The sequence below is a fragment of the Streptomyces sp. NPDC039465 genome (assembly GCF_055639315.1).
This window is the reverse complement of sequence record NZ_JBVKAP010000014.1, coordinates 1-107,835: the sequence shown is the minus strand read 5'-3', so window position 1 is coordinate 107,835 and position 107,835 is coordinate 1. Positions and strand designations below refer to the sequence as shown.

The 107,835-nt window shown below is 68.8% G+C and carries 104 protein-coding genes and 23 pseudogenes; 59 read left to right on the top strand and 68 right to left on the bottom strand.

The annotated features are described in order from the left end of the window. From ACZ7LT_RS32575 to ACZ7LT_RS32535, 9 genes and pseudogenes are all read right to left on the bottom strand, one after another. Positions 1-125 (bottom strand): annotated as a pseudogene (locus ACZ7LT_RS32575) (IS30 family transposase); the annotation flags it as partial. Positions 126-328: 203 nt separating this feature from the next. Beyond that, positions 329-757, bottom strand: a complete 429-nt coding sequence (locus ACZ7LT_RS32570) for an NUDIX hydrolase (RefSeq protein WP_471239704.1) — start codon at positions 755-757, stop codon at positions 329-331. Continuing rightward, the gene (locus ACZ7LT_RS32565) at positions 732-1,571 is read right to left on the bottom strand and encodes an STM4013/SEN3800 family hydrolase (protein ID WP_471239703.1); all 840 of its coding nucleotides are present in this window, start codon (positions 1,569-1,571) and stop codon (positions 732-734) included. Before ACZ7LT_RS32565 ends, ACZ7LT_RS32570 begins: the two co-directional genes overlap by 26 nt. Continuing rightward, positions 1,568-2,065 carry a hypothetical protein gene (locus ACZ7LT_RS32560; protein WP_471239702.1) on the bottom strand — a complete coding sequence of 166 codons (498 nt, stop codon included), beginning with the start codon at positions 2,063-2,065 and terminating at the stop codon, positions 1,568-1,570. The genes ACZ7LT_RS32565 and ACZ7LT_RS32560 overlap by 4 nt, the downstream gene beginning before the upstream one ends. Then, positions 2,058-2,699 (bottom strand): thymidylate kinase, encoded by a 642-nt coding sequence (locus ACZ7LT_RS32555; protein WP_471239701.1) that lies wholly within the window; start codon positions 2,697-2,699, stop codon positions 2,058-2,060. The genes ACZ7LT_RS32560 and ACZ7LT_RS32555 overlap by 8 nt, the downstream gene beginning before the upstream one ends. Continuing rightward, on the bottom strand, positions 2,696-3,706 hold the full coding sequence (locus ACZ7LT_RS32550; RefSeq protein WP_471239700.1) for a radical SAM protein: 1,011 nt from the start codon (positions 3,704-3,706) through the stop codon (positions 2,696-2,698). Before ACZ7LT_RS32550 ends, ACZ7LT_RS32555 begins: the two co-directional genes overlap by 4 nt. Before the next feature lie 348 nt (positions 3,707-4,054). Next, positions 4,055-4,342 (bottom strand): hypothetical protein, encoded by a 288-nt coding sequence (locus ACZ7LT_RS32545; protein WP_471239699.1) that lies wholly within the window; start codon positions 4,340-4,342, stop codon positions 4,055-4,057. After that, positions 4,339-4,584 (bottom strand): hypothetical protein, encoded by a 246-nt coding sequence (locus tag ACZ7LT_RS32540; protein ID WP_471239698.1) that lies wholly within the window; start codon positions 4,582-4,584, stop codon positions 4,339-4,341. The genes ACZ7LT_RS32545 and ACZ7LT_RS32540 overlap by 4 nt, the downstream gene beginning before the upstream one ends. A 198-nt stretch (positions 4,585-4,782) precedes the next feature. Continuing rightward, positions 4,783-4,998 carry a hypothetical protein gene (locus ACZ7LT_RS32535; RefSeq protein WP_471239697.1) on the bottom strand — a complete coding sequence of 72 codons (216 nt, stop codon included), beginning with the start codon at positions 4,996-4,998 and terminating at the stop codon, positions 4,783-4,785. Positions 4,999-5,437: 439 nt separating this feature from the next. On the opposite strand from ACZ7LT_RS32535, the gene ACZ7LT_RS32530 reads away from it, so the two are divergent. Together ACZ7LT_RS32530 and ACZ7LT_RS32525 are read left to right on the top strand one after the other, a co-directional pair. Then, on the top strand, positions 5,438-6,538 hold the full coding sequence (locus tag ACZ7LT_RS32530; protein WP_471239696.1) for an XRE family transcriptional regulator: 1,101 nt from the start codon (positions 5,438-5,440) through the stop codon (positions 6,536-6,538). Then, entirely contained in the window at positions 6,538-7,359 is an 822-nt protein-coding gene (locus ACZ7LT_RS32525) for a class I SAM-dependent methyltransferase (protein ID WP_471239695.1), read from the top strand. The genes ACZ7LT_RS32530 and ACZ7LT_RS32525 overlap by 1 nt, the downstream gene beginning before the upstream one ends. A 1,408-nt stretch (positions 7,360-8,767) precedes the next feature. Here ACZ7LT_RS32525 and ACZ7LT_RS32520 read toward each other — a convergent pair. Further along, positions 8,768-9,163, bottom strand: a complete 396-nt coding sequence (locus tag ACZ7LT_RS32520) for a hypothetical protein (protein ID WP_471239694.1) — start codon at positions 9,161-9,163, stop codon at positions 8,768-8,770. A gap of 28 nt (positions 9,164-9,191) precedes the next feature. Here ACZ7LT_RS32520 and ACZ7LT_RS32515 point away from each other — a divergent pair. Beyond that, positions 9,192-9,461, top strand: a pseudogene (locus ACZ7LT_RS32515) (transposase); the annotation flags it as partial. A 151-nt stretch (positions 9,462-9,612) separates the two neighbouring features. Then, positions 9,613-10,035 (top strand): annotated as a pseudogene (locus tag ACZ7LT_RS32510) (hypothetical protein); the annotation flags it as partial. A 624-nt stretch (positions 10,036-10,659) separates the two neighbouring features. Here the strand turns inward: ACZ7LT_RS32510 and ACZ7LT_RS32505 are convergent. Then, the gene (locus ACZ7LT_RS32505) at positions 10,660-11,421 is read right to left on the bottom strand and encodes a hypothetical protein (protein WP_471239693.1); all 762 of its coding nucleotides are present in this window, start codon (positions 11,419-11,421) and stop codon (positions 10,660-10,662) included. Between the two features lie 314 nt (positions 11,422-11,735). On the opposite strand from ACZ7LT_RS32505, the pseudogene ACZ7LT_RS32500 reads away from it, so the two are divergent. Continuing rightward, positions 11,736-12,416 (top strand): annotated as a pseudogene (locus tag ACZ7LT_RS32500) (pentapeptide repeat-containing protein); the annotation flags it as partial. Positions 12,417-12,991: 575 nt separating this feature from the next. Here ACZ7LT_RS32500 and ACZ7LT_RS32495 read toward each other — a convergent pair. The 9 genes and pseudogenes from ACZ7LT_RS32495 to ACZ7LT_RS32455 all read right to left on the bottom strand — a co-directional run bounded on the left by ACZ7LT_RS32495 (position 12,992) and on the right by ACZ7LT_RS32455 (position 18,961). Next, a complete protein-coding gene (locus ACZ7LT_RS32495) occupies positions 12,992-13,825 on the bottom strand; it encodes a transposase family protein (RefSeq protein ID WP_471239692.1) in 834 nt (277 codons plus the stop codon). Positions 13,826-13,897: 72 nt separating this feature from the next. After that, positions 13,898-14,353, bottom strand: coding sequence for a hypothetical protein (locus ACZ7LT_RS32490; RefSeq protein WP_245235374.1), 456 nt, complete (start codon positions 14,351-14,353; stop codon positions 13,898-13,900). Between the two features lie 97 nt (positions 14,354-14,450). Beyond that, on the bottom strand, positions 14,451-14,948 hold the full coding sequence (locus ACZ7LT_RS32485; protein WP_471239691.1) for a hypothetical protein: 498 nt from the start codon (positions 14,946-14,948) through the stop codon (positions 14,451-14,453). A gap of 79 nt (positions 14,949-15,027) precedes the next feature. Next, positions 15,028-16,755: a CRISPR-associated endonuclease Cas3'' gene (locus tag ACZ7LT_RS32480; protein WP_471239690.1), complete on the bottom strand. Its 1,728-nt coding sequence runs from the start codon at positions 16,753-16,755 to the stop codon at positions 15,028-15,030. A 516-nt stretch (positions 16,756-17,271) separates the two neighbouring features. After that, positions 17,272-17,523, bottom strand: a pseudogene (locus ACZ7LT_RS32475) (ATP-grasp ribosomal peptide maturase); the annotation flags it as partial. A gap of 55 nt (positions 17,524-17,578) precedes the next feature. After that, positions 17,579-17,743 (bottom strand): annotated as a pseudogene (locus ACZ7LT_RS32470) (hypothetical protein); the annotation flags it as partial. A 54-nt stretch (positions 17,744-17,797) separates the two neighbouring features. Next, positions 17,798-18,004: a hypothetical protein gene (locus tag ACZ7LT_RS32465; protein WP_471239689.1), complete on the bottom strand. Its 207-nt coding sequence runs from the start codon at positions 18,002-18,004 to the stop codon at positions 17,798-17,800. A 256-nt stretch (positions 18,005-18,260) separates the two neighbouring features. Continuing rightward, positions 18,261-18,671 carry an ATP-binding protein gene (locus tag ACZ7LT_RS32460; RefSeq protein WP_471239688.1) on the bottom strand — a complete coding sequence of 137 codons (411 nt, stop codon included), beginning with the start codon at positions 18,669-18,671 and terminating at the stop codon, positions 18,261-18,263. Further along, the gene (locus ACZ7LT_RS32455; protein WP_471239687.1) at positions 18,668-18,961 is read right to left on the bottom strand and encodes a hypothetical protein; all 294 of its coding nucleotides are present in this window, start codon (positions 18,959-18,961) and stop codon (positions 18,668-18,670) included. The genes ACZ7LT_RS32460 and ACZ7LT_RS32455 overlap by 4 nt, the downstream gene beginning before the upstream one ends. A 60-nt stretch (positions 18,962-19,021) precedes the next feature. On the opposite strand from ACZ7LT_RS32455, the gene ACZ7LT_RS32450 reads away from it, so the two are divergent. The 3 genes from ACZ7LT_RS32450 to ACZ7LT_RS32440 all read left to right on the top strand — a co-directional run bounded on the left by ACZ7LT_RS32450 (position 19,022) and on the right by ACZ7LT_RS32440 (position 21,983). Continuing rightward, a complete protein-coding gene (locus ACZ7LT_RS32450; RefSeq protein ID WP_471239707.1) occupies positions 19,022-19,480 on the top strand; it encodes a DNA-processing protein DprA in 459 nt (152 codons plus the stop codon). A 269-nt stretch (positions 19,481-19,749) separates the two neighbouring features. Next, positions 19,750-20,838 (top strand): hypothetical protein, encoded by a 1,089-nt coding sequence (locus ACZ7LT_RS32445; RefSeq protein ID WP_471239686.1) that lies wholly within the window; start codon positions 19,750-19,752, stop codon positions 20,836-20,838. An 896-nt stretch (positions 20,839-21,734) separates the two neighbouring features. Then, positions 21,735-21,983 carry a hypothetical protein gene (locus ACZ7LT_RS32440; RefSeq protein WP_471239685.1) on the top strand — a complete coding sequence of 83 codons (249 nt, stop codon included), beginning with the start codon at positions 21,735-21,737 and terminating at the stop codon, positions 21,981-21,983. Positions 21,984-22,135: 152 nt separating this feature from the next. Here the strand turns inward: ACZ7LT_RS32440 and ACZ7LT_RS32435 are convergent, their stop codons facing one another. The 3 genes and pseudogenes from ACZ7LT_RS32435 to ACZ7LT_RS32425 form a co-directional block, all read right to left on the bottom strand. Continuing rightward, positions 22,136-22,963 (bottom strand): SDR family oxidoreductase, encoded by an 828-nt coding sequence (locus ACZ7LT_RS32435; RefSeq protein ID WP_471239684.1) that lies wholly within the window; start codon positions 22,961-22,963, stop codon positions 22,136-22,138. Between the two features lie 56 nt (positions 22,964-23,019). Further along, positions 23,020-23,232 (bottom strand): annotated as a pseudogene (locus tag ACZ7LT_RS32430) (N-acetyltransferase); the annotation flags it as partial. Between the two features lie 79 nt (positions 23,233-23,311). Next, a pseudogene (locus tag ACZ7LT_RS32425) lies at positions 23,312-23,668 on the bottom strand (Cmx/CmrA family chloramphenicol efflux MFS transporter); the annotation flags it as partial. Positions 23,669-23,688: 20 nt separating this feature from the next. Between ACZ7LT_RS32425 and ACZ7LT_RS32420 the strand changes: the two are divergent. Further along, positions 23,689-23,808, top strand: a pseudogene (locus ACZ7LT_RS32420) (IS5 family transposase); the annotation flags it as partial. A 30-nt stretch (positions 23,809-23,838) separates the two neighbouring features. On the opposite strand, the gene ACZ7LT_RS32415 reads toward ACZ7LT_RS32420, so the two are convergent. Continuing rightward, positions 23,839-24,939, bottom strand: a complete 1,101-nt coding sequence (locus tag ACZ7LT_RS32415; protein ID WP_471239683.1) for an LUD domain-containing protein — start codon at positions 24,937-24,939, stop codon at positions 23,839-23,841. 268 nt (positions 24,940-25,207) lie between these two features. Here ACZ7LT_RS32415 and ACZ7LT_RS32410 point away from each other — a divergent pair, with 268 nt between their 5' ends. Next, entirely contained in the window at positions 25,208-25,468 is a 261-nt protein-coding gene (locus tag ACZ7LT_RS32410) for a hypothetical protein (RefSeq protein WP_471239682.1), read from the top strand. Positions 25,469-25,628: 160 nt separating this feature from the next. Continuing rightward, positions 25,629-26,117, top strand: coding sequence for a YjfA family protein (locus ACZ7LT_RS32405; RefSeq protein ID WP_471239681.1), 489 nt, complete (start codon positions 25,629-25,631; stop codon positions 26,115-26,117). A gap of 27 nt (positions 26,118-26,144) precedes the next feature. On the opposite strand, the gene ACZ7LT_RS32400 is transcribed toward ACZ7LT_RS32405, so the two are convergent. The 3 genes from ACZ7LT_RS32400 to ACZ7LT_RS32390 all read right to left on the bottom strand — a co-directional run bounded on the left by ACZ7LT_RS32400 (position 26,145) and on the right by ACZ7LT_RS32390 (position 28,779). Next, a complete protein-coding gene (locus ACZ7LT_RS32400) occupies positions 26,145-26,810 on the bottom strand; it encodes a chymotrypsin family serine protease (protein ID WP_471239680.1) in 666 nt (221 codons plus the stop codon). Positions 26,811-27,509: 699 nt separating this feature from the next. Next, positions 27,510-28,064, bottom strand: a complete 555-nt coding sequence (locus tag ACZ7LT_RS32395; RefSeq protein WP_471239679.1) for a recombinase family protein — start codon at positions 28,062-28,064, stop codon at positions 27,510-27,512. 91 nt (positions 28,065-28,155) lie between these two features. Beyond that, complete coding sequence (locus ACZ7LT_RS32390) at positions 28,156-28,779, bottom strand: TetR/AcrR family transcriptional regulator (protein WP_471239678.1); 624 nt, start codon at positions 28,777-28,779, stop codon at positions 28,156-28,158. Positions 28,780-28,908: 129 nt separating this feature from the next. On the opposite strand from ACZ7LT_RS32390, the gene ACZ7LT_RS32385 reads away from it, so the two are divergent. Next, the gene (locus ACZ7LT_RS32385; RefSeq protein WP_471239677.1) at positions 28,909-30,102 is read left to right on the top strand and encodes an FAD-dependent monooxygenase; all 1,194 of its coding nucleotides are present in this window, start codon (positions 28,909-28,911) and stop codon (positions 30,100-30,102) included. Between the two features lie 3 nt (positions 30,103-30,105). Here ACZ7LT_RS32385 and ACZ7LT_RS32380 read toward each other — a convergent pair whose 3' ends face one another. From ACZ7LT_RS32380 to ACZ7LT_RS32350, 7 genes and pseudogenes are all read right to left on the bottom strand, one after another. Continuing rightward, entirely contained in the window at positions 30,106-31,659 is a 1,554-nt protein-coding gene (locus tag ACZ7LT_RS32380) for a transposase (RefSeq protein ID WP_471239676.1), read from the bottom strand. Positions 31,660-31,863: 204 nt separating this feature from the next. Continuing rightward, on the bottom strand, positions 31,864-32,052 hold the full coding sequence (locus ACZ7LT_RS32375; protein ID WP_471239675.1) for a hypothetical protein: 189 nt from the start codon (positions 32,050-32,052) through the stop codon (positions 31,864-31,866). A 273-nt stretch (positions 32,053-32,325) separates the two neighbouring features. After that, positions 32,326-33,660 (bottom strand): DUF4241 domain-containing protein, encoded by a 1,335-nt coding sequence (locus ACZ7LT_RS32370; RefSeq protein WP_471239674.1) that lies wholly within the window; start codon positions 33,658-33,660, stop codon positions 32,326-32,328. A gap of 387 nt (positions 33,661-34,047) precedes the next feature. Continuing rightward, positions 34,048-34,248 (bottom strand): annotated as a pseudogene (locus tag ACZ7LT_RS32365) (zinc-dependent alcohol dehydrogenase); the annotation flags it as partial. Positions 34,249-34,544: 296 nt separating this feature from the next. Then, positions 34,545-35,576 carry a hypothetical protein gene (locus tag ACZ7LT_RS32360; protein WP_471239673.1) on the bottom strand — a complete coding sequence of 344 codons (1,032 nt, stop codon included), beginning with the start codon at positions 35,574-35,576 and terminating at the stop codon, positions 34,545-34,547. Positions 35,577-35,759: 183 nt separating this feature from the next. Continuing rightward, positions 35,760-36,164, bottom strand: a complete 405-nt coding sequence (locus ACZ7LT_RS32355) for a hypothetical protein (protein WP_471239672.1) — start codon at positions 36,162-36,164, stop codon at positions 35,760-35,762. Between the two features lie 731 nt (positions 36,165-36,895). Continuing rightward, positions 36,896-37,909 carry a hypothetical protein gene (locus ACZ7LT_RS32350; protein ID WP_471239671.1) on the bottom strand — a complete coding sequence of 338 codons (1,014 nt, stop codon included), beginning with the start codon at positions 37,907-37,909 and terminating at the stop codon, positions 36,896-36,898. Between the two features lie 340 nt (positions 37,910-38,249). Here ACZ7LT_RS32350 and ACZ7LT_RS32345 point away from each other — a divergent pair, with 340 nt between their 5' ends. Then, a complete protein-coding gene (locus ACZ7LT_RS32345) occupies positions 38,250-38,780 on the top strand; it encodes an MmyB family transcriptional regulator (RefSeq protein WP_471239670.1) in 531 nt (176 codons plus the stop codon). A gap of 383 nt (positions 38,781-39,163) precedes the next feature. Here ACZ7LT_RS32345 and ACZ7LT_RS32340 read toward each other — a convergent pair whose 3' ends face one another. Further along, on the bottom strand, positions 39,164-39,697 hold the full coding sequence (locus ACZ7LT_RS32340; RefSeq protein WP_471239669.1) for a hypothetical protein: 534 nt from the start codon (positions 39,695-39,697) through the stop codon (positions 39,164-39,166). Positions 39,698-39,901: 204 nt separating this feature from the next. Next, positions 39,902-40,084, bottom strand: coding sequence for a hypothetical protein (locus ACZ7LT_RS32335; RefSeq protein WP_471239668.1), 183 nt, complete (start codon positions 40,082-40,084; stop codon positions 39,902-39,904). A 132-nt stretch (positions 40,085-40,216) separates the two neighbouring features. Between ACZ7LT_RS32335 and ACZ7LT_RS32330 the strand changes: the two genes are divergently transcribed. From ACZ7LT_RS32330 to ACZ7LT_RS32290, 9 genes and pseudogenes are all read left to right on the top strand, one after another. Further along, entirely contained in the window at positions 40,217-40,459 is a 243-nt protein-coding gene (locus ACZ7LT_RS32330; protein ID WP_471239667.1) for a hypothetical protein, read from the top strand. Between the two features lies 1 nt (position 40,460). Continuing rightward, positions 40,461-41,006, top strand: a complete 546-nt coding sequence (locus ACZ7LT_RS32325; RefSeq protein WP_471239666.1) for a Clp protease N-terminal domain-containing protein — start codon at positions 40,461-40,463, stop codon at positions 41,004-41,006. A gap of 804 nt (positions 41,007-41,810) precedes the next feature. Further along, positions 41,811-42,281, top strand: a complete 471-nt coding sequence (locus ACZ7LT_RS32320) for an alpha/beta fold hydrolase (RefSeq protein ID WP_471239665.1) — start codon at positions 41,811-41,813, stop codon at positions 42,279-42,281. Positions 42,282-42,299: 18 nt separating this feature from the next. After that, positions 42,300-42,707, top strand: coding sequence for an alpha/beta fold hydrolase (locus tag ACZ7LT_RS32315; protein WP_471239664.1), 408 nt, complete (start codon positions 42,300-42,302; stop codon positions 42,705-42,707). Positions 42,708-42,876: 169 nt separating this feature from the next. Then, entirely contained in the window at positions 42,877-43,128 is a 252-nt protein-coding gene (locus ACZ7LT_RS32310) for an acyl carrier protein (protein WP_471239663.1), read from the top strand. Continuing rightward, positions 43,125-44,349: pseudogene (locus ACZ7LT_RS32305) on the top strand (beta-ketoacyl-[acyl-carrier-protein] synthase family protein). Before ACZ7LT_RS32310 ends, ACZ7LT_RS32305 begins: the two are co-directional and overlap by 4 nt. A gap of 327 nt (positions 44,350-44,676) precedes the next feature. Then, positions 44,677-45,201, top strand: a complete 525-nt coding sequence (locus ACZ7LT_RS32300) for a P-loop nucleotide/nucleoside kinase family protein (RefSeq protein WP_471239662.1) — start codon at positions 44,677-44,679, stop codon at positions 45,199-45,201. A 178-nt stretch (positions 45,202-45,379) separates the two neighbouring features. Next, complete coding sequence (locus tag ACZ7LT_RS32295) at positions 45,380-45,850, top strand: hypothetical protein (protein ID WP_471239661.1); 471 nt, start codon at positions 45,380-45,382, stop codon at positions 45,848-45,850. Between the two features lie 37 nt (positions 45,851-45,887). After that, positions 45,888-46,732 (top strand): IS5 family transposase gene (locus tag ACZ7LT_RS32290; protein WP_471239660.1). Its coding sequence is split into 2 segments (ribosomal slippage): positions 45,888-46,218 and positions 46,218-46,732, totalling 846 coding nucleotides; the frame shifts between segments, so codons are not numbered across the junction. A gap of 45 nt (positions 46,733-46,777) precedes the next feature. Here ACZ7LT_RS32290 and ACZ7LT_RS32285 read toward each other — a convergent pair. Continuing rightward, positions 46,778-47,233: a hypothetical protein gene (locus ACZ7LT_RS32285; protein WP_471239659.1), complete on the bottom strand. Its 456-nt coding sequence runs from the start codon at positions 47,231-47,233 to the stop codon at positions 46,778-46,780. Between the two features lie 347 nt (positions 47,234-47,580). Here ACZ7LT_RS32285 and ACZ7LT_RS32280 point away from each other — a divergent pair, with 347 nt between their 5' ends. From ACZ7LT_RS32280 to ACZ7LT_RS32235, 10 genes are all read left to right on the top strand, one after another. Continuing rightward, a complete protein-coding gene (locus ACZ7LT_RS32280; RefSeq protein WP_471239658.1) occupies positions 47,581-48,150 on the top strand; it encodes a dihydrofolate reductase family protein in 570 nt (189 codons plus the stop codon). A gap of 30 nt (positions 48,151-48,180) precedes the next feature. Beyond that, positions 48,181-48,798: a dihydrofolate reductase family protein gene (locus ACZ7LT_RS32275; protein ID WP_471239657.1), complete on the top strand. Its 618-nt coding sequence runs from the start codon at positions 48,181-48,183 to the stop codon at positions 48,796-48,798. Positions 48,799-49,956: 1,158 nt separating this feature from the next. Beyond that, positions 49,957-50,766 (top strand): helix-turn-helix transcriptional regulator, encoded by an 810-nt coding sequence (locus tag ACZ7LT_RS32270; protein ID WP_471239656.1) that lies wholly within the window; start codon positions 49,957-49,959, stop codon positions 50,764-50,766. A gap of 35 nt (positions 50,767-50,801) precedes the next feature. Further along, a complete protein-coding gene (gene tal, locus ACZ7LT_RS32265; RefSeq protein ID WP_471239655.1) occupies positions 50,802-51,917 on the top strand; it encodes a transaldolase in 1,116 nt (371 codons plus the stop codon). Between the two features lie 208 nt (positions 51,918-52,125). Continuing rightward, complete coding sequence (locus ACZ7LT_RS32260; RefSeq protein ID WP_471239654.1) at positions 52,126-53,376, top strand: NAD(P)/FAD-dependent oxidoreductase; 1,251 nt, start codon at positions 52,126-52,128, stop codon at positions 53,374-53,376. Between the two features lie 23 nt (positions 53,377-53,399). Beyond that, positions 53,400-55,250: a glycoside hydrolase family 15 protein gene (locus tag ACZ7LT_RS32255; RefSeq protein ID WP_471239653.1), complete on the top strand. Its 1,851-nt coding sequence runs from the start codon at positions 53,400-53,402 to the stop codon at positions 55,248-55,250. Continuing rightward, on the top strand, positions 55,247-55,729 hold the full coding sequence (locus tag ACZ7LT_RS32250) for a hypothetical protein (protein ID WP_471239652.1): 483 nt from the start codon (positions 55,247-55,249) through the stop codon (positions 55,727-55,729). Before ACZ7LT_RS32255 ends, ACZ7LT_RS32250 begins: the two co-directional genes overlap by 4 nt. A gap of 114 nt (positions 55,730-55,843) precedes the next feature. Continuing rightward, entirely contained in the window at positions 55,844-56,029 is a 186-nt protein-coding gene (locus ACZ7LT_RS32245; protein ID WP_471239651.1) for a hypothetical protein, read from the top strand. Between the two features lie 249 nt (positions 56,030-56,278). Continuing rightward, on the top strand, positions 56,279-56,992 hold the full coding sequence (folE, locus tag ACZ7LT_RS32240; protein WP_471239650.1) for a GTP cyclohydrolase I: 714 nt from the start codon (positions 56,279-56,281) through the stop codon (positions 56,990-56,992). Then, the gene (locus ACZ7LT_RS32235) at positions 56,985-57,869 is read left to right on the top strand and encodes a RibD family protein (protein ID WP_471239649.1); all 885 of its coding nucleotides are present in this window, start codon (positions 56,985-56,987) and stop codon (positions 57,867-57,869) included. The genes folE and ACZ7LT_RS32235 overlap by 8 nt, the downstream gene beginning before the upstream one ends. A 711-nt stretch (positions 57,870-58,580) precedes the next feature. Here ACZ7LT_RS32235 and ACZ7LT_RS32230 read toward each other — a convergent pair. Next, the gene (locus ACZ7LT_RS32230) at positions 58,581-59,234 is read right to left on the bottom strand and encodes a pentapeptide repeat-containing protein (RefSeq protein WP_471239648.1); all 654 of its coding nucleotides are present in this window, start codon (positions 59,232-59,234) and stop codon (positions 58,581-58,583) included. Positions 59,235-59,620: 386 nt separating this feature from the next. On the opposite strand from ACZ7LT_RS32230, the gene ACZ7LT_RS32225 reads away from it, so the two are divergent. From ACZ7LT_RS32225 to ACZ7LT_RS32205, 5 genes and pseudogenes are all read left to right on the top strand, one after another. Continuing rightward, positions 59,621-60,121, top strand: a complete 501-nt coding sequence (locus ACZ7LT_RS32225; protein WP_471239647.1) for a hypothetical protein — start codon at positions 59,621-59,623, stop codon at positions 60,119-60,121. 204 nt (positions 60,122-60,325) lie between these two features. Beyond that, positions 60,326-60,585 (top strand): annotated as a pseudogene (locus ACZ7LT_RS32220) (alpha/beta fold hydrolase); the annotation flags it as partial. Positions 60,586-60,785: 200 nt separating this feature from the next. Continuing rightward, complete coding sequence (locus ACZ7LT_RS32215; protein WP_471239646.1) at positions 60,786-61,634, top strand: serine/threonine-protein kinase; 849 nt, start codon at positions 60,786-60,788, stop codon at positions 61,632-61,634. A gap of 238 nt (positions 61,635-61,872) precedes the next feature. Further along, entirely contained in the window at positions 61,873-62,319 is a 447-nt protein-coding gene (locus ACZ7LT_RS32210; protein ID WP_471239645.1) for a hypothetical protein, read from the top strand. A gap of 55 nt (positions 62,320-62,374) precedes the next feature. Continuing rightward, positions 62,375-62,719 (top strand): annotated as a pseudogene (locus ACZ7LT_RS32205) (hypothetical protein); the annotation flags it as partial. Between the two features lie 77 nt (positions 62,720-62,796). On the opposite strand, the gene ACZ7LT_RS32200 reads toward ACZ7LT_RS32205, so the two are convergent. The 3 genes from ACZ7LT_RS32200 to ACZ7LT_RS32190 all read right to left on the bottom strand — a co-directional run bounded on the left by ACZ7LT_RS32200 (position 62,797) and on the right by ACZ7LT_RS32190 (position 65,739). Beyond that, positions 62,797-63,417: a hypothetical protein gene (locus ACZ7LT_RS32200; protein WP_471239644.1), complete on the bottom strand. Its 621-nt coding sequence runs from the start codon at positions 63,415-63,417 to the stop codon at positions 62,797-62,799. Positions 63,418-63,468: 51 nt separating this feature from the next. Next, positions 63,469-64,686, bottom strand: a complete 1,218-nt coding sequence (locus tag ACZ7LT_RS32195) for a hypothetical protein (RefSeq protein ID WP_471239643.1) — start codon at positions 64,684-64,686, stop codon at positions 63,469-63,471. Between the two features lie 114 nt (positions 64,687-64,800). Beyond that, on the bottom strand, positions 64,801-65,739 hold the full coding sequence (locus tag ACZ7LT_RS32190; RefSeq protein ID WP_471239706.1) for a LysR family transcriptional regulator: 939 nt from the start codon (positions 65,737-65,739) through the stop codon (positions 64,801-64,803). 439 nt (positions 65,740-66,178) lie between these two features. Between ACZ7LT_RS32190 and ACZ7LT_RS32185 the strand changes: the two genes are divergently transcribed. Next, the gene (locus tag ACZ7LT_RS32185) at positions 66,179-66,619 is read left to right on the top strand and encodes a DUF6086 family protein (RefSeq protein WP_471239642.1); all 441 of its coding nucleotides are present in this window, start codon (positions 66,179-66,181) and stop codon (positions 66,617-66,619) included. Between the two features lie 27 nt (positions 66,620-66,646). Next, positions 66,647-66,763, top strand: a pseudogene (locus ACZ7LT_RS32180) (IS5/IS1182 family transposase); the annotation flags it as partial. Positions 66,764-67,286: 523 nt separating this feature from the next. On the opposite strand, the gene ACZ7LT_RS32175 reads toward ACZ7LT_RS32180, so the two are convergent. The 5 genes from ACZ7LT_RS32175 to ACZ7LT_RS32155 all read right to left on the bottom strand — a co-directional run bounded on the left by ACZ7LT_RS32175 (position 67,287) and on the right by ACZ7LT_RS32155 (position 72,620). Continuing rightward, complete coding sequence (locus tag ACZ7LT_RS32175; RefSeq protein WP_471239641.1) at positions 67,287-67,772, bottom strand: hypothetical protein; 486 nt, start codon at positions 67,770-67,772, stop codon at positions 67,287-67,289. Continuing rightward, positions 67,769-68,278, bottom strand: coding sequence for an RNA polymerase sigma factor (locus ACZ7LT_RS32170; protein ID WP_471239640.1), 510 nt, complete (start codon positions 68,276-68,278; stop codon positions 67,769-67,771). Before ACZ7LT_RS32170 ends, ACZ7LT_RS32175 begins: the two co-directional genes overlap by 4 nt. Then, entirely contained in the window at positions 68,268-69,614 is a 1,347-nt protein-coding gene (locus ACZ7LT_RS32165; protein ID WP_471239639.1) for an alpha/beta fold hydrolase, read from the bottom strand. The genes ACZ7LT_RS32170 and ACZ7LT_RS32165 overlap by 11 nt, the downstream gene beginning before the upstream one ends. Before the next feature lie 380 nt (positions 69,615-69,994). Further along, positions 69,995-71,716 carry an outer membrane protein assembly factor BamB family protein gene (locus tag ACZ7LT_RS32160; protein WP_471239638.1) on the bottom strand — a complete coding sequence of 574 codons (1,722 nt, stop codon included), beginning with the start codon at positions 71,714-71,716 and terminating at the stop codon, positions 69,995-69,997. A 316-nt stretch (positions 71,717-72,032) separates the two neighbouring features. Next, positions 72,033-72,620, bottom strand: a complete 588-nt coding sequence (locus ACZ7LT_RS32155) for a hypothetical protein (protein ID WP_471239637.1) — start codon at positions 72,618-72,620, stop codon at positions 72,033-72,035. Between the two features lie 384 nt (positions 72,621-73,004). Between ACZ7LT_RS32155 and ACZ7LT_RS32150 the strand changes: the two genes are divergently transcribed. Next, positions 73,005-73,532, top strand: a complete 528-nt coding sequence (locus tag ACZ7LT_RS32150) for a DinB family protein (RefSeq protein ID WP_471239636.1) — start codon at positions 73,005-73,007, stop codon at positions 73,530-73,532. 1,083 nt (positions 73,533-74,615) lie between these two features. Here ACZ7LT_RS32150 and ACZ7LT_RS32145 read toward each other — a convergent pair. Together ACZ7LT_RS32145 and ACZ7LT_RS32140 are read right to left on the bottom strand one after the other, a co-directional pair. Then, a pseudogene (locus tag ACZ7LT_RS32145) lies at positions 74,616-75,094 on the bottom strand (IS5 family transposase); the annotation flags it as partial. Between the two features lie 68 nt (positions 75,095-75,162). Then, a complete protein-coding gene (locus ACZ7LT_RS32140) occupies positions 75,163-75,747 on the bottom strand; it encodes a DinB family protein (RefSeq protein ID WP_471239635.1) in 585 nt (194 codons plus the stop codon). Between the two features lie 83 nt (positions 75,748-75,830). On the opposite strand from ACZ7LT_RS32140, the pseudogene ACZ7LT_RS32135 reads away from it, so the two are divergent. After that, positions 75,831-76,341: pseudogene (locus tag ACZ7LT_RS32135) on the top strand (transposase); the annotation flags it as partial. On the opposite strand, the pseudogene ACZ7LT_RS32130 reads toward ACZ7LT_RS32135, so the two are convergent. Continuing rightward, a pseudogene (locus ACZ7LT_RS32130) lies at positions 76,304-76,594 on the bottom strand (Tn3 family transposase); the annotation flags it as partial. The pseudogenes ACZ7LT_RS32135 and ACZ7LT_RS32130 overlap by 38 nt on opposite strands. A 526-nt stretch (positions 76,595-77,120) precedes the next feature. Here ACZ7LT_RS32130 and ACZ7LT_RS32125 point away from each other — a divergent pair. Beyond that, entirely contained in the window at positions 77,121-77,801 is a 681-nt protein-coding gene (locus tag ACZ7LT_RS32125) for a hypothetical protein (protein WP_471239634.1), read from the top strand. Between the two features lie 640 nt (positions 77,802-78,441). Here ACZ7LT_RS32125 and ACZ7LT_RS32120 read toward each other — a convergent pair. Together ACZ7LT_RS32120 and ACZ7LT_RS32115 are read right to left on the bottom strand one after the other, a co-directional pair. Then, positions 78,442-79,407 carry an SUKH-3 domain-containing protein gene (locus ACZ7LT_RS32120; protein ID WP_471239633.1) on the bottom strand — a complete coding sequence of 322 codons (966 nt, stop codon included), beginning with the start codon at positions 79,405-79,407 and terminating at the stop codon, positions 78,442-78,444. 597 nt (positions 79,408-80,004) lie between these two features. Then, the gene (locus ACZ7LT_RS32115) at positions 80,005-81,156 is read right to left on the bottom strand and encodes a hypothetical protein (RefSeq protein ID WP_471239632.1); all 1,152 of its coding nucleotides are present in this window, start codon (positions 81,154-81,156) and stop codon (positions 80,005-80,007) included. A gap of 869 nt (positions 81,157-82,025) precedes the next feature. On the opposite strand from ACZ7LT_RS32115, the gene ACZ7LT_RS32110 reads away from it, so the two are divergent. Continuing rightward, positions 82,026-82,187 (top strand): hypothetical protein, encoded by a 162-nt coding sequence (locus ACZ7LT_RS32110; RefSeq protein WP_471239709.1) that lies wholly within the window; start codon positions 82,026-82,028, stop codon positions 82,185-82,187. A 3-nt stretch (positions 82,188-82,190) separates the two neighbouring features. After that, positions 82,191-82,697 carry a hypothetical protein gene (locus tag ACZ7LT_RS32105; protein ID WP_471239708.1) on the top strand — a complete coding sequence of 169 codons (507 nt, stop codon included), beginning with the start codon at positions 82,191-82,193 and terminating at the stop codon, positions 82,695-82,697. On the opposite strand, the pseudogene ACZ7LT_RS32100 reads toward ACZ7LT_RS32105, so the two are convergent. Further along, positions 82,613-82,788, bottom strand: a pseudogene (locus ACZ7LT_RS32100) (IS701 family transposase); the annotation flags it as partial. The gene ACZ7LT_RS32105 and the pseudogene ACZ7LT_RS32100 sit on opposite strands and share 85 nt — an antisense overlap. Positions 82,789-83,013: 225 nt before the next feature. Between ACZ7LT_RS32100 and ACZ7LT_RS32095 the strand changes: the two are divergent. Beyond that, the gene (locus ACZ7LT_RS32095) at positions 83,014-84,021 is read left to right on the top strand and encodes a hypothetical protein (RefSeq protein WP_471239631.1); all 1,008 of its coding nucleotides are present in this window, start codon (positions 83,014-83,016) and stop codon (positions 84,019-84,021) included. Positions 84,022-84,081: 60 nt separating this feature from the next. Next, positions 84,082-84,683 (top strand): annotated as a pseudogene (locus tag ACZ7LT_RS32090) (transposase family protein); the annotation flags it as partial. Between the two features lie 44 nt (positions 84,684-84,727). On the opposite strand, the gene ACZ7LT_RS32085 reads toward ACZ7LT_RS32090, so the two are convergent. Together ACZ7LT_RS32085 and ACZ7LT_RS32080 are read right to left on the bottom strand one after the other, a co-directional pair. Continuing rightward, the gene (locus ACZ7LT_RS32085) at positions 84,728-85,132 is read right to left on the bottom strand and encodes a DUF6069 family protein (protein ID WP_471239630.1); all 405 of its coding nucleotides are present in this window, start codon (positions 85,130-85,132) and stop codon (positions 84,728-84,730) included. Next, entirely contained in the window at positions 85,129-85,740 is a 612-nt protein-coding gene (locus ACZ7LT_RS32080) for a TetR/AcrR family transcriptional regulator (protein ID WP_471239629.1), read from the bottom strand. Before ACZ7LT_RS32080 ends, ACZ7LT_RS32085 begins: the two co-directional genes overlap by 4 nt. A 183-nt stretch (positions 85,741-85,923) precedes the next feature. On the opposite strand from ACZ7LT_RS32080, the gene ACZ7LT_RS32075 reads away from it, so the two are divergent. After that, the gene (locus tag ACZ7LT_RS32075; RefSeq protein WP_471239628.1) at positions 85,924-86,655 is read left to right on the top strand and encodes a restriction endonuclease; all 732 of its coding nucleotides are present in this window, start codon (positions 85,924-85,926) and stop codon (positions 86,653-86,655) included. Between the two features lie 25 nt (positions 86,656-86,680). On the opposite strand, the gene ACZ7LT_RS32070 is transcribed toward ACZ7LT_RS32075, so the two are convergent. Beyond that, a complete protein-coding gene (locus tag ACZ7LT_RS32070) occupies positions 86,681-87,229 on the bottom strand; it encodes a nucleoside-triphosphatase (protein WP_471239627.1) in 549 nt (182 codons plus the stop codon). A 110-nt stretch (positions 87,230-87,339) separates the two neighbouring features. Here ACZ7LT_RS32070 and ACZ7LT_RS32065 point away from each other — a divergent pair, with 110 nt between their 5' ends. Further along, entirely contained in the window at positions 87,340-87,792 is a 453-nt protein-coding gene (locus tag ACZ7LT_RS32065) for a YbhB/YbcL family Raf kinase inhibitor-like protein (RefSeq protein ID WP_471239626.1), read from the top strand. A gap of 119 nt (positions 87,793-87,911) precedes the next feature. Here the strand turns inward: ACZ7LT_RS32065 and ACZ7LT_RS32060 are convergent, their stop codons facing one another. Further along, on the bottom strand, positions 87,912-88,556 hold the full coding sequence (locus ACZ7LT_RS32060; RefSeq protein ID WP_471239625.1) for a protein-L-isoaspartate(D-aspartate) O-methyltransferase: 645 nt from the start codon (positions 88,554-88,556) through the stop codon (positions 87,912-87,914). 230 nt (positions 88,557-88,786) lie between these two features. Next, positions 88,787-89,884, bottom strand: a complete 1,098-nt coding sequence (locus ACZ7LT_RS32055; protein WP_471239624.1) for a baeRF2 domain-containing protein — start codon at positions 89,882-89,884, stop codon at positions 88,787-88,789. A 588-nt stretch (positions 89,885-90,472) separates the two neighbouring features. On the opposite strand from ACZ7LT_RS32055, the gene ACZ7LT_RS32050 reads away from it, so the two are divergent. Both ACZ7LT_RS32050 and ACZ7LT_RS32045 read left to right on the top strand, forming a co-directional pair. Then, positions 90,473-90,658, top strand: a complete 186-nt coding sequence (locus ACZ7LT_RS32050) for a hypothetical protein (RefSeq protein ID WP_471239623.1) — start codon at positions 90,473-90,475, stop codon at positions 90,656-90,658. A gap of 401 nt (positions 90,659-91,059) precedes the next feature. Then, positions 91,060-92,610, top strand: a complete 1,551-nt coding sequence (locus tag ACZ7LT_RS32045; RefSeq protein ID WP_471239622.1) for a serine hydrolase — start codon at positions 91,060-91,062, stop codon at positions 92,608-92,610. 173 nt (positions 92,611-92,783) lie between these two features. Here ACZ7LT_RS32045 and ACZ7LT_RS32040 read toward each other — a convergent pair whose 3' ends face one another. Continuing rightward, entirely contained in the window at positions 92,784-93,434 is a 651-nt protein-coding gene (locus tag ACZ7LT_RS32040; protein WP_471239705.1) for an HAD family hydrolase, read from the bottom strand. 60 nt (positions 93,435-93,494) lie between these two features. Next, positions 93,495-93,929 carry a VOC family protein gene (locus ACZ7LT_RS32035; RefSeq protein ID WP_471239621.1) on the bottom strand — a complete coding sequence of 145 codons (435 nt, stop codon included), beginning with the start codon at positions 93,927-93,929 and terminating at the stop codon, positions 93,495-93,497. A gap of 543 nt (positions 93,930-94,472) precedes the next feature. Here ACZ7LT_RS32035 and ACZ7LT_RS32030 point away from each other — a divergent pair. Beyond that, positions 94,473-95,198, top strand: a complete 726-nt coding sequence (locus ACZ7LT_RS32030; protein ID WP_471239620.1) for a dienelactone hydrolase family protein — start codon at positions 94,473-94,475, stop codon at positions 95,196-95,198. A 244-nt stretch (positions 95,199-95,442) separates the two neighbouring features. On the opposite strand, the gene ACZ7LT_RS32025 is transcribed toward ACZ7LT_RS32030, so the two are convergent. Beyond that, positions 95,443-96,420: a helix-turn-helix transcriptional regulator gene (locus ACZ7LT_RS32025; RefSeq protein ID WP_471239619.1), complete on the bottom strand. Its 978-nt coding sequence runs from the start codon at positions 96,418-96,420 to the stop codon at positions 95,443-95,445. A 136-nt stretch (positions 96,421-96,556) separates the two neighbouring features. On the opposite strand from ACZ7LT_RS32025, the gene ACZ7LT_RS32020 reads away from it, so the two are divergent. Both ACZ7LT_RS32020 and ACZ7LT_RS32015 read left to right on the top strand, forming a co-directional pair. Next, the gene (locus ACZ7LT_RS32020; protein WP_471239618.1) at positions 96,557-96,952 is read left to right on the top strand and encodes a RidA family protein; all 396 of its coding nucleotides are present in this window, start codon (positions 96,557-96,559) and stop codon (positions 96,950-96,952) included. A 193-nt stretch (positions 96,953-97,145) separates the two neighbouring features. Further along, positions 97,146-97,475, top strand: coding sequence for a hypothetical protein (locus ACZ7LT_RS32015; protein WP_471239617.1), 330 nt, complete (start codon positions 97,146-97,148; stop codon positions 97,473-97,475). A 603-nt stretch (positions 97,476-98,078) separates the two neighbouring features. On the opposite strand, the gene ACZ7LT_RS32010 is transcribed toward ACZ7LT_RS32015, so the two are convergent. The 5 genes and pseudogenes from ACZ7LT_RS32010 to ACZ7LT_RS31990 all read right to left on the bottom strand — a co-directional run bounded on the left by ACZ7LT_RS32010 (position 98,079) and on the right by ACZ7LT_RS31990 (position 101,026). After that, positions 98,079-98,456, bottom strand: a complete 378-nt coding sequence (locus ACZ7LT_RS32010) for a hypothetical protein (protein ID WP_471239616.1) — start codon at positions 98,454-98,456, stop codon at positions 98,079-98,081. A 155-nt stretch (positions 98,457-98,611) separates the two neighbouring features. Then, on the bottom strand, positions 98,612-98,923 hold the full coding sequence (locus ACZ7LT_RS32005; RefSeq protein ID WP_471239615.1) for a DUF6924 domain-containing protein: 312 nt from the start codon (positions 98,921-98,923) through the stop codon (positions 98,612-98,614). Positions 98,924-99,038: 115 nt separating this feature from the next. Beyond that, a pseudogene (locus ACZ7LT_RS32000) lies at positions 99,039-99,212 on the bottom strand (transposase); the annotation flags it as partial. 66 nt (positions 99,213-99,278) lie between these two features. Beyond that, entirely contained in the window at positions 99,279-99,551 is a 273-nt protein-coding gene (locus ACZ7LT_RS31995; RefSeq protein ID WP_471239614.1) for a hypothetical protein, read from the bottom strand. Between the two features lie 413 nt (positions 99,552-99,964). Next, on the bottom strand, positions 99,965-101,026 hold the full coding sequence (locus ACZ7LT_RS31990; RefSeq protein ID WP_471239613.1) for a sulfotransferase family protein: 1,062 nt from the start codon (positions 101,024-101,026) through the stop codon (positions 99,965-99,967). Positions 101,027-101,203: 177 nt separating this feature from the next. Here ACZ7LT_RS31990 and ACZ7LT_RS31985 point away from each other — a divergent pair, with 177 nt between their 5' ends. After that, positions 101,204-101,884, top strand: coding sequence for a hypothetical protein (locus ACZ7LT_RS31985; protein ID WP_471239612.1), 681 nt, complete (start codon positions 101,204-101,206; stop codon positions 101,882-101,884). Between the two features lie 373 nt (positions 101,885-102,257). Here the strand turns inward: ACZ7LT_RS31985 and ACZ7LT_RS31980 are convergent, their stop codons facing one another. Continuing rightward, positions 102,258-102,899, bottom strand: coding sequence for a maleylpyruvate isomerase N-terminal domain-containing protein (locus ACZ7LT_RS31980; RefSeq protein WP_471239611.1), 642 nt, complete (start codon positions 102,897-102,899; stop codon positions 102,258-102,260). A gap of 126 nt (positions 102,900-103,025) precedes the next feature. Continuing rightward, positions 103,026-103,949 (bottom strand): 4-hydroxy-tetrahydrodipicolinate synthase, encoded by a 924-nt coding sequence (dapA, locus tag ACZ7LT_RS31975; protein WP_471239610.1) that lies wholly within the window; start codon positions 103,947-103,949, stop codon positions 103,026-103,028. Between the two features lie 71 nt (positions 103,950-104,020). Between dapA and ACZ7LT_RS31970 the strand changes: the two genes are divergently transcribed. From ACZ7LT_RS31970 to ACZ7LT_RS31955, 4 genes and pseudogenes are all read left to right on the top strand, one after another. Further along, the gene (locus tag ACZ7LT_RS31970; RefSeq protein ID WP_471239609.1) at positions 104,021-104,962 is read left to right on the top strand and encodes a LysR family transcriptional regulator; all 942 of its coding nucleotides are present in this window, start codon (positions 104,021-104,023) and stop codon (positions 104,960-104,962) included. Positions 104,963-105,007: 45 nt separating this feature from the next. After that, positions 105,008-105,816 (top strand): IS5 family transposase gene (locus tag ACZ7LT_RS31965; protein WP_471239608.1). Its coding sequence is split into 2 segments (ribosomal slippage): positions 105,008-105,347 and positions 105,347-105,816, totalling 810 coding nucleotides; the frame shifts between segments, so codons are not numbered across the junction. 77 nt (positions 105,817-105,893) lie between these two features. Continuing rightward, a complete protein-coding gene (locus ACZ7LT_RS31960) occupies positions 105,894-106,154 on the top strand; it encodes a hypothetical protein (protein WP_471239607.1) in 261 nt (86 codons plus the stop codon). Between the two features lie 7 nt (positions 106,155-106,161). Then, a pseudogene (locus ACZ7LT_RS31955) lies at positions 106,162-106,342 on the top strand (hypothetical protein); the annotation flags it as partial. 34 nt (positions 106,343-106,376) lie between these two features. Here ACZ7LT_RS31955 and ACZ7LT_RS31950 read toward each other — a convergent pair. Further along, positions 106,377-107,087, bottom strand: a pseudogene (locus ACZ7LT_RS31950) (transposase); the annotation flags it as partial. 197 nt (positions 107,088-107,284) lie between these two features. Here ACZ7LT_RS31950 and ACZ7LT_RS31945 point away from each other — a divergent pair. Further along, a pseudogene (locus ACZ7LT_RS31945) lies at positions 107,285-107,683 on the top strand (transposase); the annotation flags it as partial. Positions 107,684-107,835: the final 152 nt, after the last annotated feature.

The window sequence follows — 107,835 nt, the reverse complement described above, 5'->3', positions numbered from 1 at the left end:
CCGACGATCCGGCAGGCCTCCCGGCTGCTTACCCCCTGCTCCATGAGCCGGAAGTATTCCGCCCGCTCACGGTCGAGCTTCTTCCGTCCCTGAGCCGTACGGATATTGCGGATCTCGAAGGCCATCGCGTCCCCGAAGGCCGGGTGTTGCGACGACCGTTAGAACCCAAGCCTACGGGCGGGAGGGGGCCTTCATCATGCCCGGGCACCTCCACGCGATCACCACCGCGGTCGACCTCCCCTCTTGGGCGGTGCGGGGGCGCTTTCGTCGTTGGTGAGGGTCTGCACCGCTGGGGTGCCGGGGCGCCCTGGGGCCGGGCCCAGCGGATTCACCCGCCCGTACGGCGCTGAGCAAGGAGCAGGGCGAGCGGGCCGCCGGGGAGGAGGAAGCGACCGTGCTCCGCTGCCTTGATGGCGTCCTCCATCGGCCACCACGTGAGCTTGAAATCCTCTTCGCCCTCGGCCAGCTGCTGGGGTCCAAGCGTGATGCCTTCGGCGAGGAAGAGGGTCATGCGCGCAGGTGAGGTGAGGGTCATGGCATAGGTGCCCAGCGCAGTCCAGGCGTCGGCGGCGATTCCGGCCTCTTCGCGCAGCTCCCGACGGGCGCCTTCCAGCGGCGTTTCGCCGGGGTCGAGGCGTCCGCCGGGAAGGAACAGTTCACCGTGCCGAGCGGTCCGGCTCGTGAGGACGGCTACGAGTCCTTGGCTGTCGCGGGCGACGATGACGGCCGCGTCACGCTGTTCGGGAAGGGTCTCCATGCGCCCGGAGGGTACTCCCCGGGCCGGCGGTGAATGCGGCGAACGGCACGTTCATCACCGTGGAGTGGGCGATTCCGCGCCCGTGGTAGCACTCTTCCCCGAAGGCGTCGCCGTGGTCGGCGCACATGATGACCAACCACGTGTGGGACGCGGTGAGTTCGTCCAGGAGGCGTCCAAGGTGCTCGTCCGCGTACGTGAGCGCGGCGGCCTGCGACTGCCAGGTGTCGGCGGAGTCGCCCAGGTAGTGGCCGTGGGGGACGTGCGTGGCCGAGACGTTGACGAACAGGAACAGCGGCCGGTCCCCGTGGCCGTCGGCGAGGGTCAGTGCGTGCTCGACCTGGTGGCGGGTGGAGTCCGGTTCCGGAGAGCAGAACTCCGGCCGCCAGTGGTCCTCGTCGAACATGGCGGGCAGAACGGAGCCGAGCGGGGTCTCGCGGGAGAAGTAGGTGACCCCGCCGACGCAGATGGTTCGGTAGCCGTAGTGTCCGAGGCCGGCGAGGAGGCTCGGGGCGTCGAAGACGAACGTCTCGGGGTCGACGGCCTTGAAGGCCGGCGGTCGGCACTCCCAGATGCGGGGCGGTTGCTCCGGCTGGGGCAGCTTGGGCAGGAAGCCGGAGAAGAAGGCCATGTGCGCGGGGAGGGTGAAGGTGCCCGGGGTGCGGCGCTCCTCCCAGACGCCGCCGGGCAGGTACCCGGCGAGTCGGGGGGTGTCTCCGGCGTGCGCGCAGGCGCGGGCGACGTCGTAGCGGAGTGAGTCCAGGGGGACGAACAGGATCGGCGTGCCGGACTCGATCAGGTCGCGGGCGTTGATCACGAGGCGGCTCCGTGCGGGAAGCGGCGAGTGATGGTTCCCCGGCACTGCTCGTTGACGGGGATGGGGACGCGGTCGGCGTCGATCATGCTGCGGATGTAGGCGAGGCCGGTGGCTTCCGTGACGGGACTTCCGTCGGCGGCGTACAGGCGGATCGTGATGGTGGTGCCACCGTCGTCGTCGGTGGCGTACAGGTAGGCCCCGGGCACGTTGCCCAGCTCGCGCATGGCGGCCTTGAGGGTGGTCTCGTTGCTGGGGCCGCAGTCGGTGGCGTGGCACGCGTAGTGCTGGGCGTTGATCGCGCCGCGCGCCAGTCGACGCCGGAACTCGGCGACGGCGCGGTGTCCGTCGTCGGCGACGGCCAGGGCGTGCGTGCGGGTGAGGACGACGAAGCACGCGCCCACCCACCAGGCGACGCCCTCGTGGATCTGGCCGGGAAACCTGCCGCTGCCCCTGTCGTCACCGATGACAGCCGCGGTGTCGATGGGGTTAAGCACGGCGCTCCTTGATGTGGGCAGTGATCAGGTCGGCGAGGTCGTCAGGGCTGTGGTGGTCGGTGTCCAGCTGGACGGCCGTCGGGTCGCCGGTCGCGGCGGCGGCGAAGTTCACGCGCAGCAGGTCGAGCCGGCCGGGCACGCCGAACAACTCGTCGTCGTCCTGCTTGACGTCGTCCTTGGTGCCCATGCGCCTGCGGAGCGCCCCATCCGAGACGGTCAGGTAGAAGGTGGCGGTGGGGACGGCCAGGTACGAGCGGAAGGGGTCGACGACCCCGGCGACCTGGTCCATCGGTGTGCCGGTGATGGCGGAGTGGCAGGCGACGACGGAGGACAGATAGCGGTCGGCGATCACCGGCCGCTCGTCGAGCCGGCCCCGGATCTCGTCGGAGGCGTGCAGGAGCCCGGACAGCAGGAATGCGAGCTGCGGCAGCGGGCGGAGCTGGGCCGTGACGGTGGGCAGAAGCGGGCTGTGGGGGTCGGGCGGGGTGTGGATGTGCCAGCCGCCCATCCGGTTCGCGAGGAGCCGGGACAGAGTCGACTTTCCGACCCCTGAGACGCCCTCCAGGACGATGAAGGGGTGTGCGGCGGAGCGGCCGGTCGCGGCTGGCGCGTACGTACCCCGCAGGCCGGTCACAGCAGGCGCTCGGTGAAGGCGGTGACGTGCTGGGCGATGGCGGGCGCCACCGAGGCTGGGGACTCGACCAGGGGGAGGAGGTTCAGACGCAGGTCCTCCCGCAGGAGGCAGGGCTGGAGTCCGCCCGCGTGGTCCAGGCGCAGGGACCAGAAGCCTTCGACGCAGGTGGGCTTGAGTGGGCAGTTGCCGCACTGGCCGACGTGGTGCCTGCCCAGGTCTCGGTGGATGACGTCGATCTCGACCCCATCCACACGGAACACGCTGCGGCCCTGGCCGACCCCGGCTACCTCGATCCGTTCATCGCTGGTGAGGGTGCGCAGGTGCTTGATGATCGTCTCCGCGCCGATGGCGGAGGAGGTGCGGCCCGCGTTGAATCCGGTTTCGACTAGCTCGATGAACTGCACTGGCATGCGGCGGTCCAGGGCGAAGTCGAGGATGCGCGTTAGCTCGTGCTCGTTCTCCTTCTGCATGAGCGTGTTGATTTCGACCTGGTCGCAGATGTCGCGGGCCGCTTCGATGCCGTCGAGCACGGTCATGATGCCTTTGCGGGTCCCGGCGATGACGCGGAACGTCTCGTCGGAGAAGTAGTGCAAGGAGACCTTCATCCGGTCCAGCGCGGCCTCAGCGAGCCAGTCCTGATGGGTACGCACGAGCGTCCCGTTCGTGATCAGGGTGTAGCTGACGCCGGGACGGCGGACGGGCAGGGAGGTGAGGACCGGCCGAGCGTGCGGGGAGATCAGCGGCTCGCCCCCGGTGAAGTAGACGCGAGTCAGGCCCGCCTCGATCACCTCGCGCTTGATCGCGGTGAAGTGGTCGGAGCACAGCCCGGCCGCCCGCGGCTGCATGTGCCGGTGGGCTCGGGTACACGGCGGCGGCACGTCCCCCTCGTTGTGGCAGAACCAGCACGCGATGTTGCACTTCGGGGTGAGGGAAACGCGGAACTGACCGCCGAGCTTGGCGAAGTTGTGCAGGGCGGTCCAGTCGACCACCGGTGAAGCGGGTGCCATGGTGCTCCTCTCGATCACTTGCGAGCGGTGTGCAGCTCTGATCGGAGTTCGGCAGGGGAGCGGAGCCCTACACGCGCAGCGCAGTACGCCGCGAGTCGTGGAAAATCAGCACATCGCGCTTGCACCACGCGAGTAGGACGTTCCCGCCGCCCTTGACGTGCGGAACGCTCCGCACGAGACCTACGTGGAAGACGTCCCGAGCGTGCACAGGCTTCGTGCACACGATCACGGCCGGGATGCCTCCCATGTACGGTGCCGTCGGCGCGTGGCAGCGTCGGGCCCACTGCACCTGATCCGGCTTGAGCCACGCCATGGACCCACAAACCCGCCCCGGCAGCGCCAGATGCCTCACTGGTTCGTCACCACCGCAGCGGCCAGAAACAGGCCCACTCCCGCGGAGACCGTGAAGACGAAAAGAACAACCGCGAACCGCGCCGCTCGGCCGTACACCCGCCGGGCCGACCCACGGCCGCGAAGGGCCGCCATCTGCGCCGCATACGCGACCAATTCGGGAGCCGCCTCCTGTACGGCGGCCGACCACGCTGACGCCTCGCGCTCCCCCAGCATCCACGCCCACTGCTCTTCCAGCTCCGCGCGCTCCTCCGCCGTGAACTGGAAGACATCTTCCGGCTTCACAGCCGGTCTCGACTTCGCGCGTTGACGTGCCGGACGCCGAGGCTGACGCGCTCCTCATCCGTGGGCCTGGCCAGGTCCGAACGCTCGACGTCCCACTCGATACCGCCGCCGACCGGCCGGACTTGGACCTTGCCCCACTCTCGCCCGACGACCTTGCCCACCCTGCCCGTAGACACCTGCTTGACCAGGTCACCCGGCATCGGCACCCACCCGGCGCCGTCGCCTCTCTCCGGGGTGCTCACGTCGCCATCGCCACCTTTCGATCAGCACTCCGGCGGTGTGGGTGCTGCCGGATCGTCTCGTTCGCGTTGTAGAGGCTCACCGGGCTGCCGAGCGGCCGGACCGCCTGCCGGTGCTGTGCCGCGGCCCCGCAGACCCCGCACCCCGGCACCGGCACCGGCACAAGATCCGGCGTACGCAGCACGGGGGCCGCTCCGGTCTCACCGCTGGCCATCGCGCAGGCCCTCCAACCCGGCCGCGACGGCCCGCAGGATCGCCGGGGTGGCCCTGACCGTTGCCCGGACCGGCGCCGCGTCGGCCGGCACCCACTCCGGCAGCGGGGCGTCCTCACGCCCCAGCCGGTGGAACTCCCGCCGGGTGATCGCCGCGTTCACCTCGTTGGCGCGCCGAACGCGCCGCGGCAGGTCCCTCTCCATGTCGCCACACCCTTCCGGTCAGGCACTGCACTCCGGGGAAGCAGCGGGCCGCAGGCGCGACGTGGGGACGGCCTGCGGCCCGCTGCATGGGGGACGCCGCCTCTCTGGGCGGCTGCAACTAGTCAACGCCGCAAGCCCCACCCCGAACAGGGCATTCCACTAGGCAGGTTGTAGGCACACTGAAGGCAAATCGCCGCTACGCTTTCGGCGCCCAGCTCGACCAGGGGACGGCGGGATGAAGGCGAACGAGGTTCTTCGTAGACACAGACGCGCGCGCCGATGGACACAGGCCGCGACCGCAGAGCACGTATGCGCTCAAGTCCTGGGCGCCACCGGACGCGACCCAGAACTCGACGCAAACTGGATCTCCCGCCTAGAGCGGGGAGCAATTACCTGGCCCTCAGCCGACTACAGGGCGGCCCTCTGCGCCGTGTTTCAGGTGGCCAGCGAGGCAGACCTCGGCCTGCACCCAAAAGGGGCCCTCAACCACCGGGAAGAACCCGATCCGCCGACTTCACCGGCCGCAGCAGAATGGCTCCCGTCCGACACGGACCTGTCGGCCCGGCTCGCCCGGCACGCTGCGGAAACCAACGTCAGCGCCCTCGTGCTTGAGCAGTTCGACGCCGACGTGGAACGTCTCGCCCAAGACTTCGTCAGCCGGCCTCTGTCTCTCCTCGTACCGGAGATCCGCACCGTCCGAGCCGAAGTCTCCCGATTACTAGAAGGCCGCCAGCACCCCAGCCAAACGCGCCATCTGTACGTGGTTGCAGGCTGGCTATGCGGCCTCGCAGCACACGTATCCCTCGACCTGGGCAACCAACCCGCCGCAGCGACCCATGCCCGCACCGTGGTGCAGTGCGCCGAGATCGCGGAACACGCGGAGCTGCGCGCCTGGGCACGGTCCTTCCAGTCGCTCGCCGCGTACTGGAGAGGCGACTACCGCCGAGCCGTAGAGCTGGCCCAAGCCGGACAGAAGGAAGGTCGAGGGCCCGGCAGGGGAACGATCAGGGCCCGGCTTCTGAGCCTGGAGGCGCGCGCCCGCGCAGCTGGAGGCGACGGCCGTACCGCGCTGCGCTCCCTCGCCCTCGCGCATGAGGCACAAACGGCCGCCGAGCCCGATGCACTGCCCGGAGTCTTCTCGTTCCCGGAAGCCAAGCAGTGGGCGTACACCGGCACGACACTGCTGACCGTTGGGGGCTCCGAGCAGATCCAGCGCTCGATCGCCGCCTCCAACCGCGCGGTCGAGCTGTACCACTCCGGGCCGGAGGGCGACCGTTCACCGGGCGATCTGCACGCCGCGCACCTAGACCTTGCCACGGCCTACCTGGCGAGCGGAGAGATCGAGGGAGCCAGTGCGAAACTCTCCGCTGTTCTCGGCGCCACGGCGCACACCGCCAGCATCACCATCAGGCTTCGCAATCTGGCCGCGCTCCTTGCCAGTGAGCCGTACCGTGAGGCACAGCCAGCGGTCGATCTCCGCGCTCACATCCATGAGGTGACCCGCCGGCCCGCTCTCGCCAGCACTCCCCCGGAGCCATGATGTCGACTCACCATGCAAATGATCGTCTGGTCACCGACCGCCGCCTCCTGTCTACGAAGGCGTATGGCACTGGCCAGCACCTGGCCGCTCGTCAATCCCTGTATCGGTGGCAGACGCCTCGCCACGATCTTCCGGGCATCGTCGTGAACGAGCTAGCTGGCACAGGCGGCGCGGTCGCCGACGTCGGTTGTGGGAACGGTCGGTTCGTCGCCCGGGTGAGGGAGGAGCGGCCCGACTTGGCGGTGATCCCGATGGACGTCTCTCCGGGCATTCTTGGCGGCATCCCCGGAGCTATGGTCGCGGACGTTCAGCGGCTCCCCATCGCCGATGGGTCCCTCGGCGCGGTCCTCGCGCTGCACATGCTCTACCACGTGGAGGACCAGGAGCAGGCCGTACAGGAGATGGGTCGCGTGCTGGCCCGCGACGGCGTCGCCATCGTGTCCACGAACAGCCGGACCGACAAGCAGGAACTCGAAGCCCTATGGCGCCAGGCTGCGGGCGACGTGCTCGGCGTGGAGGAAGGACCGGCCCGGGTACAGCTCTCCGCGCGCTTCACCTTGGAGGACGCCCCGGCGGTCCTCGGCACGGTATTCGGCGACATCCGAACGATTCCCCTCCCGGGGGTCATCAAGGTCACCGATGCCGACCCCATCGTCGCTCACCTGGCCTCGTACGAAGCTTGGGCAGACAAGATGGGCGTTCCCTTCCGGCGAACCATCGAGCGGGCACGAGAACGGGTCAACGAAGCCATTGAGGCGACGGGAGCGTTCACCGTCACGTGCTTGGGGGGCATCCTCGTTTGCCGAGACGCCCACCAGTAGGAAACCCCCAGACGGAGGTGCCCCTGGTCCAGGCATCGGGACACTGTTTCCGCGGGTCCGGACCCGAGTGCCCCGGGGCTGGTGTCGAACGAACCCCCGACACTGCCCAGCTACGTGGAAGACGGCGTACTCAAGATATTGCGCCGCCTCTGACTGCCCCGGCCGGTGTCCTCCCCGCGCAGGCGGGGGTGTTCCGATGTCCGGCCTCGTCGAGTGCTGCCCAGCGGTGTTTTTACAAAGACCTCGCACGGTCGGAGGTGTTGTAGGGGTCACCACGGCGCCGACCGGACCACACACGTCCTGCCCTGGGCTGGACAACGCCGCCCCGGGCCCGTCAGAGATCCAGAACCTCTAATTGCTAACGAATTAGAGGTGTCGTCGTGGCGGTCAGGCTTGCCCTCCGCCTCTGACCAGGCACGACACTCAAGATCACAAAAGAGGGGTTCCCACTCCCGGCCCCACCTACGGTGCAACCCCGGATGCACCTCTAGGTGCAACCGTCCAGCCTCCATCCGGCGCAACAGCCCTGTGGCCACATCTACATGAGCTTGCCCGCGCCAGCGGCGCATCGGGCACTCGGCCGCTCGGGACGAGGTCGGGCCTGGTGGCGGGAGGGCAACAAGGACAGGGCGCAGCCATCGAGGCCGCAGTTGGGGGCGGCCTGGCGGCTTCCCCGCTCGATGGCCAGCTGCAGGCGCGCTGGCTACCGCGGCTCGGCAGCGACGAGCCATCCGACGGCCGCCGCACTGTCGCGGGTTGCACGCGCGGAGTAGCCATGCCCATTACCCCGCAGGGGGCATTGGCGAGGCGCAGAGCCCGCAGGTTCGCCAGCTGCCGCCCCCGGCGATCCTCCGCCAGGCGCGGGCAAGCCTCATCAGCACGCCTGTCGCAGCCTGGGCAAGCCGGACACTCCTGCGGGCAAGCCCTGGCGCAGCGGCCTGAGCAAGCCGCCGCGCATCGTGGGTGAACCCGGTGCTTGAACTGGTCTGTCCCGGATAGCGGGCCGCGTACGGCCCGAAGCGGAGATTCCAGAGGGAGGTGTCGCCATGGACCACGAGCAGACCGATCACGTGGGCGCTGGCTCCCTGACTCTGTACCTGCGGTATCCCGTGGACGTGGCGAGATGTATTGGGCGCTGGAGCGGCCCGGGTACGCCGAATCGCGCTGGGCTGAAGGCAGCCGGTTGACACGGCCGCCGTCACCAAACAGCTCGTTCTCGACCTGGGCCCGGGAACGCCGAGCTGCGGGAGCAGCACGGTGGGCGAGCAATTAGGCTAAAGCTTGTCCCGTAACACCTGACCGCAGTTGAGAATTCTTCGGCATGCCTGCTTCCACGACCTGCTCCTCGAAGCTGAGGTTCTGCAGGTAGTGGCGGCTGTGGTTGGGCAGAGGGCGGATGCGGATCAGCTCAGGGCTCGAACGAGTCCTTCGTGCTGGGCCTCCGAGGGCGTTTGACACCGCTGCACGCCAAGAGCTCGGTCCCGGTGGCGTCGAAGTACAGATTGAAGAACCAGAGACGGTCTGCTGCGTCGATGGTCCCGGTACGCAGTTGCTCGCCGCGGTGCCGTGCGAGGATCTCAACGGTCTCGTCGAGGCCGATGATCTCTTGCAGGCCGCGCTTCAACGATCGTCTCAACCTGGTTGTGGCGATGCCGGCGACCATCCACTGGGGCACCTCCTCGTCCCAGACCTTTACGTCGGCGCCGGCGGCGATGGCCTCGCGTGCTGGCTTACACGCGCTCGTCTGGTCGGTGAGCATCGCGGTGATGTCGGGGTGCCATATGTGCTCGTCTTCGGTGGCCATGCGGTGACTGTAGAGACTGAACGTGGGCGCTGTTGGCAAGATCCTCACGATCGCCGACGGCGGCTACCCGGGCACCGGACTCGTCATCCCACACCGCCGCCAGCGCGGCCAGGCCGAACTCCCGGCCTGGAAAGAGGAACACAACAAGTCCCACAAGCAGGTCCGCGCCCGCGTCGAACACGTCTTCGCCCGCATGAAGACCTGGAAAATCCTCCGCGACTGCCGCCTCAAGGGCGACGGCGTCCACGAGGCCATGCTCGGCATCGCCCGGATGCACAACCTCGCCCTTGCCGGATAGATCAGAGGGCCGTGCGGCGGCCAACCCTGCCCGAGCCGATCCGGAGATCATTTACGGGACACCCCTTAGCCGTTGCTGAAGGGCGAGCGATAGTCGATTACGCGGCTGGGTCGCCCCTTGCGGCCAGCAACGCGCACTGCCGGCGGGGCCTATGAGGCGAACAGGAACGCGGGATCTCGTCAACCGTTCCCGAGCTATCTCAAGAACAGTCGGGACCTATAGGCGCTGGAACGCGACACCGCGCCGCCGCGACCGCCCTCGCCGCCAACTGCCCGTACCCGGAGCCGACCTTGGGCAGTTCCTCGACTGGATCAGCCAGCTCACCACCGCCGAGATCACCAGCCTCACCGACCCCGACACCGCCCGCCTCCTCATCCGCAGCACCGAACGCCCAAGCCCCCGCACCGCCCAGGCCGCGATCCTCAGCGCCAGCGGGACCTTCGTCTGCCCCCTGCGCGGCGTCCGCCATAGCGGCAACGGTGCCTACCTCGCGCCGTTGCCCGCCGGAACCCCCCTCAACCTCGTCCGCGACCCCAGCAACGAGGACGACCCGAACGCCATCCAGGTCCAGCATCGGGGCGTCTTCCTCGGATGGATCGCCCGGGAAATCGCCCGCTCACCCTCGCCCCTCGCCCCTCGCCGACGCCCCTGCACCCCACGTCTACACACGTCTGAGCACCGACGCCCGAGCCCCCGGCCCCGCGCTCCGGCTCGCCGGCTGACGCCCCCCTCGACGAGCGAAGGCTCCGCACCCTTGGTGCGGAGCCTCTTCTCGTTGTCCTGGAGGTGTATGCACCCAGGTTGCATACACCTCCAGGACGCCGGGATGCACTGGCCCGCAGAACCGTTGTGCCGCCCCGAAGCCGCCGGCTGGCCCGAGCTGCCGGTAGCACTAGGTGAACCGGCTTGTTCTGGAGCAGCAGAACAAACGGCAGCGGCCCCGGAGGGACTGCTGCATCCATCGCTGCCCGGGTTAGGGCGCCATTGCTACCCGTGCAGCACCCGTGTGCCACCTGGACTGTGCGAATACTGCGCTGCACTCCTCACCGGACGTGCAACAGACGCCTTGAACCCTTCACTGTCTTGTCTCACCGGACCCTGCGAAGTCCGGGCATGGGTTGCGAGGGATCTTGCGAGGTCTGCCGGTAGACCGGAAAAGTCATGTTGCCGACTTCTGGCATCGTGTCGGTTCTTGACGTCAGACGGGCCATGTTCCGAGTGCGCGGGCGAGCTGCTCGTGCTGTTCCCGAGTGATGCCTTGGGCGAGCCTCAGGTCATGTCGCGGGCTGCGGGGGTCATCGCTGTAGAGGATGCCGCCGAAGGGCTGCTCATCGGAGAGCGACCAGGAGGTCGGGTCCCACAGCCGATGGTCCACCAGGATCTCCGCCATGCGCTCGGCCTTGTCCGCCAGAACGCCGACCTGGACCAGCGCCTCGGCGATTGCGTCGATCGCCGGTGTCGGCGCCCTGGCGTATATGCGCTCGTACAGCGTCTCCTGGTCGCTCATCGCGGGCAGCAGGAGCAGCAGTCGGGCGTGCCGGTCATGGATTCCGGGGGACTCGTGGTCCGGGGTCTCGGCGATGTGCAGCAGTTCCCGCCACGAAAGGCCGGGGCCCGCCTGGGGGCCGTCGACGGTCGCGAGGCGGCCGTGTCGTTCCCAGTCGGGGTGGGTGATGAGGTAGTGCGTGCCCTGCTCGTCGGAACCGTTCACCACCACCGCGGTGTGCCCACCACCGAACGGGATCCGGAACACGGGCCGGTTGTCCTCGTCCGTCAGCGCCTCGGACATGGCGAAGGCATCGGCCGAGTCCGCGCCGAACCACTCCGGGGTCGGCGGAGGCTCCCACACGCACACCTCCGGGTAGCACATCCACATGAGGTATGCGGCCCAGAAACCCCGGCGGGAGACCAGTTCCTCCCCGGCCACCAGCGAGTCATCGTCAAATCCGTTGATCTTCACCAGGTAAGACTGCCAGCACCCACTGACACGCCGTGGTCGGACACATGATCCTTCCCGGCGCTGTGCAGCCGTCTGCGGCGCTCTGACGCACTCCTGCCCCCCCGACGATCAAGGCCCTGAAAGGCGCTCACAGCAGCGTACAGCGCTTCGAGCGGCGGTGAAGCGCCGTGCTCCCTCGGCAACTGGCACGTAGTTGTAGATGGCGTTGCGGGAGACCCCGAGGAGCTTCGCGATCAAGGTAACGGTGTTATCCGGAGCGAAAGGTAGGCCGGTCGTGTTTTCCGGCGTGGGGGCCAGGCGGGGAAGATTCCGTGATGCACGATGGGGCCGTGGCTGACCGCACCACCATCCCTGCGTGGGCGCCATATCACTGTGGGAACGGAGGAGATCCGTCCAGCAGCCCGGACCGGGTCGGCTGCCGGGGAATCTGTATCCCTAACCACAACCGGTGCCTGGCCCACCTCGACTCAGACGACCTCACGGCCTACCTCGCCAGCCTGGGGCCTCGCGCGCACCTTGACCTCCGCGGAACAGCCTTCAGCGAAACGCTCCTCATCACGCTCCTACGAGCCCTCCGCGACCCCCACACCGGCCGTTACGAGCTCGGCACTGTTCGCTTTGACGACGCGAAATTCACCGGCACTGCTCGCTTTGACGAGGTGACATTCACCAGCGCCGCATCCTTCTACGGGGCAGAATTCTTCGGCGATGCCCGGTTCGAAGTGACGACTTTCACGGGCGACACCAACTTCGCGGCGGCGAGGTTCCACCGTGACGCCTCCTTCACCGGGGCGACGTTCACCAGCAACGCCTCTTTCCCCGCTGCGACGTTCGCGCGGTTCACCGGCCCCACCCGGATCGAGGGCGGGGTGGGGTTCTTCCACGCCGCCCGGTTCGAGGGGGTAACGTTCACCGGCCGCCAGACTTGGTTCAGCGCGGTGACCTTCGACCGCGAGGCGTGGTTCACTGAAGCGAAATTCACCGGTGACGTCACCTTCGCGCGGGCGACGTTCACCGGCGACGCCCGGTTCAGAAGGACAAGGTTTGCGGGGCAGGATTTCGGTCCATTGGTGGCGTCCGAGGGGGCCATTCTTCTCGATGATGCGGTGTTCGAAAGTCCAGTGACGATCGAGATCGCAGCGCCTAAAGTGCACTGCTTACGGACACGGTGGCAGTCGAAGGCCGTCCTACACTTGCGGTACGCCACCGTAGACCTCAGCGATGCGGTTCTGTCCTCCGCTGTCACCGTTACCACCCGTTCCGAGCCCTTTGCCGACGCCATCGGGACGCTGGACGAGAGTTCGTTGGCGGGTACGGATCCCAAGGTGCGGGTGGCCTCGGTCAGCGGTGTGGACGCCAAACACTTGGTCCTGACCGACACCGACTTGAGCGAGTGCCGGTTTTTCGGCGCTGTCAACTTGGATGAGCTCCGCATCGAAGGCCGCACCGCCTTTGCCAGCACCCCAGTGAGCCTCCGCCAACTTGAAGTCGCAGGTCAAAAGGCTGGTGTGACCGATCCTCGGGGTACTCGTGCTGGTCATGGGCGGGAGTCCGCGGAGAAGATCATCCGTCAGCGGTTGATTTCGAGGTTCGTCAGGACGAGCAGAGCACGCAGAAGTCGGGTGGCGCGGGCGGGATCGGTGCGGAGCTTGGTGAGGATCCGCCAGTTCTTGAGGTGGGCGAAGCCGTGCTCGACCGGTGCCCGTCCGATCGCGAGGACGCGGTTGGCCTCCTTCTCGCCTCGAGTGAGCTTGTGGGTACGAGTGGCGATGTAGCCGGTGGCGACCACGGGGTCGAGGATGTCGTTGTCCAGGCCGCGGAAGCCAAGGTCGGCCAGTGCCCCGAGACCGGCGGCGCGCAGGTGGGCCAGGATGTGGTCGTGGCGGGCGGCGGTGTTGTCGTGGGTGCGGCCGGGCCGGGCGGCGGATATCCAGATCAGTCGGCCCTTCTCGTCGGTCAGGGCGAGGAAGTGCAGGCCATGGCTGCGGTGCTTGCCGGAGTAGTTCCGCCGGTCGGCCCTGCCGGTGCGGCGTCTGGTGCGAATGAGGGTGCCGTCGATCAGGACCACCTCCCCGCCCTGCCTGGCGACCTTCTTCAGGGCGCGGTCCAGGCGCGGCGCCTGGGCGGCGAGCAGCCCGATCAGCTCGTCGCGCCAGCGGCGGACGGTGGACTCGGACACATTGTTGCCGCCGGCCATGTCGGCCAGGCGCTGGTCGTGCCGCAGCACGGCCAGGACGATCACCGCGATCTTCCCGGGCGGCAGGATCCGCCACCTGGACCGGATCGCCTTCAGGCGCCGCCTGAACAGGTCGGCGAGGTGGTTGACGGTGCGCGTGGACAGCGGCAGACGGCACTGGTAGACAAGCGGGCAGGTGTCCTCGGCGCGCTCTTCGGTATTCGTCACACAATTCCAACGGCCGCCGGGGACGCCCCGGTTACGCCCGTGCCGAGGAGCTCCGAGTGGCAGTGCTCCCGGTCACAGACGGGTGGTGAACCGGCCGTCGGGCAATTTCCGGAGCCAGCCGCGATCGACAAGCCTCACCAGCTTGCTGCGTAGCGGTTCCAGCTTGGACCGCACGCTGACGTCCACCCCCACCACCTCGCCGACCTCACGGGCCATGACCGGTCCGGCGGCCTGCCGCACAGCGGCGATGATGCGCTGGTAGTCCCACGGCAGCGCGTCCTCCTCCACTCCCGGCTCGCGGTGCGGGATCAGCATCACCGCCCGGCCGGCCACTTGCCCCGGCATCGGTCGGGCTGAGGAACGTTCCTCGGCGAGCTGCCCAGTCATCCGTTCAAGGACGCGTTCGGCGACGGCGAGTTCGTCCCGCTCGGCCCGCACTTCCGCCAGCTGTTTGACCAGCTGCTCTTCGAGTTCGTCCAGTTCCGCGCGCCGCGCGGTGATCCGTTCCAGCAGCTCGGGATCCAGCATGCACCGGATCGTAGAAGGCTGCCGGACTACGGCGAGCAAGAACCGGACAGTTAAGCTACCTGCCTCTGCTGACGACCGCTTGCTCAGGGCTCGATCGCTACGAATGTCGGTTCTGGTCGGGCCGACCATGCGCCAGACGCTGAGCTTCGGCCGTGACCTCGGCATCGAGCTGGGCCAACGTCCTGTTCCCGTACTCGACGATGTCGTACTCGTCATCAAGCTCAGCAAGGCGCTCGGCCAGGGGTAGCTGGTGGCCGAACCGCTGGTGGATGCGCATAGCAAGCTCTCGCGGCGTCAGCCGGCCCGCCAGCATCTGGTGCGCGAGCGCCCGCACGGCAGCGTCCTGCCCGGCCTCGCTGTCGCGCGGGTAGAACACAAGGTCCAGCTCGTCGAGTACGACGGGAAGCAGGTCGGGAACGTCGTACTCCGCCTCGGCACGTGTGTATCCGGCCAGAATGCGCAGTGCCGGGCTGTCTAGTCCGGCAACGAGTGCCGCGCAGGCAACCTCGACGACATCGTGAGCATGGGCCTCTCCGATACTCCAGAGAACAGCGAGGTCTTGCAGGTCATCGGTTGCGGCTTCGATCGGCGACACCTACGCATGATCCCCTGCACGAGATGGTCCCGTCGACCGCCTTTCGACTCAGGCGCCGACCGCGCTGACGGACGATCTACTACTCAGACAGTCGCCCGTGACCAGCACGAGTGCCACGAGAACCGGTCACACCAGCCCTTTGACCTGCGACTTCAAGTTGGCGGAGGCTCACTGCCGCGCAGCCCCCCGCATCGGCCACGTCCTCCAGCGCTGCCAGCAGTGTGGCCATGCGGCCGTTGACCACGGTGGGATCGGTTGTGCGTCGCACGGGCCGGATCTCCATCTCGAGCGCGCGTCCCTCCTCGCTGACGACCGGCGATGCGGGCTTTGTGACCGAGCCGTCCGCGGCTGCATAGATCCAGCCGGGGTAGGCGGGAGCGGGCAGTTCACGCCTGGCTGCACTCGGGCCTGCTCCGGAGAGGTAGGCGTGCATCATGCCCTTGGCCATGGTCCCGGTGAGTGTCGCTGACAGCAGCACCACGGGCACCCCTAAAGCTCCGAGCCATTCCAGCAATCGGAGCATGAGGGCGTGCGTATAGGCGTCGTAGGAGTGGGCCTCGTCGATGATCACTGTTTTCCCCGCAAGCCCGAATTGGCGCAGTGCGTTCCGCTTGAGCGGCAGTACCCCCATGAGGGCCTGGTCGATCGTGCCGACAGCCAGGGGTGCGAGAATTCCCCGCCCACGGGTACGCAGCCATCGGCCGGCTTCGACCGAGACACCTGAAGCGCGAAGGCCGTCGGGGGTGTGGTCGGAGAGCACGCGCGGCTCTACCGCGCCGGACTCCTGCGCTGAAGCGGTAGCGTCAGCGTAGGGGGTGTAGAGGTCTGCCGCGCCGTGCAGGAGGGTCAGCTCAGAGGACGCGAGCAGATTCCTGCGGGCGAACTCCGCCAGGCGCCCGTACATCTGGTTGGCCGTTGCCTGTGTGGGCAGAGCGAAGAACACCCCGCTGGACCCACAGGCCGCTCCCATCACCGACGCCGCATAGAGAGCGGTCTCCGTCTTGCCCTCTCCGGTAGGAGCGGTGACGAGGAGAATTCCTGGTCCGGCAGGCCGCGCCGCCGCGAGCCCGGCCTCGACGCTGAGCTGCAGTGGGTGCGGCCTGTCGATTGCGGGAAACAGGTCACGAAACCCGCCTTCCTTGAATGCGACGGCACCCAGGCCGGCTTCATCGAGCAGCTTCGGCGCCAGGTGTTCCATCCGGTGCGCCTGCGCTTTGAGGCCCGGCAGTGCGAAGAGGCCTCCACCACCCGCGGCGGCTTTCTGCTGGCCGACGATGACGTGTTCCTGGCTGGCGATCCAGTCGGACACGATCACCATGCCCGCGATCACCACCGCTTCCGTCACCGCAAGCGCACGCGATTGGGGAACTGGCGGACAGCCGAGGACCCCGTACAGGGCCTGCACGTGCTCCTTCCGTTGCTCCGCCCACTCCCCCGCGCCCAGTTCGGGACACCTCTCCAACGGATTACGCAGATCTTGGGGCTCGTTGTCCCGCGGATAGCGCCCATGGTGCCCTCCAAGGACCTGGGCGACCTGCGTCAGCAGCAACGAGGCCGGACGGCCCGACTTCGGATAGCCGAGCGCGGCCAGCAGAGAGGGCAATGCCGCATGCGAGGCGTACTCGTGCCACAACGGCGCCGTCCTGCTGTCCGCGTCGCGATCATGCGCGTACTTCACTTCCCCGAGGAAACCGCAATGAGCAGCCCGCGCTTTGAGGATCATGTCCTGGAACTGCGGCGTGATCTTGCCCAGATCATGCAGGCCGGCCCAGAACATCACCGTCGCTCGCGCATCCGCCTCACTCAACCCCAAGCCCTCGGCCAGGCGTGCCCCTGCCCCCTGGGCAGCACACCGTCCCACACTGCCCCGCACACGAACGCCGTGTCCACCAGATGCCCCATGACCGCGTAAGGCTCAACTAACCCGCCAGATTTACCCTGAATACGCGCATCAACCACAGGCGACCTCCTCAACGAAAAGCAGACCGCCGAAGTCCACCACACGGCACTGACAACGACCGGTCACACCAAGCAGAGCAGCCACCAAATCCTCTCCCCCAGCGGCACAAACGCTCTGACACAATGCAGGCATGACAGACAGACCAGCCACAGGCAAAGAAACGGCAAAGAGCGCCTGAAACCCCAGGTCAGGAAGAGTCTTCCCCGCGCAGGCGGGGGTGTTCCGTCGCCGTTGATCAGGGCCACCAGGGCCTGAACGTCTTCCCCGCGCAGGCGAGGGTGTTCCGGTCTTCATGGAGTGCTACCCACAGTGGGCATCGTGGTCCCCGCGCAGGCGGGGGTGATCCGCTCCTCACACGCCTTGGTACAGCGACACCCACAGCCGTTTGCAGATCAAGGGCCCCTCGGCCTTGATGAACTCGCGGGCGTCGTCGGGCCGGTTCGTGATCAGCGTGGGCGGGAGGGTGAAGCCGCTCGCCGCCGCGGCGGCGAGCCCGGCCGGCTTGTGCTCGGCGTCGCAGATGCGGCCCCGGTGGTTCACGTACTGACAGTCGGGCAGCGAGGTGAGCACCCCGCCGAGCCCGTAGCGAGCCTGTGTGATAGCGAATCGTGCGTCTCACGACGACGCCGTGCGCATCGAGGTAGCGGCCGGTCTGCGTGACGAGGTCGAACTCGACCCGCACGTAATCGGGCGCCGGGGCGGTCGGGTAGGGCGCGAAGCGCTTCGCCCCAAAGGGAAGCGGCGTGATGGTCCCCTGCGGCAGCGGCGACCCGGTGGGGAATCGGTCGGCGTGAACGAGCACGGTGTTCCTCTCCGTTGATGGTGGAACGGGCATGTGCTGTGGTCCGCCGGTCGCAGCTGGGCGGCAACCTACGGCTGCGACCGGGGTCTAGGTGGGGGCCCGGGTCGCGCCCACCAAAATTCGACCGCTGTACCAGCGGCTCGCGATGTAGGCGGCAACCGTCGTCTTCGGCGCCGCGGACGGCAGCGGGTCGAGCCCGACAGCGACGACCACCTGTGCCCCCGAGCGGACGAACTTCGCCCAGTCGCCGCCAATCGGGATGCTCATGTCGAACGCGCAGCCATCGAGCGACACGACCAGTTGCCTTGGTGCATGTGTAGGCGGCGGTGCAGGCTCGGGACGACCGCGCCGGGGTCTGGCGTCGACAGCCGCAGCGCTGCGGCGAGTCCGCGCATCCGTGCCTCCATGCTGGCAGAGCTGTCCGAACTGAGCTCGGGCGGGTGCGCGAGCAGTACGTACGCCGTTGCTGGCGTCGTGCGGTCGACCCAGTGAACCGGCTTGAGACGTCGCAGTAGTGTCTCGTTCAGCTCGATGGTCAGGTGCGGTCCGTTCAACATGCGCGGGTCTCCGTTCTTGAGATAGGGGCCGTCTTGAACTCGCTCCACACCGTCTTGCCGGGCGTCACGCTGGTGTCGATGCCCCAGTCGTCGGCCGGTTCCTGGACGAGCAGCAGCCCGCGGCCGCCGTGTTCCTCGGCGGTCGGCCGCCGCACGTACGGCACGTGTTCCCCGCTGTCGCGCACCTCGATTCGCAGACCTCGCTCGCTTGCGCGCAGCTCGACGAGGAACCCGCCTTCGTCGACGTGCTGGACTGCGTTGGTCGCGAGCTCGGAGACGCACAGCAGCACGTCGTCGGCGCGGTCCGCGAAGTGCCAGCCGGCGAGGGTCTTGCGGACCCATGCGCGGGCGCACGGGACAGCAGCGTCGTGGTGGGGGAAGCGTTTCGTCGCGGTGCCTGTCATGGCTCGCCGCCCGTCTCTTCCGGTGTGCCGTCAGTGCTCGGGATGGGCTTGCCGGGCATGGCGAGCAGGAAGGCGCGCCGCTGTGCCGTGCCGTTCTCGTCGCCGCGCGAGCCGAGCTCGTACCCCCACTCAGTCACGTACGCCTCGCCCTCCGCACATACGGTCTCGGACAACGTACGGTTGAGCGGGTTTGTCACGCTTATCGACTGATCGTCCGCAAATTCTACGGACAGGCCGCAGTCGACGAGTTGGTCGGCCAGAATGACCGGTGGTGCGGTCTTCGCGTCCATGCATCGATCTCACCGCAGCCCGGCCCGAGCTGGGATCTGACAACCTATGACACGGAGTTGATCTTGCGAACGGTCACCATTACGGGGACACGCTCGACCGGCCACCGCGAGGCAGCCTCGTACGCCGAACTCTTCGCGGCATACCTCGGACCCTTCGCCACAGCAGAGGCGCACTTCTACATCGGCGGCGCGAAAGGCATCGACAGCCTGTCGCTGCTGTGGCTCGCTGGGAACTCACACTCGAAGATCACCGTCGTCGCCCCTGGGACCGTCGAGCAGCAACCGGCCGAGGCCCGACAGGCGATCAGCCGCTGCCGCCACCGGATCGACGAGGTGGTCGAGTTGCGAGCCGAAGAGGTACGCACGCCGGCCTACTACGCCCGCAATCGATGGATGGTGGACCGGAGCGACATAGTCATTGGCTTCCCCCTCGACGGCCCGCCGGGGACATCTGGAACGTGGCAGACGATTAACCATGCTGCCGAGCACGGGAAACCTCGACTTATCGTGCCCGTATGACACCGATCGCAGGCATCATGTGCACATGAGCGCGCACCTAAAGAGCGCCGGGGCCGTGACGTTGAAACGGCTGCGCCAGTCTCGCGGTTGGTCGCTCGCCGACACGGCACGGGCAATTATCGACGCGGCAACCCGACTCGGGCAGCCCCTCGACAGCACAGCCGCAAGCGTGCAGCGCACGGTCGCTCGGTGGGAGTCGTTGACCGCGCCTCTCCTGCCGAGCGAGCGCTACCAACTGCTGCTCATGCACGCTTACGCCCGCACATCCGATGAGCAGTACCAACTCGGGCCCGGCAGCGACGCCGCCGCTCCTCGACGCGCTCGCACACCTCGGCGAGAGCGAGCGGCGCCTCGCCGAGCTGCGTGCACTGCTCGTGCGCACTGCCACGGACAGCGGCGCCGGGCTGCTCGCGCTGCTCGGACCCACAACACAACACGCCATGACAGCGGCACTGACCGACCCCGAGCACGTCGACGAGCCGCTGATCGCCGCTATGAACAGCGCCGTCGCAGACGTCAACGCGCAAGTGGGCAGTGTGCCGTTCGTACGGCTGCAGTTGCTACTCGCCCCCGTCGTCGAGTCGGGCCGCCGATTGCTCGCTGCAAAGGTCCCATGCCCCGTCGACCCGGGTCTGCGCAGCGTAGCCGCGAGGGCGTACACGCTGGCAGGTCGCATGGCGTTCGAGACGCGTGACGACTCGGCCGCAAGAGGCTTGTATGCCGAGGCCGCCACGGCAGCGGGGAGCCTCGTCCCATGGCAGCGAGCCGTCGTGCACATCAGTCAGGCCCTGGTCACCCTGTACTCGCCCCAGGGGCTCGACGGTGCCCGGCCCCTTGTTGACGCCGCTGTACGCGACGCTCGTGCTGGCGACAGCCTCATCGTGCGCGCCCGTGCGCATGCCCTGCAGGCGGAAATCGCCGCCCGGGCTGGATCGGAGCGCCACGCACAAGCCGCTCTCTCCCTCGCCGCGTACGACCTTGATGCCCCACGTGACGGCGATCCTTCGGCGAGCAGCTTCACCCCCGGACACCTACGCGGCTTTGAGGGCATATGCGAGCTGCACGTCGGCGACCCGGTCAAGGCGCTCGACGTCTTTGCCGGGTCAGCCGCCGCACTCACTGCTCCGCGTGAACAAGTACAGCGAGCAATCGTCACCACCGATCAGGCACTCGCGCGCATTCGGCTCGACGATCCGCGCGCTGCTGCCGAGCTTCTACACGACTGCGTCAACGCCGCGTCCAGCACGGGCAGCCGGGTTGCGATGCTGCGTCTTCGGCAGGCGCGTCGTGAGCTCCGGCCTTGGCGAAGCGAGTCGTTCGTCGCCGACCTCGACGATCATCTGCTCGACGCAATCTGATCCCGGAACCGCAGAAAGCGCCCCTGCCCGGCCGTGAGGCCAAACAGGGGCGCAGTTGCTGGACGCCGCGATGGAGGCTGCAGGCCTTTGGCCGGGCGAGGCCGACTTGGTCCGCCCGGCCGCCGCCGCGCGCCCACGGGACTGGTTCACGCCGGCGACTGGGTGTGGTCCGGGGAGGCGTGGGCCGCGGTGGACCGCAGCGAACCGCCTGAGGAGTGGGGGGCGGGCGGTGTACGGCGGCCCTACGACTCCACCGTCACTCAGATCATCGACGGTCTGCCCATCTCGAGCCTCTCATTCCATCGGTCGTCGCCCACATGCTCGACTCCCGCATGCTCGACGCAGGCCACCGCATACTGGAGCTGGGTACCAAAGCCGACTGGAACGCCAGGCTGTTGGAAGCCCGAGCCGGGGCAGGCATGGTAACGAGCGTGGAGGTCGATGCCTGCCTCGGGCCGCCGCCCGGCAGCGCCTGCCCACAGCGGGCGCCATGGCGAAAGCGGGGGCTCCGTTCGACCGGTGATCGCCACCTATGCCATGGACACAGTGCCTTGGGCCTGGATGGAACAGACTCGCCCCGGAGGCCGGATCGTCACCCCAGGGGGAAGGCTCGGGGACGTCGCGCTCACCGTCGCCGCCGACGGCCGCTCCGCCACCGGCTGGTTCCAGGGACTGGGGACGTTCATGCCGTCCCGAGGGCACCGACCAGGGCCGGGAACTGCACGAGGCGTACGCGAACGGTCGGGCCACCCATGAGGGTGGCCTCTCGCGACCTGTGGAGATGCTGGCCGACCTCAGCCTGCAGTTCGCGCTGCGGGTGCTGCCCCCTGAGATCCGGATCTCCTCCGGGGGCAGGACGACGGGCCGGTGGTCTGGCTCCACGACGGCGTGTCCTCATGGGCCTGCTCACCGCCACGCCGGAGGACGGTCACCGCCTGGTCCGGCAGGGCGGCCCGCGCCGGTCGATAGATATGGTCATCTGCGGCTGGGAGCAGTGGGAGCAGGCAGGCAGCCCGTCACTATACGACTTCGGAATGACTCGCACCCACAACGAGCAGTACGTGTGGAGCGAGGCCGCCTCCGGCTATCGGCTTCACTGGGACCCGCTGCGCGATTCACGCTCCCCGATCCGCCACGCCGCCTGACACGCCGCAAACGCCCCGAAAGAAGAGGTTCGCGGCCTGGGGCTCGACGGGGAGGTATCCGACCTCGTCGGCCACGATCAGCGTCCCCTGCGTGAACAGCAGAGCGGCCAGGTTCTGGTAGGACCCGGCCGCTCGCTCATGGGCCGACGAGGTCACGCGGGTTCGATGCAGAACTGTCGGGCACCGCGCAGTGTGGTCCGCAGGATTCGCTGTGTCGCCCTGCTGTCGAGGCGTACGTCGAGCGCACCGGGCAGCGCGCTGTTGGCCCGCAGGCCCGTGGGTAGCCGGGAGGCGTCGAGCCTGTCCCGCTCGGCGATGAGGATGCCGAGCTCGTACCGGCTCACAGCGTCAGCGCCTGCGAGGTGGTGGATGCCGGCCGCGTCGGACGCTGCCAGCTCCAGGAGCGCGGCGGCCAGGTCGGCGACGTGCACTGGGCAGCGGATGTCGTCGGTGAACAGGACGCCGTCGCGAGTGCCGGCGGCGAGTTCGTGTACGACCTTCTCGTGCACCGAACGTCCGTGGCCGATGATCAGCGATGTGCGGGCGACAGCGGCCTTCGGATGCACGGCGAGGACCCCGGTCTCTGCTGCGGCCTTGGCCGCGCCGTACGGGGTGATGGGGTCGGGGAGAGTGGACTCGTCGTAGTGGACTCCGGCGCCGGAGAACACCGCGTCACTCGACACGTGGACCATGCGGGTTCCGTACCTCGCTGCCGCCATCGCGAGTTGGATGGGGCCCTGGGCGGTGGTTGGCCAGTCGGCCAGGCCGCTCGATGCGTTGAGGACGAGATGCGGGCTGACCTCGGCCATGACGGCGTCCAGGCTTTCCGCGTCCCGCAGATCGAGGGGGTACCACGTGGTTGGGGAGGCGTCGCCGGACTTGGTCGCGTAGGTCGCGACCACCGTGTGCCCTGCTGTTCTCGCCTGCCGGACCAGCTCGGTCCCGAGGAAGCCGCTGCCGCCGACGATCAGAACTGTCATTGCGACACCGTAGACAACGAGGAAGGCGGTCACCCGGGTCCGGGTGACCGCCTTCATCAGCGTGTCGGGTGCGGTTGCCAGACGTAGCGGATGTCCGGCTCACGCTCCTCGTTGCGCAGCCCGTCCGTCCGCTCGACCGCGATGAAGCCGTGTCGTTCGTAGAACCGCTGCGCGGCTGCGTTGACCTGGAACGTCCACAGCGTCAGCCCTTCGGGCTGCTGCTGCCGGGAATGCCCGGACTTGGGCAAGCCCCTGCCGGAACGCCCCGGCAGGGGCTCTGTACTTCTCCACCCCCACCTGGGCTGCTCACAACGTCGGGCGGGGCTGGGTCGGGAGCGTTCGTATGCGTCACTGGAACACCTCGGCGCTTCGCGCAGCCCCAACCACAGTGCGCAGCGGGAACGCGATGAGCAGCGCGACAGCGATGAGGAGTGCGCTTGCCCACAGCGGTCCGAGGTTCCCGGCTGGGGTGCCGAGGGTGGTCGCGGCGATGAGGGGGCCGGTGGTGGCGCCGATGTTGAGTGCGGCGGTGGCATACGAGCCTGCCATGGGGGGAGCTTCTGCGGCCTCGTAGAGGACCCGCGTGATCAGCGTGCTGCCCAGCGCTGCATGGCGCCCTGTGCGCGTGGCCAACGACAATGCTCCCTGGACGAACATGAGGGTGAACAGGGCGACCGGCTCGTTGGCCAGTACCGCCAGGAGCGGGTGGCGGACCCGGACCGGTTGCGGTCGAATGTGGAATCAACCGCATCAGGCGGCACAGGGCCGTGGCGACCCGGTACGACAAGCTCGCAGTCCGCTACGAAGCCGCCCTCCAGATCGCCGCCCTCAATGACTGCCTCTGAGCCCGTGAGTCGAACGGCCCCTGGGCCGGGTCAGTATCCGATGGCCTCTCGGAGAAGCAGCACGGTGCCGCGCCCCGGGCGGGGTTCCGCGTTGAGGATGAGCAGGCGGTTGACGGCGCTGGGCCTCCCGTACACCCTCTGGGCGCGGGCGTTCTCCAGTGGGAGGGCATGGTCCTCGACGCGGCGCAGGGCTGCGCTCAGGTCAGGCACCACCTTCTGCGCGCCGACGATCCAGACTGCGTGGTCGGCGCCGCCCGCGTTGGCAGGGAGTTGGCTGCCGCTTCCCGAGGCAAGAATGAGCGAGCCGGTCTCGGTGACCGCGGCGACGCTGTTGACGACGAATTCGGGGCTGGCGACCAGCTTTCGGATCTCGTCAGCACCGGTGGCCCGGTCGATGGCCATGATGCGGGGCCTGATGGCGTCGTACTGGCCGCTGGCGTTGATGTCCTCATCGATGCCGGACAGTCGCAGAGTCTCGCTGGCTCCGGTGAGCACGCTGGCGCCTTCGGGGACCAGGTCCTTGATGCGGGCGCGCGCTTCCGCGGCGTCCTCGAGAATCTCGGCGGCGAAGCCGCCTGCACGCAGCGCGGCGGCCACCCGCTCCAGTTCTTCGGCCGTCGCCGGGTCGGTGAAGGACGCGGCCGGAGCCGTGGTGGCCGCGACGTGTGCCGGGTCAGCCCCGGAGCCCTGCGCAGCGCGGGGCGCCGTGCCCGCCAGCGGTGAGGTGTCGAGGTACCTGACCTCGTACACCCGCTCGGCGAACTTCCAGCCTTCATCGGTGCGCTGGTAACGGTCGTGGTAGACGGCGTAGTTCAGACCCTGGCGTCCGTCGAAGGTGCGCGCGAGTTCCTGAATGTAGGCGCGGCCGGTCGCGGTGTCGCCGTCGACCTGGACCGTACCGGGGTGTGTCGTCTGTACGAAGAAGTCCCACTGGCTCTGCAGCCGCTCGCCCCCGGCAAGGATCTCCTCGCGGCCGATGAACTCGGCGGGGATGTTGGGCATGCGTAGGGCGCCGTACGGTGTGAACAGCGACGCCAGTCGGGGCCGGTCGCGCATCATCGCCGCGTCGGTGAACTCCCCGCGCAGTGCCTCGATCTCGACGCGGTCCGCGATCGCCTGGAAGTCGTTCATCAAAGTCCCCTCTCCGTCTCGTCGTCGCCCTCGCCGGTACGACACCGTTACGACGAGCCAGCGCTTCGGAATGTGAGGTGGCGCGTCGGCCTCACAGTCCTAAGCCCTGCCTCACCGCAGCCAGGGGACGCGGGCATACGTCAGGCGACAGGTGGTGTGGCGGACCGCAGCGAGGCGGACGTCGGCAACGACGACCAGGACGAGGAGGCCCTGGTTGGCAGGCTGCCCCCGAGGTCGGAAGTCGTGTGGGCGACCTAGGATGCGGCTGGTGAAGCACAACCGTCGCGCCCGAATACTGCTGGCCTGCTGCGTCGTCGTCGCTGCGTTTGGGTGGTTCGCCACCCAGACCGTGCGCCCTGCTGACTGCCAGGTCGCCTTTTCCGCATTCACCGACGGTGACGGACAGCCCCTCTCCGGGAACGGGGAGGAAGTGACCTGGGATGCATTGGACGAACGTGCCTACCAGGACATGGTCGCGTCAGGTCGTTGCGAGCCGCCGGCAGCCCGCTGGCGCCACTGGCTCAGCTGACAACCCAAGCCGATTTCAATGCGCCTCCGCGATGGTGCTGCGGCGGAAAGCCAACCACCAGCCGCCCCGCGCGCCCGCGGGCGGGAATCCGGTCAGGCCGTACCGAGAACAGCAGATGGTCCTCGGAACTGGCCCACAGCTACGCAGGTACGTCGACAGGATGGCGCCGCACGGCTCCGAGGCGGTGGCGCTCGCCGCGGTGCTGATCACAGCGACGGCCGCCTCAGCCGTTTCCGCCCCTGCTCACGCCACGCCGGAAGCGGCGGCGGGGATACCGGCGCAAGCCCCGGCGACCTGCTTCGCCACCTCGTGTTACGGCCTCGATCCCATCGAGACCCACTGCGTCGACGACGCAGTGACGATCGACGACGTTGCACTGGACGGGCGCATCGTCAGACTGCGCTACAGCGCAGAGTGCAGGGCGGCCTGGGCACAGCTCTGGTTCGGGAAGCCGGGCGACAGAGCCTACGTGCGGACCGTGGACAACGACGGGCACACCGTAGCCGTACAGAGCATCACGTTCATGCCCTGGAAGGGGACCAGTGTGTACACGCCGATGGTGAACGACAAGAACCTCAAGGCTCAGGCGTGTACGGAATTCGACCACCTTCCGGGCGATACCGGAACCAAGTGCACGATCTTCTACTGAGCCTCAGACCGGGTGTCAGGCTGGGTGTCAGGCCGTGATGAAGACGTCCAGGGCCTCCGTGACGATGTCGATGGGGTTCGCAAAGCTCCTCGACCCGTTGATCTCCCCGGCGAAGACCATGCCCACCAGATGACGGATCAGGTCCAGGGTCCACACGATCGCACCGGAGTCGCCCACCGCGCTGAACGGACCGCCATCCCCCACGATGACGATCGAACCGGAGAAGAACACCTGGGCGCCCGAGGGATCTCCGGCCCAGTGAGAGGCGCCCACTTCCCGGACACGGCCCGTCGTCACCCCCGACGTCCGACCGCTCTTCGCGACGGGCATGTCCACGGTCGCCGCCGCGGTCGTCGAGCTGATGGGAATCTCGAAGGGGCCGAACGGGCTCGGCGTCAGAACCCTCGGGCTGACATTGGTCGCGACCGCCCACGCCGTGCCACAGTCGACGACGTTGATCGGACCACCGAACTCCAGTGGGACGAAGCGCTCCAGGACCGCCACGAGGTCCGCCTCGCAGTTGCCGAAGTCACCGGCGGCAGGTTGGACGACGCAATCGCCGAGCGCGCCCTGGTTGCTGTTGGCGAGGATGTGGTTGCAGCCGATGATGAGCGTGCGCATGTCCCGCGTGGCCGACCGGCCCCTGGACAGACAACCCAGCGTGCCGATGTTGAGCGTATTGGGCACGCTCACGAGGGAGATGCCGCCGGGCGCCGGGCGCTGCCTGAAGGAGAACGACTGCGCCAGGATCGGGCCGGTGACGACCGGAACGACGGCGACGGCGACGCCGCCGAGCCGGCCGCCCGTACCCCCATGCGCTCCACGAGCACCGCTTCGACGTCCTCGGCGTTCCTCGGCCGGTCCAGGTATGTGGTGAGGGTCCACTGCCCCGGCTCGACGGCATCGTGCCGCGCGCCGCAGTCCGACGGTCTCGCCCTCCCGATGCCGACGCCCTGGATGTTGGTCGTCTCGGTCAGCTGCTCGGGCGACTTGACTCCGCTGCGTTCCTCCCCCTGGCTGCTCAGCGCTGCTTAGATCCCGGCTCGCGCCTCCAGCAGGTCGGCCGGGAACACGTCCGGGTCGAGGGCCGCTCGGTCGAGCAAGTACCCCAGATCCCTGATTTCCGCCTGTTCACCAGACCGGGCGGAGTCGTCCGGCGGCGGTTAGGTGGTCCGTGGCATGGGACACCTCCTCCACCCCCACTGCCGAAGCTCGCACGGCCGAGTGGACCGCGCCCGGCGGCATTGATCCGTGTTGCGACAGGAGGTCTCCGTGACATCTTGGATTGTGGAGACATGAGCACGTCGGCGCGTGCAGTAACCGCCTCGGCGCCACGACCTGGGCCCGGAGTCCTAGCTCAGACACCAGGGAGCAAGTAACCGCTGGTAGCTTTCAAGGCTTCGCGGCGGCTGTCTTCTTCGGCTGACGGGGCACGGTCTTCTCTCGGTCGAGGTGCCCGTACACCGTCGACCGGGGCACGCCGAACATGTCGGCGATCTGCTGGACGGTCTTCTCCCGCTCGTCGTAGAGCAGTTGGGCGAGCGCGGCTTGGTCCTCGGTGAGCTTCGGTCGGCGTCCGCCGACCCGCCCGCGGGCGCGCGCGGAGGCGAGCCCGTCGTTCGTGTTCGCCACGATCAGTTCGCGCTGGAGTTCGGCGAGCACGGACAACATCCCGAACATCGCGCGGCCCTCCATGGTGGCGGTGTCGATGCCCTGTTCGATGACGTGCAGCCCGATGCTGCGCTCGCGCAGCTCCGCGCCGAGGGTCACCAGGTGCAGCACGGAGCGGGAGAGCCGGTCAAGCCGGGTGACCTTCAGCGTGTCGCCCTCGCGCAGCAGCTGCATGACGAGGTCGAGCTTCGGGCGCGACGCCTTCGCACCGCTGGCGACGTCGACATGGATGCGACGCGAGTTGCCGACACTGCCCACCTGCGGGTTCGTGATCACGGGAGTGACTGTCGGCAGACGTTCGTTTGCCGACACTTCTCAGCCCGCCCGGGAGTTCTCACGTCGGGTGCCGCTGATTCATGTCGGCCGGTCAGCTGGTGCTCGGCGTAGGTCCGGCCAGGCCGTGCAGTAGCAGGGCGGTGAGGGTGTCGACGATCTCCTCGTCGGTTACCTGCGGGCCGCCTTCCCCCGCGGTGATGACGGCGTAGCCGAGCATCGAGACCATCGCCCCCATGGCCGCGGCGACGAGCTCGGGGTCGCCCGGGAGCGGGTGGCCCCGTCGGCGGAGCCACTCCAGGTGCTCGCGGAGGGTGCCCGTCTCCCCGGTCAGGCTCGCCCAGGCGCGGCCCTCGCCGGGCGGGCCGGCGAAGTTCGTCTGTATCAGGGCCGCGACCACCGGCAGATGGTCGCGGATCACCCGCCAGGTGACGGCCAGATGCTCGCGCAGCTGCCTGCCGTCGGTCAGATCGTGGTCGGCCGGGTGGCCGTCCGCGCCGATCTCCGCGTCGGCCTGCGTGTCCATGTCCTGCATCAGCGCTTGGAGCAGGGCGTTCTTGTCCGCGAAATGGGCGTAGAAGGAGCCGGTGGCGCGACCGGCCTCGCGGGTGATGTCGGTGATCTTCGTGTCGAGGTAGCCGCGCTCGGCGAACAGCCGCCGCGCCGCCTCTTTCAGCGCCGCCTCGGTCTCGGCGGCCTGCTCCCTGCGTACGCCCATGCTCCCGGCGGCTCCTGTTCGGCTTGACGTGTCGCCCTCACCCTCATCATAGTGAATCACAGTTCCATGAATCTAAATTCACTGAATGTAGATTCATGGAAGCCGTGCAGGAGAGATCAGGGAGGGCAGATGACTGCCATCGTCATAGGCGGCGGAGTGGCCGGAGCAGCCGGCGCGATAGCGCTGCGGCGCATCGGTGTGGAGGTCACGGTCTACGAGGCGTACGCCGAACCAGCCGGTCAGGTGGGCTCGTTCCTGAGTCTGGCGTCCAACGGCCTGCGGGTGCTGCGCTCCCTTGGCGTGCTGGAGCAGGTACGGGGGGCCGGGATCGACATGCCGGGCCAGCGCATGTGGTCGAGCTCGGGCAAGCTCCTGGGCGATGTGCCGCGGGGTCGGCTGAGCGGCGACGAGCTGTATAGCGTGACCCTGATGCGGGGCGCGCTGGTCGCGTCGCTGCGCGCGGAGGCGCTGGCGGCCGGGGCGCGCATCGTCACTGGTGAGCGCCTGGTGGACGCGGTCACCACCGAGGCAGGGTTACGGGCGGTCTTCGCGAGCGGCCGTACGGCGGAGGCGTCCCTGCTCATCGGCGCCGACGGCATCTGGTCGGCCACCCGGTCACTGCTCGACCCGCACGCGCCCACCCCCGAGTACGCCGGCCTCTACAGCATCTCGGGCATCGCCGAAAGCATCGAGACCGACCCCGGTGTCTTCAACATGACCTTCGCCCGCAACGGCGCCTTCATCCACCTCGCCGCCCCCGGCGGCAAGGTCTGGTGGTCGGCCCAGGTCGCCTGCCCCGCACAGCCGGATCTCGCCCTCACGGACGCGCAATGGCTGCACCGCCTCGGCGAACTGCACCGGCACGAACAACTGCCGACCGCGATCCTCGAGGCCACCACCGAACTCCACCGCCCGACCCTGATGCACAAACTCGACACGGTCCCGGTCCGCCACAACGACCGCATCGCACTCCTCGGCGACGCCGGACACCCCGTCGGTGCGGGCCAGGGCGCGTCGATGGCCCTGGAGGACGCACTCGTCCTGGCCCAGTCACTGGCTGCGGAGCCCTCGGTGGCGGCCGCCCTCTCGGCGTACGAAGCCGCCCGCTCGGCCCGTATCGCCAAGATGGTCAAGGCCGCCTCGGACAACCGCGACGCCAAGACGGCAGGCCCGCTCACCCGGCGGATACGCGACCTGGTGATGCCGCTGGCGGTCCGCCTCTTCTACGAGAAGGCCACAGCCTGGCTCTACACCCACGACTGCGGCGAACTGCTGACCATCCGGACGGATGGAGACTCCCGGGCCCGTGGCTCACGACTCTGACCTTCATGGGGTTGATCGCGCTGCTTGTGCCACGTCCTCGGTGGCCCGCCGCGGGCGGGGAACAGCCAGGGGGCCAAGGTCGAGGCGCTTGTCCATCTCCAGCCGGAAGGTGCCGTACGGATTGATATTCGACCAGAACAGCGCGGTTAGCCCGCGCCGGTCATCGTTGCTCAGCTTCTTCGCCCACGCCGACTCGGCGAGCACCTGCTGGAGCAGCAGGGTGTTGATGTGCACGAGACTGCTCTGGAGCAGGTGCAGTGCGAGCATTGAGGTCTCGGCGTGCTCCTTGTCCGGGCCGGTCAGGGCACCGTCCTTGCCGTAGTGGAGCACGGTGTTCGCCGAGTTCCAGTTCTCTACGACCTGGAGGCCGCCGTGGATCTCGCGGCGCAGGTCGGGGCTGGCGAGGTAGTCGCACGCGAAGGTCGTGCGCACCGCGCGGCCCAGTTCTTCGAGGGCCTGGTAGGTGGGGTGCTTGGGACCGCCCCGGGTGAAGCGCCGCAGGACCTGCTCGGCCTCGGCTGTCCCCAGGCGCAGGGCGGTGGCGTACTTGACCATCTGGTCGTACTGCTGGGCGATCAGGTCCCAGCGGATCGCGCGGGTCAGCGAGCCGCCGAGCGCCGGCCAGCCGGGCGGGTCGTCGTCGGGCCGGTACAGGCGGATGCTGCCGATGTTCTTCAGCCTCGGCAGCAGGCGGAAGTTGAGCAGCTCGGTAAACGCGAACCCGACCACGCTCGCGCCGTGCGTGTCCACGTAGTTGGACTCGATCTCGGCGTCCGTACAGTGCCGCAGTAGGCCCTCGATCATCGCCGCGACCTCGGACGACGAACAGCTCTTGAGCTGCGAGTAGATGCAGACGTTCTTCCGCTCCACGTGCCAGTAGATCATCACGCCGTTGCCGCCGTAGCGGGCGTGGTACTCGGTCATGAAGTTCGAGGACCAGGAGCCGAACTTCTTTGAGTCCGACGCGCACGCGGTGCCTTGCCCCCACCGCGAGGTGTCGCGGGCGGCGAAGGTGGCGTTCACCAGCTTCGTCACGGCGGCCCGCAGGTTGTCGACCGTGATGAAATGCCGGCGTACGTGGCGCAGGGCGGCCTCGGTCTCGCCGTGCTCGCCGGTCGCCACGATGGCGCGGATGCCCATGTTGGTGCCGAGGGCGAACAGCGCGAGCAGCAGGCGGCGCTGGAGGACGGTGCGGTCGATGCGCTCGTACGCGGCGACCGAGGAGAACTCGTCGGTGAAGCCGGTGTCGAAGTCGGCGTTCTTCAGCACGTCCAGGAGATCGAGGACGCCCCATCGGCGTACGACCTCGTCCTTGAGCGCCTGGAGGCCGGTGGGTTCGTCCAGCTTCTCCAGCTTGGGCACGGTGATCCACGGCTCGCCGTGCCGGGTGGTGACCTTCACCCCGCCCGCCGAGCCGTCTGCGAGTGCCGCCGACAGCCGGTCCAGGCCGTTCGTCATCCGCTGCTGGAGGCCGGTGATGAACGCGGCGGGGTCCATCGGCTGGCGGATCGCGGCGTAGTGCACGGTACGGGCCGCCTCGAAGTCGCCGGGACGCACACCCGCCCCTTTGCCGTCGACCCTCCAGGCATTCACCCGGTCGGCTCAACGAAGGTGCGCGGCGCCGGGAAACGGCAGAAGTGAACGACTGGAAGCTACCAGCGGGTTACTTGCTCCCTGGTGTCTGAGCTAGGGCTCCGGGGCCGACCTGCCTCGCCAATGTGGCGCCTGCCTCAGACTCACCTCGGGCCTTCGAGCTTCCGTTCACGCTGCCGTTCCTGTGAGCACATCGCGAATGGCACTGGTTGTCCCTCGCTCGGCCACGCTGGCGATGAGCTGCGATGCCAGGTTCAGAACAGGCACTGACTGCTGGTGAATGGCGACCAAGGCGCGCGGGCAGTCCGTCAGGCAGTACGGCGCGCTGGAGATGCCGAACTCCCTGTCGTAGTTCAAGAAGAGTACAGACAGCAGTATCGGTAGGGGCCGACGTGCGGCCGAAGAGAGACCAAGTGCTCCGCGGCCACCTGCCCACTCGGCCGTCGCCTCGATGTCGAGCTCGTCATTGCCCTGGTAGACGCCGACGGCGCCGTCGGCGTCGGTCTCGCTACAGTGGCGGCAGTTCGGCGTCGTGATCCGGGCCGCCGTGCCGTACGCGCGGCGGCGTCAGGCCGGGCAGCGCCGGATGGACGGACACAGAGGCGCGCGACCGCAGGTGTACACCCGGTCTCAAGCCGGCACCGCGTCCGCACCGTCGGCACTGCCGTTCTGTAGCACCGTCAGCATCCCTTCCACCAGCACCACCACCTCGGCCACGTTCCCGTTTGCGGATCGCCCCACCCACACGGGGTAGGTACCGTCGCGGGTCGTCGCGAAGGCGACCAGCTCGCCGCCCGACGCCTCGTCGCGAGTGCGCAGGAGGTACATGGAGTCGGGGATGTCCTCCCCGACACCCGGCTCCCCACGGACAAGGTGTCGCTCGAAGAGACGGTGGAGCGACTCCCAGGCGCCGGCATCGGCGAAGGAGCCGGTCGCACCGTCAGTACTGAAGCCGAAGATCTCGTTCTCCCCCAGGAGCCGGGGGTCGTCATCCGGCCCGAGGGCCATCTCCCACGATGCGGCGGGGGTCTCGCCGACACGCAGCCGGACCGCCGTGGTGTCCGTACGGGTCACCCAGCCCTGGCTCCACTCGCAGTCGTACCCCACGCGGACCTGGGCTTCTTCGAGCACGTACTCCCCCGGCGGGACAGGGACCGTGATGGCGGGCCCTTCGTCGAAGACGTTGTCCGGGCCGGATATGGCCAGCAGCCCGCTCGGCACATTCAGAGTCCCGGTCTGACGTGGCTCCAGGACGGTCATCTCGGGGTGGTATCCGTCGGTCACACGCGTCCCGGGCCGAAACAGCGCGTCGAGCGGCCCGGCCTGCGCGGGGCGAGGCGGTCGCCAGCAGGCGGCAGGTGCCTCGGACGCGTCGTCGGACGCCTCCGCCGCATCTGCGGTTGAGGTGAGTGCCGCCGCCTGGAGCGCCACCGGTCCCGGCAGCCTCTGCCAGAGGGCGGCGAACACCGGCCAGTCTTCGAACCCGGGACGCACCTGCCAACGCTGTACATCGGCGCCGGGCACCGTGACGAGCATCCGCCCGCTCGCGCCTTGGGGCTCCTGCGTGATCGAGCCCTTGCCGTCGGGGAACAGTTCCATTTCGAAGCGGGGGCACTCGTCGTCGAACTCCGCCATCTCCAGCCCGGCGTACTGCCACTTGCGGATACGCCGGTTGAGCAGCCGACTCTGATCGTCCAGCAGCCGCAGATCCAGCTCGTCGGTGCGGCGGCCCTGGGCGTCGTAGAGCCACACGCCGACATAGTGGTCCCGCCAGGAAACCAACCTGACCTCCAGCGGAACGTCCCGGCCCGAGATCCGGTACACGGCCACGTACGGCAGCCCCGCAACATCGCGCTCCCGCGCCGCCTCGGCGGCCAGAGGCCGCCACAGCGCGCGGGCCTCCAGATCCCACGCCAGGGCGTACGCCACCTCGACGACCGTCCCCGGCCCCTGATCCCCACCCATACGACCACCGCCCGCTCGCCTGAACCTGACGACACAGTAGACACCGCCACTGACAAGGGCCGATGCAGGGGGCCAGCAACAGGCCCGTCCGAACTCGACGAGCGAGCACGCAATCACTCTGGCAGCCGCTGCAAGAGGAGGGTGAACGTCATCCGTTCAGCTCACACATTCCCTCAGCCGTGGACGACCACAGGGCGAGGCTGCTGTCACGCGCGCTGAAGTGGCCCCAGACCCTCTCGCCGAGTTGAGCGGCGTGCGCACGGCCGTTGCGCTGTGGTGGTCAGGGCGTGGGGCCGGGGCTGGGGCTGGGGCCGGGGCCGGGGCCGGGGCCGGGGCCCGGGGCCGGGGCCGGGGCCGGGGCCGGGGCCGGGGCCGGGCCCGGGTCGGGGTGGTTTCGCGGATGAAGACGGGCTTGAGGTGCTTCTTCTCGGGCAGGGCGTCGGGGAGTTGTTCCCGGTCGAGGACGTGGGAGACGACGCGTTCGGGGGCGACGGTGCCGGTTGCGGCGAGCGCGTCGGGGGTGTGGGCGCGGACGTGGTCGCAGGCGATGCGCACTGTGACGCCGGTGAGGTACATGTCGAGGACGCCCTTCTCGTTGGTCAGGGCGAGGAAGTGCAGGCCGTGGCCGTGGTACTTGCCGGAGTAGTTCCGCCGGTCGGCCTTGCCGGTGCGGCGTCTGGTGCGGATGAGGGTGCCGTCGATCAGGACCACCTCCCCGCCCTGCTTGGCGACCTTCTTCAGGGGTCCAGGCGTGGTGCCTGAGCGGCGAGCAGTCCGATCAGCTCGTCGCGCCAGCGGCGGACGGTGGGTTTCGTCGCACAATTCCAACGGCCCCCGGGGGGGTGACGCGGTTACGCTCGCCGCGCTTCCTCAGGGGCACGAAGCTACTGGATGCTCCAGCGGTGGGGATGCTCGGGCTCCTTGGGACAGGCGAATACGTTGAGCTCACCCCAGCGGCCCACAGTGACCTCCGTGGGAGTGGCATAACGGTGAGTGGGCTGGTTTTGATCCTCCAGCGGTTTCCAACTGCCGGTGCCGCCGTCCCATTCCGAGCTGTCGATGGTCAGCAGCAGGTGCATCGGTGTCGTGCAGGTCAGGCAGTCCATGGGGTACGGGTCGGTCGCGTGCCAGGAGGCGAAGCCGCCCACGCGCCAGCCGGGCGGGATGGACAAGTCGTACTGGTAGCCGAGCGGCTCTGTCGTGCTTTCGTCCGCCGTCTGCTCGGCCTCCTCTTCCAGGGCTTCCTCCCAGGCGTCGATCCGGGCGCACAGTTCCTCGGGCAGAAGGCCGGCGAACGGGTAGGTGAACACCTGCTCCGGGTGCAGCACACAGGGCTCGGGCACGAAGCCGTCGGACCCGACGACCAGCGGCTGTGGCGGTGTGGTCAGCACGTCGCCGACCTCCCACGACCGCCGCCAGCGCAGGTGTAGCTCGAAGTCGTACCGGCCCGGGCCGTGCGCGTTGAAGGGACACCAGAACACTTGAAGTAGATCGCAGTCGCCCGGCCCTGCCGGCAGGTCTGGCACATCCCGCCGGTACAGCTGCGCGAGGCCGATCATCGGCAGCGGGTCGGTCTCGGATGCCCCGGGGATCCGGTGCTCCCGGTGCAGCTCGCCCAGGAGCTTCCGTTCCTCATCCGTCGGGCCGGGAGCCTGCTCGCCAGTCCATGCGGAAGCTAGAACCCGCCGATAGCGACGGATGTCAGCCGGGCGTCGACCACGCCCACGGCCGTGTGCCTCGCCGCATACCGGCCACAGCTCGTCCGCCGGCCACAGCATAGGACCGCCCACGGAACTGGCTGAAAGGACTGGTCTGCCCGGCCGTGGATGGAGCCGAGTTGTCGTCCCCCGAAAGGCGGCCAGTTCCGGGAAGAGCGCCTCGACATCGCGAGGGCGCGCGGGTGTGGTCCTCGTCATGGACGCGACCTTGGACGCCTGAAAGCTCCGGTCACCGAGGGGCGCTGCACCCCCGGCAGGCTCACCCCAGCACCGGCGCTGTCAGAGCCCGTTCTCGTGAAACAGAGCCAATCAGGCGGCTGCGTCACCGCTCATAGGCGGGTGGTGAACTGGCCGTCGGGCATTTTCCGCAGCCAGCGGCGGTCAGTCAGTCTGACCAGCCTCCCCCCGCAGCGGTTCCAGCTTGGACCGCACCCTGACGTCCACTCCCAGCATCTCGCCGACCTGCCGAGTCATGACCGGTCCGCCGGCCTGTCGCACGGCGGCGAGGATGCGCTGGTAGTCCGGCGGGAGCATGGTCTCCTCCACGCCCGGCTCGCGGTGCGGGATCAGCATCACCGCTCGGCCGCCCACCTGCCCGGAAGCCGGCACCGTCGAGGCGCGTTCGTCGGCGGGCTGCTCACTCACCCGCTCAAAGACACGTTCGGCGACGGCGAGTTCGTCCCGCTCGGCCCGCACCTCCGCCAGCTGCTTGACCAGCTGCTCTTCGAGTTCGTCCAGTTCCACACGTCGTGCGGTGATCCGTTCCAGCAGCTCGGGATCCAGCACGCACAGGATCGTAGAAGGCCCTCCGGCCGCAGCGGGCAAGAACCGGCGATCCAACCGCCCCGCCAGACGATCTTCTCCGCAGACTGACGCCCACGACCAGCATGAGCACCCCGGCAGACCGGCACACCAGCCCTTTGACCAGCGACTTCAAGTTGGCGGAGGCTCAGTGACGGTGACGTCGGCGGTCCATGACCAAGGCTCCTGGGGCGGATCCCAGTTCACCTCGACCTCGGTTCCGTGGAAGTCGCGCGCGAGTGCCGTCACCATCACCGCCGCCGCGGCCCGCGCGTCTTGTGGGGCGCTGTTGATCGGCACGTCAAGGCGTCCGCAAAGCATTCCTCCTTCCACGGTGAGGACGCTGGTGCGCCAGCCCTCCGGCGTCGCCAGCAGGACGATGCCCTTCGGAATGAACCGAAGTCGGTCCGTTTCTTCCTCTCCGTCTTGTTTCTCACCATGCCGCTATCCAACATCGTCGGGTTCGTGGTGATGAGGTTGGGTGGAGGATCAACCGGCGCTACGCGGCGCGGTTTGGTGCCTGTCTTGTGGTGCGCCGGGCGGGTGCATGCCTCGCCGGTGGCGAGGAGGCGTTCGACGTCGTAGCGGGGCCGCGACCGCGGCGGTGTTCCGGCGTCGGTGCCAACAAGTTCGGCCCCGGGGCCGGCACCGAAAGGTGCGGCCCCGGCGGGTCAACGCCGGAGGCATCGGCAAGCTCAGGTACTCCGGCGCGGGTGTCAGGCCGTCCTGCGGCGCCTGAGGGCGTAGAAGGTGATGCCGCCGAGCAGGAGGACCCCGGCGCCGATACCGACCGGCAGCGCGAGCTTGCCCAGGGGTGAGGCGTCGTCCTTCGCGGCAGCCGTTGCGCCGCCGGTCCCGGCCTGTTCGCCGTTGCCGGTCGCGCCGGACGGCGAGGGGCCCTGGGCGGCGTCGTCACCGAAGAAGAACACCGGGCTGTTTCCGGAGCGCGGTGTGCCGGAGACGTCCACGGTCAGCGAGATCGGTACGACAATGCCCTTCGCCTTGGCGTTCGGCTCGGCGACCTGCGCCTGGATGTAGTACGTGCCGGGCACGTCGTATCCCTTGGCGTCGGGGCTCTTAGCGTCGTCCTGCTCGGTGATGTCCCAGGGCCCGCAGACCCGCTCGAAGTGCCCGGTCCTGCCCGTGAAGAGCTCGGTCGAGCGGTGGTCCTCGTTGCACAGCGTCGACTTACGCTGGGCGTTGTAGACGGTGACGCTCCACCCGCTGGTGGCCGAGTTGGGGAAGTCGGCGGGGATGTCCACGCCGGCCTTCACCGTCAGTTTCTGGCCGGCCTTCAGCTCCACCCGCCAGAAGGGGGCCTCACCAACGGCGATGGACTGCCGGTGGGTGCCCGGTCCGATCGGGGTGGCGCTGTTGAAGGAGAAGCCGCCCTCGGCGTCGGGCCCGGTGCGGGGCTTCGGAGTCCGCGCGCCGGCCTGCTGGGTCGTCTTGTCGGCGATGCCGACGAGAAGCTCGACGGGCATCGGCTTGTCGCCGGACCGGGTCACCTGGTTCTCGACCACGATGCAGCCGGCGTCGTCCGGCGCGGGCGTCTCGTTGCCTGCTCCGGGCTTGCTGCGACCTCCGGTGGAGATGATGTTCGCCCACCCCATCGACTGTTCGAACTCCCGCAGCCAGTCGCGGGGTTTGCCGTTGCCCGGAGGGCCGGCAGTGACGGTGATGATGGAACCGCGGGAGTACCCCTCCTCGGCGACGGCGGTGGCGCTCACCTGGAGCCGCTGGTCCGGCCGCTTCTTGACCTTGTAGTAGAGGTCGCGCCCCCGGTGAACCTGTCCAGGTACTGGCCGGGAGTGACCAGCGGAGCGTCCTGGCAGCCGTTGAGGGAGCCCTGGACCGGCTTTCCGGTGGCGTGGTAGGTCCGCCACGCCTTGCGGAACAAGGTGCCCAGATTGTCGGTCAGCGAGTCGGCGTCCTCGGCGTCCGTGAACACGCACCTCGGGCACGTACAACCGGTTCGAGAACGGTCAACTCGCCGGCCCCGGTGCTGACCTCCTCACCGCGGTCGCGAGGACGCTGCGGCTGGACGAGCAGGAGTGGGCGTTCCTGTGGATGATCACCCGCAAGGAGAGCCCACCCCATGCCCTGCACGGCAGCTCGGGGACGTCCATAGCCGGAGCGTGGCAGCGGGTCGCCGACCACATCCACGGTGCGTTGGCGCACATCAGCGACGCCGAATGGGACATCGTCGTCCACAACGAGGACTTCCGACGCGTCTTCCCTCGCGGACAAGCCCCCGCCAACATCATGCGCTGGATGCTCCTGGACCCCGAGGCCCGCACCGACGTCCTGATGCAATGGGAGACCCGCTGGGTGCCGGCCATGATGCCCCACCTGAAGCACAGCGTGGAGCTACGCCCGGAGAACCCGGCGCTCGGCCGTCTCGCGTACGACGTCCTCAACGACCCCGTGGCCGGACCGCTCTACCGAAAGCATGCGGCGGCCCCAGTCCCCTATTTCGACGGTTCCGAGCTTCCCATCCGCCACGCCGTTCACGGACCCGGCCGGCTCATGACCTGCCTCGCCGAACCCGTCACGGCCCCTGGAGCCCGTATCAATCTCAGCTTCTACACACCCATGTGAGACGCCCCACGAGAAGGCCGCACGGATCCCCGTGCGGCCTTCTCCGTGATCCCGGCGGGCCGGGGCCATCCGGCGCCGTGGCCGAGACACCGGCGAGGCCGACATGCCGGCCCAGGAGACCTGGATCGCGTACCCGCGCCAGTTCGACCACTACCAGGAAAGTACGACGATCCCGTGGGGCCACTGCAAGTCATCGCCAGGCGGAAGATCCCCAACTGGTACGCGTCGCGTGACAAGGCCGAGCTGCCCGGAGACGACTGTCTCAGTAGGCGGCCGGCCGAGACCTGCCAGGAGCGGCCCGCGATGATCGGCCTGGTCCACCTTCATGCCCGACCCCAAACGGGTCCGAGCCTGACGGGGGTCCAAGGCTGCGGAGCGGGCGGCTACGCGTCGTAGTTCGTGGTGAAGCAGCCCTTGACCTGACCCTCATGTATCTCGTAGCCGCTGGGAACGCTCCCTCGGTCGTCCGGGTCGCATGACAACGTGCGCAGACCGTTCCGATTCAGGGTCGCGCCGAAGGTCTCGCTCTCGCCGGCGAGAGCGAAGTTCTGGCCGACCGTGAAGGTGCCGCCGCCGTCCTTGGCCAAGGATTCCTGGAACTTGGTCATGTCACCGATGAGGAGCACAGTGACGGAACTGCCCCCCTTGTCGAAGCAGACGGCGCGCTCCTTGATGCCCCAGGCGGGGTCCTTTGCCTCGTCCACCATGTAGGACTTGCCCTCGCGGCTCCGCTCGAGGGGGCTGCAGTCCTCTCCGCGCTCCGTGATGGCCTTCTGGACGTCGGCCATGGTGTTCGCCGTCGGCAGGCCACTCAGCGGACCGTCGGAGGCAGCCGCGCCGTGGTCCCCGCAGCCCGTCAGCATGCCGAGGGCACTCAGCACGACGACACCGGTGGCGAGGGTCTTGGTCAGACGCATGTTTCTCCTTGGTTCGGTTCGGTGGGTCAGCCCGCAGCTGTGACGTCCGATGCGACGCTGCGGGTCAATGCACCCGGCGCGGGGCGAGGAAGTCGATCACCCATCTTCGCATCAGCCCGGTCGGCCCCCAGCGCGTGGGCGGCGTCAATGCCCTCTGCGAAGAACGGATCGGCTTCCTTCCCGTGCACCTGCACCGGCACACGGTCAGGCCATGCCGAACCGAACTCCGACACGGGGATGCAACTCTGGGATGCTCAAGAGGTTTCGATCAATATCCGCTTCCTCGATCACGACCTCGCCGACGTCACGGATGTGACGGCCCCGGCCCCAGCTTCGCGCGCTGGCCGGCCGCTGTGCGACGCCGTCCTCGAGCTGCTCCTCGAACACGCCGCGACGGTAAGCGAATTCGTCATGGCATCCAGCCGACTGGGGCGCCGCACCTGAACTGTCGTCAGATGATCCCGGTGGCCCTGTCAGGGTTGCTTGACACTCATGAAGTGTCAGGGCAGCCTGACAGGCATGGAAGCTGAGGACACACCGGCCTCACTGGCCGGACAGGTCACCAACAAGGACCCCGCGGTGGGACTGCAGGCCGTCGTCGCCCTGCGTCGTCTCCTGGAGGAACTCGAGCGGGTTCATGTCGACAACGCCCGCGACCAGCACTGGTCGTGGCAGAGCATCGCCACGTCCCTGAACGTCAGCAGGCAGTCCGTGCACGAGAAGCATGCGAGCAGGCGCAAAGCCGAAGGCAAGGAGAAGTAACGTGTTCGAATTCTTCACCGACCGCGCGAGGCACGCCGTGGTGCTGTCCCAGGACGAGGCGATCGCCCTCGGCTATGACTTCATCGGTACGGAGCACCTGCTGCTCGGCCTGGTCGGCACCGACCAGAGCACCGCGGGGGACGTGTTGCGCGAGCAGGGCGTGGAGCTCACGCGAGCCAGGGAGGAGACGGTACGCATCCTGGAGGTCGCCGGAATCGTTGCCACCGGTGGCCAACCCGCGAAGGACGCTCTGTCATCCCTCGGCATCGACGTGGAGGAGATTCAGCGTCAGGCCGACAACAACTTCGGCCCCGGCGCCTTCCAGTACCCTAGGCCCGCCTACACCCCGGATGCCAAGAAGGCACTCGAACAAACGCTGAGCGAGGCGCGAGCGCTGGGCAAGGAGAGGTTCGGCACCGAGCACATCCTGCTGGGCATGCTTGCTGCGGGAGAAGGCCGCGGCCTCGACGTCCTGGCGGCGCTGGATGTCGACGCCGATGCCCTGCGCGAGGCGGTGCTTGCTCGCCTAACCAGGGACGCCTCGTAGCGACGGTTACGGGTACGGGCGCGCTGGACGACCAGGCCTTGTCGCCTCGCGCCCGAAAGAGACGGGTGGCGAGGCGACAAGGCCTGGGGCGGGGAACGCTGATGGCTTCCGCTGCGGCGCGGGGAGGCTCTCAGAGCGTGTCGAGGTCTACGGCGGAGGCGATGGCGTGGGATCCGGCTTCGTTGAGGTGCAGGCCGTCCCGGAAAACGTAGCCGGGGCGCGGCAGGGCGGGATCGCCAGGGCTCGCGAGGGCACGGTCGACGTGTGGGCCTGGATGACCTGGCGTGCGGTCACGCGAGGTGCGGGGCCCATGCAGGGGTCGTCCACATCGGGGGCACCGATGTCGTTGGCGCCCCGGTCGATGATCACCGTGCGTACACCGGGGCGGTCGAGTACGTCGCGCCGGAAGCGGTCGGTTGCCTTGTCCCCGTAGCAGGGAGAGTCGTTGAGAATCCGGTTTCCGGCGATGCCGGCGTTGACGACGTCCAGCGGGCGGCGGGCGGCAACGAGGCGTTCGGCGAGCTTGTCCGTGAAGCGGGCCTCGGCGCCGGGCGTGGCTCTGTCCCGTCGATGAGGGAGTCACCGAAGGCAACCACGGTGCCGCGCGGGGAAGCGGCGCCGGCGACCTCCACATCGCTCAGGAAGTACCAGGCGTTCGTTGACTCCTTGACGCCCCCCGCCAGCCGAACGCCTGCCGGCCTGACGCCTCCGCCGACCCGATGCCCCACCCCGACCCGATGCCCCGCCCCGGCCCGACGCCTCCACCGACCGGCCGCCCCTCGGCCTGACACTGTACGGAGAACCATGCCGGACGAACTGATCCGCCATCTCACCTTGGACGGCTTGCAGTACACCTACCGCGTGCTCCGCCAACCCTCGCCGCGAACCCATCCGATCCTGCTCCTGGGCGGTGTGTTCCAGGGCATGTACGACTGGTACCGAATGGAGCAGGAACTGAGCCCGGTGGCCGACGTGGTCACCATCGCCTCCTCCGACAAGGGCAGGACGGCTCCCAGTACGGAAGTCTCTGCGGCCACGCTGTGCCGGGCGGTGGGGCAGGTCGTCGACGACCTGGGAGCGGAGAAGGTCAACCTGTTCGGGTACTCGTACGGTTCCGTCATCGCCCACCTCTACGCCCTGCACCGGCCCGAGCGGGTCGCCCGGCTGATGATGGGCGCCGTCCCGGCCGGCACAACGGCGGCGCAGCGTCTTCGCCTGCGGCAGCTCTCAGCGATGCTGGCGGCGGGAGACGACGAGGAGTTCGCGTCCGGGTGAGCCGAGAGCATGCTCTGCATGGACCCGGAGCTGCCGGTGCTCCACCGCAAGCTGGTCTACCGCTATGTCCGGCGGACCGTGCTGCACCACCTGCGGATGCAGAACGCGAGAGATGTCATTCAGCGGGCGTTCGAGGGCAGCTGCACCACCGTGACGGCAGGCGACCTCAAGGGTGTGCCCACACTGGTCTTCAGCGGCGGGCACGACACGCTCAGTCCGGTGGCGAAGCAGCGTGCCTTCGCCGAGGCCATCGAGGGCAGCTCCTTTGTCGTCCTGGACTCGTCGGACCACTGGGTACTGCTGGAACGCCCCGCGGAGGTGGCTGAGCTCGCGCTGCGGCACTTCACTGGGCACCTCACGGGGCACCTCACGCCTTCGGCACAGCCCTCGGCCGTCGCCCTTGCCGCCGAGCGCGAGGCGGAGTGACGGGTGAGTGCCGCCCGTACGCCTGGGTCACCCGCGGCCGCTCGGGTCCCGGAGGTGTACGTACCCGTCGCGCCCGTCGGCTCGTCAGGGCACCGGTGCCGCCCATGCCGGGGACGGTCTGCTTCTCGGTCTCCGCTAACGCCGTCCCTTCTTCTCCGGGAGGTTTCCCATGTCGGATGTTGCCGCCACAATCCGCCGCGTCCTCACGGACGACTTCGAGGTTCCGGCCGAGAACCTTCGCCCTCAGGCGACCCTGGATTCGCTCGATCTCGATTCGCTGGCTCTGGTCGAGTTCGCCCTCACCCTTCAGGAGCGTCTCGGTGTCAAGCCTGCGGCCGGCGTCGTCGCCAAGACCACCACCATCGCCGAGCTGACCACATCGCTGGAAGCCGGCCACGGCGCCGGGACCACCGCACCATGACCCGGCACGACATCGCCGTCACGGGCATCGGCCTCATCACCGCCGCGGGCGACGGCGTCGACGCCACGTGGAAGGGCGTCCTCGCCGGCGTCTCGACCGCCACCCGCGACCCCCGCCTGGCCGGTCTGCCGGTGGACTTCTCCTGCCGAGTGCCCGAACTGGAGGACCTACGCCGGCATATCGGCGGCCGGAAGGCCTGGCGCATGAGCCGCTTCGTCAAGCTGGCGGTACTCGCCGCACGCGAGGCGGTGCGGGACGCCGGGCTCGACCGCACGACTGAGACGGCGCCCGCGTGGCGGTCGTCATCGGTTGCAGCATGGGCGGCACCTGGGGATGGGAGGACCAGCACCGCCGCCTGCTGACCCAAGGCGCCGACTTGGTGTCCCCGTTGGCCACCGTCCACTTCGTCCCGAACATGGCGGCAGGCGAGGTCTCCATCGATCTCGGCACGCGCGGCCCAAGTCTCTGCGTGTCCACGGCGTGCGCGTCCGGTGCCACCGCCCTGGTCACCGCCCGGGACCTGCTGGGCCTGGGCGCGTGCGACATCGCCGTCGCCGGCGGCACGGAGGCGTCGACCAGCCCCCTGACGACCACGGGTTTCCACCGCACCGGAGCCCTGTCCACGCGCAGCGAGGACGTGACCGTCGCCTCACGCCCCTTCGCCGCCGACCGCGACGGATTCGTGATGGCCGAGGGCGCGGGCGTCCTTGTCCTGGAACGGGCGGCGGACGCACGCGCCCGTGGCCGGCGCCCCCGCGCCCTGCTGGCGGGGTGTGCCACCACCTCCGACGCCTACCACCCCACCGCCCACCCGGAAGGAGCGCCAGGAGCCGAACGGCCCTACGGGCCGCGCTCGCCGAAGCCGGCCTCGCCCCCCGCGACATCGACCACGTCAACGCGCAGGGAACATCCACCCGGGCCAACGACATGACCGAAGCCGCCCTCATCGCACGGACGTTGCCTCATCATCGGAGCGTCACAGCCCCGAAAGGGGTCCTCGGCCACACCCTCGGCGCCGCGGGCGCCATCGAGGCCGCGCTGACCACCCTCACCATCCAGCACCAGCAGGTGCCACCCATCGCCAATCTCGAGCAGACCGCACCGGACCTCGACATCGACTGCGTCACCGACCGGGTCCGCCACGCACGCGTACGCGCCGCCGTCAGCCATTCCTTCGGATTCGGCGGACAGAACGCCGTCCTGGTCCTCACAGCGCCATGAGCGGCGACCCGGCACGCCGGCGCATCGTCCTGGCCACCTGGGGGTCCACCGGTGACGTCCTCCGGTACGCCGGTCTCGCCGTCGGTCTGAGAGAGATGGGCCACCACGTCACCGTCGTCACCTCCAGCAGGTACTCCTCGGTCTTCGACGAGCAACGCATCCCCGTGCGGACAAATCAGCCGATGAGCAGGACATCGGTCCACTTGCCTGGGACTAGTGCGGTCACCACCACTGGCTGTCATCGCGCTGCCCAACCGCAGCGCGGCCCGGCGATCCCGGCAGAAAAGCAGTCGCCCTGCACTTGGTCTTCCTGCTTACGATCGGGATGTGACCACGCTGTTTCTGACGATCGGCCTGCCCGGCGCCGGCAAGACCACGAGGGCTCGGCAACTCGCCGAGGAGCACGGCGCCCTGCGGCTGACGCCGGATGAATGGATGATTCCGCTGTTCGGCGAGCCGGAGGCGGATGGGAAGCGCGACGTGCTGGAAGGCCGGCTGCTCTGGCTCGGTCTGGAGGCGCTCAGACTTGGAACCGACGTGGTCCTGGACTTCGGATGCTGGTCCCGTGACGAGAGATCCGCGATCCGCTGGTTGGTCGAGTCTGCGGGGGCAGACTGCCGCCTTGTGTACGTGCCGGTGGACCATGAGACCCAACGTGCTCGAATCGCCCATCGCCAGTCGGCTACCCCGGATCAGACCTTCCCGATGAGCGAAGCGGACCTCGTGCACTGGAGGACGCTGTTTGAGGAGCCCGACGCCGCCGAACTCGGAGGGCATGAGATCGGAGGTCCGCCTCCTGGATGGTCGGGATGGCTGGAGTGGGCTGCCGATCGGTGGCCGTCGCTCACGTGAACCCAACCTTGACGCGGCCCAACGTCGGGAGCGGCAGCCTTGGGCACACTCGGGGATCAGCCCACGAAGTCGTGCCAGGCGTGCCGAGTAGAAGGATCCGCCGGACAGGCCCTAGGCGGTCTCCTTCGGATCATCGACCGGCATACTGGGCGTCATCCAACGGCTGGAAGTAGACAGCGTGCAATTCGACATATTTCGCATGGGCGCAAGCCTTGCGACTGCCACCGTGATGGCAGTCGCCCCGTCCGCTTGCGGGACGGCCGAACCCACCCCCACTCCGAAGGCCGTCACTCATGCCGAATTGGTCGGCCGGTGGGACGGGGACGGGGAATGCGGATCGCCGATCGTCCGGCTACGCGACGACTACACCTTCTCCAGCAAGGACTTTCCGGTCCAGTGGGACGGCCCCGGGCCGGATTCGGAGGTGACACGCCGTTCAAGCGACGGGAAATGGCATGGGGTCAACAACGACCCCGGCCTGACGCCTTATCTGGTGCTTCGTTTCAAGAATCACAACGACCACCAGTCTCTGACGTTCTATCTGAAGCACGGAAAGCTGTGGATGGACGGGACTGTCCGTGCGGACGGCGGGGACCCCTATCCCTACATATGTCACTACAAACGCACCTCCCCCGACCCTGAGGCCTAGGCCGTTTCCTTCGGATCATCTGATCGTTGGGTGATGCGTGTCGTTGACTGACGCCCAGTGGGCGCGCATCGAGCCGTTGCTGCCGGACAGGACCCCGAAGCGGGGAGGGCGGTGGCGTGATCACCGGCAGGTGATCGACGCGATCGCGTTCAAGTACCGCACCGGAACACCGTGGATGGACCTTCCCGAGCACTTCGGCTCGTGGAAGGGCGCCCACAACCGGCTGCGGAAGTGGGCCGCCGACGGGACCTGGGAGAAGGTCTTCACCGCCCTGCTCGCCCAGGCCGACGCCGAAGGCGACCTCGACTGGGTCGTCGCGGTCGACTCCACCATCGTCCGTGCTCATCAGCACGCCGCCGGGGCCCGTCAAAAGGGGCCCCGGCCGGCGAGCCGGACCACCATGCCCTCGGACGGTCCCGCGGCGGACTGACCACAAAGATCCACCTCGCCGCCGACAGCCGCTGCCGGCCCCTCGTCTTTGTCCTCACGCCGAGCCAGGCCGGTGACGCACCCGCATTCGCCCAGGTCATGGCCCGACTACGGGTGTCGCGGCCGGTCGGCCGGCCCAGGACCACCCCGGAGGCGGTCCTGGCCGACAAGGCGTATTCGTCCCGGGCGATCCGCAACCATCTCCGTCGGCGCGGCATCAGAGCGGTGATTCCGCAGCCGGCCCACCAGGCCGCGAACCGCAAACGGCTCGGCCGCCTCGGCGGCCGTCCGCCGACCTTCGACCGCGAGGCATACAAGCAGCGCAACACGGTCGAGCGGTGCATCAACAAGCTCAAGCAGTGGCGCGGCCTGGCCACTCGATACGACAAGACCGCCACCATTTACCTCGCCGGGCTCCACGTCGCGGCCATCTTCATCTGGTCGGCGAGGTGACCCGGAAGGGGCATCCAACGGCGATGCGCGGTCGCAGTGCCCTGCTCAGTCGTCGAACCACACGACGAGGCGTACGTTGTCGTCACCGTGCTGTGCTGCGAGTTCCTTCATGGCTTCCCAGACGGGTTGCCACTCGCCGGTTTCGGTGACGGCATCTCTGCGGCGGATGGTGACTGATCTGTAGAACGTGTCCCCAACAAGCCACTCACTTCCTTCGGGCCACTCCCGCACCTCGCCCGCTTTGAGGCCGACAGCCTCGGCGAATTGAGGACTCCAGCCGGCTTTGCCGCTGAACCTGAGTCCATCCTGGGTCCGGCGGTACTGGTGTAGCCGGCTGTCGGGCTTCTCTGCAGGCTCGTCCCAGTCGACCGCCTTCACCTCGGCCCACGTGATCCACGTGGTGCTGTGAAAGCCGTCCTCCCCGTACCACTCGGTCAGCTGGGCGAACCGTGCACTCACGGTGGCCGAGGCGTCGGCGGGAAACCCCCTGCCTGCGGCCAAGGGACGGAAGTTCGCGTAGTTGCGGACCCCGAAGAGACAACCGAACGCGTCGTAGTTACGGACATCGTTAAGGGAGCTGAGGCTGTGTGCGCTGTACCAGATCGGCTCCTGATCGTCTTGCGGCGCCCGATACTCGAGGAAGCCGCTTACGGAGCGGGCAGGGCGCGTGGTGCGGGCGGAGACTGTGCCGGAGCTGGCCTCCTGCGTTGGCTCACAGGGCACGCTGCGGGTTTTCTCAACGAAATGATCTCGTGAGGTGACTCGGCTCGGGGGATCCCGCGAGCCTCGATGAGTCCTGCGGTGTCGGGCGGTCATACTGTCGAGCCCGTTCCCGAGGAGGACGTCTGATGCGCAGCGTGACCTATTCGATGAGCGTCTCACTCGACGGCTACATCGTCGGGCCGGACGGCGAATTCGACTGGACGGCGCCCGACGAGGAGGTCTTTCGCTTCTGGATCGACGACATTCGACAGGTCGGCGTGCACCTGTTGGGGCGACGGCTGTACGAGACGATGCTGTACTGGGAGACCGCCGACCAGGATCCATCGCTCGACGACTCAATGCGCGAGTGGACCGCGCTCTGGAAGCCGCTGCCGAAGGTGGTGTTCTCCACCACGCTGTCGGCGGTGCAGGGCCATGCCCGCCTGGCCTCCGGCGGCCTGGCTGAGGAGATCGAGCGGTTGCGAGCCGAGCCGGAGGAGGGCGAGATCGCGATCGGCGGCGCGACTCTCGCCGCCGAGGCGGCAGCATTGGGTCTGATCGACGAGTACCGGATCATGGTCTACCCGGTGCTGGTGGGCGGCGGCATCCCGTTCTTCCCCCAAAGCGAGCGCCGGGTGGATCTCGAACTCGTCGAGACACGCACCTTCAGCTCGAAAGTCGTCCACCTCCGCTACCGCGCGGTGCGTGAGCGATGAGTTTGGGCGGCGGATCGGGTCTGCCCTGGTATGACTCGAATCATCGCTGACATCTCCGTCTCCCTCGACGGCTTCGTCACCGGGCCCGACCCCAGCCGGGACAACGGTCTGGGCACCGGCGGCGAGGCCCTGCACAGATGGGCGTTTTCCGACGACCCCGACGACCGCCGGGTCCTGCGCGAGGGGACCGCCCGCTCGGGCGCCGTCGTCCTCGGCCGCCACCTCTTCGACGTGGTCGACGGGCCGAAGGGCTGGGACGACACGCGCGGCTACGGCGCCGGCGAGGTCGGCAAGCCCGCGTTCGTCGTCGTGACGAGCTCGCCGCCGGAGTCGGTGCGGACAACCAACCTCGGCTGGACATTCGTCACCACCGGTCTGCCCGACGCCGTCACCGCCGCGCGCGAGCGAGCCGAGGCGGCTTCGTCGGCCAGCGGCAACGACCTCGACGTCATCCTCATGGGCGGCGGCGCCACGGTCGGCTCGGCGCTCGACGCCGGGCTGGTCGACGCGCTGACGCTGCACCTCGCGCCCATCATGCTGGGCGCGGGGACCCCACTGTTCACCGGCCAAGCGCCGCGCACGCTGGTGCAGCGGAGCGTGATCCCGACATCGACCGCGACGCACCTGACCTACGACGTCGTCCGGTGATCCGATGACCACTGTCAGCGTCAATGAGATCACCTTGGGCATCGAGTCGCTCGGTGCCGACGACGCGCCACTCGTCCTGCTCGCGGGCGGGACGACGATGCTCTCCTGGCCCGACGCGCTGTGCGAGCGCCTCGCCGCCGGCTGGCGCCGTGTCGTGCGCTACGACCTTCGCGACAGCGGGGAGTCGACGACGGATCCGGAGGCGCCCGCCTACACCCGGCGCGGCCTCCGCGGCTCCGGCCAGGACGAGTCCAACGCCCTCCGCACCGTCCGACACGTCACGCCGTGCTTGCGCTCAAGCTCCCGCATCGACATGCCACCGCGATGGTCACGCAGGATCGCCGCGTACAGCTCGACTTTCGGCATCCGTGCCATGACCAGCACCTTTCGGCCACGAACACCCAAGCTGCCCCAGCGGCGCGCCACTACGGTCCAGCGCCGCACGAGGCATCAGGGATGCTCCTGCACCCCACCATCACCCGCCGCGCCAGCCCCGTGCATCGGGGTCGACACCCATCTTCAGGCGCGCCTAAGTCGGGCCGGCCCCGCCTGGCCGGGCGCGCCGTTCACCGTACGGCCAGCGCCCCGCTCAGCGACCACTGCGAGAACTCCCCCGGCGTCAGGCTGCGCAACAGCACGGTCGGCAACACGGCGCTCACTACGCGCTGCCCCGCCCCGGACGCTGCCGGACCGTACGCTCCCGGACGACAGGAAGCTGCCTGCGTACGCGGTGGTCACCAGCAGGTTCAGCGTCATGTGGATGAGGCCGATACCGGAGGGGCGCGTGCTGGCGGGGATGGCACATAGGTCCGGGAAGCCGACCATCGGGGCGATCTGCGCCCCGATCACGCTCCACGCCGATCAGCCACATTGCTCCGCAGGCAAGGAAGTCGGGATCGTCCACGGGATGGGAGGCGATGTCGAGGCTGCCCACCCATGCGCCGATCGGCACGGGACCGATCGGACGGAATCGGTGCCCGTACGGGCCGACGAGGCGGCGCTGACCGGCTGTTTCGCCTGCTGCGCAGTTCGCTGGGTATCCTCTCCCGAGGGTTTCGCCAATGAGCATTGGATATATTTCCGCAGCCATCCTCCTGCCTGGGGAGAAACGCGGAGCTGACCAGTTCCACATACGTGAATTGGAGTTACTGTGGACGTATGACCTCTGACCTGACCGCGGCTTCTCCTCAGGCACCCGTTGCTTCGGGGGTGGAAGCGGTGTCGGTGCTCGCGGATGAGGTGCGCCGCAGGCTGTACGACTTCATACGGCGCGCCCACCGGCCCGTGACCCGGGAAGAGGCTGCCGGCGATGCCGGGATCTCGGCCAAGCTGGCGGCCTTCCACTTGGACAAGCTCGTCGCGGCCGGACTGCTGACTTCCCGCTACGACAATCCGGGCGGCATCCGCAGGGTTGGCCGCAAGCCCAAGGTCTACGAGCCGGCCGACACCGATATCCGCATCAGCATCCCCGAACGCCGCCCCGACGTCCTGGCCGAGATCCTCATCGACGCGGTCCTCGACCAGCAGCAGGGCGAAGACGCGCAGTCGGCCGCACTGCGCACGGCCCGCCGCCGGGGCGAGGAACTGGGAGCCGCAACACGCGCCAGCAGCCGTCCCGGCCGCCTGGGGCCCGAGCGTTCCCTCACGCTCTCCGAGTCCGTACTGGAAAAGCTCGGCTTCGAGCCCGACCGGCAGGCCCCGACCGAGGTGCGGCTGCTGAACTGCCCCTTCCACCCGCTGGCCGCCCGATCGCCAGAGCTGGTGTGCTCGATCAACCACGCCTTCCTCGGCGGCTTCCTCACCGGACTGCAGGCGGCTGGCATCGACGCGGCCCTCGCCCCTCACCCGGGACGGTGCTGTGTGGAACTACGCGCCGCAGCCAGCGGTGCGAGCGTGCCCGGTCCTGCCACTGGGGCGTGTGCGAAAGAGGTCTGCGCCCAGCCCACAGAGGATCCGGACGCAACGTAGACGGCATCCCGCGAGACGACGCATGGGAGAAGATCATGGGCGAGGACCTGGACCGGCTGGCCGCCGAAGGCGTAGCTGTCTGGCTCGATGATCTGAGCCGGGAGCGGCTCGCCGGTGGCGGGCTGGCCGACTTGGTACATGACCAGCAGGTGGTGGGTATCACCAGCAATCCGACGATCTTCGCCAAGGCGATCCGCTCGGGCGCCCGCTACGACGAGCAAGTCGGTGATCTGGCCCGGCGCGGGGTCCGGGCGGAGGAAGCCGTCAGGCTGCTGACGGCGTTCGACGTGCGGTGGGCCTGCGACGTACTGCGACCGGTGTACGAGGCCAGCGGCGCGGTGGACGGGCGGGTGTCGCTCGAGGTGGATCCGCGTGTCGCTCACGACACGGCGGCGACGATCGCCGAGGCAAGGGCCTTGTGGTGGCTCGTGGACCGGCCGAACATGTTCGTGAAGATCCCCGCCACCCAGCCCAGCCTGGAGGCGATCAGCACCGCGCTCGCCGAAGGCATCAGCATCAACGTGACGCTGATCTTCTCCCTCAACCGCTACGACCAAGTGCTCCGCGCCTTCCTGGACGGTATGGGTAGGGCCCATGCAGCGGGGCGTGACCTGGCGCCCATCGCGTCGGTGGCCTCCTTCTTCGTCAGCCGGGTGGACACCGAGATCGACAGCCGGCTGGACAAGATCGGCACGCGGGAGGCGCTGGACTTGCGCGGGCGGGCCGCGATCGCCAACGCACGTCTGGCCTACCAGCACTTCGAACAGGCCACCGCATCCGAGGAGTGGCAGGCGCTGGCTGCTGCCGGGATGCGGCCCCAGCGCCCGCTGTGGGCCTCCACCGGGGTGAAAGACCCCGCTTACGCCGACACCCGCTACGTCGATGAACTGGTGGCGCCCGGGGTGGTCAACACCATGCCGGAGCAGACCCTGCGCGCGGTCGCCGACCACGGCCGCATCCACGGCGACACCATCCATGGCACCTACGCGGCATCCCAGCAGGTAATGGATGACGTGGAGAGGGTCGGAGTGTCCTACGACGACGTGGTGCGTGTGCTGGAGGACGAGGGCATCGCCAAGTTCACCGCCTCCGGCAACGAGCTGGTTGAGCAACTGGAGGCCGAACTGCACACCACGCGCAACGCCGCCTGACGCAACGCCGCCTGATGCGGCCGGCCGCCGACGAACGGTCCCAGCGCCACGGTCTTTGGCGCCGACCGATCGGCAGACACACCGGGGAACAAATCAACCGCTGACAGCGCAGGGCCATCGACGACGATGGCCTGGCCACGGGCGACGCCCGGCAGGGAGTGGATCGCCATCCGCCTGTGGGCCGAGCCGACGCAGCAGAGGAGAGAACATGGCCGCGAACACAGCATTCGTGATCGTCGGAGCGAGCCTGGCCGGTGCGAAGGCAGCACAGACCCTCCGGGAAGAGGGCTTCGACGGCCGGATCGTGATGCTCGGAGAGGAAAACGAGCGGCCCTATGAACGCCCGCCGCTGTCGAAGGGCTATCTGCTGGGCAAGGACGAGCGTGACATCGTCTACGTCCATCCCCCCGAGTGGTACGCCGAGCACGACGTCGACCTGCGCCTGGGCACCACGGCCGCCGCGATCGACCCGGCCGGACACGTGGTGACGCTCGCTGACGGCAGCCGCATCGGCTACGCGAAGCTGCTCCTGACCACCGGCTCCTCACCGCGTCGCCTGACCGTGCCTGGAGCCGACCTCGACGGAGTGCTCTACCTGCGCCGGCTCGCCGACAGCGACCGCATCAAAGGATCCTTCGAGTCCGCTTCCCGCATGGTGGTGATCGGCGCCGGCTGGATCGGTCTGGAAACCGCGGCCGCCGCCCGCGCGGCCGGCGTAGAGGTCACCGTGCTGGAGATGGCGGAGCTGCCGCTGCTGCGGGTGCTGGGCCGCGAGGTCTCCCAGATCTTCGCCGACCTGCACACCGATCACGGGGTGGACCTGCGATTCGGTGTCCAGGTCGCCGAGATCACCGGCGCCGGCGGCCGGGCGAACGGTGTGCTGCTGGCCGACGGCAGCCGCATCACTGCCGACGCGGTCATCGTCGGGGTCGGCATCACCCCCAACACCCAGCTCGCCGACGCCGCCGGCCTAGAGGTGGACAACGGCATCCGCGTCGACGCCCACCTGCGCACCTCGCTCCCGGACATCTACGCCGCCGGGGACGTCGCCAACGCCTTCCACCCCCTGCTCGGCAAGCACATCCGTGTCGAGCACTGGGCCAACGCCGTCAACCAGCCGCAGGTCGCGGCCAAGGCGATGCTCGGCCAGGACGTGGCCTACGACCGCGTTCCGTACTTCTTCACCGACCAGTACGACCTGGGCATGGAGTACACCGGCTACGTGGAGCCCGGCGGCTACGACCAGGTGGTTTTCCGCGGCCGGAGGGACACCCGCGAGTTCATCGCGTTCTGGCTCGCCGAGGGCCGGGTCTTGGCCGGCATGAACGTCAACGTCTGGGACGTCACTGACCCGATCCGCGCCCTGGTGACCTCCGGGCGCCCGGTCGACGCGACGGGACTCGCTGACCCCGACGTCCCGCTGAGCGTCCTTCTCGACCGCCCCGACTCGGCTGGGTGACAGCCTGGAGAGGTGGTGTGAAGGTGACGGCCACGCCTCCCGCATCCGGCCTTACATCCCAGGCCGCGGATGCGGCGCAGCCGGTGCGGACGGAGGGGTATGCGCAGCTGCGGGACTATGCGGTGATCGGGGACGGGCGCTGCGCCGCGCTCATCGCCCGCGACGGTTCGGTGGACTGGCTGGCGTGGCCGGACCTGGACTCGCCGAGCTTGTTCGCCGCCGTGCTCGACCCCGTGCGCGGCGGCCGGTTCCTTCTCCAGCCCGACGTGCCGTACACCGCGAGCCGCCGCTACCTGCCCGGCACCAATGTGCTGGAGACGACGTTCACCACCGCGCACGGTACGGTCCGGCTGACCGACGCGCTGTCCCTCCCCGACGACACTTCCCTGGCGCCCGGACGGGAACTGGTCCGGCGGGTCGAGGGCCTCGCCGGCAGTGTCCCCATGCGCTGGAGCGTCGAGCCGCGCTTCGGCTACGGCACCCGGGCACCGCACCTGACGCACCGTGCCGGCGTCCCGGTGGCCACATCCGGCCCCGATGCCGTCGCGGTTTGCGCCTGGAACGCGGGGAAGCCGCAGCTCACCGGCGATGCCGTCGCATCCAGCTTCCGGAGCGAGGCCGGTACCCCAGCCGTCATCACGCTGGCGTACGCACACCAAGAACCGCTGGTCCTGCCCACCCGTACAGAGTGCGAGGCCCGCCTGGACCACACCACCGCCACCTGGCGCCAATGGAGCGCGGACCGCACCTATACCGGACCATGGCGCGAGCCAGTCTTGCGCAGCGCCCTCGCCCTCAAACTACTGGTGTTCGCCCCCTCGGGCGCGGTCGCCGCGGCCGCGACCACCTCCCTGCCCGAGGAGGTGGGTGGGGAACGCAACTGGGACTACCGCTTCAGCTGGATCAGGGACTCCGCCTTCACCGTGGACGCCTTCCTGCAACTGGGCTGTGCGCCAGAGGCCACCAGTTACTTCTGGTGGCTCATGCACGCCTCCCAGCTCACCCATCCCCGCCTGCATGTGCTGTATCGCCTCAACGGCGGCACCCGCGCATCCGAGCAGGCCCTGCCCCTGTCGGGCTACCGAGGCTCGGCGCCCGTGCGGGTTGGCAACGCTGCCGCCGGTCAGCTTCAGCTCGACACCTACGGGGAACTGCTGCAGACCGCCTGGCTCCACACCACAGCAGGCCACCGGCTCGACGCCGACATCGCCCACCGACTGGCCCAGACCGCCGACTTCATCTGCACCACATGGCAGCTGCCGGACGCGGGCATCTGGGAGGTCCGCAGCACACCCAAGCACTTCACCCAGTCCAAGATGATGTGCTGGATCACCCTTGACCGCGCCCTCGACCTCGCCGCCCGCCACCTCATCCCCGACCGCCACGCGCCCCGGTGGCGGCGCGAACGACAAGCCATCGCCGAATTCGTCGACACCCGCTGCTTCAGCCCGCACCGCAACAGCTACGTACGCTCCGCCGACAGCGACGACATGGACGCAGGTCTCCTCCTCGGACTGCTCCACGGCTACCTGCCGCCCAACGACCCCCGCATGCACGCAACCGTCGCCGCCATCCAACAGACCCTGCAGACCGGCCCCTACGTCGCCCGCTACCTCGGCGCCGACGGCGTCCCCGGCGGCGAGGGCGCCTTCCTCGCCTGCTCCTTCTGGCTTGCCGAAGCCCTCGCCCGCTGCGGCCGCACAGACGAAGCGGTGCCCCTCATGGACCAGCTCGTGGCTCTCGCCAACGACGTGGGCCTCTACAGCGAGGAGATCGACCCCACCACCGGCGATTTCCTCGGAAACCTGCCCCAGGGCCTGTCCCACCTGGCCCTGATCAGCGCCGCCTGCGCCATCGAGGAGGCCACACGATGAGCATCTGGGCCGCTCTGGCGGGCGGATTCGCCGGCACCCTGGTCCTGACGACGGGCCTGCGCGCAGCCAACGCCCTCAACCTCACCCGCATCGACCTGCCCTTCCTGCTCGGCACCGCCTTCACCAGCAACCGCACCCGCGCCAAGGCATACGGCTACGGCGCACACTTCATCAACGGCCAGATCTTCGCCCTGATCTACTACGCGGTCTTCGCCGCCATCGGCTACAGCAGCTGGTGGCTGGGCTGTCTCTTCGGCCTCGTCCACGGCCTGTTCGCCGCCACCGCCCTGGTGAACATCCTGCTGCCCCTCATCCACCCCCGCATGGGCACACCCGAAACCAGCGCCCCCCACGTCGCGCTGCTCGAACCACCCGGCTTCCTCATGCTCAACTACGGCCCTGGCACTCCCACCGTCACCCTCGCTGCACACCTCGCCTACGGCACCATCATTGGAGGCTTCCTCACCTGGCCAGGCTGAACGCCTCCCGGCCTGCATCGGGCAGGGGTCTGCCGCGCGGTCCGGCGGGCACGACGCGAGCCGGGTAGCGTGGAAAGCGGGACCAGCCGCACTTTCCAGGTATACCTACGCTCCGTGGGACCGAACGCCTCCCACCCAGTAGGCCACGTCGGCGCGCAGTACGTGATCTGGACAGCGGACGGCCCCGACGACTTCCAGCAGTGCGAGCGTGTACTACGCGCCCGGTCCGACCGCCTGGTCGCCTACCCGGGCCCGGACGAAGTGGTCCGGCTCGAGATCATCGCCCGTTACTACGCGTAGCGGACTGTTCAGTGGCGAGGGGGTCGCATGGACCGCAAGAAGACGGTGCATGTCCGCCGGGTCTACGAGGCTCCGGCACGGCGCCAGAGTGCTGGTCGACCGCATCTGGCCCTGGCACCGGGATGGGCTCGCCGCCTCGCTGCACTGGCATAGGGGGCATCGTGTTCTCGCGCAGCGCGCATGCAGAAATCAGTCGACAATGGATGTGACCAACTCCAGCGAGACGTTCATCGCTTCTTGAGGCTGCTCATGAATGATCAACTGCCGCAGTGGAACGGTCCCCCGCCTGTCGCAGGGCTGGTCGGTGAGAGCCTCGTACCCGTCACAGACGAGATCGAGTGGGCGGCCGTGTCTCCTCGGCAGATCACCCCCGAGGATTGGCAGCGGTTCGAGGGCCACCTCAAGGAGATCTTCGAGGCGCTGGGCCTGGCCGTCGGGTCAGAGGCCACGGCCGACACACCCCGCCGCTTTCTGCGTGCCCTCTTCGACGCCACGAGTGGGTACGAAGGCGACGAAAAGCTGGTCACCGCGTTCGAAACCGAATGCCACGGCGGGTCGGACTGCCGGATCAGCCAGATCGTCGAAGGACCGATCCCGTTCTTCGCCCTCTGTGAGCATCACGCTTTGCCGTTCTTCGGCAAAGCGTATGTCGGCTACATCGCACACGAGCACATCCTTGGACTGTCCAAGTTGACCAGGTTGGTACGGCTGTTCGCCCGCCGCTTCTCGGTGCAAGAACGCATCGGCCACCAACTCGCCGAATCCTTGCAGCAAATCATGCTGCCGCACGGCGTCGCAGTCCATTTGGAAGCGGTGCATCTGTGCACGCAGATGCGCGGAGTACGGGAGATCGAATCCAGTACCCGCACCACCCACTGGCGTGGTACCTACGAAGAGGATCCGCAACTGCGGGGCGAATTCTTCACGTTGTGCGGCCAACGCGGCCTGGCCGGACATGGCTGAGTACAGCACCGCACACACGGCCAGCGGAACACAAACAGGTTCGTTGGGACCCCTGGAACTGCTTTACGAGGAGGCAGGGCAGCCCTGCTTCGGTCTGCCTGCGACGCTCGCCACGGCGTACGGCGGCGATCTAGGCTTCACCCCACCGTGCGTGTACGCGAACTTCGTTGCGTCCATCGACGGAGTGGTCGCCCTCGGCCCCGAATACCCCTCCTCCGGCTCGGCGATCAGCGGGCGTGAACCCGCGGACCGTTTCGTCATGGGACTGCTGCGGGCCTGCGCCGACGCCGTGCTCATCGGGGCCGGCACACTCCGAGCCACACCCCGCCATCGGTGGACACCCGACCACGTCTGTTCGCAGGCCGCCTCCGATTTCGCTGAGCTACGACGTAGCTTGAGACGCGCCACTCAACCGCAACTCGTTGTGGTCACAGCGAGCGGTGATGTGCCCACCGAGCACCCAGCACTGCAGTCGGGCGCGCTCGTGGCCACCACTGCGGACGGCGCCCGCCGACTGGAGGGACGCCTGCCGCGAACCTGCGCGGTACTCACAGCGGTCGAAGGATCCACCCTCCGTATGGCCGACGTCCTCGGTGCTCTCCGCGCCCAGGGACAAACCACAGTGCTTACCGAGGGTGGGCCCCAGCTCATCGGTCACCTCCTCGGCGAGGGCCTGCTGGATGAGCTGTTCCTCACGACGTCCCCAGTGCTGGCCGGCCGGGCTGGTACACCCCGACCCGGAGTCGTCTCCGGACTCGAACTGCTGCCGAACCGGCCAGCATGGACGGACCTGATCAGCGCCCGCCGACGCGGCTCATACCTGTTCCTGCGCTACCGACTTCGGATGCCCCGCGGCGGCCCGCCACTGGCCAATTGACCCGGCCGAGGTGCGACGCCGCCCGTCTGACTGCATGCCGACGAGGGCCGTTCGTCGACGGTGGTTCAGCAAGGCACGAGGCTCCACCGGCGAGCCCGGTAATGTGTCCTGCCTCACAGATTCGGACCGGGATGACAACACGATGCGCTGCTGCAACGCGACACGAACCATGTCCGTGGCCATCAGCCAATGAGACACCACCTGCGGGGGACGCGACCTCTGCAGAAACAAAGCGAACCCGGTCGGCCGCCCGCGTCCAAGACCTCATCGTCCTCACGGTCACCCAACGGCTCGACCACCCCGATCGCGAGAACGCGTTCCTCCAGTCGTACGGACGCTCACCCACCGACGCCGAGCGGCACGCGCTCCGATGCCTCACCGCGCTGGACGCGGTCAACTGCCTGGCCTGGGGCCCGGACAACGACGCCCCAGAGGTCACCGCCCGGGGCAGGCGGACCCTGGACCGACTCATGAGGGCGAACAAGCCGTGAGCGAGAGGCGGCCGGATTCGGCGGCTACGGCGCCGAACTCGCCGCCCGGCTCACCGAAGCCTGCTTCTACCACCTCGAAGCACCGATCCGTCGCGTCACCAGCCTGGACGCCCCCTACCCCGCGCCCCAGCTGGGAGAGCACTACCTGCCCCGACACCGACCGCGTCCTCGCCGCAGTCCACTCCCTGATGGAGGACGCGTGAGGGCGGGCACCAGCTGGTCAGCGGTCCTTGACGGTGACGCCGAGCGCCTGGGCGAACGCCGGCGCGAGGTCCAGAAGCTGCGTACTGCTGATAGTGGCGCCCTTCAACGCGTCGATCCCGTCTGCGATCCCCAGCGCCACAGCGCCGCGCAGGTCGACCTTCTTCATCTGCGCCTTGCCGAACCGCACCCCGTCCAGCGTCGAGCCGGGGAAGGTGACACCATTCAGCGTCGCGCCACCGAAGTCGACGTCCCGCATCAGGCAGTCCGCGAACGCCACGTCCTGCAGTGTGGTGGTGCGCAGGTTCACCGAGTCGAACTTGCAGTTGAAGAAGGTCACCCGGCGCAGCTCCGCGCTGAAGACCTCCACGCCCGCCAGGGCACTCGCGATGATCTCCACGTCCAGCCAGTTCGACTCAGCCAGGTCGGTGCCGACCCAGCGGACGGTGTGCAGCCACACGTCGTTGAGCCGGGCCCGCCGCATGCGGCCCCCGGTGAACGTCACCGAGGAGAACGCGGACTCGGTGAACCGGGCGCTGCTGGCGTCGACGTCCGCGAACGCGTTTCCGTCGGCGTGGACGGAGTCGTAGTCGCCCTCCCGCTCCAGCTCGCCGCGGAGCGGCTCCAGGTAGCCCGCGTAGGGCAGGTCGGCAAGTTCGCGGGGCGCGGGCATGGCGGACCTCACAGGCGTCGAAGACGGCCGGGGCGAAAGGAGCTTACGGCGTACGCGACCCGCAACGGCGGAAGGCGTCGCGGCGTCGCTCTTCCGCGCGACGCGTGAACGACCTCCGCGTGGACGAGGCCACGGGCGAGCGACAGCGGTTCTCCTCGGAGATCCTTCCGCCATGGTGCCGCATGTCGCCGAAGATCTCCGAGGTGCTGCCTCTGGGCCCCGATGGCGCGCGATCACCGGCGCCCACTTCGTCCCGCTGGTCCGCGCCGGGGGCCCGCTTCGAACGCGGTCAGCTCGTCGAACGCCCCAAAGACCTCGCAGCATGAACGTGCTCAGCTGACACACTGAGGCCGAAGCGCAGAACCGCACAGAGGACCCAGACGCCCATGCTGAACCCACTCGACGCTCCAGACGCGGTGTCAGCCGCAGCTGAACCGCTCGAGGACCTGCTCGACGACTGCAACCATGTGTCGTCCATATACCTATTCCCTGTAGTCCCAGTGGCTGGGACAACACCCGGTCATGACTGGATGAAGGGTCTCGCTCAAGCCGTGTACGACGCGGGGGCCAGTGGACACCAGGTAAGAACGTCGGTCGACCCGTTCGAGTCACCACAGGCCTGGCGGGACGTTCTCCACCGACAGGTGACCGAAGGGTTCATGCAGCCTGCCCACAGGTACTCGGACCCCAACCTGCGCACGCCCGTTGAGATCCGGCAGGCAGGCGAACTCGCCGATGGCGTCGCGGACCTCATCGAAGCACATCTGGGGCCCGTCCGAAGCTCCGGCGACGTCAGCGGCCCGCACGCGGGCGACATATCGTGGCGCAACTTGTTGTTGGTCACCAGCGACTGGGCCGCCATTCTGCATTTCGGAATTTGCGACTGACCGAACACGTCCCTGGTCAAGTGCGGCCGGCGTCCTCAGCGACTCTCATCGTTTCCACAACTCTTGACAATTACTCGTGTCTTGTTCCGAGGTCGGACTTCCATGACCAGTGCAGGTACCTGGGTCAGGGGATCGGTGGAGGTACGCCGAGATCCAATGGCTACTCTCGTCTCTCCATCGATCTTGTTGGCAGCAGAGCAGACTGTGCCCAACGCCGCTGTGACGCCGGAAGGTGACCAGATCCGCTGGATCGAGCTGCCAGGGCAGGAGCCGCCCCGGGTCTACGTCACGGGTTGGGCGCCACGTCACCGGCCTACTTCGCGGAGGTTGCGGTCCATCCTCTACTGGCCGACCGCCGTTCACTGCTGATCGATCTGCTGGGCCACGGCATCAGCGACCGGCCGACGGGCTTCGACTACACGCTGGAATCACAAGCCGATGCGCTCGCTGCGGCCCTGGCTAGCCCACAGGATCCGGCCCGCACATCGGGTCTGAAGCCAAAGCGGTCGCCGGACTCAACGTGCCCACCATCGGGCGGAGCGGAAGCCCTGTGTGCGCGGCAGTCGACCGCCCCGCTCCGCAGCCGGGGAGGGAAAGCTGATCCGGATCAGAGTGGCCCTCTTGGCGAACGCGTCGTCGTTTGACAGGTTTCCGGGTATCAGGCGTGTCGCGTTCGCGGCACCGCCACGATCCCACTGTGCCGGTTTGTCGGTGGGAGGGACAGGGGTGTTCGACTCGTGGGAGGCCGGCAGTGCGAGATCAGCTCCTCGGGGGCCGTTACCGGTTGGTGCGGCAGCTCGGTGAGGGCGGTATGGGGCAAGTGTGGGAGGCGCAGGACGAGACCCTGGGCCGGCCCGTCGCGGTCAAGGTGATCTCGCTGCTAGCCGGTGGCGGGAGCCGCGGCGGCGAGGCACGGGCCAGGTTCCTGCGCGAGGCGCGGATCACCGCCCAGTTGCAGCACCCCAACATCGTGACCATCCACGACCTCGGCGAGACCGGCACAGGGGACAACAGGGTTCCGTTCCTGGTCATGGAGCTGGTCCGAGGCGAGGGCCTGGACGCGCTGCTGCGCCACGGCGCCGTCACCCTGCCCGACGCTGCCCAATGGGGCGCACAGATATGTGACGCACTTGCTGACGCGCACGAAGCCGGAATCATGCACCGGGACATCAAGCCCTCCAACATCCTCATCACACCGTCCGGCGTCGTGAAGGTCCTCGATTTCGGCGTCGCGCGGGCAGCCGACCCCTACGCGACCGCCGACCGGCTCACCCAGACCGGCTTCATCGTGGGCACGCCTCCGTACATGGCCCCCGAACAAGCACGCGGCTTCCCGGAACCGCGCAGCGACCTGTACGCGCTCGGCTGCCTGCTCTTCGAACTGCTCACAGGCCAGCTACCGTTCAAGGCCCCTGACACCGTGGGCTACCTCTCGGCACACCTCACCCAGGAACCCCCACCCCCAGCTCAGTGTCCACGGACATCCCATCCGCCTGGGACGACCTCGTGCTGACCCTGCTGCACAAGGACCCCACCCAGCGGTACCCGAACGCCGCCGACCTCTCCAAGGCACTGCGGCAACTCGACCGCACACCCGAGACCGCGCCGTCAGCACCCGCGTCCACCGCACCGCCGACGATTCCAGGTACGGCTCTGCTTCCACCCGCGGCCTCCAACCCCGGGGCGAGCAGCGCTTCCCCGCAGCCGCAGGCGGATCGGCGAATACCCCGGCACACCTCCACGGCCCGCCCATGGGCAAAGACCGCGCGACGCTGGAACGGTTCGGCCCCCCAGTAGTTCTGTGCTTGCTCTTCGCCTCGCTGGTCGATTACTGGGGCGCCTTGGATGTGGACGCGGGCCCGGTGGGCGGCTTGGCCATGGGCCGGGTGAACTTCCTCGTGTTCCTCGTCATCGTGGCGGTCATCTGGGTGTTCACGGCGGCACTCACCCCGCGCTCCAGAGGCCTGGTGCGCGGGACGGGGTACGCGGCCGTGGGGGTCTTCGCTGTGGGCCTCGTGATGGATTTCTTGTACTGGATGCGGGAGCCGTGGGGCACCATCGCCGCCAGCGGCTCCTACGACACCTGGGGCGGGCCGCTGCCCATCTATGTGGGGAGCGTTCTGACCGTCGCGGCGTACTGCTACCGCGACGTCAAAACCCGCCGAGCCCGGTCGGCCCACAGCAGGTCAGACATCTGAGGCGCACCACCCGCTCAAGCTCGAACTCGCCAGCGCCGCACGGGGCGCGGGCGCTCACGCTGAGCTGGAGGTCCGCGCGCATGACGGCTCTTGGCGCGCGGACGTGCTGGCCACCGATCCGGCCGGGATGCGGCAGGTGGCGCTGGCGGCCCAGCTCTCCCCGATCACCGCGGCGGACATCACCGCCCGCACCGAGCGAAGAACGCCGCCTCCCGCCGGGCCGCGCTGGAGCCGGTCACGGCCGCGGAGGCCGACGCGCGCCGGCTGCGGGGGCAAGGTGGCAGGCCCAGCGCATAACCCGGCGGGGTGTGCGGCAGGCGGTGGACCACCTGGCCCGCGAGCACGGCATCATCGGCGCCGCGGGCCTGGGCCTCACCGACCGGCGGTGGGCCGACCGTAACGAGACCCAGCTGAAGGTGCTGAAGTGCAAGCTCAGGGGGCGGTTCTCGACCCCCCGTCGGTGCTGGCTGACCAGCTTCAGAGCTGGCGGAGCACGTACTCGTAGCCGATCTGCGGTTCGGGTGACTTCCAGTGGCGGTGGGCGCCTCCGGCGGGGCAGGTGCCGTCGGAGCCGTTGCCGGTGAAGAAGAGGCCGGAGCACCGGATGCACAGGAACCACCGCCGCTGGCCGCCGGGGCCGTTGATGCCGTCGGGCAGCGCTTCGATCTTGTACGTGCCCGAACCGGACCAGTTGTGCCACCGCAACGGCTGACTGCTGTTGGGGCAGTACGAGGTCGTGCGTCCGCTGTCCGACCACCCCTTCGACCACAGAGCCGCGCAGTCGCGGCACCACCTCCAGCTGGTGTCTCCGACGCCAGGGTCCGTGTCGTAGCGGAGCACGTAGTCGCCGCTGCCCGAGCTCTGGTGCCCATGGTCCCAGCCGAAGATGCCGCTGCCGACGGGGCAGTAGCCGCTGCCGTTGCCGGAGAACCACAGCTGGCTGCACTGGTAACACCACGTCCACAGGTGCTGCGCGGCCTGGGCGGGTGTGGCGGTCACCAAGCTCGCGGTGGCGCCGGCGGCCATCGCGAGCCCGCTTCCGGCCACTGCGGTGAGCAGGGTGCGACGGGAGATCGAGGGGGTGCGGGTGGTCGGCATGGGGTTCTCCCTCACTCTGTTCGAGCCGGTGGTGGGTGTCGCCGGCGAGGTTCAGCCCGCCTGCGAGGAGAGGGTGAAGTTGCTGTAGCCGCCGCTGTCGGTGACGGCGGCGGAGGGCGCGTAGACGATGCCCTTGTCGTCCTGACGGCCGCGCATGGGGAGCGCGTCGTATGAGGAGAGCGGCACACCGTCGACGGTGACGTAGGAGAACGGGATGTTCAGGGCCCGGGGCCAGGTTGCGCCGAAGGGCGTGACGGTGGGGCGCTCCACGATGATCTCGGCGCTCTCAGAGCGCGCCGCGGACGCCTTCTTCGTCAGGGTCCGGCGTTGCCCCGGCCGGGTGAGGTTGTCGATGGTGAGGATGTAGGCGGTGGGGTCGGCGGAGCTGCGTACGACCGAGGCCGAGATACGGTCCCCGGCCTCCACCTCCATGGGGATCGGCTGCGCGGTCGAGTCGCGTCCCGCGTCGATGACCTCCCAGAAGGCCTGGTGCCGCGGGTAGCGGGGGTGGAGTCCGTGACGTGGGCAGGCGGCGAGCGTGCCGACCTGGACCAGACTCTCGGTCCAGCTGGTGTCCAGCCCGTCGAGGCCCACCCATACACCGACGTGGTTGGCGGGGTCGTCCTGACAGGTGAAGGTGGGCTGGGTCCACACCGCCGTCACGGCGCGCGGTGCCGCGTTGACGGGGCTGCTCGGCACCACGTAGCCCGCCCAGTTGGTGTACGCGGTGTCGGCGAGGTCGATGTCGTCGATCTGGACCCAGGAGTCCCTGCCGGGGGCGTTGTAGCCCGCGTAGAGCGTGACCTGGGTGTGGTTGCCGGAATTGAAGGCCATCTGGAGGTACTGGTAGGCGCCGTTGGTGACGACCTTGCCGAAATTCCGCTGCACGATGGTACGGCCGTCGGTTCCCCGTGCTCCGAAGTACCCACTGGTGAAGTTTCCTGATGTCCTGACCCAGCCGGTCAGGTAGTACACCGTCTGGCGTTTGACGTTCACCTGTTGCTTGATGGCGTTCCACTTGCGGCTGGAGGTGCGTATGAAGGCGTTGTTCCGTCCGGTCTTCTGGTAGCCGAGACCGAGGTCGATGCCTTTGTGGTCAGGGCCTTCTCCCTGCCATGCCCCGGATATGGTGCGACTGTTCTGCTGTTCGAAGCCCGGGTCACGGACCAGGCCGTAGGGGCGGGCTGCGGCCTGGGGACCCAGGGCGGACAGCAGGGCCGCGACGATCGCTGAGGTGACGGCCAGGACGAGGCAGCGTGGAGGTCGCATACGCAGCTCCTGTGTCTGTGTGCGCTTCGTGTACGTGGAATGAGCCGGGCACCAGCCTGGCGGGCTGAGCCGGGCCGTGTCGAAGTCCGCTTTCCTATGGGAGATAAGCGGGGGTTATGAGCCGGTCGCCTGCGCCGTTTGCTGCGCGGTGAGCTGCGCCAGCGCGGAGAACTGCTGCGGCAGCTCCCGCCGGTCGTCACGTCGGCGGGCCACCACGGTCACCGCCGGAGGCAGATCGCACAGTTCCGTGATCCGGACCCCGGCCGGCAGCGGAAGGCTCCGGGCGGCGTAGGGCCCCGGGCAGACCACCCGGTTCAACCTGACCGAGAGCAGTACCTCTTGGGGCGTTCCAGCGGACGCACCGACGAACGGCGGCGGAGTGCCGTTTCGGTGGGAGTACAACTGCCAGTACTCCCGCATGCGTTGCCACACCCCCGAATGGACCAGCGGCAATGACTCATCGATCACGTGCGCGAGCCCAATCCGGTCGGCGTCCCACAGCGGATGGCCGGCCGGAACCGCGAGGCCGTGCGGTTCCTCGACCAGCGGCTCCCACACCAGCAGCTCCGGGTCGACGGGCAGCCGTATCAGGGCCACGTCGACTTCCCCCGTGATCAGCGGCTGCTCGCACTCGGCGAATCCGATCTCCCGCCAGGTCAGCCGTACATGCGGATACGCCTCGGCAAAGGCGCTCAGTACTGGGACGTGGATCTCCATAGCCATGGGAAAGGCGAGCCCGACGCGCAGAGTGAGGTGGTCGCGTGCGGCGCGCCTGGCGGCGTGGGCGGCGGCGTCCACCTCCGTGAGCACCTTGCGAATGCGCTCGTAGAAGACCTCGCCCGCCGGGGTGGGCACCGTGCCGCCGGGCCCCCTGACCAGGAGCTCGACCCCGAGTTCGCGCTCCAGGTCACGGATCTGCTGACTGAGTGCCGGCTGCGACACATGCAGACGCGCGGCGGCTCTGGTGAAGTTGTGGTGTTCCGCGACAGCCACAAAATATCTGAAATGGCGTAGCTCCACGACCGCCCTCCTTGTCGCGATGACGCCCCCCATCATTCCGGCCGGGGTGCCCCCGCGACGCGGGAGATGAGGTGAATCGCGCACGGTCGCTGCCCTGTCGTACGGCGTTCGTCGTGGGGCGGCGGCCAGCGCGCCCGAGTACGGTCCATCTCCGTACGAGCCGGACAGCTGACGCCAGCCGAACACGCCACTCACCAGCTCACCCTCGACGTGCGCGACGGCAAGACCAGCGACGTCGGCGCTGCGCTCGACCGCGCACCCACAAGCGGTACGGACACGCGGTAGGCATCGCGATCGCATGTCCGAGGGCTGGATGACCGTGGCGCCGCGCAGCCCGTTGTACGGCCCTGCCGCCGACGCGGCGCGTCACGAAAGCTGACCCCGTCCGGCGTCCGACCAGGACGTAACTCCGACGACGGTGATGCTCCGGCTGGATACGCTGACCTGCCGTGATCAGCTGAAAGGTGTCGCGATGAGCCAGCACTTCGACATGGGCGACGAGACCCTGTGGAACCCATCCAATGGGGTTTCCCGCATGTTCCGGCGCCAAGTAGCGGTCTTCGAGGCGGAACTGGAACTCTCGTCGGGCATCGGGCCGATGGTGAACGACGAGTGCCACATCGACCGGGCCCCCTTCGAATCCTTCGTCAACGCCCTGCTGGCGCAGCACCGAAGAACGAGCCACGCCATAGTGCTCGCGCTCTGCGAAGGCTTCACCGCCACGGTGCTGGTTCTCGCAGAGCGCGCCGGAATCAGGGTGGACTGGGCACAACTCCGAGCCAACCCGGACGGCCCGCTCGAAGACGTGCAGGTTTCCACCCTCACAGGGATATCCGCCCCGGCGGAAGGCGGAGCCTGGATTGCGGGCCTGCGCGAGAAGGCACGGGAGCTGGAGCGCAGCATGCCCCGCTGACCAGAGCAAGCGCGTACGAGGGAACCGATCGCTGGACTCAGCCCGTTGTGCCCGCATAGCTTCGGGAAGCTGGTGACGGTTCTGCGGCGTGAAGATGCGGACGCGCTTTGCAAGGGCGGGCCGTGGAGCCTTCCGCTCACGGACGGCGGTGAGCCGGGGCGGCTGGTCCCCCGCCGGGGCGTGCTCGACGGGTATGGGCGGGTCGGCTACCGAAAGAGGCATTCATCAGCTCCTTCATGGCCATGATTGAGGAGCTCCTCTCCGAGCACGGTACAGACGGGTACAGAAGGCGCTGGGGGTCCCAGTTCCCCGTCCAAGAGTGGGCGGCCCTCCAGGCGGCGCACAGCTCCTGCTGACGTGAAGCCTGCCCACGATCCCGATCAAAGAGACACGCTCTAGGCGCACGTCTCCCCCGGCCCGCAGCTCCGCGGTAGCCACTACGGCTCCGTCACCGTTCGGCTCCGAACGCGAACTCGCCCGACTCGACGAGAAGGGCCACCGGCCGCCGCGGGCCGTGGCCACCCGACGGCCCCGCAAGCCGGACCGTAGCGCGTGCCGGGCCCCGAGCGGGGCCCGGCACATCTCCGCCCGGCAACCGGTGCGCATGGGCAGAGAGAAGGGGGGATCTCCGTGGCAGTCCGCGGAGATCGGCGAGACGGGCACCCGGTCACGCTGCCGGGCCTGTCTGCCGGTCGCCCACCCGTTCCGCGAGGCAGGTCATCGCGCGGGACAGCTCGGACGCCGTGCCGAACGGGACGAGCGCCGGGGGCCGCCCCGGGACGCGGACCCGGACACCGCCGGTCAGCGCCACCCTGGTGCCGCCGCCCGGCCCCGGCACGGGGACAGCCGCCATCCCGATGATCAGGAACCGGCTCTGCAGCCAGCACCAGCCCGGCCGGACGAAGCCGCGCAGGTGCGCGCGGAAGCCGTACTTGCTACGGGCCAGCGCCTCAACCCGGTCTCCCGCGACCCGCAGCACCCGCACCCTTCTCATGTCCGGCTGGAAGCGGCCGAACTCGCCCTCCAGGTCTGCCATCACCGCCCACACCTCCTCGAACGGGGCGGGCAGCACCTCCTCGGCGATCCGCGCGCCGCGGACCCCGGCCGCCATGATGCGCAGCCGCTCCACCGGGTCGATCTCGTGCGTCGTCATGAGGACCATGCCTTTCGGAAGCTCATCCGGGCCCGGTGCAGCCGGGACTTGGCGGTGCCGGCCGGGACGCCGAGCAGCGCGGCCGCGGTCTCCTCGTCCAGGCCCTCCACATCCCGCAGCACCAGGACGGCCCGGTGGGCAGGTGAGAGCCGGGCCAGTACGTCGTCGATGTCCGCGGCGAGCTGCGGATCACTGCGCTCGGGTACGTCGGCCAGCTCGGCGGGGTGGGCCCGCGCCGCCCGCTGGGCGATCCGTACCGCCTCCCGCACGGCGATGGCCCGCACCCACCCGTACAGCGCCTGCGGATCCTTCAGGGACCGCAGCGACCGGAACACGGCGAGCAGGGTCTCCTGGGTGGCGTCCGGGCCGTCAGCGAGGGCGATGGGGGTGCAGATCCGGGCGATGTACGGGGTGAGGTGGTCCAGAAGTTCGTGCAACGCGAGCGTGTTCCCGGCCCGCGCCGCCCGCGCCAGGACCACCCCTTGGTCCCTGCGGTCAGTGGTCACGGAGGAACTCTTCCATCAGCGGGTTCACCCGGTCCGGGCAGTCCAGAGTGAGCGCGTGTCCGCAGCCGTCCAGGACCGTCACCTCCGCGTCGGGCAGGAGCCGCCCGAAGCGAGCGGCCTGGGCGGCGGGCAGGATACTGTCCTGGCGTCCCCAGAGGACGAGCACCGGCTGCCGGGTTGCGGGCATCGCGGCCTCGGTCTCGCGCCAGTCCAGACCGCGCTCCAGGCGGTAGACGGAACGCCGGTTGGTCTCGCGGGTGCCTGGAGCCCAGGCCGTGTCCACGAGTTCGTCGGTGATCCGGTCCTGGTTCACGAACAGTCCCCGCAGGGAAGACTCGGCGGCCGAACGGCTCGCGCCGAGGTTCGTCAGCAATTCCCCGACGACAGGCAGCTTGAGGGCCTCCCACAGCATGGGGTCCCGTTCGTCGAGCCCGGAGGGCGCGAGCAGGGCGAGCCGGGTCACCCGCTCTGGGTGGCGCTGGGCGTAGGCGAGGGCGAAGCCGCCGCTCCAGGAGTTCCCCGCCAGGGCGGCCCGGGGGATCTCCATGGCGTCCAGGAAGCTGCCGATGGCCGTGGTCATGCCGTTCAGGTCCCAGGTCAGGGACTGGTCACGGACCTCGGTGAACCCCTGACCGGGGAGGTCGAGGACGTAGACGGTGTGCGTCCGGGAGAGGGCAGCGACCTGCTCGCGCCAGGCGAAGGTCCAGGACGCGCCGGGCGAGAGAAGCACCACCGGCGAGCCGCCCTCGCCCTGGCGGACGTAGTGGAAGCGGGCGATGGGCGTTTCGATGTACCGGTCCTGGGGCGGCGCGGCGTAGCCGGGCGCATCGGCGGGCTGCCAGGCATACGCCGTGCCCGCGACGAGCGCGGCGAGGGCGAGCGGCAGCGCGAGTGCCCTCCGGGCCCGGGGGGTGACCAGGCGGGTGGCGGCCAGCCAGCCGAAGCCGAGGCAGAGCGGGGTGTAGAGGAGCAGATTGAGCCAGTAGAAGACCGGGCCGGCCCCGTCGCCGACGCCGAACGCCCACACCAGGCCGACCAGCCCGCGGACCAGGAGCCCCGCGGCGACAGCGAAGGACACCAGTCCGGCGAGCCGCCCGCCCCGACCGTAGGCTCGGGCGTGGACGGCGGCCGCGGCGCTGAACAACACCAGCGCCAGCGGCAGCACCACACGCGGCGCGAAGGACACGACTCCACCGATGACGGCGAGCGACAGCGCCCTCTGGTCGGGCGCGGGCCAGGTCAGCCCGGTGGCCCAGTAGACGTGGGCGAGCCCGTCCACGACGAGCAGACCGGCGACCGCCCGGCCGGCCCGCCGTCGTGCATTGATGTCAATCACAAGTTCCCCCTGGAGTGTTGGTGAACAACCGACACCCCGAGGAGGAGGCACCCCGGGAGGACGTTCCCTGTGGGCCGCATCACATCATCACCGAACAGGGGACCCGGGACAGGGTTGCGGTTCGGTGTCGCATTCGGTGACACCGGGCGGGGCACTTGGCGGTCGGGCGCACCGTAACGATCGCTCGCTCTACACGAAGTTCAACATGACGTCCCCACAGGTCGTACCTGTAAACGCTTCCCGTGTGCGCCTATGTCGCGCACAACCGTGACGAGGGCACGGATGCTGTACTGGACGTCGTCGGCCAGGACGGTGTCGCCGTCGGACGGTCGCGTCGAGCATCCCCAGTTCAGCGCCGGCTACGTCGTGGAAGTAGGTCGCTACGCGGCCGAGCATTCGAGGATGCGGCCGTCGCTGGTGCCGATCAGGATCCGGCCGGTGGCCGTGACGGTGAGAGCGGTCGGTACGGCGGAGACCGCGCCGACGGTGAGGTGCTGCCGCCAGCGCACGGTGCCGTCGGCCAGGTCTAGTGCGACCACCTCTCCATCGTCGTACCCGACGTAGACGGTAGCGGCGTCGGCGTCCAGTGCGGTGGCTTTCCGGTCGGTACGGAACACCCACCTCGGGCGCCCGTCGGTCGTCTCGCGCCGGACGACGAACGACCCGCCGGGCTGGAGCCCATGGCCGTGGTACACGGTTCCGGCATGGACCAGGGTTCCGTCCGCGGCTTCGATGCCCGGACCGCCGAAGTGTGTCTCGTCGGGCTCCCAGGAGTACGGGAACAGCCACTGGACGGAGGGATCGAAGGGTTCGACCGGTCGCACGCCCGCGGGCCCTTGCAGGTCCATGGCCGTGACCCAGCGCTCTCCCTTGTAGGGGTTCCCTTCGCCCGGGGGTCGGAGGGTCGACTGGAAGTAGATGCGGCTTCCACCGCGTACGGGAAATCGGCTGCGGGCACCGTTGCGCCCGTCAGGTGACAAGGCCGGCCGACCGTCAGCACAGCGCACCAGCGAGACGATCGACGACGGGGCGAAGCTGTCGAGTTGTTTCCCGTCAGCGAGGGAGAGCCGGACGACCGACTGCGGAACGAAGTCGCGCATGCCGAGGCGGCGTATGAGCCCGACCCACGCGGATCCTTCGTCCGTGGCGACGACGATCTCGCGTCCGCCCTCCTCATCCGGAACCATCCACAGCCTCTCGCCTGAGGGCAGCCAGGATTCCAGCTGTACCCCGTCGAGCGTGGCCAGGATCCGGCCATCCGAAAGCGCCTCGACCGCGCGGACATTGCGGCGCAATTCCCAGTCCACGCTCAGCTCCGCGACCATCCGGCGGGCAACTGCGCTGCCGTCAGAACGCGGCGCGGGCACTCGCGGACCAGCCAGGTCGTGATCGGTGAGGGACTTGGCAGACACAGCGGTCCAGTCCGGTCTGCGCACCACGGCGACATGGCCCTCTACACGTGCGGTCTCGTCCTCCCAGTCGTCAGGCGGCGCCATCACCACCCGCAATGCCTGTTCGTCGAGCCATTCCAACTCCAGGACCTGGCGGCCCAGCGAGTGCTCGATGAGCGATTCGGCCGTGCCCGTCTCCAGGTGCAGCAGGAGCAGCTGGCCTTCGAAGAAATAGCCGCCATCGTAGCGGCCGGTGCCGACCGCGAGCAGCGGAAGGGTGGGATGGAAAGCCATCGCGTGCACCGGGTAATGCGAGCGGACGAGGGCATGGCAGGCCAGGTCACTCGTGCCGTACACACCGACGGGTGCAGTGCCGCCGAACTCGTGCGCGCCCGCGACGGCCAGCAGGCTACGCCGCTCGTCGGCGACGGCTAGGACAGGGTCACCGATCTCGGCGAAGGAACGGTCGCCGACGATCCGGTCGACAGAGAGCGGGATAGTCATAGCGTCGATCTTCGCAATATCGAGGAGATCATCGGGCACCTGGGCCCATGCCCAAAGCCTCGGCTCACGCTGACACGCCACACGTCGCCAAGCACTGACATTCCCACGTCGTCCGAGACAGTTGCCGCCATTCGTCCCGGGCCGCTCCATCCCGGCCCGCAGCGCCGCCCGGGCCAGGTCGACGCCGGACATCTCGCCGTTGTTCACGCCTGCCCCAAGTCATGGGTGCGACGAGCAAGTGGTGCGTGCCCGACAGGCGCTGCGCTTCGTCTGCCTCGTCATCGAGGACCACCGCGTGCTCCACAGCCGCCCTGCCTCCGAAGACCACCCCGACACCACCCGCCGACGCCGCGTGCCGGCTTCCGACAGGCTGCGCAGCAGCCAGGTTCGGGCTGCCCCGAACCGCTCAGGGACAGCGACTTCAGGCAACGCATGTGTGGTACGCACCTGCTGACGGCTCATCCGGTGCATCGAGCCTCCCGACACCTCGTGCCGCGGACGCCCGGAGGCTGGGGCGGAGGGATCAGACTTTGCCCATATGCTGCGCGGTTCTGTGCCCGAGCACACGTCCGAGCTCAGCCACGAAGTCGTGCGACAACGGGGGCCAGCCGCAGAACTCGAAGGTGAGGGACCCCAGAGCGTAGTAGTCGGGCCACAGCCAGTCGGTGACAGCGGAACTCTCGCCGCAGGCCGGGCAGTCCACGTCTCCCGCGCCCGCGGCCTCCCATGCCTCGACCGCCGCGCCGAACGGCGCCCAAAGCTCCTCGTCCGGCTCGAACGAATTCGGGTAGTCGATGAACACCGTGAGCGCCCCGCAGCGTGGACACTGCGCACTCTCCGGCTCCACGTCACCCTGACCGCCCACATGAGAATGCCGACCCACGATCACCGCGAGCGGGCCCGGCTCCCATCCCGCGTCCTGCACCGCCCGCTGCCATCGGAGCCCGGGCACATACCCCTCGTCGACGTACATGCTGTAGACGCATGACGAGTCCGTCTCACGCGTCACGACGCCCTCCGTGACCATCCAGTCGATCACCCGCTCCGCGAGCGGTCCGGCGTCCTCCTGCGACACCTCGACGTCAATGACCCGCTCGAAGTAGTCACCCATATTCGGCCCCTCCTCTCCTCAACCACCGCTGCCCACGATGGCAGAGCGCTCTGACAATCCAGGGGGCACGGAGGGCCGGCGGCCGGGACTGGCCCTGAGCACGGCGAACGGCGGCCCCACAAGACAGCCCCGGGCGCCGCTGCGGCCGGGCCGCCGGCACAGCGGCCGGCTGGCCCTGGTCCGACCCGCCCGGGACCCGCGAGGTCATCGAGACAGCCCCCAGGTCCTGCGAGGCGCCCATGGACACAGGCTGTGGCCCAAGCCCATGAGCCAAGTGCATGGCTTGGGCTGCCGGGGAATGCTTGACCGCCGAGCCGTCTGAGGAGGGCGTCGGGACTGTCATCGAGGACACAGGCTGACCTATATCCCTCTTACAGTCAGCCCATGACCAGTTCACCGGAAAGCCCCACCCAGTTCCTTCGTAGCGAGGGGGACGAGCTGCTCCAGGCACTTGCGGAGCAGCGGGAGTTGCTCCTGATCACCGTCCGTGGCATCAGTGACGCTCAGGCCGCACAGCGCACGACCGTGAGTGAACTCACCCTGGGTGGAATCGTCAAGCACCTCAGCCGCGGCGAGCAGGTGTGGACGCAGATCATGACCAGTGGGTGCGGAGACCTGCCAGAGGGGATGCTCGACATGGAGCAGTACCGGATGGCCGACGACGAGACCCTTACCGGGCTGCTGGAGCAGTACGCGGTCGCGGGGCGAGCGACTGAAGAGGCCGTGACTGCCCTGCCGGACCTGAGCCGGAGCGTGCCCCTCCCCAAGACTCCGTGGTCCCCGCCGGAGACCATCTACTGGTCTGCGCGCCGGATCCTGCTGCACCTGATCAGAGAAACCGCCCAGCACGCGGGCCACGCGGACATCATCCGCGAAGCATTGGACGGAGCCAGCACCACCGCTCAACGGTGATCGCCCCAAGGAGTCCGCGTCCTGGACAGCCAGTCCATGAGGCGCAGAACACAAGCCACACTGGACCTCGGATCGCCGGAAGACGTTGACCCCTGACGGCGGCCCTCCCCCAGGCGCGGGGATTGCTGTCCGTCGTCGTGGACATCCGAAGCTGCGCGGGCCTGGCTTCGTAGGCAAGAACGAGGTTCTGACTTCTGACACACCCTGCGTAAAGGATCTCGAGTCGATATTCGCCAGCCGCTCGTGACATTCAATCCGCGCATCTCACGTGCTGCGTGCGTTGCTGACGGAGAGTCAGCAAGATCCTTCACGGAATGTGCGCCAGAGCCTGGGCGCACCCCAGGCCGCGATCTCCGGATCACCGCTCCAGTCCACCCGCACCGAATCATCGGCCTACGGGGCGGCGATGCCGGCGCTTACGGATGTGCTCAACAACAATCCCGGCACGCATCGCGCTGATCACATCGTCGCCGCGCCGAAACCGACTCGCCGCCTCCTCCTCCGCGTCAGGGCGTTGTGTCCTGACACGGACTTCTCCCGTCGGGTGCAGGCGTCGGGTGCTGGCGTCGGGGACGTGCTCACGAGCGTGTCGAAGGCCAGACCGCTGGAGCCCTCGCCGCGGCCGAGTCCGCGGTGGGCGCTGAGCCAGACCGACACCCGGCCGTTCCTCATATGCCGTGCCGGATGAGGCGGGTGAACTCTTCGCGACACTGCGCAGACACTCCTAGGCCAATGTCTCAGCCTTTGGGAACCAGTGAGCGCAGCCCCGTCGGCGGACCGCTCATCCCGCCCGTCACAACAACTTCGCCCGCCAGCAGCCATTGCCCGCACGTGCGGGACTCAAGACGAATACCGCGGCGAAGGCGGGCTCCGAGGCGCGAGTCTCCGCGCGTACGAGCTGACGAGCACGCCCCGGCCGCCCGCTCCATGGGGTGCGTTGATCCCAGCGCATACAGGACTGACCACTTGCGCGAGCCCGTTTCGTCGGCGCCCCCGACTAAAGAGGGTGTCTCACGTGGCAAGTTTCGCGAGCTTCTTGGAGCAGGTCAGGGCGGTGGCCAGGCCGAGGAAAAGCGAGGAAGTGGGTCGGCGCCGCCGTGGTCCCCGGCGGGACCGGACGGCGGGTATGCCGCGGATGAGCGGCTTGAGGGCGAGGCTGTCGTGCATGTTCGCGCCGGACACGGCGACGACGAGCGGGATGCCCTGGACATCGGACAGCACGTGCAGCTTGCTGCCCTTCTTGCCGCGATCGACCGGATACGGCCCGGTCAGCGATCCCCGCTTTTGGCGCGAACGGAGGCCACGTCGACGATCGCCGAGGTCCAGTCCACCTCGCCCCGGGCCCCGAGTTCGTCCAGCACTGCCCGGTGCAGCCGACGCCACAGGCCGGCCTCGGTCCATACCGTGAAGCGGCGATGCGCGGTGGCGGGCGACGTGCCGAACGTCGGCGGCAGATGCCGCCAGGCACAGCCGCTGGTCAGCGCGTACACCACTGCCTTGAACACGGCCCGCTCGTCAAGCGGAGCGGTCCCACCACCTTGCGGACGAGCAGCGAACGACGGACGTTCGATAGATCAGCACCCACGACCGGCATCATGCCGCACGAACATCAAGTCACGTGAGACAGCCTCTAAGCCTTGATTGGTGCGGCCGACCTGGCGGCCTGCTCGATCTTCGCCCAGTAGGCTGCACGGGCTTCCTCGTCGATCTGCTTCTCGAGTTCGGCGCGCAACCCGGTCCGGCCGTCGAGGCTCTCGCGCAGGATATCGGCGTGCCCGGCATGCCGGATGGACTCGCCGAGGACATGGACCATGATGGCGAACAAGTTCGTGTCGGCATAAGGCTCCGACCACCACGGCACGTGGCCGGGGGCGTCGAGGGGAAGCTCGTTGATCGTCGCGTCCGAGTGTTCCCACGTGCGCCGGTAGAACCCGATAATCTGATCGCGGGTCTCGTCCTCGGTCGCCCACAGATCGCTGCCGTTGGAGTCCTGCCACCGGGGCAGCGGTTCCGGGGAAGGGCGGTCGAAGACCTCGCCGAAGTACCTGGCCTCGACGGTGGCCACGTGTTTGACCAGGCCGAGGAGGTTGGTCCCGGTCGCTGTCAAAGGTCGGCGGGCGTCGTATTCGGACAAGCCGTCGAGTTTCCAGAGCAGCGCCTTGCGGTCCCGCCGCAGTCTCTCGTGCAGGTTGTCTTTCGCGAATTCATGGATCATGCGGCATGAGCCTGCCATGGGCTGCTCGTGGTCTCAAGATCCCGTACGTGGTCCACAACGACTGGCAGAGCCGAGGCCTGGCCATGGCCGCCGCCCTGACCAAGTGGTGGACGCTGTTCCGGCGGGTGGCCCCCCGACGGAGGTCATACGCCCCCAGGGCGGCGGCGGCCGACGGGCCGGGGACCGCGAATGTTTGGCGGCGATCATCTGCGTGGCCACCTCGGGCTGCACCTGGTGGCAGTTGCCGCCGGTGTTCGGGCCGGCCTGGCCCACGGTCTATCGGCGCTTCGCCCACTTGAGCCGGGCTCGGGTGTGGGCGAGGCCGCACCGGGTGAACCTCGACGAACTCGGCGCCCGGGGCGAGCTGGACTGGTCGCGGTGCGCGATCGACTCCGTCAGCATCCGGGCGGCAAAAGGGGGGCACTGACCGGACCGAATCCGACCGACCGTGGCAAGCCGGGATCGAAAATCCACCCCATCACCGACCGGAACGGCGTGCCGCTGTCGCTGGGCATCTCCGGTGCCAACATGCATGATGGCCTCAGCCTGCGGCCGCTCGTGCCCGCGTGCCGTGCTCGGCGAACGCCGCACCAAGCGGGGTGGGGTGGCCCTCGCGGCCGAACATCCGCAGCAGGTCGTAGGCGCGGACCTGATGGGTGATGAGCGACCCGGCAACGCGAAGCATGTCCGGCCAGTGCGTGGCGATCCGCTTGCGGTTGACCTTGTTGCAGGCCACGGCCTCCAGCGGCTCGTACCCGGCGCCGGGCTCCTCGCCGTCGGGCAGGTCGGCCCGCCAAAACCGCTGATCGGCCAGGTCGCGGAAGCACGGGGCGAAGCGGAAGCCGAGCCATCGCCGAGGTCACCGGCGGCGAGCGCCATGGCAACATCGCGGAGATCGGGCGCGCCTTCGGCGCCGCCTTCCACGCGCTGGACAGCCGCTCGGGCTTTATCGATACCTGGAACGCGAGGAGCTGTTCGACGCTCTGCACTTCTTGGCGGACGAAGCTCAGACAGCTGCCGGGCGCGATCTGTCCGCCGGCGCTCTGGTCCTAGCCCTGATCATCGAGACCTGCGGCGGACCAACCGGCCGCCGGAGCGAGGTGTACGCATTTACTGCGGCAGGGCCGGAAGGGCAGACGGCGGGACGATCGAACCAGTGCCCGAGCTCGGGAGAGGAGGCGCACTTCGGTTACGGCCCTTATCTCGTCATAGCTACGGCGAACGGACATGTAGCGCCGCGTGCAGGCGTCCAAGCCGAACGACTGCGAAGATGTCGCCCGCTGGGCAACCTCGCAGCCGGCCAGGCAGCGAGCCGCCGCCGTCGACTGGGCCGCCTACGCAGCCGATGCCCGCCGCCGTGTCCCGGAGCACCGATGAAGCTACCGATCACCATCCACCGAGCACGGCTCGGATCCATGGAGTTCAAAGTCATCAGACCAGCTCGTCCACTGGTCCACGCCGTGCTCATCGACCACGACCGGCACCTGGACGCCTACCTCGATCAGGATGCCGCTCAGCGCATCGGCGCACTCTGGAAGCTGGCCGCCTCCTCACCGCGCTCGCTGCTCTACCTGCCGATGCGAAAAAACCGGGCGCCCTCCCGCGAGCTGCCAGAAGACGGCATGCGGCAGCTCGACCTCGTGCTGCTGCACCACTCGCTCCAGTTCGCGCCTTCACGCTGGAAGGAAATACGCGGACGGCTCGGCCCGGCACGCCCGCAGACCGTGACGCTGCCCGACGAAGGAGACACCGACGAAGCCGTGATCGACTACGAAGCACGGCACTACCGGGAGAACCGGGATCTCTTTCACCAGCATCTCCACGCCGAGACCCTGTTCATGACCGGCAGCGCGAAGGTGTTCAGGGACACCGCCCGGCACTTCCTCGATGTCGCCCGAAACGGTCCCGGATACGTTCCCGTCCATCCGAGCTACCCCAACTTCTGCACCGAGCTCCACTCCAACGACGGCGTTCTCGGCAACGCGCGCGAGATCCACATCGAGTACTGCGACCAGTGGGACTCCCGATCCGACGGGCAGGGCCGCCGCCCGTGACGTGATGGGGCGGCAGGTCTGTTCCACCTGCTGATTGACCGCTCACCGATGCGTTCCAGCGCTTCGCCGAGGACTATTACGAGGTCTTTGTGGACTTGGCAGCGGTGACTGACGTGTACGCCTTGCGGCCGCTGAACCAGGAACTCGTGTCGTCAGTCGTCCCGCAGATAACACCCTGCTATCTGCGGTAGTTGATTCGTCACCTGGGTGACGTTCTTTCGGCCGCTGCGTGAAGCGGCCCTGTTGTCTATGGCGAGGAGGAAGTGGTGCCCACCGTCGTGCAGCTGCCGACCGGGAAGGCCACATCACCGACGACCCGGACCTCCGTGTCCTCGTGCCCTTGCCACCCCGCCTTCGTCTGAAACCGCGAAGAGAGCCGGGCCCGGAGCCCCTGCCCGACAGGCAAGACGACCGTCACCGGCGCGGAGACGGCGTCGTCGGGGGAGGACTGCTCGGGCACACCCCCACCGCAGGCCCGGGCTACCCGTAGTACAGCGGCATCGTCGCGCACAGCGCGGTCGCCTGGGGAGCGTCTTCGGGCGGCGCCGTCCCTGGCGGACCAGGCGCCGACGAGCCCACCGAGGCGCGCCTCGATGTGCTCGATCAGTACCGCTGCCATCGCCTCTGCTTCCCTACGAGGTCAGAAGAAGGTCCTGTCCCACTCCCCGGAGACCAGCGCCCGCACGGCCTCCTCGAAGCCGTTCGCCACGCGCTGCATCCCGGCGTCCCCGGCGAAGAGGATGTCACCGTTCTCGGCGAGCAGGACCGTCTCCTCGGTCTCGAAGGCCGTCCCGACCGGGAGCACCGGCATGCCAAGGCGCCGGGCGTAGTTACGTGTGTTGGGTGCGAAGACGTCGAGCGCGGCCTCGACGGAGACGGTGAGGGCCGGTTCGCCGCGCGCGACGCGGGGTGTCCAGGCGAGGGTCAGCTCGCCGTAGGCTGCGAGGAACTCCGCCAGGTGGAGGGTGACGCCGTATCCGGCCTCCGCGTAGGCCGCACAGGCCGCCGGGACGTCGATGTCGCGGAGGTCGAGGCGTACGGCGCCGTCCGCCGCGCGCCGGAGGTGGTCGAGCCTCGGCCGGGTCCCCGCCGTCTCGATCGCGATCCACAGGTCGTGGTCCGCGTCCAGGGCGCCGTCCTCGGCGACGAAGAACACCCGGGCCCGATAGAGGTCCCGGAACGCGTCCGCCATGTCGGCGACGCTGCCGTACGCCGGCCTCGGCTCCTCGCCGGCCATGACGCTGATGACACGCGAGGCCCCGGCGCCCGGCGTGGGCACGGCGGCGTAGAAGTCGCCGCCTCCGGTGCCGAGCAGCGGGAACCACTGCTCGCCGGATGACCCGCGCAGGGCGGCGGCATCCCGTACGGCGAGGGGCTCGTACCCGGGGATGAGTGCGGCGTCGCCCTGGGTCTGGCCGGGGCGCGAGGCGACGCCGTTGGCGTGGCCGAACCACACGGCGACGTCGTCGGGCACCGGCCCGCCGAAGGCTTCCTGCACCTCGCCGGAAGTGATGCCGGGGATGCGGAGCGCGGCGGCCGGGCGGTTCAGCCGTTCCGCCTCCTGCCACAACCCCGCGACGGCGCGTATGAGTCCTTTTCTTGACACCGGGCCACTATAAGGACGTCGCCTCACTCGGGCGCTCGGCCCCGCAGGGTGGAGGCCAGGGCCACTACGTACTCCCCACCGGCGGCGCGGGCTGGTCGAGGAGCCGGCGGAAGTGGACGTCGACCGGCTGGGGCTTGCCGCACTGCCGGTCCGGGATGAGCACGAGAGGGACGTTCAGCGGCTCGGACGGTGACCTTCCCGCACGGGGCGAGGAGGGTGGAGGCGTCGCGGCGAGCTCCTGAGCCGGTCGGAGTCCTCATCGGTCAGCGGGCCGCCGTCTGGACGGGCGTAGTCGATGACGACCGGCGGCTTGGGCAACGGGAACAGCCCGCCCTGGCCGGGGTCGATCTCGATCGGCGGCGGAGCTCCGTCGGTTCGAACTGCATTCCGCCGACCGGGGCGGAGGTGCGGGTCGCCCGTGAGCTCGCGCAGGACATCCGAGCGAGCGTGCACGAGCCGCCCCCGGCAGCCGGGGGGCCGTGGCTGGGCTTCGTGGTGCCGTTCGCTTCGTGGTGCCGTTCGCTTCGTCGTGCCGTTCGCTCTCGCGTCGAGTGCACCGACCGTGCGGGCGGCGCTGATCTCCCGTCCTCCTGCCCTCTATCGGTTCGGGCTGCGGAAGCGGGCGAGCGTCTTCGTGAGAGTCTTCAGCGGTGAGGTGTCCTGCTCGGCCGCAGCCGGCGTGGGCGTCCGGGACGCGTCGTTGCCACCGGTCGCCTCGGCGAGCGCGGCGAGCGCCGACTCGGCCGCCTCACGGTACAGGTCACAGGATGCCGTCATGGCCTCGAGCGCCTTGGCATACCTGGTGACCATGGCCCGTGCGTGGACAAGCTCCTCGTCCGGGGTGAGCAGGTGCCAGCCTTGGCGCAGTCGTGTCAGGACCTGTTCGGCGTCGGCCGGCAGCGGTCCCGGCAGTGAGGCGAACTCTGCGATCTTGTGGAGGAGTTCGGTCGGTTCCGAGCCGTCCAGGAATACATCCCGTACGGTGAAGCGCTCCGCTTCGTAGCCAGGCGCCTGCGGCGTCGGCGGCAGGACGACGGCTCCGCCGCGCGGTAGCCCCACGCCCAGCTCACGCTTCATCGCGAAGTCGGCGATCAGCGCCTGCTCCGGCGCGGCCCGGTGTTCGACCACCCGGTGCCGCAGGCTCGGTGGCAGAAACGCCGTGATCGGCCGCCGCCCCCGCGCGTCCGGCGTCATCGCCTCGTGCACCACGACATGAATGAACCAGCTCTGCCGGGTGCAGCCACGCAGCAGACGCCGCAACTCGCCGTCGTCTTCCGGCAGGCGGTTCGTCGTCCGCAGACGCACGCCCGGCACCCTCTCGTGATCCCAGGCGACCTGGTCGCTGTCGGGCCAGAACACGGTGGCCGGCGAGGGCCAGCTCGCTTCCCACGCCCGCTCTGCCTCGGCGGCGAGCACCCAGGTGACGCCCTCGCTCCCGACGCGGCGGGACTCCGGCTCGTACGTGGTCAGCTGGGCGCGGACTGTGACACCGTCGGCCACGCGCCAGCGGGCCTCGAAGAGCCGGCGGGCAGACGGGCCGGCGTCCGCGGACTCGTCCCGCGGGAACAGATCGGTCGAGCGGGCCGCCTCGATCGGGTCGAGGTCCAGGAAGTCGTCGATCACCCCGGCCGCCTTGAGGGCGATCAGGTTGCGCCGGGCATCCCGCTCGGCCTCGGGCCCGAGGTGACGCCCACGCCCGAGCCACACGGTGTCGGGGACAGTGGTCGATGAAGAGCTGCTCTTGGCCATGGAACCGTCCGGTCGGTGATCAGGGCTCGACCAGTATGGTCCGCGGTCCGAGCCGCGAAGTCCATCAGGTCGCACTGACCCGGTCGGCCACGCATCCCTGAGCGAGCGTTTCGACCTGGCATCCTTCCGGCATGGGCGTTGCGTCTCGTGCACGCCCGCATCCCTGCGAGGAGTGAGCCTGATGGCTAAGCGAGGCACCGACCACTGGAGTGAAACCTACTGTGACCGGCGGTTCCACCCGCCCCACCTGACGGGCCTGCCCTACTGGTTCTTCTGCCGACTTGAACCCGGCCACGACGGAGACTGCGATTGTGAAGCAGCCCGCGCGGCAACGAACACGACGGACTGAGGGCTACGAGGTCGGTGTTCCGCGGCTCAACGCCACACGCTTCGGGGTGGTACTCGCCGACCGACCGCGACTCTGCATGACAGCGCACCCCGAAATGGGACACATCCAGGAGCAGCGCGGCGAGCGGTGAGCGCCGGCCCTTCCCGACCTGGCGGAGCTCCGTCCAGTCGACCTTGGGATGCACGTCGACGAGGGCGTCGAGGCAGATCGGCACGCGGCGCCGCGGGCATCACACGGCGGCCGACCGCCTGGCACCACTCGGCGAAGCGCCGCATGTCACCGCCGTACGCCCGCTCGGTCGCCTCCGGAATGCCGGCCTGGACGTCCTTTTGCGCCTCCGGCGGCAGCCACGCGTCGGGATCGTCCTCCGCGACCGCCGGCATCGTGGCCCGGGCGGCCCGGACCTTTCGCAGGGGACTCCGCAGGAGACTCTCGACGAGCTCCGCGTCCACCGTCTGATCGTCGTACGGCATCATCGCCCCGCCCTCGGACTGCCGGTGGGAAGAGGCGCCTTCGGCGCGTGCGTCGAGCCCGCCTGCCGGGGAGTCAAGACCCTGAACGTCCCGCCCGGCAGCCTCCCGATCTGGACGCGGGTACGAACACGATCGCGATCGAGCACATCAAGATCGAGCACGAGGGCTGGGAGCGCGACACGACTCTGGCCGAGCCTGAGGAGTTCTGACCGATGCCACGCACTCCTGTCCTCGGCCTCGCCATCGGATGGCGGCCGAACACCGGCCACGACGACCTGCTGCTGGTCGAGGGGCGGCCCGGGCTGTCGACCGCCGTGGCGCTGGTCGGCCGGCGGGCCGTCGTGGAGAGCCCGGACGGGAAGGCGCCGGCTGGGGACGGATTCGACGCACGGTCGCTCCCGGTCGGTGATGTGGACGTGTTGGTGGCCGATCTGCGGCGGGAGCGACTGGGTGACCGGCTGGTCGCCGAAGCGTCCTGCGCGCACTGCTCGGCACGGATCGACGTCGGCTTCTCTCTCAGCGACCATCTGCGCCACCACCGGCTTCGTCCGGCCCGCTCCGCCGTGCCGGACGAGGAGCCCGGCTGGTGGCGGCTGCGCCACGCGGAGACCTGGTTCCGGTTGCCGACGCAGAACCGATCGATCATCGCCGCGGCGAGCTGCGTCTTGGTCGCGAAGGGCGTGGTGTCGGGCTCCAGCCCGGCCGCCCGGCATCGCTGAGGGTCACCGCCCCCTCGGCCCAGATGCGGGGCAGGTACAACTCGCGGTCCACACCGGCGTGTCCACGCTCGGTGGCATACACCAGATACACGCTGTCCCGTAACTGATGGTGGCGGGACGGGTGTCTGAGTGCTGATCGAGTTGGCAAGCCGTGTGCTCAGTCGCTTTACGTGGCAAGGCTGCACTCCTCGCGGGGCGCGTTCTCCGCGCTGTGGGGGAGGCTCGTCGTGGTGGTCTTGCGGTACCCAGTTGTCACCCGTCATCTCCCCCGGATGGGGGAGGCGGATGCGTCCGGCGGGGGACGTGCCGGGGCTGGGTGACGTTCGAGGATGGGATTCCTGCTGATGGGAGGGGAATTCGGGTGGAACGGTGGGATCGGGTCGGGCGGACAGCGGCCTATGGGGCGGCTCTGGCGCTGTCACCGTACTTGCTGATCAAGGTGGCGTGGGTGGTTGGCTCCCTCATGGGGCTGTTGCCTGTAGGCGAAGGTCTCGACATGGCGGAGTGGCTCATCCTCAACTCGGTCACCATCGGCATGGCGGCGATCGGGATCGTGCTGGCCCTTGCCCTGGTGCGGCCTTGGGGGATGCGGCTACCGGGGGCGCTGGTGGCGCTCTGCGCCTGGGTGGGGTCGGGCTTCCTCGTCTCGATACTCCCATTCGCTGTGATCAGTACGCTCCTGGATGTGGGCGGCGCCCCGCAGGACGGCGGAGGCGACGGGACGACCATGCCGGTCTGGCAGGGTGTTCTCGTCCAGTTCAGCTTTCTGGGGATGGGCCTGGGGCTGGCTGTCGCTGTCCCCGCGTATCTGCGGCGCCGCTGGCCGGAAGCGTTCACGGGGCGAGTCGGCGACGGAGTACGTGCCGTGCCGCCGTGGGCGGCGGTCGTCGGTGCCGCAGTCGGTCTGGCATCGCTGTACTGGGCGGTCGGCGGCACCGTGGGAATCGCGCACCCGGCGGAGCGGAACACTCACTGGCACGTGCTGGAAGCTGTCTCAGGATTCTGGGCGCTTGCCGGATCCGCCGCCATCTGGGCGGTCGCTCGGGCGCGTCCTGCCCGGTTGCCCCGCTGGCTCCCGCTGGTCATCGGCTGGATCGGGTCGGGCTCCTTGTTCGCCTGGAGCGGCTGGAAGTTGCCCATCACCCTGTACGTAACGGTGGCAGAGCCGGTCGGCACCAGCCCGCCGGAGAATCTCGCAGTCGCGGTGGCAGTGCATCTCTGTTCGGTGGTGGCGGGCGTGGCGATGCTACGAGTACTCGTCCGCACGCGTATCCGCGTCGCCGAGTGCCCTGCCCAGCCTGTCGGCATTCGAGTTCAGGGCTGAGCACCTCAGGCGGGCGAAAGCCGCCTCCTGGCGCTCAGTCGAGGGTGCGATGATCTCGCTGTGGCTGGTGTGATCACGGCGTCGGAGCCGTCCTGGACAGCCCCGCATACCGGCTGAGCCCGCGCGGCTTCGACACTGGTGACCGTGCTGCTGCGGAAGGGTGCGGATGCGGTCCGCAAGGGCCGGCCGTGGGGTCTTCCGCTCGAGGACCGGGCACTGTTGGTTACCGTCTGCTGGCGCACGAACGTGACGATGCGCCAGCTCGCCCCGCTGTTCGGGGTATCGAAGTCGGCCCCGGACCACATCATCAACCATCTCGGTCCGATGCTCGCGCTCCAGCCCCGCAAGCGGTTCGCCAAGGGCACCGTGCTCATCGTGGACGGCACCCTGGTGCCCACCCGCGACCACACGGTCGCCGCACAGTCGAAGGACTACCGGTACTCCGCCAACCACCAGGTCGTCATCGATGCCGACACCCGCCTGGTCGTCGTGATCGGCCAGCCTCCGCCCGGCAACCGCAACGAGTGCAAGGCATGGGAGGAATCCGGCGCCAAGGCCACCGTCGGGAAGACCACCACGATCGCCGACGGCGGCTACCCGGCACCGGACTCCTCATGACCCACCGCCGGCGCAGGGGCGAAGAACTGCCCGACTGGAAGGAGGCCCTTAGACTCTGGTCGCGGTGTTTGGTGCCGGCAGTCACCCGCTAGCGGCACCGGCTCCCGCCCCGGGGGGTCCTGCCGCCCAGCCCCGGGATCAGCACCGCCGCCACCGCCAGGTGCATCAGAGCGAGGGAGACCCGGGTGCCGCCGTCCATGCCGTCGCCGATGAACGGCAGGAAGGACACGGCCAGTACGGCGCCGGCCACCCCGGTCCAGATGGCGCGGGCGCGCCGCACCCCGAACCGCTCCAGGGTGGCCAGCAGTCCCCAGCCGGAGAGCGACGCGAGCAGTGCGACGACCGCCACGGGCACGGCGCCGATGTCGAGCGTCTGCTCGCCGTCGGCGATCCGCAGCCGGTGCCCCAGCAGTGGGTCCGCGACCAGCCACACCAGGACGGGGGCCAGGACGGCCAGGATCGTAACCCCCAGGCGCCCTCTCCGCGCGCTCACTTGGCGCTCCCCGAGAGCGCCCCGTGCAGGAACACCTCCACCAGCTCCTGCGGGGTCAGGTCGGGCTCGTCCTCCGTACGCGGCTGGGTGAAGAGCAGCCCGAAGAAGAGGGCCGCGATCTGCTCCGGCGGCCGACGCAGGGCAGCCTTGTCGGGCTCCAGCAGCTCCGCGAGGGCCGCGCGGATACGGGTCGTCGACTCGTCGCGGCCCGCGCCGCGCACCGTGCCGGGGTGCTTACCGCCCCGATGCCCCAGCGAGCCGGCGATCGCGCCCATCCTGGACAGATGCGCCTGCAGCGCCTCGGCCGCCTCCGCGAGCCGGTCGGGCAGCGGCTGGGATACGTCGATCGCGTCGAGCTCGCGGACCGCGTGCTCGGGGGAGAGCGCCTCGGCCATGCAGGCCTGCAGCAGCTCGTCCTTGTCGGTGAAGACCCGGAAGATCGTGCCCTCGCCGATGCCCGCGGCGCGGGCGATCTTCGCGGTCGTCACCGCGGCGCCGTACTCGGCGATCAGCGGGATCGCGGTCTGGATGATCATTTGGCGGCGCTGCTCCGGCGACATGGCGGGGGCGCGGCGGCGGGTGGTCTGGTTCTCCTTAGGTGCTGTCATGACCGCGAGCGTACGGAGTGAGTACTCACTCCGTCAATGAGTGAGTACTCACTCCGCTCACTAGGAGAGGACCACTGCCGTCATCATCCTGGCGCTGGGCGTCCTGCTCGCACCCACCCCGGTCGGCCAGGGAATCGTGGACATCCTGGGAGAGCTCGCAAGCGGCGTGACCCAGGCCAGCCGATGAGCCCCCGCTCGCGCAAGGGTCGGGCGGCGGCGACCAGGCGCCCGTCGGCGCGGCGGCGTACGCGGAGGCCGGGCATCCGGCGGCAGCGCGCGGACGACCGGCTGATCGGTCTCCTCGTGGCCGCGGCAGTGGCCGTCGCCCTGGTGGTGGCCGTCGTCAACTGGCTGCTGGCCCACCGGTGGATCCTGATCGTCATCGGAACGCTCGCGGTACTGGCCGGTGGCGTCTGGCTCTACCAGAGGCAGCAGAGGGCCCGGTGGGAAGCGGTCCGCGCTCAGGGCCTGCGGTACGGGCTGTCTCAGCTGGACGCCCTGCACCACTCCCGGTTCGAGGACGCGGTACGGGACCTGATGCGCCGTGACGGCTGCCGGGACGCGGTCCGCAGCGGCGGCGGCGGAGACCTGGGCGCCGACGTGAAGGCCACCGACCCGTACGGGCGGCGCTGGGTGATCCAGTGCAAACACAGGCGCAACGGCCTGGCCGGCTCTGCGGTCGGTACGCCGGACCTCCAAGTCCTCAACGGCACCGCACGCCAGGTCCACGGCGCCGACGTCGCAGTCATCGTGACCAACGGCAGGGTCACCGCACCGGCCGCGGCCTTCGCCAGGCAGCAGCGCCTCCACGTCGTCGACCGCCACACCCTCGCAGCCTGGGCGTCCGGTTCGCGTCCCCTGTGGGAGCTGCTCCGGGCCGTCCCCCCGCCTCGCAGACCGACCGACCTGTCCTGATTTCAGCCCGCGGCAGCGGGCTGTCTCACTCGGTGGTCCGGTTACGGCGCTGCCGTAGCCGGGCCGCGAGCTCGCCGGGCAGGGCGTCCCTGTTTGCCGCAGTGAGGTGGACGACTTCGATGTCGGGGCGTCGCCTGAGAGTGTCGGTGAACGGATCGCGGTGCGTGTGGACCGTGGCGACGACGTCGACGTCTGCGGCGAACAGCGCGTCGACCGCGTCCCGGAACGCCGTGCACGCCAGTTCCATCCGCCCCAGCTCGTCGATGAGCACCAGCCGCCCTGTTGCTTCGTCGGTTGCCGCCGACCGAAGCGACGGCAGTGCCAGCCGTTCCATGACGCCCAGGTCGACGCCGTATTTCCCTACCCGCGGCGGTCCGGGCAGGTCGACATGGGCGAGCACCTCCCGTCGGCCTGCCAGGGTCTCCAGGGCGAAACCGACGCGGGCGCCCGATTGCCGGATCTCCTCCGTGGTGAAGCCGGTGGCCGCGCGGGCGGGCAGCAGCGCGGCCAGTCGACGCAGTGCGGTCGTCTTGCCCGCGCCAGGGCGGCCCTCGAGCAGGATCCTTGTCGGCACACCGCCATCCTCACCCCCACTTCCGAGGCGGACCGGGTGGGCTCGGCCGAACAGGGGTTTTGGGGTGCGTGAGCGGTGGCGGTGCCGCCGTTGCGGGTATGGCGCCGCGCATGAGCGGAATGGAACTCAGCAGTGCCGCGTTCGAAGACAAGACGGTGATCCCCCGCCGGTACAGCGGGGAGGGAGAGAACATCTCACCGCCCCTGACCTGGTCGGGGGTGCCCCAAGAGGCCACAGAGCTGGTGCTCCTGTGCGAGGACCCGGACGCGCCGGGAGAGACCTTCCTGCACTGGCTGGTGACGGGCATCGATCCCGGGACCACCGGGGTGACGGAGGGCCAGAAGCCCACGGGGGGCCTGCCGTGGCCCAACGGCTTCGGGCGTGTGGGCTGGGGAGGGCCGATGCCTCCACCGGGGCACGGGACGCACCGCTACTTCTTCCACCTGTACGCCCTGTCCGAGCCGCTGCAGCTGCCCGAACACCCGGGCGTGGAGGACGTGCACCGTGCCCTGAAGGGCAAGGAGCTGGCCTCCGGCACCCTGGTCGGGACCTATCAACGCTGACCGGGTCGTCACAGCCGGTCGTCGCCATAGCCGTAGCCGTGCGCGCGAGCGGTCCCCGCGGGTGGTAGCCGTGCGCGCGAGCGGGTCACCGCAGGGTCCTAACCGTGGGCGCAGGCGGGTCACCACTGGTCGTAGCCGTGCGCGCCGTACAGCCGGACGAACCGGGCCGCGGCGACCGTCCTGAGGTGCACCAGGCCGCGGGCCCGCCGCTCGTACAGCTGGACGTACTCCTGACCGCCCTGCCCGATCGGCTGGACGAGCCGGCCGCCGCTGCGGAGCTGTTCCACCAGCGGCTCCGGCACCTGCGGGAAGGCCGCGCAGACGATGACGGCATCGTACGGGGCACGGGTCGGCATCCCGAGGGTCCCGTCGCCGAGTACGACCTCGGCATTGCCGACGCCCTGCGCGGCCAGCCGCCGGCGGGCCTCGTGGACCAGGTCGGGCCAGCGCTCGACGCTGACGACGTACGCGGCCAGGCGGGACAGCAGCGCGGTCTGCCAGCCGTATCCGGTCCCGAGCTCCAGGACCTGTTCGTCTCCGGTGAGGCCGAGTGCGGCGACCATCATGGCGATCAGCGAGGGCTGGGTGGTGACCTGCCCGTGCGGGAGCGGAACGGGCGTGTCCCAGTACGCGGACGAGGCCTCGTCCGCGGGGACGAAGTCCGCCCGGGGGATGCTCCGTAGGGCCTCAAGGAGACGGTCGTCGGTCACGCCCACGGCGCGGGCCGCGCGGACCAGGTCCTCGGGGGTCCCTTCATGGGTCATCGGACCGCGGGGGCGTGGTGGTGGCCCCGGTCATGATGCGTTCCCGCCCGCCCACGATCCCCTTCGCGCCGCTCCCCCTCGCGCTCCCGCTCCTGTCCATGTGCCTCATCCGCCGCTCGTCCGCCGCGCTGCCGCTCCAGCCAGTGTCGGCCACATTCCACGCGCGGCGCGATCGAGCACGCTCGGGCGCACGCCCCGACCCGTGATCCGGGAAGCGCACCGCGCCGACATCAGGATGGGGTCCCCGGGTCGGCGTACCGCAGCAGGGCACCCACGCCCTCGTACAGCCTCAGTGCGCTCTCCGGTACGACGACCAGCTCGGCACCGGTGCCGACGAGGGCCCGGACGAGGGCCTCGTCGGCGCGTTCCTCGCGCGGGGCCCGCACGCCGAAGGACATCAGCTCCGCCTCGGTCAGGGCAAGCTGAGTGGGCTGGGAGCCCGTCCAGAGCCGCAGCGAGGACCGGGGCGTTCGGTTCAGCAGCAGTGCCGCGACCTGGCCGCGCTGGAGGGCGGCGACGGTGGCGGCCAGCCCCTCCGTGACCGGCCCGTCCAGGGCGCGCCGACTGATGAAGATCTCCACGAGTGCCCGGTCGTGCGCGGCCATGTGGCCTCGGAAGACGGCGTCCAGCTGCGGCTCCAACAGGGCGCGTCCGGTGTCGGTGGGGGTCCGGCCGCCCACGCGTACGACCCTGTCCCGCAGGGTGTGCGGAAGGCGGCGGATCAATACGTTGCACGCCCACTCGTCCCCGCCCACGACGACGGCGTCGGCATGGGCGTGCCGCGCCCGTTCGTCCAGCTGGTGGCCGAGCCGGAGGCAGGTGCGGTGCCAGGTCGCCACCGCGACCTTGCAGTGCAGCCGCTCACCGGGGGTGACGGTGGACGCGGGCCAGGTGCCGGTCTCCGCCTCCAGGGTCACCCAGCCGTGGGTCTCGGCGGTCGGAAGGCCGCCGTAGTGAACGACCACGGCCATGTAGGGAATTTCCGGAACATGCTGGGTGACCAGGGGCATCGCGTCCGGCAGGGTGCTGTAGCGCGCGGAGTCGTGCTCGGGCGGCCTGGGCAGCTCCCCGTCCAGGACGAGCGTGCCGTGGGCGGCGAAGATGGCCTGACCGTGCGCCCCCGGCACCTCGGCGTCGGCGCCGACCACCTCCTCCAGTACGTTCAGCAGCGCCCGGTCCGTGCCCTGACGGGACAGGCTCTCGCGCAGCCGCCGCCAGCGCAGCGCGATCGCCCGCTCGGGATGCTCGACGTCCCGGGAGGTGTCCAGGTACACGGAGGCGAAGGGGCCCGGCTCCGCGTAGAGGGGCTCAAGGAACGACAGCCTCATCGCCACTCCTCATCGATGGTCTCCCACCTTTGATGATGCGCGCTCCGGACGGCGATGGAGCGGCCTGCCAGGACCGGGTAGACCGGGCCCCGCGGACGGTTTGGGTCGGCGGCGCGATTCCGAGGCAGAGCCTGGTCGGCAGCGATGCTCCGGACCTGGCATCAAACTGTGCGGTGTGGACTTCCGCCCCTGCCGCTGTCCCGCCAGTACGCCAGTACGCCAGTACGCCAGTACGCCAGTACGCCAGTACGCCAGTACGCCAGTACGCCAGTACGCCAGGGCGACCATGGGAATACGGGGAGTTGCCGTCTTCCGTGACTGGACATGGCCGCCTCGCTGGAACCGTCGCGGCGCCCCGGACAACGACCAGGGATCGACTGGGGCGAGACTCTTCTCCATGAGAGTCAGATGCCTGCAGATCATCCACCCCGCGGCCGACATCCCAGTCGCGGAGTACGACGGGATCCGGGTGGGCGGTGTCTACCCGGTTCTGGAGATGGTCGCCTACGACATCGATTGCCAGATCCGCGTGCTCGGCCCGGCACACCCGACCCCGGACTGCTCTGGGACCCTGCCGACTTCGAGACAGTGGACACCGGAATACCCCTCGGCTGGACCCTGGTCATCGCCGACGGCCGCACCCGCCTCGCGGACGCCCGCTGGCAGCGCCCCGGATTCTGGACCGACTATCACCAGGGCGACCCGCGAGCCCTGGCCGACTACGAGCACGTGAAGCGCGAACTCCTCGCCGCGGCGCCACCACACGAGAACTGACCCCGCGCGGACAAAAGGCGAGGTGCAATGCCTCCGCCTGGTCCCCCGCCTCAGGTATGTTTCCGCAGTTCAGAGGTGCAACACGTAATCGTGTTGCACCTCGCGTCGCAGAGGGGCGTTGCACGTCGCGGAGCCGGGGCAAGCTCAGCCGCTGGAGGCCTGGACGGCGTCGGCTCACCGCTCATCCTCCGGCACCCAGCTCCCTTGCAAGCCCAAAGGCGCCCGCACGGGCAGATGAATCCGGGCAACCGGCGCCCCGCTGATGTCCTGGGCGGACGGAATCGCCAGGTCAGAGGCGGCCGGTTCCGGGTCGAACACGTACGCCGAGGGTGACTCCGTAGCGACGAACAACCCCATTCCGGCAGCGCGACAGACACCGTCGCAGGCCTTTGAATGGAGAGGTGAGCACCGTTCGATTGCTTGCAGCGGCCGGGCTGACGGCGCTGCTCGGAGCCACCGCCCCCGGGCCCTCGCCGCCCCCGCCCCAGCCCCCGGCTCAGCTCGACGGCGCGGACGTCGACCGGGCCGTCGACCGGCTGGACGGAGTCGTCGAGGCGGCCATGGAACGCACCGGAGTGCCGGGCGTGGCCGTCGCCGTCGTCCACGACGGCAAAGTGCTCCATCTGAAGGGGTACGGCGTGCGGAAGGCCGGCGAGAACGCCGCAGTCGACGCCGACACCGTCTTCCAGCTCGCCTCCGTCTCAAAACCGATCGCCTCCACCGTCGTCTCCGGAGCCGTGGGCATCGAGGGCTTGAGCGAACCCGTCGCCCCGAACGTGCCAGGCTTCCGGCTGAAGGACCCGTGGGTCACCTCCCACGTGACGGTCGCCGACCTCTTCTCGCACCGCAGCGGTCTTCCCGACCACGCCGGTGACCTCCTCGAAGACCTCGGCTACGACCGCGAGTACATCCTGTCCCACCTGCGCTACGAGCCCCTCGCCCCCTTCCGCACGAGCTACGCCTACACCAACTTCGGTCTGACGGCCGCAGCCCAGGCCGTCGCCGACGAGAAGGGCGTGCCCTGGGAGAAGCTCGCCGCCGACACCCTTTACAAGCCGGCCGGTATGAACTCCACCAGCTCGCGCTTCGAGGATTACGAGAAGGCCTCCGACCGCGCCTACGGCCACGTCAAGGTCGACGGTGCCTGGAAGGCGCAGTTCGTACGGAACCCGGACGCCCAGTCCCCCGCCGGCGGCGTCAGCTCCACCGCCCGCGACATGGCGATCTGGCTCCGGCTGCAACTCGCGAACGGCAAGCTCGACGGCAGGCAGATCATCGACGCCGACGCCCTGGAGCGCACCCACTGGCCCGAGTCGGTCGCCAACCCGCCCAGCGCCCCCGCCGGCCGGACCGGCTTCTACGGCCTGGGATGGAACGTGAGTTACGACGACGAGGGCCGGCTCAGACTCTCGCACACGGGAGCGTTCGCCGAGGGTGCGCACACCAACGTGACGATGCTGCCCGGCGAGCAGCTCGGCATCGTCGTCCTCACCAACACCTCACCGGTCGGCGTCGCCGACGCCGTCGCCCTCGACTTCTTCGACATCGCGCAGACCGGCAAGACAAGCCGCGACTGGATACCCATCGTCGACTCCCTGTACCAGCAGCAGGAGGACGAGGGCCGGTCAAAGACCGACTACGCCCGTCCGCCGTCCGACGCCGCGCCCGCGAAGGCCGCTGACACCTACGCGGGTACGTACGAGAACGACTACTACGGGCGGGCGGAGGTCGTCGCCGGTCCGGACGGCGCCCTGACGCTCCGCCTGGGGCCGAAGCCCCAGACGTACCCGCTGACGCACTACGACGCCGACACGTTCAGCTTCGAGACCGCCGGTGAAAACGCCGTCGGCCGCACCGGGGTCACCTTCACCCCGGACGGGAAATCCTTCACCGTCGAGTACCTGGACACCCAGGGTCTCGGCACGTTCACCCGTAGCGGGGCGCCCAGGTGACGGCCTGCCACCCGCTGGTACGGGCTTGGAATCCTGGTCGCACAGAGCTGAGTGGTGTGTCCCGTAAATGATCTTTAGTGCGTTGAGAGAGCCAAGACCGCGGTCGACGCCACGAGGACGATCGCCGACAACAACCAGACTCCGACGCCGTGATCACACCAGCTACACCGTGATCATCCCACTGCTGCCGATCCCTCCAGGGCGAAGGCGAGGATGTCGGGTACTGCTTCACGCAGGCTCCCGAAGTGACGGTGTACGCCGTCCACCGCAACCGCTGCGTTGACCCCCCACACCGTCATGCCGGCCCGCAGCCCTGCCTCTACTCCGGAGGGGGCGTCCTCAATGACCAGGCAGTCCTCGGGCTTGGCACCGAGCTGCTCGGCGGCCAGCAGGTAGGGCACGGGCGAGGGTTTGCCCTCCTCCGCTGCGGCGGCGTCGACGATGACGCGCGGGACCGGCAGGCCAGTCCGGGCAAATCGTCCGCGCACCCGATGCTCATAGTTCGAGGTCACCAGCGCCCACGACGCCGCCGGCAGGGTGCCCAACAGCTCCGACGCACCGTTGAAGGCCGCATAGACGCCGGAGCGCACGTCCTCGTCCTCCAGTTCGTGCAGCGCTGCCAGGCACTCCGCTGGATCCTGGTCCGGAACCACCTGCGCGAAGGTCTCCATCGGCCGTGTCCGCAGGGCCACCCGATAGACCTCATCCGCATCCAGCAGGTATCGCCCCGCCCACATTTCCCAGACCCGGCGCTGGTTCTCCACGGCATCGATCAACGTGCCGTCGACGTCGAACAGGACGTACTTCCTCGGGCTGGTCTGCATAAACTCACCGATCACGCCGTGATCATGCCAGGAGCCCTCTCAAAGGCAGGCGCCCTGCCCTCAATCCAGGCAGAATTCATTTCCCTCCGGGTCGGTCATCACGATGATCCCCTCGTCCAGGCCATTGGGCTCAAGCCGGTTCAGCCGCTTCGCTCCCAGCCCCTCCAGCCTGGTGGCCTCCTCCTCCAGTGCGGCCATCCGCTCGTCCCCGGTCAGACCGGGTGCTGCGCGCACATCCAGATGCAAGCGGTTCTTCGCCGTCTTTCCCTCCGGGACCTTCTGGAAGAACACCCGCGGCCCCTTGCCGTCCGGATCCGTGATGGCCGACCGGTCGTTGTGGTGCTCAGGCGGCACGCCCCAAGCCGTGAGCGCAGCCGGCCAGTCGGGGAAGCCCTCGGGCGGCGGCTGGATGCGATAGCCCAGCGCCTGAGCCCAGAACGCCGCCTGCGCGCCCGGATCGGCGCAGTCGTAAGTCACCTGGAATTCCTTGGCCATGACGCCTCCGACCGCTCGAAACCTGCCCACGTCCTCGCCCCGGTCGTCACCTCCCGGAACACACCGCCATCCTCGCACCGACCTCTGACAATCGGCTCGCCGACCCCGGTGCCAGTCACCCGCCCCGCCCCCGACTCCACCCCAGAACCGGCCGAGGAGCGGCACCCCGACCGCCCCCGCGAAGCCTTCGCCCGCCGCGTTCAGCACCGCCTCCGCCACAGTGAGCGCGGCGGCCTGCACCCACTCGGCCTCCTCCCGCAACCGCACTACCTATCCCCGGACCGCTTCTCCCGAGTCTCCAACAGACCAAGCACCGGCGGCGCCGGCGGCGTACCCGCCCATGGCGAGACTGCGTGGCTGCCCAGCGCGTTCCTCTCGCGCCAACCGGCCCTATCTCCGCAGGCGGGGCATCCGGTGCACGATCCCCCGGTCCTCCCCGAAGACGCCACCACCAAGTGCCCACCCGTGGGCCCGCACCCGCGTTGTTCTGCCGACGGTGAAGAGCGGCCCGATCGGAGTCGACGATCATTACAGTCCAGTCTCATGACGACGGTTACCACGCGCACGGTCGAGTACCCGGCCGACGGCTTAACGATGATCGGGCACCTCGCGCTCCCCGCCGGTGTCGACCGCCGGCCCGCAGTCCTGATCGGGCCCGAGGGGATAGGGCTCAGCGATGTCGAGCGCCGGCGGGCCGAGGCTCTGGCCGAGTTGGGGTACGTGGCGCTGGCCTTCGACCTCCACGGCGGACGCTATTTGGAAGACCCAGAGGAAATGTTGGCCCGCTGCATGCCGCTGCTCGCCGACCCCGACCGGATGCGGGGCATCGGCCACGCGGCACTCGACGTGCTGCGCGCCGAACCACGGACCGACCCCGACCGGATCGCCGCCATCGGCTACGGCACTGGGGGCGCAATCGTGCTGGAACTCGGGCGCGACGGCGTCAACCTGCGCGCGATCGGGACAGTCAACGCACTGACGACGGGCCGACCGGACGAGGCGGCGCGCATTCGCTGCCCCGTGTGGGTCGGGGTGGGGTCGGAAGACCCGATCATGCCGCCCTCGCAACGGGACGCGTTCACCGCCGAGATGCAGGCCGCGGGCGTCGACTGGCGCCTCGCGGTCTACGGCGGAGCCTTGCACGCCTTCCACCACCCGCCGGTCGACCACACCGTGCTCCCCGGCGTCGGCTACCACCCGCAGCACGCACAGCGAGCCTGGCGCGACATCGTCGGCCTGCTCGCCGAGTGCCTGCCGGTAACGGAGTGAGCTGGAACGTCAGGGCTGCCATCGGCACGACGCGGCACGACATGACATGACACGACAGCGAGAAATGACACGGAGCCAGAGAACCGACGCCCGCACAGGCGGGGGGTGTTCCCTCGGGGCTTCCCGCCCCGCCGGGTGGGTGTCGTGTATTTCTCGCGCAGGCGGGAGCGTTCCGAACAACTCTGCCTAGTTGTGCGGGGCGTACGGGGGCTGCTGGCGCCGCTGGAGCTCAAGAACTGCTGGATTACATCCCGTAGCGGGAGACAATCGCGGCGGCGCGGTTGCGCAGTGTGGTGCGCAACCACTGTGGGGCCAGGGCTTCCACGTCCGTGGTGAGCTGCCACAGCGCCCATTCGACGTGTCGTGAATCTTGGTAGGTCACCTCCAGCCGCAGCCAGCCGTCTGCGTCGGGCTCCTCGGCTTCGTCGGCGCGGACGGCCAGTGCGGTGCTCACCAGTTCCTCCCGCCGCGCCGGGTTCACCCGTACCAGCACGGTGACTTGGTCGCTGTCGGACAGAAACTGCGCGCAGCGTTCCCGCCAGATCCGGTCCAGGTCGACCCGGTTTGGCCGCTGTGCCGGTTCGGGGAGTTCCTCGGCGGCCAACACCCGCGACAGCCGGTAGGTGCGGTCCGCGCCCGATCTTGTGGCCAGCAAGTAGCCCCGGTCGCGAACGGTGACCAGGCCGATCGGGTCCACGGTGCGCCACTGTGGCGTCCGGTCCGCGGCAGCGTAGTGAATACGCAGCTTGTGGCCCGCGAGCACCGCGCGCCGGACCTCGATCATTGTGGCGTCGGGCAAGTCCTCGGTGACCAGGCGGTGTGCGAGCAGGTCGGTCTCCGGGTCGATGAGCAATCGCTGGGCGGCCTCGCTCGCGGCGGTCCGATGGCTTTCGGGCAGCGCGTCAACCACCTTGTGCATGGCCGCGGCGAGCGCTGAGCCGAGTCCGAATACCTGCTCGCCGCGCCCCGATCCGGCGACCAGCAAGGCAAGGGCCTCGTCGTGGTTCAGTCCGCTGAGATCGGTCTGGAAATCGGGCAACAACGCGAAACCGCCGCGCCGGCCGCGTTCGGCGTAGACCGGGACGCCGGCCGCGGACAGCGCCTCGATGTCGCGCAGCACTGTGCGGGTGGATACCTCCAGCTCGCGGGCGAGCGTGGCCGCGGTCAGCCGACCGCGCTGGCGCAGCAACAGCACCAGCGAGATCAACCGGTCGGCACGCATACGAGAACGTTAGCGGAATACATGACCAAGGATGTCGTGATTTCCAGGGAGGCTTACCCACGTGACGCCAAAGACGGTGGCTACCGAGCCTTTGGACGTACGTACTGCCGATGAATCGAATGGAGCTGATGTGGCAATGGAGCGATCGACGGTCAACCCGTGGGCGTGGTCGGTGGAGATGGGTTACAACCAGGGTGAGATCGTCTCCGGGCACACCCGGACCCTGTACTGCTCCGGGCAGACCGCGATGAGCCGCGATGGCAAGCCCCAGCATGCCGGTGACATGGCGGCGCAGTTGGCGCTGACCATCGACAACCTGGAGGCCGTGCTCGGCGAGGCTGGCATGTCCCTCGCGAACCTCGTCCGGCTCAACGTCTACACCACCGACGTCGATCGGCTCTTCGAACACTACGGCGTGCTGGCGTCGCGGTTGGGCGCCGCCGAGGTGGCACCGACCACCACGATGCTCGGAGTGACGCGGCTGGCGATCCCCGACCTGATGGTGGAGCTCGAGGGGACCGCGGTCGCATGAGGTGACCGCGGTCGCCTGAGATGACCTCGCCGCCTCCGGCAGGCTGCCGGTTGAACGGGGCACCGTAGCGGCGGACTTGGTAGTGGTCCAGGTCGCCCTAGAGCCTGTCTCTTGGAAGTGCGGTGCGCAGGGTGCTGCATGCCGGATCGATAACCTGTGTCGGCGTCGGCGGCATGGTGCGAAACTTCGGGCCATGACCTCACCCGAGCTCAGTGACCTGGACCATCTCCGGGAGATCGAGCGCCTCGCCAACCGCGTCAGTGTGGAGGCATCCAACGAAGGATGGCTCTCGTTCCAGGCAGACCCGGAAGAGGCGACACCACTCCAGCGCAGCGTGAACGTGCTGGCTCGGGCTCTGCGCCATTACCACTTCGAGGGTGACGGCTGCCTGGACGAGGACCGGCCTCTGGTCCGCCTCGTCGGAGCCTCGGTGTTGAAGCCCAGGGCCATGCCGGCCGGGGTGGAGGAGGCGTACGAGGAGGTGTGTGCACGGATCGGCGTCGACCCCAGGCCGGAGGGCTGACGACTGCGCAGGCACACACCAGCAGGATGGCGGTCAGCGAGTACCACCGGCCTCGCCGGGAGCGCGGGTCGGGCACCGAGTTGAAGTACAGGCGCAGGTCAGCCACCCGACCGGCATCCAGCGGACCCAGCTTCACCAGCACGGCGGGAATGGGAGAAGATACAGCGGCAGGCACGGGCCACCTCATGATCATCGGGCTTAGACACCACAATGATCGCGAAGCACGTGCCTGCCCTGTTATGCGCCCCAACCGGTCACAACCCGACCAGCCGCACGCCCCTGGAACTTGCAACCGCCCTGCCGGCACCCCCGACGTCGTCATCCCGTCCCTGGCCCGCGGCACTGATGATGCGCCGAAGGCCACGGTCCCGGTGGCCGGAGCGCCCATCATGGGCCATCAACTCGCGTGGCTCGCAGAGCACGGCTGAAGTCCGTGACGGTCAGCGGCGGCTCCAGGCACGAGATGATCACGGAGCATGCGGGCGACGGCTCGCGCTTCGGCGTGGAAGTCCGGTACGCCATCGAGGATGAGTCTCTTGGACGAGGCGGAGAGCTCACCGACGGGCCATCAGCGTCGCTGATGATCCGTCACAAAGGTTGTAATTAGTGATCGTTGAGGAATTGGAAGTGGTAGGAGCCCGAATTGTCCGAGGGCTCATGCGAGACTATGACGTCGAATTTGCGGTTTTCCGCGAGGTTGTACTTGCCGCCGTCTGAGGCGTCCCGGTAGCTGCACTTACCGTCGTTCTTCTCGTCGGTGAGGCTGTACAGGAGGTCGCCGCTGTCGTAGTCGAAGACGTTCACCCACGCCTTCTTGCCGTCGGTCTTGGTGTCACAGACCTTGAGGTAGTCGCCGTGCTCCTCGATGTAAGCCGCCGCGTGCTTACCCGTGTCGTACAGCGGTCCGTGGTCCCAGTCCACCGCGTGCGCCGAGCCGGGCACCATGGCCACCGCGACAGCGCCCATGGCCAGTGCGGACATTCCGCCCTGAACTATTCGCTTGATGCGCAATTCAATCTCCCTAGCTTTTATGGTGAGGAGCCGTCAGATCGTATGAGGCTAACAGTGGATGTCGGTCACCTCGCTCGCCAGGGTGGCTTCAAGTTCCCGAAGGGTGCCGCTGCACACCGGGCGATCTACACGATCCCGGAACTTGAAGCCGCCCTGTTCGAGAGGTCCACGGCCAGGAGCGGGTGACCCGGATCCTTCATCGTGGCTGCGTCCGCCAGAAACATGTAGACGATCTGCTCGTCTTCGTCCGCAGCAGCCTCTTCAGCCCTCAAGGCCTGGACCCCCACGCCGGCAAAGCGAAGCTCGCTGACATACGTGGCATGGGGGTCCTCGCCAGCCGCGTCGAGTGCGGCTCGAACCGCGTCCCAGGCCCCCTCGTCACCGAAGTCGGTACGCAGGACCAGCGAGGTCAGATCATCGGGCTGAGGCAGAGGCATCTCGTGATCCTCTCACCTGACGCTGACATCGACTGCCCAGACCAGGCCCCCCGCACCGGCGGAACTCCTCAAGCAAACCGGCGATACCAAACACCCCTGCCAGGACAAATCGCTCTTTGAGCAGCCGTTTGTAAGCGGTCTGGAATGAGCCCAGCTCGTCCGGCAGGTCCCGCCAGGACGAGCCGGTGCGGTACTTCCACGCGATGGCCTCCAGGGTTCGACGATGGTCGGCCCATCGCCGACCACGGACCGGATCGGCCGGCATCAACGGCTCGATCCGGTCCCACATCGCATCAGTGATCACCACCGGACAGACACATACGATCAGCCGACGAGCAGATCAAGGAGACACGCTTTAGGGCACGACCTTGCCGACGCCGCCCAGCGCCTGGGCGGCGCGCTGGTCGATCTGCCACAGCTGGCCTTCACGGTTGCTGACGTAGATCAAGCCGTTGACGGTGTCCAGCGCGAGGCCCTCGCACGCCCCCAGGCCGGTGGCCGCCACGCACTGCGCGCCGTCCGCGAGGGTGATCTCGTACAGGCTCCCGTGCACGTGGTCGATGGTGTACGCCCGGCCGCCGCCGTCGAGGGCCACGCGGATGGTGCTCGCGCCGGCAAGGCCGGTCACGACACGGTGGGTGCCGTCGGCCAGGTCGACCTCGTGCAGCTTTCCGCCGCCGTCCTTGCGGCCGACGTATGCCTTGCCCCGCCATCCAGGGCCACTCCGGTGATGCCCTGCCCCAGGCCGGTGGCGACCGTGACCTTCTGACCGCCCGGCAGGTCGACGGCGATCAGCTGCCCGTCGTTCCAGTTGGCGACGTAGGCCTTGCCCGCTGCGTCGATCGCACGTCCCGGACGTCCAGGGGATCGTCCGCAGGAACCGTCCGACGTACCGGACCTCGTCAGTTGAGAACTCCACCGGCATAGAGGGACGCCGTCACCCTGCCGCGCACGACCGTGGGCCCTCCCCAAATGCCCGCCCGGGACAGATCGTTTGTGCTAACCGATCAGCGACGCGGTCGGCTCGAGAGCCGACCGTGGTCAATCTCGGCGCCAACCACGGTTCCAGTGCTCCCCCGGGCCGCCCTCCAAGGCACGCGTGCCCGGAGCGCAGCTGTCCAGCAGCTCCTCGCGTTCGGCGGCCCCCAGCTTCCGCGCGGAGCCGCGTCGGCTGTGGTCGAGCAGGGTGCATCCGGCATCCAGCCACTGTGCGAGGGGCTCGACCCCTGTGAACGCGGCGAGGCGGGTCAGCTCCTCGCGGGGGCGGTCGAGGAGGTCCTCATACGCGAGAGCGGTGCGTTGATCCGCCGGTACGGAGCTGAGGAATTCCATGCCTTGGATGATGAGGTCCGACCACAACGTGCCGAACACCCGCAAGGGAATGTCCCGATCCTGCACGAGGGCCGGATCGAAGTGCTCCCCAAGCAGCGGTGACAGATCCGACGGCAAAGCGCGTACGTGCTCGCCGGTCAGATCGCTGAGGCTCTCAAGGCCGGCCCGTGCCCTGATCTCGCGCAACAGGGAAATCGTGCGGAACCCGGGATGGCGGCTCATGGACAGGGCACAGTCCGGACCGTCCCTGAACATGTGCACGAACCGTGCGTGCGGGAAAGCGGCTCGCAGTTGTGGCACCCAGCGCGTCGAGTAGCCGGAGCGCTCGATCACGACCGTGCGCCCGAACCGCGCACAGAGCAGCCCGAACAACGCCAAGTGATGCTCGGCAGCGGTCCGCTCGGGCCAGCGGACGACCGTCGCGCGCAGTTCATCCAGAAGCTCGTCCGGGTCATCGGTGAGATGGGGCAGCACCATCAGGCAGAGGGCGGGAATGCCGGTGGTCTTCGAGGCATACCGTCCCGGGCGGCGCGTGTAGAGGAACTCAGGCAACGGCAACCCGCTACGGATCAACCTCTCGAAACGCGCAATGGGCTGGTCAAGCGGATACCAGAACTCCTCGCCGGACACCTTCCCCTCAGGAAAGGCGGTGTCACCCACCGAAGCCATGAACTCGTTGAGACTGAGGACGTCCGGGTGAGCGTTGACGATGCGAGACAGCGCGGTCGAACCACTGCGGCCAGTACCCACAACGAAGGTCAGCGTACGCACGAACACCCTCCACCAGCACCGGAACCCACACCCACCGGCTTCCCATCGGCCTCCCCGGGACCGGAGCAGACACCCCTCCCTTCCCCCACACCACCTCGACAAACGTCGACAGACAGACAGCGATCCGCAGCGGTGCCGGCCTGCAGGACGGAAACGGGGAGGCGACAGGAGAAGGGGATGGGGAACACTTCCCAGGTGATCGTGATGCAGCCCGTCCTGGAGATCTACACCCCCGGTGGCTTTGACCTGTGGCCTGTCGCCGAAATAGGGCCGTACAGCCACCTGCCACTCAGCGGTGAGCTCACCCCCGCCGAGATTGGGACAGCGGTGATGCGCATCGCCGGCTGCAACGACGTCGGCCCCGGACAGGACGACCATCCGCCACAGCCCGCCGACCCACTCGGATCCTTCCTGCACGGACTACTTACCCTCGACACCCTCTTCGCGGCGGGCGGCATGCGGGTCACCGACACCTCCCATGGCATCACCTTCCTCCCTGGCTGCTGCAACGGCCTGGAGGACTGGCACGACTGGTACGAGGTCCTCCACGGCAACGGCCGAGCCTCGTTCGGCCACGACCCCGACCCACTCGCCGAACGCCTCGGCGACATCGTCCGCTTGACCGTCGACACCGAGCAGAGCGACAGCCCGGTCATCGAGCTGCCCGTCACCGAACTCGACCACCTACTCCACGGCGCCGAGCACGACCTGACCACCTTCCTTGCGCTCGCCGCCGATTGGGCAACTCGCTACCTCCCCGACCGCTCCACCCCCCTCACCGCCGCCCTCGCACGCGCCCTCGCCGTACCGGCACCGGCCGTGCCGCCAAAACCGCAGTCGACGGCCCTCCCCCGCTGAACAACCGACGACCGGGAATCCACTTCACAGTCACCGCGCACGACGCCCAGAGCACGCTCGTCCACCGGCCGAACACCCCGGCAGGCCACACCGACACAGCCACACTGTGAGTTGAGGCCGAGGGCTGCGGATCGGATGCGGGTCTAAGGGCTGTCCCGCATGTACTGGTTGAGTCGTGCGGCGGGCTTGTGCCCAGCGACCGGCTCTCAGCTGATATCCCCGGGCCTGTGACCGCGTGCTGTGGCAGCCTGCCCTCATGCCAGCAGAGCTAACTGATCGTTTCAGAATGAGGTTCGCAGGCGGCGGAAGCATATGAGGCTGCAGGCCAGTTCGAGCAGCCCCTGGTGGAGATCGGCGCGCGTCGTTCGTATACCTACAACACACGTAGGGCCTGGTCGACGTCGCGCTCACGCCTGGCGAGCGCATGCAGCACGGCTTGGTCGCCGTGCCGGTCCCGGGCGGCGGCAACGAGCACGTCCACCGCGACGGCGAGCGCAGCATCGGGCACTCGGCATGGCGCGTCGACACTGAGCGCGAGGTCATCGAGGTGAACCGCCAGCTCGACGCAACGGGTCTGCAGGTATCCGTCGAGCAACATCTCCTCTCCCGGCCGGTGAAGGACAGCCACCCGCCGATCGGCCGACTCCATGCCCAGCCGCTGCGCCAGCCGCACCCACGCTGCCCGGGCCTGGTCAGCCACGACTGCGGGGCCGGCTGCGGCAGTTTCCTCGCTGCGGGCACGCACTCCGACGTTCAGCGCAGAGTCCGGCAACGACGTATCGGCGAGCCGCGCGTAGTACCGAACCGGTGACACCGGTTCTGCGCCGACTACCTGACCGTCGAGGAACCACTCGACCTGGAGGACGCTACGCGCAAGGTGGCCGGCCAGCCCACCCACTGACATCCCGGGGAGCACGGATTCGGTCTCCCAGCGTCGGGCTACCTGCTCTGTGGCCAGCAGGTGCACCGCCTTCTCGGCAGCCTGCAGGTAGGTCTTCCGGATCTCATCAGTCATTCGGGCATCGTCGCAATCTCATCGTCACAGCCGCTGACAGGTCCACGTTGTGGATCGACCCGCCGCCTTGGCCGCCTGGACAGCTCGCCCATGTGGGGAGTGTGGTGGCACGAGAGTGGGTCTGTCTCAGGCCGCGGTCCCTTGGTGGGCTTGGTGGGTCCTGGTGGCGGACAGGTCCGCCGCTCGCCGGACCGAATCAGCGGAGGCGGCCAACAGCGGCAGCCGGACGGCCGGGCTGGGAATACGGCCCTGGGCGTGCAACACCCCCTTGATCACGGTCGGGTTCGGCTCGGCGAAGAGCGCGGCGGACAGCCGGGCCAGCTCCGTTCCCAGCCTGCGGGCCAGTCCGGTGGCGTCGCGCTGCCACAGCGAGATCAGCTCGGCGAAGTCAGCGGTGCGGACATTGGCCGACGCCAGGATGCCGCCGCGGGCGCCCGCCGCGAGCAGCGGCGAGATGACGGCGTCATCGCCGCCGAGCACCGCGAAGCCCGGTGTCGACGAGCCGAGCAGTTCCATCGCGGCCGCGTCGATCGCACCGGTCGCGTACTTGACCCCGACGACCTCCGGTAGGTGCCCGAGCGCGTTCAGAGTGCCGGTGCTGAGCGACTGACCGGTGCGGTACGGGATGTCGTAGACGACCAGCGGCAGGCCCCCGTGTTCGGCGAGTGCCGTGAAGTGCGCCAGCGTTCCCGCCTCGCCGGGCCGGGTGTAGGGCGGCGTGGGAACCAGCGCCGCGGCGACGTCACCGCTCTGAGCGAGCTCCCGCAGTGTCGTGATGGCGGCGGCGGTGTCGTTGGTGCCGACGCCGACGATCAGCGGAGCTCCGTGTGCCCGGCAGGCGGCCGAGCAGATGCGGACCACCGCCCGCTTCTCCTCGGTGGTCAGCGTGGCCGCCTCCGCAGTGGTGCCCAGGGCGACGAGTCCCCGAGCGCCGGCCGCCAGCGCCTCGCTGGCGAGGCAGGCGAGCGCGTCCGGGGCGAGGCGCAGGTCGTCGGTGAACGGAGTCACCAAGGGGACAAACAGGCCGGTGAGGTTCGCTTCGGGCTTCATACGCCCAGCCTGACCGACACAAACTCAGTAGATCCAGTTCATATTTCTTTGCTTATGCGTAAGCTCACCTTATGATCGATGTCCGACGTCTCCACCTGCTGCGCGAACTGGACCGACGCGGCACCATCGCGGCCGTCGCCGAGGCGCTGACCTTCACTGCCTCGGCCGTCTCCCAGCAGCTGAGCGTGCTTGAGCGCGAGGCGGGCGTACCCCTGCTGGAACGAAGTGGCAGACGGGTGGTGCTCACCCCCGCGGGCCGCACCCTCGTCACCCACGCCAATGCCGTCCTCGAACGCCTCGAACTGGCCGTGTCCGAGCTGGCCGGGGCACGCGAGGGCATCGGCGGGCCGCTGCGGATCGGGACGTTTCCCTCTGGCGGCCCCGCGATCGTGCCCGCCACGCTGGCCGAACTGGCCCAGCGGCATCCCGCGCTGGAACCGATGGTGCAGGAGATCGACTCGGCGCGGGTCTCCGACGGCCTACGCGCCGGCGAACTCGACGTGGCCCTCGTCCACGACTATGACTTCGTGCCCGCGTCACCGGACACCACGGTCGACCAGGTGCCCCTGTTGGAGGAGCCGATGTACCTGGCCACCGGCGGCGCTCCCGCCACCGGTCGCGTCACCCGCGGCGAAACGCTGGCCGAGCTGCTCGGACCGTGGGCCACGTCCCCATGGATCACGGCACGGGACGGCACGACCGGTCACGCGATGGCCGTACGCGCCTGTCAGGCAGCCGGATTCCAGCCGCGCATCCGCCATCAGGTCAACGACTTCCGTACGGTCCTGGCACTGGCCGCCATCGGGCAAGGCGCCGGATTCGTACCGGAGATGGCCACCGCACACGCCCCCGAGGACGTGGTCCTGACCCGGCTGCCCCTCTTCCGCCGCTCGAAGGTCGCCTTCCGCGCAGGCGGCGGCACCCACCCGGCGATCGCAGCATTCGTGGCGGCGGCGCGAACAGCGGTGGGTGCCACGGGCCGTGCCTCCTTACTGATCGCTTCAGTGAGTTGAGTCGCGGGTCTTGTGCTCAGTGATCTTGTCGGCAGGGTGTCAGGAATGCGTGCTGATCTTGTTCCTGACGACCTGTGGGAGCGGGTAGCCCCGCTGCTGCCGCCCGCTCCCGAACGGCGCCGCTGCTACCCCGGTCGGCTGCGTGTTCCCGACCGGGCAGCACTCGCCGGCGTCATGTACGTGCTGCGGACCGGTGTCGCGTGGCGCGATGTCCCCGCAGAGACCGTGGGCTGCTCCGGAGTGACGTCCTGGCGTCGGCTGCGGGACTGGACCGAGGCCGGCGTCTGGCCACGCCTGCACGCCGCTCTGCTGTCCGAGCTTCGGCGCGCCGCCCTGCTGGACCTGGACGACTGTTCCGTGGACGGGTCGCACGTCCGGGCCCTCAAAGGGGGGATCACGTCGGTCCCTCGCCCGTCGACCGCGCCCGTTCCGGCTCCAAGCACCACCTGATCGTGGACCGCCACGGAACCCCGCTCACCGTGACGCTGACCGGCGGGAACCGGCATGACGTCACCCAGCTCCTGCCGCTGCTGGACGCCGTTCCGCCGATTCGGGGTCGGCGGGGACGTCCCCGCCGCAAGCCCCGGCGTCTGCACGCGGACCGGGGCTACGACTTCGACAAGTACCGCCGCCTACTGCGGAAACGCGGAATCAAGCCGTTGATCGCACGACGCGGCGTCGCCCACGGGTCCGGACTGGGCAAGGTGCGCTGGGTGGTCGAGCGCGCCTTCGCCTGGCTGCACCAGTTCAAACGGCTCCGCATCCGATACGAACGACGCGCCGATCTCCACCAGGGCCTGCTCGAACTGGCCTGCAGCCTCATATGCCTCCGCCGCCTGCGAACCTCATTCTGAAACGATCAGTAAGAGAACATGCAGGTCGCCACTACGCCATCCAGTTCCACTAAGCCTTGCCTGACGATTCCTGGGCTGTGGAGCTGAGCGAGGCTGTGCCTGCGCCAGCCACGTGGGCTGAGATCCCCAACGCGGCGACCCATCTTCCCGGGGCGGCCTCTCTGGTGGCGCTCGTCCCCGACGAGGACCCTGATCTGGAGCCGACCGTCCGCATCTATAGCCCTGACGAGCACGTCATCCCCTACGAGATCATGCAATGGTTCATGGAACAGGTGGCTGACCAAGTGGCACGCTGCCGCATCGCATTCGAGCAGGGTGAACCCGAAGCAGTGGAATGATCACGCAGTGGCTGGTGTGATCACGGCGTCGGTGCCGTCCTGGATAGAGCCCTTCACGGGGCTGAGCCCGCGCTGCTTCCGCAAGTTGGTAGCTGCGGTACTGCGCTGGCACACCGCAGATCAGCGTGCTGATCGTGGACGGCACCCTGGTGCCCACCCGCGACCACACGATCGCCGAGAAGTCGAAGACATCTCATGTCGCTGGTTGGTCAAGCTGAGGGCTCACGCGGCGAGAGCCACGGGCCCCGTGAAGGCGCGATCGGGGTTGTAGTGGGTCTGCTTCTGGAGGCAGTGGTAGAGACAGCCCAGCAACTTGTTGAACAGGTTCCTCAGTGCTGCTGTGTGACGCTCTCCGCCAGCTCGTCGTCGGTCGTAGTGAGCGCGTGGATCCGCTGTGCGCAGGGCGGCGAACGCCCACATGTAGCCGACGGCCGCCAGCCGCTGGTTCTTCACGGTTCGGGCCACGACGACGTGGCTGCGGCCTGAGGCCCGCGTGACGGGAGCCGCGCCGGCGTACGCCTTCATCGCCCGTGCGTCCGCGAAGCGTTCGCGATCATCGCCGAGCTCGGCGAGGACCCGTGCCCCGGACAGGACGGATAGCCCCGGGAAGCTGGTGATGATGTCCGCGTCCGGGTGGGCGAGGAATGCCTCCTCGGTCGCTGCCGCAAGCTGGGCGACGCTGGTGCAAGCCGCATCCAGCTGTTGGAGGAGAGCTGCCGCTTGGTGTCCCATGGCCCGTTCGACCTGGGGTAGTTGGTGGAGGTAGTCCGCCCGGAAGATCACCCGGAGCCGCTCGACCTCGGCGTCGATTCCATGACGCGGGCGGGCGGCACGCTTGAGGAGCGCACGGAGCTGACTGCGGGTGAGCCTGGCGGCATCTGTCGGTGTGGATGCGGCAGCAAGTACGACCCGGGCGCGGGGCGAGTCGAGACCCGGCTACCGCGACCGCGGAAGCGTCTCCCGGGCGCCAGAGATCAAGGTCCCGGAACTACCGAAGGTCTCCGCCCGGCAGAGCGGGGCATCGTGGAGCCGGTCTGACCACGGGGATCCAGTCCCAGAACGGCGGCAGGCTTCCACATCACTTGGCGGCCCTTGCGCTCACGCGCTCGGGCTCGCCGATGACCTATTAGAACTACCGCTACTCCACCAACCACCAGGCCGTCATCGACGCCGTCACGCGCCAGGTCGTCGCCGTCAGCCGGCCAGTGTCCGGCAACCGCAACGACTGCAAGGCGTGGGAGCTGTCCGGAGACAAGGACGCCGTCGGCAAGGCCACGGTGATCGCCGACGGCGGCTACCGCGGCACCCACCTGCTCATCCCGCACCGTCGTGAACGCGGCCATACGGAACTACCGGCCTGGAAGGAGGAACACAACACCCCCCACCGCAAGGTCCGCGCCCGCGTCGAGCATGCCTTCGCCCGCATGAAGACATGGAAGATCCTCCGCGACTGCCGCCTCAAGGGCGATGGTGTCCACCAGGCCATGCTCGGCATCGCCCGCCTGCACAACCTCGCCCTCGCGGGATGACGCGGCAAACAGAGTGCTCAACCGCGCGCCGCAGATCATTTACGGGACAGCCCTTAGCTTGATCTTTAACCTGTGCGGCGGGGGCGGGGAGTGGTCGACTTCTTGTTCCGGGACGTGGTAGCGCCCGTCTTGCGGGATGTGTGGACGTCGTG

What these genes read in the sequence shown, in the direction of transcription:
- ACZ7LT_RS32125 (WP_471239634.1), top strand. Translation starts at nt 77,121, where the DNA reads ATGAAGCTACCGATCACCATCCACCGAGCACGGCTCGGATCCATGGAG.
- ACZ7LT_RS31985 (WP_471239612.1), top strand. Translation starts at nt 101,204, where the DNA reads ATGGGGAACACTTCCCAGGTGATCGTGATGCAGCCCGTCCTGGAGATC.
- ACZ7LT_RS32075 (WP_471239628.1), top strand. Translation starts at nt 85,924, where the DNA reads ATGAGCCCCCGCTCGCGCAAGGGTCGGGCGGCGGCGACCAGGCGCCCG.
- ACZ7LT_RS32385 (WP_471239677.1), top strand. Translation starts at nt 28,909, where the DNA reads ATGACTGCCATCGTCATAGGCGGCGGAGTGGCCGGAGCAGCCGGCGCG.
- ACZ7LT_RS32520 (WP_471239694.1), bottom strand. Translation starts at nt 9,163, where the DNA reads ATGGCCACCGAAGACGAGCACATATGGCACCCCGACATCACCGCGATG.
- ACZ7LT_RS32570 (WP_471239704.1), bottom strand. Translation starts at nt 757, where the DNA reads ATGGAGACCCTTCCCGAACAGCGTGACGCGGCCGTCATCGTCGCCCGC.
- ACZ7LT_RS32275 (WP_471239657.1), top strand. Translation starts at nt 48,181, where the DNA reads ATGACTCGAATCATCGCTGACATCTCCGTCTCCCTCGACGGCTTCGTC.
- ACZ7LT_RS32065 (WP_471239626.1), top strand. Translation starts at nt 87,340, where the DNA reads ATGAGCGGAATGGAACTCAGCAGTGCCGCGTTCGAAGACAAGACGGTG.
- tal (WP_471239655.1), top strand. Translation starts at nt 50,802, where the DNA reads ATGGGCGAGGACCTGGACCGGCTGGCCGCCGAAGGCGTAGCTGTCTGG.
- ACZ7LT_RS32040 (WP_471239705.1), bottom strand. Translation starts at nt 93,434, where the DNA reads ATGCAGACCAGCCCGAGGAAGTACGTCCTGTTCGACGTCGACGGCACG.
- ACZ7LT_RS32535 (WP_471239697.1), bottom strand. Translation starts at nt 4,998, where the DNA reads ATGGAGAGGGACCTGCCGCGGCGCGTTCGGCGCGCCAACGAGGTGAAC.
- ACZ7LT_RS32320 (WP_471239665.1), top strand. Translation starts at nt 41,811, where the DNA reads ATGCCGGACGAACTGATCCGCCATCTCACCTTGGACGGCTTGCAGTAC.
- ACZ7LT_RS32405 (WP_471239681.1), top strand. Translation starts at nt 25,629, where the DNA reads ATGGCGCCGCACGGCTCCGAGGCGGTGGCGCTCGCCGCGGTGCTGATC.
- ACZ7LT_RS32550 (WP_471239700.1), bottom strand. Translation starts at nt 3,706, where the DNA reads ATGGCACCCGCTTCACCGGTGGTCGACTGGACCGCCCTGCACAACTTC.
- ACZ7LT_RS32260 (WP_471239654.1), top strand. Translation starts at nt 52,126, where the DNA reads ATGGCCGCGAACACAGCATTCGTGATCGTCGGAGCGAGCCTGGCCGGT.
- ACZ7LT_RS32490 (WP_245235374.1), bottom strand. Translation starts at nt 14,353, where the DNA reads ATGCTGGATCCCGAGCTGCTGGAACGGATCACCGCGCGGCGCGCGGAA.
- ACZ7LT_RS32330 (WP_471239667.1), top strand. Translation starts at nt 40,217, where the DNA reads ATGGAAGCTGAGGACACACCGGCCTCACTGGCCGGACAGGTCACCAAC.
- ACZ7LT_RS32175 (WP_471239641.1), bottom strand. Translation starts at nt 67,772, where the DNA reads ATGACGACGCACGAGATCGACCCGGTGGAGCGGCTGCGCATCATGGCG.
- ACZ7LT_RS32345 (WP_471239670.1), top strand. Translation starts at nt 38,250, where the DNA reads ATGATCACCCGCAAGGAGAGCCCACCCCATGCCCTGCACGGCAGCTCG.
- ACZ7LT_RS32360 (WP_471239673.1), bottom strand. Translation starts at nt 35,576, where the DNA reads ATGACGAGGACCACACCCGCGCGCCCTCGCGATGTCGAGGCGCTCTTC.
- ACZ7LT_RS32190 (WP_471239706.1), bottom strand. Translation starts at nt 65,739, where the DNA reads ATGGGGGGCGTCATCGCGACAAGGAGGGCGGTCGTGGAGCTACGCCAT.
- ACZ7LT_RS32140 (WP_471239635.1), bottom strand. Translation starts at nt 75,747, where the DNA reads ATGATCCATGAATTCGCGAAAGACAACCTGCACGAGAGACTGCGGCGG.
- ACZ7LT_RS32005 (WP_471239615.1), bottom strand. Translation starts at nt 98,923, where the DNA reads ATGCCTCTGCCTCAGCCCGATGATCTGACCTCGCTGGTCCTGCGTACC.
- ACZ7LT_RS32035 (WP_471239621.1), bottom strand. Translation starts at nt 93,929, where the DNA reads ATGGCCAAGGAATTCCAGGTGACTTACGACTGCGCCGATCCGGGCGCG.
- ACZ7LT_RS32015 (WP_471239617.1), top strand. Translation starts at nt 97,146, where the DNA reads ATGACCTCACCCGAGCTCAGTGACCTGGACCATCTCCGGGAGATCGAG.
- ACZ7LT_RS32115 (WP_471239632.1), bottom strand. Translation starts at nt 81,156, where the DNA reads ATGGCCAAGAGCAGCTCTTCATCGACCACTGTCCCCGACACCGTGTGG.
- ACZ7LT_RS32185 (WP_471239642.1), top strand. Translation starts at nt 66,179, where the DNA reads ATGAGCCAGCACTTCGACATGGGCGACGAGACCCTGTGGAACCCATCC.
- ACZ7LT_RS32105 (WP_471239708.1), top strand. Translation starts at nt 82,191, where the DNA reads ATGCCACGCACTCCTGTCCTCGGCCTCGCCATCGGATGGCGGCCGAAC.
- ACZ7LT_RS32195 (WP_471239643.1), bottom strand. Translation starts at nt 64,686, where the DNA reads ATGCGACCTCCACGCTGCCTCGTCCTGGCCGTCACCTCAGCGATCGTC.
- ACZ7LT_RS32435 (WP_471239684.1), bottom strand. Translation starts at nt 22,963, where the DNA reads ATGACAGTTCTGATCGTCGGCGGCAGCGGCTTCCTCGGGACCGAGCTG.
- ACZ7LT_RS32230 (WP_471239648.1), bottom strand. Translation starts at nt 59,234, where the DNA reads ATGCCCGCGCCCCGCGAACTTGCCGACCTGCCCTACGCGGGCTACCTG.
- ACZ7LT_RS32315 (WP_471239664.1), top strand. Translation starts at nt 42,300, where the DNA reads ATGGACCCGGAGCTGCCGGTGCTCCACCGCAAGCTGGTCTACCGCTAT.
- ACZ7LT_RS32445 (WP_471239686.1), top strand. Translation starts at nt 19,750, where the DNA reads ATGAGCAGTACCAACTCGGGCCCGGCAGCGACGCCGCCGCTCCTCGAC.
- dapA (WP_471239610.1), bottom strand. Translation starts at nt 103,949, where the DNA reads ATGAAGCCCGAAGCGAACCTCACCGGCCTGTTTGTCCCCTTGGTGACT.
- ACZ7LT_RS31980 (WP_471239611.1), bottom strand. Translation starts at nt 102,899, where the DNA reads ATGACTGATGAGATCCGGAAGACCTACCTGCAGGCTGCCGAGAAGGCG.
- ACZ7LT_RS32310 (WP_471239663.1), top strand. Translation starts at nt 42,877, where the DNA reads ATGTCGGATGTTGCCGCCACAATCCGCCGCGTCCTCACGGACGACTTC.
- ACZ7LT_RS32025 (WP_471239619.1), bottom strand. Translation starts at nt 96,420, where the DNA reads ATGCGTGCCGACCGGTTGATCTCGCTGGTGCTGTTGCTGCGCCAGCGC.
- ACZ7LT_RS32020 (WP_471239618.1), top strand. Translation starts at nt 96,557, where the DNA reads ATGGAGCGATCGACGGTCAACCCGTGGGCGTGGTCGGTGGAGATGGGT.
- ACZ7LT_RS32440 (WP_471239685.1), top strand. Translation starts at nt 21,735, where the DNA reads ATGGGCCTGCTCACCGCCACGCCGGAGGACGGTCACCGCCTGGTCCGG.
- ACZ7LT_RS31970 (WP_471239609.1), top strand. Translation starts at nt 104,021, where the DNA reads ATGATCGATGTCCGACGTCTCCACCTGCTGCGCGAACTGGACCGACGC.
- ACZ7LT_RS32370 (WP_471239674.1), bottom strand. Translation starts at nt 33,660, where the DNA reads ATGGGTGGGGATCAGGGGCCGGGGACGGTCGTCGAGGTGGCGTACGCC.
- ACZ7LT_RS32525 (WP_471239695.1), top strand. Translation starts at nt 6,538, where the DNA reads ATGTCGACTCACCATGCAAATGATCGTCTGGTCACCGACCGCCGCCTC.
- ACZ7LT_RS32415 (WP_471239683.1), bottom strand. Translation starts at nt 24,939, where the DNA reads ATGAACGACTTCCAGGCGATCGCGGACCGCGTCGAGATCGAGGCACTG.
- ACZ7LT_RS32270 (WP_471239656.1), top strand. Translation starts at nt 49,957, where the DNA reads ATGACCTCTGACCTGACCGCGGCTTCTCCTCAGGCACCCGTTGCTTCG.
- ACZ7LT_RS32280 (WP_471239658.1), top strand. Translation starts at nt 47,581, where the DNA reads ATGCGCAGCGTGACCTATTCGATGAGCGTCTCACTCGACGGCTACATC.
- ACZ7LT_RS32010 (WP_471239616.1), bottom strand. Translation starts at nt 98,456, where the DNA reads ATGTCCGCACTGGCCATGGGCGCTGTCGCGGTGGCCATGGTGCCCGGC.
- ACZ7LT_RS32155 (WP_471239637.1), bottom strand. Translation starts at nt 72,620, where the DNA reads ATGGGTGACTACTTCGAGCGGGTCATTGACGTCGAGGTGTCGCAGGAG.
- ACZ7LT_RS32060 (WP_471239625.1), bottom strand. Translation starts at nt 88,556, where the DNA reads ATGACCCATGAAGGGACCCCCGAGGACCTGGTCCGCGCGGCCCGCGCC.
- ACZ7LT_RS32030 (WP_471239620.1), top strand. Translation starts at nt 94,473, where the DNA reads ATGACGACGGTTACCACGCGCACGGTCGAGTACCCGGCCGACGGCTTA.
- ACZ7LT_RS32455 (WP_471239687.1), bottom strand. Translation starts at nt 18,961, where the DNA reads ATGGACGCGAAGACCGCACCACCGGTCATTCTGGCCGACCAACTCGTC.
- ACZ7LT_RS32210 (WP_471239645.1), top strand. Translation starts at nt 61,873, where the DNA reads ATGGGCAAAGACCGCGCGACGCTGGAACGGTTCGGCCCCCCAGTAGTT.
- ACZ7LT_RS32250 (WP_471239652.1), top strand. Translation starts at nt 55,247, where the DNA reads ATGAGCATCTGGGCCGCTCTGGCGGGCGGATTCGCCGGCACCCTGGTC.
- ACZ7LT_RS32200 (WP_471239644.1), bottom strand. Translation starts at nt 63,417, where the DNA reads ATGCCGACCACCCGCACCCCCTCGATCTCCCGTCGCACCCTGCTCACC.
- ACZ7LT_RS32460 (WP_471239688.1), bottom strand. Translation starts at nt 18,671, where the DNA reads ATGACAGGCACCGCGACGAAACGCTTCCCCCACCACGACGCTGCTGTC.
- ACZ7LT_RS32080 (WP_471239629.1), bottom strand. Translation starts at nt 85,740, where the DNA reads ATGACAGCACCTAAGGAGAACCAGACCACCCGCCGCCGCGCCCCCGCC.
- ACZ7LT_RS32390 (WP_471239678.1), bottom strand. Translation starts at nt 28,779, where the DNA reads ATGGGCGTACGCAGGGAGCAGGCCGCCGAGACCGAGGCGGCGCTGAAA.
- folE (WP_471239650.1), top strand. Translation starts at nt 56,279, where the DNA reads ATGAATGATCAACTGCCGCAGTGGAACGGTCCCCCGCCTGTCGCAGGG.
- ACZ7LT_RS32150 (WP_471239636.1), top strand. Translation starts at nt 73,005, where the DNA reads ATGACCAGTTCACCGGAAAGCCCCACCCAGTTCCTTCGTAGCGAGGGG.
- ACZ7LT_RS32235 (WP_471239649.1), top strand. Translation starts at nt 56,985, where the DNA reads ATGGCTGAGTACAGCACCGCACACACGGCCAGCGGAACACAAACAGGT.
- ACZ7LT_RS32225 (WP_471239647.1), top strand. Translation starts at nt 59,621, where the DNA reads ATGCTGAACCCACTCGACGCTCCAGACGCGGTGTCAGCCGCAGCTGAA.
- ACZ7LT_RS32055 (WP_471239624.1), bottom strand. Translation starts at nt 89,884, where the DNA reads ATGAGGCTGTCGTTCCTTGAGCCCCTCTACGCGGAGCCGGGCCCCTTC.
- ACZ7LT_RS32340 (WP_471239669.1), bottom strand. Translation starts at nt 39,697, where the DNA reads ATGCGTCTGACCAAGACCCTCGCCACCGGTGTCGTCGTGCTGAGTGCC.